Consider the following 115,343-nt stretch of genomic DNA (forward strand, 5'->3'; position numbering starts at 1 on the left):
TGACTCTGTGGGGCGCTGAGCGGCTTCCACGCCCTGATCAGCTCCGGCACGACCCCGAAACTGATCCAGAAGGAGTCACAGGCCCGCATCATCGGCTACGGCGGCATGCTCACCGAGAGTTTCGTGGCGATGATGGCGCTGATCACCGCCTGCGTGATCGACCAGCACCTGTACTTCGGCATGAATGCCCCGCTCGGGCTGACCGGCGGCACGCCCGAGAGTGCGGCCGCCTACACCAATGGCCTGGGTCTGGTCGGTCCCGGCGGGCAGCCGCTGCACGACGCGACGCCGGAGGTGTTCAGCCAGGCCGCCGCCGGCGTCGGCGAGCAGACGATCATCTCCCGGACCGGCGGTGCGCCGACGCTGGCCTTCGGCATGGCGCAGATCTTCGGCGAGATCCCGCTGATCGGTGCCGCGAAGGCCTTCTGGTACCACTTCGCCGTCATGTTCGAGGCCTTGTTCATCCTCACCACCATCGACGCCAGCACTCGCGTCGCCCGCTCCATGATCTCGGACCTGCTGGCCAATGTGCCGGGCCTGGGTCGCTTCGCCGACCACCAGTGGCGCCCGGGTGCCTGGATCACCACCGCACTCACCGTGCTCGGATGGGGAGCGCTCGTCGTGATGGGCGTCACCGACCCCCTGGGCGAAACCAACATGCTCTACCCGCTGTTCGGCATCGCCAACCAGCTGCTCGCCGCGATCGCGCTCGCCGTGGTCATGGCGATCGTCGCCAAGCGCGGGCCGAGCTTCGTGAAGTGGCTGTGGATCATCGCCGCGCCGCTCGCGTTCGCGGCCGTGGTGACCATCACGGCATCCGCCTACAAGATCTTCTCGCCGAACCCGGCGATCGGATACTGGGCGAACCACTTCCGCTACCGCGACGCGCTCGCCGCGAACGACACCAGCCTCGGCACTCCCGAGGTGATGGGCGCCGTCATCCGCAACACCTTCGTGCAGGGCACCCTGTCGATCGTGTTCGTGGTGCTCGCGATCATCGTGATCGCCGCCTCGATCGCCGTCACCATCGCCGCGATCCGTCGCGGCGGCGACACCCACGAGGACGAGCCGACCCCGTCGCGCCGCTTCGCCCCGGCCGGATTCATCGCCACCCCCTCCGAGCGTGCGCTCGAGAAGGAGTGGGAGCCGATCCTCGCCAACGAACGCGCCGCGAATCGGCACTGACCGGAGGAACACCCATGACCGCCGTGCACAACTCCTCAAGAACGTCGACGATCGGTGCCGTACCGGCCCGAACCGAGCCGAGCCGCACAGGGTTTGAGGAGTTGTGCACGCGGGGGTGGGCGCTCGTGGTCCAGGCGGGCCGCGGTGTCCGCTGGTACATGACGAACCTCATGGGCGACAGCGCCTATGGCACCTACGTCGCCCACCACCGGCGGGTGCACCCGAACGAAGAGCCGATGACCGAACGACAGTTCTGGCGCCAGAAGATGGACGACCAGGATCGCAACCCCGGAGCCCGCTGCTGCTGACTCTCCGCTCTAGGCTCATCGCATGACCGATGCCGTCGTCCTCGCCGCCCTGCTCGGCGGGGTCGGCGGCATCGTGCTGACGCTGCTGCTGATCCTCGCCCGCAGGTTCGCGCGCGGCGCCTCGGGACTGGGCAGCGAGGCCGAGGAAGCCACCTACCGCGCCCTCCATCACGCGAGCCTCGCGGCTCCGCACCTGCGGGGCGGTCTCGCCGGCGCCGACGTCGGCCGCAGCGCGAAGCACCTCCGGGCCGTGCTCGGCAGCCGCGCCGTCGTGCTCGTCGTGGGCGACGTCGTCGTCGCGCGCGACGGACAGACCGACGGGTTGGATGCCGCGGCCCGCCGCATCGCGGCGCAGGTCCGCGGCACCGGCCGTCGCCGCGTCTTCCCCCGCCCCGACGGCGGTGACGACCTCGAGGCGGTGGGCGCTCCGATCCGCGTCGACGACGAGATCGCCGGAGTGCTGGTCGCGTTCGCCGCGCCGGTGCGCGCGGCGCTCGTGCGGGCGACGGGGGAGCTTGCGGACTGGTGCGCGGCGCAGGCGACCATCGGTGAGCTGGACGCCTCGCGCACAGCGCTCGCCGAGGCCGAACTCCGCTCGCTCCGCGCGCAGATCTCGCCCCACTTCATCTACAACGCGCTGACGGCGATCGCCTCGTTCATCTCCACCGACCCGCCTCGCGCCCGGGAGCTGGTGCTGGAGTTCGCCGACTTCACCCGTTACTCGTTCCGCCGACAGGGGGAATTCACCACCCTGGCCGAGGAGCTGCGCAGCATCCACTCCTACCTCGAACTCGAGCGGGCCCGGTTCGGCGACCGCCTCACCGTGACGCTGCGGATCTCGCCCGAGACCCTCGCCACCGTGATCCCGTTCCTGTCGGTGCAGCCGCTCGTCGAGAACGCCGTCCGCCACGGCCTCGAGCCGGGGGAGCGCGGCGGGACGATCATGATCGCCTCGATGGATGCCGCGACCCACACCGAGATCACGGTCGAAGACGACGGCGTCGGGATCGACCCCGAGGAGCTCCACGCGCTGCTGACCCGGGTCTCCGACGGCGCGCACGTCGGGTTGCAGAACGTCGACACCCGCCTGCGCCAGCTGTACGGACCCGACGGGGGACTGGTCGTGGAGACGAACGTGGGCGCGGGTACCCTGGTGCGGATGCGGATCCCGAAGTCGCAGCCACACCACGATTCAGACCGGTGAGGTGAAGCCATGATCGACGTCCTCGTCGCCGACGACGAGCGTCCCGCACTCGACGAGCTCGCCCACCTTCTGGGAGCAGACGAGCGGGTGGGCCTCGTGCTCACCGCGTCGTCAGGAGCGGAGGCGGTCCGGCTGCTCAGCGAGCGGGCGGTGGATGCCGCGTTCCTCGACATCCACATGCCCGGCCTGTCGGGACTCGAGCTCGCCGCCGCGCTGCGGGGCCTCGCCAATCCGCCCGCGATCGTGTTCGTGACCGCCGACGACGCCCACGCGGTCGACGCCTTCGAGCTGCGCGCGCTGGACTACCTGCTGAAACCGGTCCGCGTCGAGCGGCTCCGCCGGGCCGTCGACCGGGTGGTCGAGCTCGAGCGCCCCGCCGACGCCGACGAGGTGCTGCCGGTGACAGTCGGCGCGAGCGTGCGGTTCGTGCACCGCAGCGACGTGAAATGGGTGCGCGCCGAGGGCGATTACACCCGGCTCCACACGGATGCCGATGCCGCGGGCAGTCTCGTGCGGATCCCCATCTCGGAGCTCGAGACCCGCTGGGCGGACGCCGGCTTCGTGCGCGTGCACCGGTCGTACCTCGTGCACGCGGCATCCGTCACCGAGATCCGCCTCGGCGGGGCCGACCCGGCGGTCTGGGTCGGAGCGGTCGCCCTGCCGGTGAGCAGGAGACTGCTTCCCGCGGTGCGCGACGCCCTCACCCGGCGGAGCGGGTCGTGACCGCGTCTCCGGACGAGGCGGCGGACCGACCGGCGCGCGTGCGGGTGACCGCGGGCACCGCACACCCGGGTGCACCGACGCGGGGGATCGCGCTGCCCGGGGCGCCGGTCGACGACGTCGATGCCGTGTATGCGCGGGGCCTGCAGCGGTCGCAGCTGCGCTTGGCGCTCGGCATCCTGCTCGGCTTCCTCACCGTGATGCTCGCGATGGTCTCGCTCATCACCCTCGTCCCCGAGCTCGATGACATCGCGATCCTGGGGGTCCCGGTGTCGTGGCTGCTGCACGCCTTCGGGCTGTACCCGGTCATCGTCGGCTTCGCGCTCCTCTATCTGCACGGCGCATCCCGCAACGAGCGCCGCTACCGGGCGCTGCGGGAGCAGGAGTGAATAACGTTCTCCTCGACCTCGTCGCCGTCGCATTCGTGATCGCCGCGACCGCCCTGATCGGCATCTACGGGCTGCGGGTGTCGCGGACGACGAGCGACTTCTTCGTGGCATCCCGCACCGTCCGGCCGCTCGGGAACGCGTCGGCGATCAGCGGGGAGTACCTTTCGGCCGGGACGTTCCTGGGGTTGTCGGGGCTCGTGCTCCTCAGCGGGTCGGAGGGGTTCTGGTTCCCGATCGGGTATGCGGCCGGGTACCTGCTCGTGCTGCTGTTCGTCGCCGCTCCCCTGCGCCGGAGCGGCGCGTACACGATCCCGGACTTCATCGAGGCGCGGCTGGAGTCGCGCGGCGCGCGGCGGGTCACGAGCGTCGCGTGCCTGCTCATCGGCTGGCTGTACATCGTCCCGCAGCTGCACGGTGCGGGGATCACGCTCCAGGTCGTCGCCGGCATCCCGCCGTGGGTGGGTGCCGTCCTCGTCGCCGTGGTGGTGGCGGCCGCCGCGGCTGCGGGCGGCATGCGCGCGATCACGTACGTGCAGGCGTTCCAGTACTGGCTCAAGCTGACCGCGCTCCTCGTGCCCGCCGTGCTCATCGTGTTCGCGGTCAACGGCGGTGCGTACGACGTCGATCCGCTCGTGGTCTTCCCCGCCGAGGCGGGCCCGTCGGGCCTCGACGCGTATGCGGCGGGGTCCCTCCTGCTGGCACTCCTTCTCGGGACGATGGGTCTGCCGCACGTGCTGGTGCGGTTCTACACGAGCCCGACCGGCGGCTCCGCGCGGCGGACGACGGTGCTCGTCATCGTGATGGTGAGCGTCTTCTACGCCGTCTCGAGCGTGATCGGGCTGCTCGCCCGGGTCGTCGCCCCCGACCTGGCCGCACCCGGCGTCGCCGACACCGTCGCCCTCGTGCTGCCCGCGCGGGTCTTCCCTGGCCTCGGCGGCGAGCTGCTCACCGCGCTCGTCGTCGCGGGGGCCTTCGCCGCGTTCCTCGCGACCTCGGCCGGACTGACCGTATCGCTCGCCGGGGTCATCAGTCAGGACGTCTTCAGCGGCTCCGTCCGCTCGTTCCGCCTGTCGGCCGTCGTCGTCGCTGTGGTGCCTCTCGCGATCGCGCTCGTCACGGCGCCGGCGGGCCTGGTGGCCTCGGTCGGCGTCGTGTTCGTGTTCGCGGCATCCGCACTGTCACCCGTGCTGCTGCTGGCGGTCTGATGGCCGCGGCTGACCGCGCGCGGCGCCGTCGCGGGAATGGCGACGGGTGCGGCCGCGTGCGGCGGGGCGTTCGTCGTCCACGCCGCGATCGGCGGAGTGGGACTCGCGGCGCCGCTGCTCGCCCAGCCCGCCGCCTGGACGATCCCGCTCGCGACGGCGGTCACCGTTGTCGTGTCGCTCACCGATCGAGCCGGCGCCCCCGTGCGCGCCGACGCCTACCTCGCCCGTCTGCACACCCCCGGCCGCGCCTGACCCGCCGCGGTGCGCCGCGCTCGCCCGCGTCCGGCCTGCACAACTCCGGATCAACCGCGGTCGTGACCCGCGAACAGCCCCGGGCGGCGGCATCCTCCGGAGAACGGCCGACGGCCGGTCACTGCAGGGCGGCGAACCGCTCCGTCCGGGCGACCGGGCCGATGACGATGAGCGTGTCGCCCTCGCCCACGACCGACGAGGCCCCCGCGGCGTGCCACTCGCCGTCGGCGGCCTTGATCTTGACGATCGTGACGCCGTGGCGGCGCCGCACCGCCGACTCCTCCAGCGTCCTGCCGACGATCTCGCTCGGCGCCGTCGTCTTGGCGACGACGAGGTCGCGGTCGAACTCGACGTAGTCGAGCATCTGCCCGCGGACCAGATGGGCGACCCGGCGGCCCATGTCGGCCTCGGGGAAGATGACGTGCTCGATCCCGAGCTGTTCGAGGATGAGGCCGTGCTGCTCGCTGATGGCCTTCGCCCAGACCGAACGCACCCCCATCCGCTTCAGCAGCGACGTCGTGAGGATGCTCGCCTGGATGTCGGACCCGATGCCGACGACCACACGGTCGAAGTCGGCGATGCCGAGCTGATCGAGGGCGGCCTGACGAGTCGAATCGGCCCGCACGACGTGCGTGAGCACACCGTTGAGGGATTGCACGATGTCCTCGTTCGCGTCGACGCCGAGCACCTCGGTGCCGGAGCGCGCGAGTTCGACGGCGAGGGCGCCGCCGAAGCGGCCGAGCCCGATGACGGCCACGGAGGTGGCCGAGGTGTCGCGGTCGCGGCGGCGCGACCAGAAGTGGTTATCCAATGATCGGACGCTCCTTCGGGAGTTCGTACTGACGTTTCTGCACGGTGAGGGCGAGAGCCGACCCGAGCAGCACGGGCCCGAGCCGCCCGATGAACATGAGGACCACGAGGATCGCCTGCGCTGCGATCGGCAGGTCGGCGGTGATACCGGTCGACAGGCCGACGGTCGCGAACGCCGAGATGACCTCGAACAGGATGCGGTCGAAGGCGAACGGGCTCATGAGCATGATCGCCAGCGTCGCCGAGACCACCAGACCCACCGACAGCAGTGCGACGGTGAGCGCCTCGCGGTGGGTCGAGCGGGGCAGGCGCTTGCCGAACATGTTGACCGCCTCGCCGCCGCGGAGCTCGGTCACGATGATGAAGAACAGCACCGCGAAGGTCGTGATCTTCAGACCACCCGCCGTGCCGGCAGGACCACCGCCGATGAACATCAGGATGTCGGTGACGAGCCAGCTCTCGGAGTGCATCTGAGAGATGTCGATCGTGTTGAACCCGGCGGTGCGGGGCATCACCGAGGCGGTGAACCCGGCGAGCAGGCGCCCCGCCGGGTCGAGCGCGCCGAGGGTGGCGGGGTTCGACCACTCGAGCGCCGTGAGGGCGATCGTGCCGGCGACCAGCAGGACGAGCGTGCCGATGACGACGGTGACGGTGTTGAGGGTCCAGTGCCGCGGGCGACCCAGGCGCCGCCGCAGCTCCATGATCACGGGAAAGCCGAGGCCGCCGAGGATGATGGCGCCGCAGATCGGCAGGCAGATCCACGGGTCGGTCACGAAGCCCATGAGGTTGTCGCTGAACAGCGCGAAGCCGGCGTTGTTGAAGGCGCTCATCGCGTGGAAGACGCCGAGCCAGATCGCGTCCGGCAGGGTCTCGCCGTAGCCGAGCCACCAGCGGAGCGTCAGCATCGTGGCGACGACGGACTCGACGGCGAGGGTGATCAGGGCGACACCGGCGAGCACCCGTCGGACGTCGCCCACGGCGACCGTGTGCGTCTCGCTGACCGCGGTCAGCCGGGTGCGGAGCCCGAGGCGCCGCGCCACGAGCAGGCCGAGCAGCGTCGCGAACGACATGACCCCGAACCCACCGATCTGGATGAGGGCGAGGATGACCCCCTGCCCGAACGGCGACCAGAAGGTGGGGGTGTCGACGATGACATGTCCGGTGACGCAGAGCGCACTGGTGGCGGTGAACAACGCCTCCATGAACGTCGCTGTGCGCCCCTGGGTCGCGGCGGGGGTCAGCAGCAGCCCGGTCCCGATCGCCAGGACCGCGCCGAAGGCGAGAGCGATGGTCTGTCCCGGCCGCACGCGGGCCAGCAGCAGGGGGAGGCGGAGAGGTCTCATCGGTCGGGTCCTGATCGGTGGATGCCGGGGCACACGCACCGTCCGCACCGAGGTTACTCTGCGGTTCTCCGGTTGGACGGCGTCTGACGCGCCGTAGACGGGCGTGCCGCGGCGTTCATCCGGAGAACGGCACGCCGGCTCCCCAGGAGCAGAATGTCGCGCACCCGTCGCGTGCCGAGTGCAGGGTGAGCCGCCCCTCCGCACCTGTTCGACGGCCTTCGGACCCGATCTGACCTGCACCGGGCACACCCTCCCGCCGCCGTGAGGCAGACTCGAGGGATGACCGTCACGCTGAGGGACCGGATCCCGGCGGGGTCGACACCGGATGCCGTCTACGAGGCGTTCCTCGAATGGAGCACCGGCCGGGGCATCGAGCTCTACCCCGCGCAGGACGAGGCGATCATCGAACTCGTCTCGGGCTCGCACGTGATCCTCGCCACGCCGACCGGCACGGGCAAGTCGCTCGTCGCGGTCGCGGCACACGCGGCATCCCTCGCCCGCGGCGGCCGCACCTATTACACCGCGCCGATCAAGGCCCTCGTGAGCGAGAAGTTCTTCGCGCTCGTCGAGATCTTCGGAGCGGATGCCGTGGGCATGATCACCGGCGACTCGTCGGTGAACCCGGACGCACCGATCATCTGCTGCACGGCGGAGATCCTCGCCAACACGGCGCTCCGGCTCGGCCCCGATGCGACGGTCGACCAGGTCGTGATGGACGAGTTCCACTTCTACGGCGATCCCGACCGCGGCTGGGCGTGGCAGGTGCCGCTGCTCATGCTGCCCAAGGCGCAGTTCCTGCTGATGTCGGCGACCCTCGGCGACGTCTCGACGATCTCCGCGGACCTCGAGCGTCGCACCGGCCGCCCGGTGTCCCTGGTCGCCGGTGCGGAGCGTCCCGTTCCGCTCGACTTCTCGTACGCGCGCCGGCCGGTCCACGAGGTGCTGGAGGGGCTGCTCGAGAACGGGGAGGCACCGGTCTACATCGTGCACTTCTCGCAGGCCGCCGCCCTCGAGCGCGCGCAGGCGCTGTCGAGTGTGAAGATCACGACGCGCGAGCAGCGCGACGAGATCGCCGCGGCGATCGGCGGGTTCCGCTTCACGACCGGCTTCGGCAAGACCCTTTCGCGACTGGTGCGCGCGGGCATCGGCGTCCATCACGCCGGGATGCTGCCGCGTTACCGCCGGCTCGTCGAGACGCTCGCGCAGCGCGGCCTCCTCCGCGTCATCTGCGGCACCGACACCTTGGGGGTCGGCATCAACGTCCCGATCCGCACGGTACTCATCACCGCGCTGTCGAAGTACGACGGCACGAAGATGCGCCAGCTGAGCGCGCGCGAGTTCCACCAGATCGCCGGTCGCGCGGGTCGTGCGGGGTACGACACCCACGGCAGCGTCGTCGTGATGGCGCCCGAGTGGGAGATCGAGAACGCGGTCGCTCTCGCGAAGGTCGGCGACGACCCCGCGAAGCGGAAAAAGATCGTCCGCAAGAAGGCACCCACCGGTGTCGTCAACTGGGGTGAGGGGTCGTTCGAGCGGCTCGTCGCCGCCGAGCCCGAGGCGATGTCGCCGCAGCTCCAGCTCACCACCGCCATGCTCATCAACGTGATCGGCCGCGGCGGCGACGTCTTCGCGAACGTCCGCTCCCTGGTCTTCGACAACCACGAGCCGCGCGCGCGGCAGTACGAGCTGGCGCGGCGCGCGATCGCCCTGTTCCGCACCCTGGTCGTCGCTGAGATCGTGGTCGCCGACGCCGACGGCATCCGTCTCACCGTTGACCTGCAGCCGAACTTCGCCCTGAACCAGCCGCTGTCGCCGTTCGCGCTCGCGGCCATCGACCTCCTCTCGCCCGACGACGCCGATACCGGCACATCGCACTATGCGCTCGACGTCGTGAGCGTCATCGAGTCGACGCTCGATGATCCGCGGGCGATCCTCGCGCAGCAGCAGTACAAGGCGCGCGGCGAGGCGGTCGCCGCGATGAAGCGCGACGGTGTCGAATACGACGAGAGGATGGCTCTCCTCGAAGAGGTGACGTGGCCGAAGCCGCTCGACGAGCTGCTCGCGCAGGCGTACGAGACGTTCGCGTCGAGCCAGCCGTGGGTGCGCGACTTCGAGCTGTCGCCGAAGTCGGTCGTCCGCGACATGTTCGAGCGGGCGATGACGTTCGGCGAGTTCGTCTCGTTCTACGAGCTCGGCCGGAGTGAAGGGCTCGTGCTGCGGTACCTGTCCGACGCGTACCGTGCGATCCGGCAGACGGTCCCCGCCGAGGCCCGCACCGACGACCTGCTGGATCTCATCGAGTGGCTCGGCGAGCTCGTGCGCCAGGTCGACTCGAGCCTCGTCGATGAGTGGCAGGCGCTCGTGAACCCGACGGATGAGCCGGATGCCGCGATCGTCCCGCCCGCGCCCCCGTCGATCCTCACGAATCGCCGCGCCTTCGTCGTGCTGGTGCGCAACGAGCTGTTCCGCAGAGTGCAGCTGGCGGCGCTGCAGGACGACGACGCGCTCGAGGCGCTCGACCCGGGCGTCGACTGGCCGGCCGCGCTCGACGCGTACTACGACGACCACGACGAGATCCTCACCGGTGGGCCGGCGCGCTCGCCGTCGCTCTGCGTCATCGACGAGTCGGAGCCCGGGGGCTGGCGCGTCGAGCAGATCATCGACGACCCGGCCGGCGACCACGACTGGCGGATCCGGGCGGAGGTGGACCTCGCGGCATCCGTGGAAGAGGGCATCGCCGTCGTGAGGGTGTCGGAGGTCGTGCGGCTGGGCTAGCCTTCACCGCATGTCTGTCGTCACCCGGTCCACCTGATGGTGGTGCACCTCGCGTTCCTCCGGGCGGTCAACCTGGGGCCCAAGCGCGTGTTCCCGAAAGCCGACATCCATCGGGTCGTCGGCGAGGTCGGCTTCGACGAGATCGAGACGCACCTGAACACCGGGAACGTCCGCTTCGGCACGCGCATGCGCGCACGGCCGAAGATCGAGGTGGCGCTCGAGCGTGCGTTCGCGCGCGACCGCGGATTCGAGGTGCCGACGATCGTCTTCTCGGCGGCCGAGTTCGTGCAGGTCGCAGCCGACACCGCCCGGCTCGATGACGAGCATCCGGGCCTCGCGCGCCACTACGTGTACCTCCTCAAGGAGCCGCTCGACGCCGACCGTGTCGCGGAGGTCGAGGCGCGCGCCGACGAGCGCGGCCGCATGATCGTGCTCGGGCGCGCGGCGCACGCGCTGCTGCGTCCCGGGTATCAGGACGGCCAGGTCGACCCCCTCGCCGCCGCGAACCTGCTCGGCGTCGCCACCAATCGCAACGCCAACGTCGTCCGCACACTCGCGGCGAAGTGGTGCTGAGCCGAGTCAGTCGGGGTCGTGCTAGGAGGGGGCTCCGACACTGGATGGTAGAAATACAGAAGCAGAGGGTAGAATCGCTACCATGGGGCTCAACATCAAGAACGAGGACGTGCACGCCGCCGTGCGCGAGCTGGCCGCTCGGCTCGGTGTGAGCCAGACCTCGGCGGTGGAGCGGGCTGTCCGCGAGAAGCTCGCAGCGATGGCCGAAGACGCTGACCTGGACGAGCGCGCACGCCGTCGACGCGAGGCGATCGCAGCCGCGCAGGAGGCGTATCGCGGCGTCGACCTCTGGGCGATCGCCGACGATCTGTACGACCCGGCGACGGGGCTGCCGAGGTGATCATCGACACGTCGGCGCTGATAGCCCTCCTGCACGGCGAGTCGAGCGCCGAGGCGATCGACATCGCGACCGAATCGGCGACGTGGCGCGGCATCTCGGCAGCCACGCTACTCGAGGCCTCGATCGTCGCCGACGGTACGTCCGACCCGGTCCGGTCTGCCCGGTTCGACGCGCTCGTCGCCGGCCTCGACATCGAGGTGGTGCCACTGACCGCAGCCCACGCCGCCATCGCGCGGCAGGCGTACCGCGACTTCGGCAAGGGCTCGGGGCACCCCGCCAAGTTGAACTTCGGGGACTGCTTCTCCTACGCGCTCGCCAAAGAGCGGGGCGAGCCGCTGCTCTACGTCGGCGACGACTTCGCGCACACCGACATCGCTTCTGCGCTCGGCTGAGTGGTGTTGAGCCGCATCGACATGTGAGGCTCGGGACATGGTCCTGACGATCCGCACGCCTTCTCCCACGGATGCCGCCGCGCTCGCCGACCTGCACGTGCAGACCTGGCGCGAGACGTACACCCACCTGCTCCCGGAGAACTACTTCGACGAGGCGTTCGTCCAGGGTCGACACGAGATGTGGAAACGTCTCACCACCACGCCGCGCGAGGATCTGACCGTCCGGCTCGCGGAACTCGACGGCGTGCTCGTCGGATTCGCGATGTCGGGGCGGCCGCTGGGCGACGACCCCCCGCGTGACCGCCAGCTGTACTTCATCTACGTCGCGGCATCCGCCCACGGGACCGGTGCCGGCCAAGCCCTGCTCGAGGCCGTGCTCGGCGACGGACCCGCCCTGCTGTGGGTCGCCGAGCAGAACCCCCGCGCGTTCGCGTTCTACCGGCGCAACGGCTTCGCCTTCGACGGCGTGGAACAGCTCGACCCCGGCGCGCCCGCCATCACCGACCTGCGCATGGTCCGCTGACCACGGCGGGTGTCGGCGGCCGCGGCTATCGTGGATCGGGTGAGTGACGGCGGCTGGAACGGTGACCCCTACGCCGATCTCTCGTGGGATCCCGACGATCTCGTCCCGCCCGACGACTTCGACGCTCCGCCCCCGCCCGATCCGCGGTACGACGATTACGGTGCCGCCGTCGCGCGCGCGACGCGTTCGGCACCGGATGCCGCGTCGCCGGCACCCGGCCGAGACCCGTTCCAGGGCGCGGGTGCCCCTCGAGGCGCCGCGGCCCGCACCGCTCCTCCGCGGGTGGCAGCGGCACCGGCATCCGTCCTGCGGCTGGAGCGACGCGACCACGTCGGAGATGACCCGGTCGCGGTGCTCTCGGACGTGTTCGGGTACGACGCGTTCCGCGGCGACCAGGCCGACATCGTCTCGCACGTGATCGCCGGTGGCGACGCCGTCGTCCTGATGCCGACCGGTGGCGGCAAGTCGATCACCTACCAGGTTCCGGCGCTCGTCCGGCCCGGCACGGGGCTGGTCATCTCGCCGCTGATCGCCCTCATGCACGATCAGGTCGACGCGCTGATCGCCAACGGCGTGCGCGCCGCCTTCCTCAACTCAACCCAGAGCCCCGCCGAGCGGGCCGGAGTCGAGCAGGCTCTCCTCGACGGCGAGCTCGACCTCATCTACGTCGCCCCCGAGCGGCTTTCGGTGCCGGCCACGACCGCGCTGCTCCAGCGCGCGCAGCTCAGCGTCATCGCGATCGACGAGGCCCACTGCGTGTCGCAGTGGGGCCATGACTTCCGACCCGACTACCTCGCGCTCGGCGACCTCGCCGAGCGGTTCCCCGGCGTCCCGCGCATGGCGCTCACCGCCACCGCGACCCGGGCCACCCACACCGAGCTCACCGAGCGGCTGCACCTGCCCGACGCGCGGCACTTCGTCGCGAGCTTCGACCGGCCGAACATCCAGTACCGCATCGAGCCGAAGGTCGACGTGCGACGCCAGCTGGTGCAGTTCATCCGCACCCAGCCCGACGGCGCCGCCGGCATCGTCTACGCGCTCAGCCGCAAGTCGGTCGAGCAGACCGCCGAGTACCTGCGGACGCAGGGGATCGATGCGTTGCCGTATCACGCCGGTCTCGACGCCGGCGTCCGCTCGCGCCATCAGTCCCGATTCCTCCGTGAGGACGGCGTCGTCATGGTCGCGACGATCGCGTTCGGCATGGGCATCGACAAGCCCGACGTGCGTTTCGTCGCCCACATCGACCTGCCGAAGTCGGTCGAGGGGTACTACCAGGAGACCGGTCGCGCGGGCCGTGATGGTGAGCCCGCGACGGCGTGGATGGCGTACGGTCTGGGCGACGTGGTGCAGCAGCGACGCCTGATCGACCAGTCGCCGGGCGACCGGACGTACAAGATGCGGATGGGTCAGCATCTCGACGCGATGCTCGCCCTCTGCGAGACGGTGTCGTGCCGTCGACAGAACCTGTTGGGCTATTTCGGCCAGTCCTCCGACGCGTGCGGCAACTGCGACACGTGCCTCACGCAGCCCGACACGTGGGATGGTCTGGTCGCCGCGCAGAAGCTGCTGTCGACGATCGTCCGGCTGCAGCGCGAGCGGAACCAGGCGTTCGGCGCGGGGCACCTGATCGACATCCTCCGCGGCGCGTCGACCGAGCGGATCCGTCAGCAGGGCCACGACAGACTCTCCACGTACGGCATCGGCAGTGACCTGTCCGACCAGGATTGGCGTTCGGTCGTGCGGCAGCTCCTCGCGCGCGGCATCCTCGTCGCGCAGGGCGAGTACGGCGTGCTCGCTGTCGGTGAGAGCGGCGCCGCCGTGCTGCGCGGGGACGAGCCGGTGCCGTTGCGGCGTGACGTGCTCGGCCGCACGGGCGGTGGCTCGTCCCGCGCGAAGCGTCAGTCGAGCTCGGATGCCGTGCCCGAGGGCGACCGCGACCTGTTCGAGGCGTTGCGCGCGTGGCGCGCCGAGCAGGCCCGGGAGCAGGGAGTGCCGGCGTACATCGTCTTCGGCGACGCGACCCTGCGGGCCCTCGCCGAGCACCGCCCGCGGTCGGTGGGAGACCTCGACGGCATCACCGGCATCGGCGCCAAGAAGCGCGAGGCCTACGGCGAGGCCGTCGTCGCCGTCATCGCCGGGGCCTGACGCACTCCCGCTTCAGGTGGCAGGACACGCCGCTTCCCTGCGCCCGAACCGACAGGAGCTGCCACCTGAGCGCAGATGGGCACGCGCAGCGCTGCGACGGCCCGCTTCAGGTGGCAGGACACGCCGCTTCCTCGCGCCCGAAGCGACAGGAGCTGCCACCTGAACCCGCACCAAGCCCAAGAGTGGGCGGATGCCGCGAACTCGCGACACCCGCCCCGACCGCGGCGCCCGACCGGCGCCGAGGCCCCTACTTGATCGACCCCCGCATGACGCCGGAGATCACCCAGCGCTGGGAGAAGATGTAGACGATCAGGAGCGGCGCCATCGCCATGAGGTCTGAGGATCCCGCCGTCCGCACGATCGTCGGTGCCGCCGGCAACGCGCTCGGCACCCTGATCGCCCTTGCCGCGAACCTCAGCCTGCAGTCGTCGATCGTGTTGGCGGGCGAGGGCATCGCGCTGTTCGGCGTCGTGCAGGATCGCGTGCGGGCCGCGATCGCCGCGGGCCGCGACCCGCAGGCGCAGCCGCTCGACATCCACGTCGACGACTCGGGCTTCCGCGCCTGGGCTCGAGGCGCCGCGGCCGTCGCCATCCAAGCGTCGATGGATCGGATGCGATCCGGCCGCGGCTGAGCGGCGCCGTCAGCCGAAGGTGCGCACGCGTTCGACGCGCATCACGTGCGGGAGTGCATCGGTGTCGCGGGGCGACGACGGGTCGGGGAGCTCGTACAGGTCGAGCATCAGCTGCACCGGGTAGTCGATCGCCGCTGCCGCGGTCTTCACCCAGCGCCCGTCGACGAAGAAGCGCAACCGTTCGGGCGTCCACTCGACCGCGTAGTCGTGCGGCTGGGTGAGGTCGCCGTCGACCCACACCTTCTCGAACGACCAGCCTCTCTCGAACGCATCGCGGAGTCGTGGATCGTTCTGGGGTTTCACGCCGACACCGACCCAGCCACCGCCGTCGTCGATCTCCGAGCCGAAGACCTCCGCGATGCAGATCTCGCCGGACTCCTCCGGTGCGTCCTCGACGCCGATCGGCCAGAAGGCGACCATGGCGTCGGGATGCCGCACCGCCGACATCCGCACCTCGATGACGCCGAAGTGCGGCAGCCAGAGCCGGCGCTCGGGCTGGGCTTCGCGCACGACGAGCCCGTCGCGGAACCGGTGCTGGCCCTCGGTGGTGCCGACGTCGCCCGAGACCTGACCGGTCTGCAGATGGGAGACGCGCACGTCGCCGTCCCATTCGGGCGCCCACGGTGGCGTGTCCTCGTCGATGCGGAGGAGGAGGCCGTCGCCGACCTCGTACCGGGCGGCCGTGCGCTCGCGCGACGACCAGTGCGGCGTATAGAACGGCCACCACCGATCGGGGGAGAGCGTGTCGGAATCGAAGCGTTCGTCCACGGTCGCCACCCGCCCGGTGAGGTCGAGTGGAGAGAGATCGAGCGCCCAGATGCGGAAGTGCAGCTCGCCGCCGCGCCACGGTTCGCGGCCCTCGCCGCGCACCTCGAAGCCCGCTCGCGCGCACAGGGCGTTGGATGCCGCGTTGTCGACTCCCGGGTACGCCGTGAGCAGCGCGCGTCGTCCGTCTCGTCGTACCGCGGCGATGAGCAGTCGGAGCGCTGCGCCCGCGACGCCGACTCGCTGATGCTCTGGGACGACGCTCCATCCGGCCTCGTACACGGGGATGCCGTCCTCGTCGGACTCCCAGTAACCGATGCCCCCGGCGGGCTCGCCGTCGACCTCGATGCGGAACATGCGCCCGCCGGTGTCTGCCACGCGGAGGTAGCGCGCCTGGCGGCGTTCGAGATCCTCGGCCGACTCGGGGCCGCCGAGGTGGGCCGTCATCTCGGGCGTGTTCATCCGTTCCAGCAGGGGCAGGTCCCCGTCGCCCCATGGCTCGATCGTGACCGTCATCCTCGCTCCGTCCTCGCCTGCTCAGGATGCCGCGAACCTGCGACACCGGCATCCGGTGTAGGCCGTGCACAACCAGTCGGGGCGGCGTCGCCGGGGCGACTTGTCCCTCCCGCACAACCGGGTTGGTGCTCTGTTGGAGGACTCCTACCGTTGGAGGCGAACTTCCCTGTCCCGCCGCTTCCCGGAAAGGCCAGTGATGACCGACACCGTCGTCCGCCCCAGCACGCCCGCCAACAACCAGCGCACCCCCGCCGGCGGCGCTCCCACGGCCGCGCACAGCGCGGCCGAAGCCGGCGAGCCCCGCATCGACATCGACGCCGTCGGCGTGATGCTCCGCGGCACGTGGGGTGAGACGCGCCTGACGGCGCGCGAGATGATCAAGGACCCCGCGTTCTGGCGGATCGACGGGCAGACCGTCGCCGAACACCGCGAGCGCGTGATGGGCCAGGTGCGTCTCCTCGCCGAGCACGGCGTCTCCAGGCGCGCTCTCCCACGCGAGTACGGCGGCCTCAACGACAACGGCGCCAACCTCGCCGGCTTCCAGGAGCTGGTCCTCGCCGACCCGAGCATGCAGATCAAGTCGGGTGTGCAGTGGGGCCTGTTCGGCTCCGCCGTGCAGCAGCTGGGCACCAAGCACCACCACGACCTGTGGCTCGAGGACATCGCTTCCGCGGCACTTCCCGGCGCCTTCGCGATGACCGAGATCGGCCACGGCTCCGATGTCGCCGCGATCGGTACCACCGCGACCTACGACCCTGAAACCGAGGAGTTCGTCATCAACACGCCGTTCCGCGCGGCGTGGAAGGACTACCTCGGCAACGCCGCCGTGCATGGTCAGGCGGCGACGGTCTTCGCGCAGCTGATCACGAAGGGCGTGAACCACGGCGTGCACTGCTTCTTCGTGCCCATCCGCACGCCCGAGGGCGAGCTGCTGCCGGGCGTCCAGAGCGAGGACGACGGCGTCAAGGGCGGCCTCAACGGCATCGACAACGGTCGTCTCGCGTTCGACCACGTCCGCGTCCCGCGCACCAACCTGCTCAACCGCTATGGCGACGTCGCCGCCGACGGCACGTACTCCAGCCCGATCGAAAGCACCGGCCGCCGCTTCTTCACGATGCTCGGCGCGCTCGTGCAGGGCCGCGTCTCGCTCGACGGCGCCGCGACGGTCGCCGCCTCGCTCGGGCTCTACATCTCGCTGACGTATGCGAACCAGCGTCGTCAGTTCGACTCCGGGGCGGGCACCGACGAGGTCGTCCTCCTCGACTACGGCAAGCACCAGCGCCGCCTGCTGCCGCGCCTCGCGCAGAACTACGCGCAGTACTTCGCCCACGACGAGCTGCTCGTGAAGTTCGACGGTGTCTTCGGCGGCACCTCCGACACCCCACAGGAGCGCGAGGATCTCGAGACGCTCGCCGCGGCGCTCAAGCCGCTCAGCACGTGGGCGGCGCTCGACACCCTGCAGGAAGCCCGCGAAGCGTGCGGCGGCTCCGGTTTCATGGCGGAGAACCGTCTGGTGGGGCTCCGGGCCGACCTCGACATCTACGTCACCTTCGAGGGCGACAACAACGTCCTGCTGCAGCTGGTCGGCAAGCGCCTCCTCGGTGATTTCGCGAAGCAGTTCAAGGGCGCGGATGCCGCGACCCTGGCGAAGTTCGCGGTCAGTCAGACGGCGGGCAAGGTCTTCCACGGCGCCGGACTCCGGAGCCTCGGCCAGACGGTCGCCGACTTCGGGTCCACGGCGCGATCGGTCGAGCTGGGTCTGCGCGCCGAGCAGCAGCACGAGCTGCTCGCGGGCCGGGTCGAGCAGATGGTCTCCGACGTCGCCGGTGCCCTCCGCCCGGCATCCAAGCTGTCGGGCGCCGAAGCCGCGGCCCTGTTCAACACGCACCAGTCCGAGCTGATCGAAGCCGCCCGCGCCCACGGCGAACTGCTGCAGTGGGAGGCCTTCTCCGACGCGGTCAAGAACACGGCGGACGAGGGCACCCGTCAGGTGCTCACGTGGCTGCGCGATCTGTTCGGCCTCACGCTGATCGAGAAGCACCTTGCGTGGCACCTCATCAACGGCCGCCTGTCGACGCAGCGTGCCGCTGCGGTCTCGAAGTACATCGATCGCCTGTGCGCGCGGCTCCGTCCGCACGCGCAGGATCTCGTTGACGCCTTCGGGTTCGCTCCGGAGCACGTGCGTGCGCCCATCGCCTCCGGCGCGGAGCAGAAGCGGCAGGACGAGGCTCGCGCTCACTACGCCGATCTCGCGGCACGAGGCGTGGCGCCGGTGTCGGAGAAGTCGCTGAAGAAGAAGTCGGAGCGCGCGTCGAAGAAGGCGTGACCGCCCCGTGACGGAGGCCGTCGGTAACCTGACGCGGTGAGCATCCGTGTCGGGCCCGACGGCCTCCCTCGTTGCGCGTGGGTCGGCGACGACCCCGAGTACCGCCGCTATCACGACGAGGAGTGGGGGCGGCCGCTGCACGGCGACCGAGCGCTCTTCGAGAAGATGAGCCTGGAAAGCTTCCAAGCCGGGCTCTCCTGGATCACGATCCTCCGCAAGCGCCCGCGATTCCGCGAGGCGTTCGCAGGGTTCGATCCCGCGCAGATCGCTCGGTTCGACGCGGCCGAGGTCGATCGCCTGATGACGGATTCCGGGATCATCCGCAACCGCGCGAAGATCCTCGCCACGATCGGCAACGCCCACCTGGTCCTCGACATGCCGGCGGGCGAGCTCGACTCCCTGATGTGGTCGTTCGCGCCGCCGGCCGGACCCCGCCCGGCATCCCTCGCCGATGTGCCTGCGACCACTCCGGAATCGGAGGCGATGTCGCGCGAGCTGCGCCGACGCGGTTTCCGCTTCGTCGGCCCGACGACGATGTACGCACTCATGCAGTCCGCGGGCATGGTCGACGATCACGTCGAAGGATGCCACCGCGCCGCCTGACGGGCAGACTGGACGGATGAGCGCTCCCCAGCACACCGCCGACTCCCATGACGTCATCCGTGTGGTCGGTGCACGGGAGAACAACCTCACCGGCGTCGATGTGGAGATCCCCAAGCGGCGTCTCACCGTCTTCACCGGCGTGAGCGGGTCGGGCAAGTCGTCCCTCGTCTTCGGGACGATCGCGAACGAGTCGCAGCGTCTCATCAACGAGACCTACCCGACCTTCGTGCAGCAGTTCATGGCGCAGCTGTCACGGCCCGAGGTTGACGCCCTCGAGAACGTGAGCCCGGCGATCATCGTCGACCAGGAGCGCATGGGCGCCAACGCGCGATCCACAGTCGGCACCGCCACCGACGTGCACGCCATGCTGCGGGTGCTCTTCAGCAGGCTGGGCGTTCCCCACGTCGGATCTCCCCAGGCATTCAGCTTCAACGTCCCCTCGGTGTCCGGCTCCGGCGCGATGACTCGTGAGACCGCAGACGGTGCGAGCGTCCGCGAGCACCGTTCGTTCGAGATCACCGGTGGCATGTGCCCGCAGTGCGAAGGTCTGGGTGAGGTGAGCGACGTCGACCTCGACGAGCTGTTCGACGCGTCGGCATCCCTCTCCGGCGGGGCCATTACCGTGCCGGGCTACACCGTCGACGGCTGGATGGTGCGGGTGTTCACCGAGTCGGGACTGCTCGATCCCGACAAGCCCATTGCGGAGTACACCGAGCAGGAGCGCCACGACTTCCTGTACAAAGAGCCCACCAAGCTCAAAATCCAGGGCATGAACATGACCTACGAGGGTCTCATCCCGAAGATCACGAAGTCATTCCTGCAGAAGGACCGTGACTCGCTGCAGCCGCACATCCGCGCCTTCGTCGATCGCGCGGTCCGGTTCCTGCCCTGCCCCGCCTGCGAGGGTACCCGCCTCAACGACGGCGCCCGCTCCTCGAAGATCGGCGGAGTGAGCATCGCCGACGCGGCCGCGATGCAGATCACCGATCTCGCGGTCTGGCTCGACACCGTCGACGGCGCCGCCGTCGGCCCGCTCCTGAGTGGGCTGAGGAAGACCATCGGCTCCTTCATCGACATCGGTCTCGGCTACCTTTCACTCGACCGAGCTTCCGGGACGCTGTCGGGAGGCGAAGCCCAGCGCACCAAGATGATCCGCCACCTCGGATCCGCGCTCACCGACGTGACGTACGTCTTCGACGAGCCGACCGCCGGTCTCCACCCGCACGACATCCAGCGGATGAACGACCTGCTCCAGCTCCTGCGTGACAAGGGCAACACCGTGCTCGTCGTCGAGCACAAACCCGAGGTCATCGAGATCGCAGACCACATCGTTGACTTGGGCCCCGGCGCCGGATCCCGCGGCGGCTCGATCGTCTACGAAGGCGATCTCGCCGGCCTCCGCGCGGCGGACACGCTCACCGGCCGGCATTTGGACCACCGGGTGAAGCTCAAGGAGAAGACCCGTGAGCGCACCGGGGCGCTGGAGATCCGGGGCGCTTCCCAGCACAACCTCGTCGGAGTCGACGTCGACATCCCCCTCGGCGTGCTCGCCGTCGTGACCGGCGTCGCCGGTTCGGGGAAGTCCTCGCTCATCCACGGCAACGTGCCGCGCTTCGACGACGTGGTGGTCGTCGACCAGACCCCCATCAAGGGTTCGCGACGATCGAGCCCGGCGACGTACACCGGCGTCCTCGATGCGATCCGCACCGCCTTCGCGAAGGCCAACGGTGTGAAGGCGTCACTGTTCAGCGCCAACTCCGAGGGCGCCTGCCCGGCGTGCAAGGGGCTCGGGGTGATCATCACCAACCTGGGCTTCACGCAGAGCGTGGAGACCCGGTGCGAGGTGTGCGAGGGGTCGGGCTTCGGCGACCACGTGCTCGAGTACCGCCTCGACGGGAAGAACATCGCGGAGGTCCTCGCGATGTCGGCCGACGAGGCGCACGGGTTCACGACCGGCGCCGCCAAGACCACGCTCGCGCGGATGATCGATGTGGGACTCGGCTACATCACGCTCGGTCAGGCCCTCAACACGCTCTCCGGTGGTGAGCGGCAGCGGCTGAAGCTCGCCATCGCGATGGCGAAGAAGGGCGCGGTGTACGTCCTCGACGAGCCGACCACGGGCCTCCACCTCGCCGACGTCGACACGCTCCTCGCGCTGCTCGATCGCCTCGTGGATGCCGGGAACTCGGTCATCGTCATCGAGCACCACCAGGCGGTCATGGCGCACGCCGATTGGATCATCGATCTCGGCCCCGGGGCGGGTCGCGATGGCGGTCGCATCGTCTTCGAGGGGACACCGCGAGATCTCGTGGCGGATCGGTCGACGCTGACGGGGGAGCATCTCGCCCGCTACGTCGGAAGCTGAGGGTCGACCCCGTCGACGTCGAAGCCCAACAGAATATATGGGGAGTTCTCCCCACGCTACGAACTCGAACCGATCCGCACTCTCGCCTAGGCTTTCTGCGACCAGTACACCTGCGAGCGCCCGATTCAGCGATCGGGGCCCGACGCCGCGCATGATCGTTTGCCCGGGGGAGGCCGAGCCCTAATGAAGTCCTTCGCGTGGCTTCGTGCGCGTCCGCGCACGCTCGCATCCGTCGGTGCCGTCACCGCGGCAGCCGTCGCCGTCGGCATCCTCGCCATCACCTATGAGGGTGAACCGACGACCGAACTCGACCTGAATGACGGCGGTGTCTGGCTCACCAAGCAAACGAGTCTGCTCGTCGGCCACTTCAACAACGAGTCCCGGCTCCTCGACGGCGGCCTGCGCACGCTGTCAGCCGAGTACGACATCCAGCAGGCCGGCAGCCGCGTGCTCGTCACCGACACGACCGAGGCCACCGTCACGGCGATCGATCCCGCCCGAGTCGCGCTCTCCGACAGCGCCGACCTCGCCCCCGGCGCGAAGGTCTCCCTCGGCGGCCCCACCGTCGCGACCGTCGATCAAGACGGCATGCTGCGGGTGGCGCCCTTCACCTCCATCGCCGCCATCGCCGAGACCGCGGGCGACCCGGTCGCCGAACTCGGACCCGGTGCCGTCGCGACGGTGAGCACCTCCGGCACCGCGTACGCCTTCTCGCCGGAGAAGGGCATGCTGACCGCCTACGGTCAGGGCTCCGACGGCTCCGTCGTGCAGACGGCCGAACTCGAGCTCGAAGGCATCGAGGAGAATCACCGCCTCTCGATCTCGGCGGTCGGAAACATCAGCGTCCTGGTCAATCACGACACGAACACGCTCTACTCGAGCGACGGTCTCCGCGCAGAGGTCCCGGCCGGCGCCGTGCTGCAGCAGCCCTCCAACGCGACGGACGCCGTCACCCTCGCCACCGAGACCTCCCTCGTGCGGATCCCGCTCGAGGGAGGAGAGCCGGTGACGGTCGATGCCTCCGCGCCCGGCACCCCGTCGCAGCCGGTCTATGTCGCCGGGTGCGCCTACGCCGCGTGGTCGGGCTCCGGGTCGTACATCCGCGACTGCGCGGGCGATGCCGCCGATGAGAAGAAGACCATCGAGGGCGTCGACGCCAGCAGCGATCTCCGCTTCCGCGTGAACCGGGACGTCGTCGTCCTCAACGACGTGTTCGGCGGCGCTGCGTGGCTCGCCAGTGACGCGCTGCAGCAGGTCGACAACTGGGAAGACCTCACTCCGCCCGAGGGCGAAGGCGAAGAAGAGGAGGAGACGACCGAGGAGACGATCCAGTCGACCCTCCCCGAACGCACCGAGGACAACACCGACCCGATCGCGAAGAACGACCGCTACGGCGTGCGCCCGGGTCGCACCACGGTGCTGCCGATCCTCGAGAACGACCTCGACGCCGACGGCGACGTGCTCGTCGCGAAGGTCGAGGGGGCCCCGTCCTTCGGTGAGATCACCCCGATCTACAACGGCACCGCCCTGCAGATCCGTCTCGATGAGGGTGCCACCGGCACCACCGCCTTCACCTACTCGATCGACGACGGTCGCGGCGGGAGCGACAAGGCGCGGGTCGACTTGACCGTTGTGCCGCTCGACCAGAACTCCGCTCCCGTGCAGCGCCGCACCACGGCGATCACGGTCGAGACCGGTGGCGTCGTCTCCTACAACGTCCTCACGGACTGGTACGACCCCGACGGCGACGACATCTTCCTGTCCGCCGTGGCTCCCGACGGGGGCGACGAGGCGGAGTTCACCTCGGACGGTCAGATCACCTACCGCGCGATCGGTGGCCTGCACGGTCGCAAGGACGTGCCGATCATCGTGTCCGACGGCACGGAGCCCGCCGACGGCATCGCCCGCTACGACATCCGCCCGCTGGGCACGACGCTCCCGGTCACGAATGCCGATCACGTCGTCACGCGCGCCGACCGTCCCGTTGCGGTCTACCCGCTGACCAACGACACCAGCACCGGGAGTGAGCAGCTCCGCCTCACCCGCGTGGACGACGTGGAGGGCGGGCGTCTGACCCGTGACTACTCCGACAAGTCGTTCACCTTCGAGTCCGGGACCGTCGGCACCTACTACGCCACCTACATCGCCTCGGCAGGCGCGAACTCCGCTCCGGGAATCGTCCGGATCGACGTGCTCCCCGAGGCCGACGACACCCTCCCCCCGATCGCCGTGCGCGACGTCGCACTCCTCCCCGCCGGCGGCGACGCCCTCGTCAACGTCCTCGGCAACGACACCGACCCGTCGGGCGGCATCCTCGTCGTCCAGTCGGTCACGGCAGAACCCGGGAGCGGTGTGGCCGCGGCGGTGCTCGGCCACGAGACGATCCGGGTCACCGACCACGGATCCCTCGACCAGCAGGTGCGGCTGACCTACACGATCTCCAACGGGTCGCAATCCGCGACCGGCGAGATCATCGTGATCCCGGTGCCGGCCCCCTCCAAACTGCGCCCGCCGATCGCTGTCGAGGACGAAGCGGTCGTCCGGGTGGGGGACATCGTCACCATCGACGTGATGGGCAACGACTACCACCCCAACGGCGATGAGATCTCGATCGCGCCCGAGCTGGTGCCCCCGCTGGTCGATGAGGCCGACGGCGACCTGTTCGTCTCCGAGAACACCCTCCGGTTCCGTGCGGGCAGCGAGGCGAAGACCGTCAACGCCACGTACGAGGTCGAGGATTCGACCGGCCAGCGGGATGCCGCGTACGTGACGATCCGGATCCTCCCCCGAAACGACGACGCCAACGCGGCCCCTCGGCCGCGCGATGTCACCGTGCGCGGCCTCAGCGGTGGCAAGGTGACCGTCCCGATCGACCTGCACGGAATCGACGCGGACGGCGACTCGGTGGAGCTCGTCGGTCTGGCATCCGCTCCTCAGAAGGGGCGCGTGACCAGCGTCGATGTCGATTCGATGACGTACGAGGCGTTCGCCGACTCGACGGGCACGGACAGGTTCACCTATCGCGTGCGCGACAACCTCGGCAAGGAGGCGACGGCTCGCATCGAAGTGGGCATCGCTCCGGCGGAAGCGACGAACCAGGCGCCCTACGCCGTGCGCGACACGATCTCGATGCGCCCCGGGCGCCAGGTCGCCGTCGACGTCCTGCAGAACGACTCCGATCCTGACGGCGATGCCTTCGGCTTCGCGGAGGACGCGATCGAGGAGATCGACGTCGACGGGTTGGAGGCGGAGATCTCGGGGCAGCAGCTGCTGATCACCGCGCCGGACGAGGAGATGCAGACGAGCGTCGCCTACACGATCGCCGACGCACGCGGCCTCGAGTCCACCACCGCGGTGCAGATCACCGTCGATCCCGATGTCCCGCTCATGCGACCGATCGCACGCGACGATCGTGCGCGGTCGGAGGACATCGCCGAAGACGGCACCGTGACCGTCGACGTGCTCGCGAACGACGACGACCTCGACGGAACCCGGACGGCCCTCGAGGTCACCCTCGGCGAGGGCGCCGAGAACGCGCGCGTGCTCGCCAACGGCACTGTGTCGGTGACCGTGGGGGAGGAGCGCCAGCTCATCACCTATGCGGTCCGGGATCAGGACGACCAGGTCGCGGCGGCGTTCATCCACGTGCCGGCCCTCGACGACATCGTCCCCACGCTCATCTCGACCTCGCCCGTCGAGGTCGAGAGCGGTGTGCCGGAGGAGATCTCGCTCGCCGACCACATTCAGGCCTCCGGCGGCCGGGAGGTCGTGATCACCGAGGCGGCGAAGGTCGTCGCCTCGCACAGCAACGGTGCCGACCTCGTCAAGGATCAGCGCACCCTCGTCTACACCTCCGCGGACCGATACTTCGGTTCGGACGGCATCACCCTCGAGGTCACCGACGGCTCGGGCCCGGACGACCCCGCCGGTCGGAAGGCGACCCTGACGATCCCGATCACCGTGCTGCCGCCGGACAACCAGCAGCCCGAGATGACGGGCGCTCAAATGAGCGTCGCGCCGGGCGAGGACGCCAGCGTCCTCGGCCTCACGGACCTCGCCAGCGACCCCGACCCCGACGACCGGCTGAGCTTCTCACTCGTATCGAACGCCCCAGACGGCATCACGGCGGATGTGGCGGACGGTCGGCTCAGTGTCGCGGCGAACCCCGATGTCCCCAAGGGGACGCGCTTCTCGCTGACGGTTCAGGTGACCGATGGCGAGACCGACCCCGTCGATGCCTCCATCGACGTCACGGTCACGGCATCCACTCGTGAGCTCGCGATCGTCAACGACGATGTGATCGATCAGGCCGACCAGGGCGAGAAGCTCACCGTGGACGTGCTCGGGAACGACCGCTCGCCGTTCCCGGGTGAGCCGCTGAAGGTCATCTCCGCGATCGTCGAGAGCGGCGTCGGCCAGCCCGTGGTCGTCGGCGATCAGGTCGAGGTCACCCCCGCAGCGGACTTCGTCGGAAACCTCGTGGTCCGGTACCGCGTCCTCGACGTCACGGAAGACGACGACCGTGCGGTGGAGGGTCGCATCCGCATCACCGTCCAGGGCCGCCCGGAGGCTCCGGGCAAGCCCACGGTCACCGCGGTCGAGAGCCGCACCGTCGTCCTGAGCTGGACGCCACCGGTCGACAACGGGCGCACGATCACGTCGTACACCGTCACCTCGACGGCGGGCGGCTACACCCGTGAGTGCGCGTCGACCACCTGCACGCTCGACGGGCTGACGAACAACGTCGAGTACAACTTCGTCGTGACCGCCACCAACAGCGTCGGCGAGTCCGACCCGTCGGTGCCGTCGGAGACGGCCCGCCCGGATCAGCGTCCCGATCAGCCGGCGCCGCCGACCCTGCAGTTCGGTGACCGCAAGCTCGAGATCGCGTGGGTCACGCCGCGCACCGAGGGCTCGCCGGTCGAGACCTACACCCTGGAGATCTCGCCCGCGCCGCCGAACGGCGTCGCGCAGCGGACAGGCGTGGCGGGCAACTCGATGACCTGGGACGGGCTGCAGAACGGCACCGAATACCAGGTGCGCGTTCGCGCCCACAACCGTGCGCCGGAGCCATCGGACTTCTCAGGCTGGTCGACGGGGATGATCCCCGCGGCGCCACCGGCGGCTCCCGGCGCGCCCACCGTGGCCCGCCTCCAGCCCGTCGGCAATCAGGCGCAGATGCAGGTCAGCTGGAACCGTCCTGCCGAGAACGGCGATCCGATCGCGAGCTATGAGCTCAAGGTCATCCGGGGCGGCAGCGTCGTCAACACGATCACCGTCCCGGGCGGTCAGACCAGCCAGGCCGTCGTCGTCGACACCTCGCAGACCGACTACACCTACACGGTCCGCGCGAACAACAAGGCCGGCTGGGGGCAGCCCAGCTCGCCGTCCGCGCCGCGCCGCGCCTTCACCCCGCCAGGGGCCCCGACCGGTGTCAGCGCCACCGAGGGCGACAACCAGGTGACGGTGAACTGGAGCCCGGGAGCCGCCAACGGTGCCAACCCGGGTGAGATCCGATACCAGTACAGCGTCAACAACGGTGCCTGGCGCGCTGACTGGGTGTCGGGCGGTTCGTCGAACACCGGCGTCGTCGGCAACGGCACGGTGAACAACAACGGCGCCTACACGATCCGGGTGCGCGCCGTCGCGACGGCGGACGGCACCACGTACGAGGGCGCGGCGTCGGCGGCATCCAACCAGGTGCAGCCGTACGGACCGATCGGCAAACCCACGGCGAAGGCGACGAGGGACGAGCGGACGATCACGATGACCTGGTCGTCCCCGCCACGCAACGGCCGCGACATCACCACGGAGATCCGCACCGGCGACGGGCGTGGATGGCGAAAGGTCGAGGCGAGCGGCACCGAGCGCTACACGCTGCCGTACAGCACGACGCGCACGCTCCACGTTCGCACGACCGCCGCCGGTCAGACGACGACAGCCCAAGACAGCGCGACAACGGTCGACGCGCCGCCGCCGCCGCCTCCGCCCGAGCCGCGGGCGCGGGTCAGCCGCGGTGCCAGCGCGAGCGGGCAGAACGGCTGCAGCGGCGCCGCCTGCGCCTACTTCAAGGTGACGACGTCCGACTTCAACGCCGGCAACTACACCTACAAGTGCATGGGCGACGGCTCCCAGTTCAACAGCTGGGAGGGCCCGGTGTACTTCCCCGCCAACGGCTCGGTGCAGCTGCAGTGCTTCTGGGGCTACCCCGGCAAGCAGGTCTGGGTCGTGCTGAACGGCAAGGCCTACGAGAGAAGCATCTGGTGATCGCCATGACCTCCGAGAGCAAGGACTGAACGAATGAGCATGACCCCCGAACAGGCCGCCTGGTTCCGCGACACCTTCACGCGTCTGGTCGACAACGTCGATCAGGCCTTGATGGGAAAGCGCGAGGTCGTCGGCCTCGTGCTGGCCGCGATGCTCGCCGAAGGGCATGTCCTTCTCGAGGATGCGCCCGGCACCGGGAAGACGAGCCTCGCGAAGGCCCTCGCCGCCAGCGTGCAGGGATCGTCGACGCGCATTCAGTTCACGCCCGACCTGCTGCCCTCGGATGTGACGGGCGTCACGATCTACGACCAGGCCAACCACCGGTTCGAGTTCCACAAGGGACCCGTGTTCGCCTCGATCGTGCTCGCGGACGAGATCAACCGCGCCTCGCCGAAGACGCAGTCCGCGCTCCTGGAGGTCATGGAGGAGTCCCGGGTCACCGTCGACGGCACACCGCACGAGGTCGGTCGCCCGTTCCTCGTCATCGCGACGCAGAACCCGATCGAGCAGGCCGGTACCTACAAGCTGCCCGAAGCGCAGCTCGACCGCTTCATGATCAAGACCTCGATCGGGTACCCCTCGCTCGCCGTCGCGGAGCGGATCCTCGCCGGTGCCGTCGAGCGCAACCCCTCGGCGCGCCTGCAGCCGGTCATCACGACGAAGGCCGTCGCAGAGATGGCCGACCTCGCGGCATCCGTCCACGTCGACCCGGCCGTGGCGCGGTACGCGGCGCAGCTGGTCGAGTCGACGCGCGAGTCGTCGTCGACGAAGCTCGGCGTCTCGGTCCGCGGGGCCATCTCGATGATGCGGGTCGCCCGCGTCGTCGCCGCGTCGCAGGGTCGTCACTACGTGATCCCCGACGACGTGAAGGCGCTCGCGGCGCCGGTGTGGACCCACCGTCTCGTGCTCGACCCCGAGGCCGAGTTCTCCGGCACGACAGCCGAGTCGGTGATCGAACGCGCCCTCGCCGAGGTCGAGGCGCCCCTGGCCCGGGCCAGCGCCTGATGACCATGTCGCCGGAGACGCTCCCCGAGACGCCTGAGGTGCCTCGGGACTCCGGCGCGCCCGAAGAGACGGATGCCACGGCCGAGACGACCGCCCAGCTCGCCCCGCGTGAGGCCACCCGAGCCGAGCGGCTGAAAGAGACCGGCGCGGAGTGGGCGGGCACTGCGTGGTCGTGGGTCCGGCTGGTCGCCGGGGTCATCCGGCCGCTCGGCTGGGTCGTGCTCGCCCTCATCGTCGTGCTCTGGATCGTGACCTTCACCCTCGGTTGGCAGGAGGCGCTCGTCGCCGCTGCCGTGACCACCGCGATCGCCCTGCTGTGCGTCGCCTTCCTCTTCGGTCGGACGTCCTATGACGTCGACCTCGATCTCACCCGCACCCGGGTCGTCGTAGGGGAGCGCGCGGTCGGCGCGCTGACCCTCGCCAACCGCACGTCGCGCTCGCTCCTGCCCGCCGAGGTCGTCCTCCCGGTGGGTTCGGGGCGCGGCCTCTTCCAGGTGCCACGGCTGCACGCCGGTGAGACGCACGAGGAGCTGTTCGCCATCCCGACCACGGCCCGCGGTGTGCTCGCCGTGGGACCGGTGAGCGTCCTCCGGGGCGACCCCCTCGGCCTGTTCGAGCGCACCCACGACCGCCGTCAGGCCATGGACCTGTTCGTCCACCCGAAGACGACTCCGCTCGATGGTCTCTCGCTCGGCCAGATGCGCGACCTCGAGGGTCTCCCCGACCAGCATCTCGCGCGCGACGATGTGTCGTTCCACGCGCTGCGCGAGTACCAGCCGGGCGACGACCTCCGTCACGTGCACTGGAAGTCGACCGCTCGCGTCGGCGACCTCATGGTGCGCGAGTACGAGCAGACCCGTCGCTCCCACTTCGTCGTCGCCCTCTCGACCCACCCGGGCGAGTACCGCGACCCCGACGAGTTCGAGACCGCCGTCTCGGTGGCCGGCTCGATCGGCCTGCGGGCGCTCCGCGACTCGCGCACGCTCGACGTCCGCACCTCGACCGGACGCATGCGTGCCGAGACCGGCCGCCGGTACCTCGATTCGCTGTCGGCTCTGCAGACCAGCAAGCCGCGGGACGGCGGGATCGTCGCCCTTGCGGGGGTCCTCGCCGCACACGCTCCGGATGCCGCGGTCGCGGTGCTCATCTGCGGTTCGACCGTCGACGCAGCCGACCTCCGGCTCGCCTGCTCGCGCGTGCCCTACGGTGTCCGCGCCCTCGCGATCATCGCCGATGGCCGGATCGACAGCCCCACCCTGCGCCGCGTCGGCGATGCGGACGTGGTGACCCTCGGTGCGATCGATCACCTTCCGAGCGCGATCCGGAAGGTGCTCTCGTGAGCGAGTCGACGCGAACGCAGATCCGGATGCCGCGCCTCGACGCGCGAGTGCGCCGGTTGATCCTCGACGGCGTCGCGATCACCGCCCTCACCACCGTCGGGATCATCGGGTTCGCGTCGACCTTCGAAGGCGGCCGATACATCGTCGCCGCGATCGCCGGACTCGCCCTGGGGCTCGCGATCGCGTGGGCCGGCGCCCGCTGGCGATGGCGTGTGCTGACGGTCACCGGCGCAACCCTCGGTGCGTACTTCGTGTTCGGTGGGGCGTTCGCGCTGCCGCACACCACGCTGTGGGGATTCATCCCGACCCTGGAGACGTGGCGTCAGCTGGCGTTCGGGGTGGTGACGTCCTGGAAGGACCTGCTCACCACGGTGCCCCCGGTGGCATCGAGTGACGGTCACCTCATCGTTCCGTTCCTCGTGAACCTCGTGGCATCCGTCCTCGCGGGAACGGCGGCACTCCGCGCGAAGCATGCCGCGTGGGCGCTGCTGCCGCTCGTCCTCTCGCTCGCCCTCCAGATCCTGCTCGGCTCGTCGGAGCCGACGGCGCCGATCCTCCAGGGCATCGTGTTCGCGACGGTCGCGGTGGTGTGGCTCGCACTCCGCGCCCGGTGGAACCCTGACCGCATCGCCGTGGTCGCCGACGGACCCGCCGCCTCCGCCTCGCGGGCGGCGCGCACGCGTCGGCTCATCTCCGGCGGTCTTGTGCTCGCGCTCGCCTCGGGCGTCGGGGTCGCCGCCGCGGCGACCGCTCAGCCGCCGGTGCAGCGCTACATCCTGCGCGACTTCGTCATCCCGCCGTTCGATGTCCGCGACTACCCGAGCCCGCTGCAGTCCTGGCGGGGCCTGGTGCGCGACTTCGAGACCGAGACGCTGTTCTCGGTGTCCGGCCTCCCCGAAGAGGGCCGTGTCCGGTTGGCCACGATGGATGCGTACAACGGGGTCGTGTTCAACGTCGCCGCCGACGGGGCCGGCTCGTCCAGCGCCTTCACCTCCATCCGCTCCAACATGTCCCCCGCCGCAGAGGGCGACCGCACGACGGTCTGGGTCGAGATCGACGATCTCGACGGCGTCTGGCTCCCCTCTGTCGGCTCGGCGAAGGAGTTCACCTTCTATGGGGATCGGGCAACCGATCTCCGAAGGGGTGCGCACTTCAACGACGCGACCGGCACCGCCGTGACGACGGCCGGGGTCCGCGCCGGGGATGCGTACACGATCGACACCGTCATCCCGCAGATCCCCGAGGACGAGGCTCTCGCCGATGTGCCGTTCGCGCCGCTGAAGATGCCGAAGCAGAGCGGCATCCCGCAGTCCCTCAGTGAACTGGCCTCCGATGCGACGGAGGAGGCGGAGACGCCGATCGAGCGGGCACGCGCCCTCGAGGCGTACCTGCAGACCGAGGGGTACTTCAGCCACGGTCTCGCAGACGACGTGTACTCGCCCTCCGGGCACGGCGCCGCGCGCATCTCGCAGCTCGTCGGCGGCGAACAGATGGTCGGCGACGACGAGCAGTACGCCGTCGTCATGGCCCTGATGGCGACGCAGCTCGGGATGCCGGCTCGCGTCGTCATGGGGTGGTATCCCGACGAGGAGGAGCGCAGCGCCGACGGCACGTTCGCCGCGACCGGCGACAATCTGCACGCGTGGGTGGAGATCGCCTTCACCGGTCACGGCTGGGTGCCGTTCGATCCGACGCCGGACGAGGACAACGAGCCGAGCGAGCAGAACACGAAGCCGCGCGCCAATCCGAAGCCGCAGGTGCTGCAGCCGCCGCCGCCCGCGCAGGAGCCGGCCGAGCTGCCGCCCGCACTCGCGGAGGAGCGTGACCAGGAAGAAGAGGACGAGCCCGGTCCCGACTGGCTCGGACCGGTCCTCCTCTATACCGGCATCTCGCTCGCCGTGATCGCCCTGCTGCTGTCGCCGCTCATCGTGATCGGGGCGATCAAGGCGTCGCGTCGCACCAAGCGTCGGAGCGCCGAACGCACCGCCGACCGGATCTCCGGGGGCTGGGACGAACTCGTCGACCGCGCGACCGACTACCGTGTGCCGGTGCCTCCGGGCGCGACCCGTGCCGAGAGCGCCGAGGTCGTGGGGGCGGCGTTCGCCGCTGACCGCGTGAGCACGCTTGCGCGTCGGGCGGATGCCGACGTGTACGGCCCCGGCGATCCCTCGCCCGAAGACGTCGAGGCGTTCTGGCGTGAGGTCGACGAGATCGTGGGCGGCATCGCCGAGGAGAGCACGTTCTGGGGGCGTCTGCGCGCACGCCTCAGTCTGCGCTCGCTCCGGCGCTCAGGTGTGAAGGGCAGGACCCCGCGATGATGGGGAGGATGCCGGCCTCGCTTCGTCGCCGCATTCTGGCCGTCGTGATCGACGCGGGCGTGTCGATTCTGATCGTCGCCGTGGTCGCGAGTGTCGCGGTCGCGTTGGCGGTGGCGATCGAGGCGATCTCGCTGGCCGCTGCCGTTCCTGTCGGCGCCGCGGCGGGCCTCGTGTGGTTCCTGGTCCAGACCGCGATGCAGGCCGGTGACGGTTCGATCGGGATGCGTCTGATGGGTGTGCGGCTGGCCCACACCGGGGACGACCAGAACCTCGGGTTCGGTCGCTCCCTCGCCCGCAATCTGCTGTTCGCCCTCACCGGGACCGCGCTCGTGGGACTGTTCTCGCCGCTGTTCGACCCCTCGCCCTGGCGTCGCGGCTGGCACGACTTCGCGACGGGAGCGGTCGTCATCGACGCGGCATCCGTCCGCCAGACGCCGCCGCGCGCAGTGGCGATGCCGGACCGCCCGATCGAGGTGGCGAGCCGGGCGGATGCCGCGCCGGCAGCGCCCCCGGTCGTCATCCCGTTCGGGCGGGCGGCCACGGTCGCCGCGGCACCGAACGCCGCGCCCACGGCCGTCGCGGCCGCTGCTGCGGCTCCCGCGGTCGTTGCTCCGACGCCAGCGTCCGGACCCGCGGCATCCGACTTCCTCCGACCCGCCCCGTGGGCGCCGGCGCCGATGGTGGCGCGGCGCGTGCCGCGCACTCTTCCGGTCGAGGTCATCTCGACCGTTCCCGGCGTCCACACTCGCAACGACGTGCGACCCCACGACGGTCGGTCCGCTCCCGCGACCCTCGCGACCCTGCGCTGGGACGACGGCACCCGCCACACCGTGTACGACGCCACGCTGTTCGGGCGCAGTCCCGCAGCGGAACCGGGCATGCACCTCATCCCGGTGCGCGATGAGACCCTCTCGATCTCGAAGACGCACTTCGAGATCGGCGCGGATGCGCAGGGTGCGTGGGTGTGTGATCGGCACTCGCTCAACGGCGTCGTCATCATCCGAGCCGGCGTGCCGCAGCGGATCATCGCGGGCGAGCGAGCCCGCGTGTGGCCCGGCGACGTGCTCGACGTCGGGGATCGTCGCGTGACCGTGGAGAGCGCGCGATGAGCGGGTCTGCGATCGAGGCGCGCGCCGGTTCAGCCACCCACGCGGGCCTCCGTCGCCGCGTCAACGAGGATTCGCACCTCGCGCAGCACCCCCTCTTCCTCGTCGCCGACGGGATGGGCGGTCACGACGCCGGCGCTGCCGCGAGTGCCGCCGTCGTCGCGGAGTTCGCCCGGCTCGTGGGCGCGGAGTCGGTGGGGATCGAGCAGATGCGCGCCGCGCTCGACCGTGCCCGCGCCGCCGTCGAACGCATCGGTCACCAGGGACGCGCCGCAGGCACGACCCTCAGTGGCGTCGCCGTGACCGACGTGGACGGCTCGGGGTACTGGCTGACCGTCAACGTCGGCGACTCGCGCACCTACCGGTACGCGGAGGGCGAGCTCGAGCAGATCAGCGTCGACCACTCCGTCGTGCAGGAACTCATCGATGCCGGCGCGCTCGACGGCGACGCCGCCGGAAAAGACAGCCGGCGCAACGAGATCACCCGCGCCATCGGTGCCGGCAGCGGCGGCGAAGCGGACTTCTGGCTGGTCCCGGCCGAGCCCGGCGATCGCATCCTCATCTGTTCCGACGGACTGTCGGGGGAGGTGCCGGCCGAGCGGATCGCTGCCGTGCTGGCCGACGTGCCCGATCCGCAGGATGCCGCGACACGGCTCGTCCATGAGGCGATGCTCCACGGTGGGCGTGACAACATCACTGCGGTCGTGGTCGACGCTGTTCGGGTGGCAGGACACGATGATGATGCGTATGAGACGGCGCCCGCGGGCGGCGCCTCCGACGCAGACGAGGATACACGGCCGCGGGCAGCGGCAGGAGGAGACGCGTGATGCGCGCAGTGCGATATCGGCCCGATGCGGGGAACGGCGGCTGGCGGGCCGCGGTGACCGGATCGGCGCTCGCCGTGCTTCCTCCGGAGGTCACTCCGCATGCCGTCGAAGCGGTGTGGCGCGGACTCGACGGCGGCGGCATCGGGGCGGTCCTGGAGTCGCTCACCGGGGCGTTCGGCACGTCGTTGACGGCGATTCCGCCGTTCGCGCTGGCCGTCGCCGAGGGGGACGGCGTCCGTGTCGCGGTGCGGGGCCCGGTGGAGTTCGTCGTGGAGACCGCCTCGGGCGTGGAGTCCGTCTCCGGCGCGGGTGTGTCCACGTGGACCGAGCGATTCCTCTCGGGCGCGACTCGGCTGACGATCGATCTCGACGTCGAGGGGGCGGCGGACCTGCTGCCCATCGAGTCGGGTGTCGTCGCCGTGGCTGCGCTCGTCTTCACCCCCGCGGGCGAGAAGACCCCATCCGGCGCGATGCCCATGGTGGCGGCCGCGGAGGCGCCCGCGCCGGCGGCCGACCCGGCGAACGTCGTCCCGGATGCGCCCGAGCCTGCGGCCGAGGCGGATCGCCCGCCTGCGGGACCCGCCGCCGAAGAAGCACCCGCAGACGAAGCCGCCGCTGACGAAGCCGCCGCTGACGGGGGCAAGGACGACGCGACGGAAGCGGTGGCCGAGCCGCCCGCTGATGAAGCGGTGATCGAGCCGCCCGCCGAGGAGACCGAGGTCGCTCCGGCGGACGAGGAATCCCCTTCCGATGCCGGATCGCTCGTCACCGGGGTGCCCGGCGCGACGATCATCCCCGGTCCACGGGATGCGGTGGGCGACACCGTCGCGGCGCCGTCCGACGACCCGGTGCTCGGTGAGACGATCGTCAGCCCGCGAAAGCCCTCAGCGCCCGTGAGTCCGCCGCCGGTGCCGTCGCTCCCGCCGTTCGTGCCCCCGGCGCCGCCCATTCCTCCTCAGCTCGGCGATCACGACGGCGCGACGGTGTCCGTCGCACAGGCGCGCGCGATGCGCGCCGCGGCAGCGGGGGGAGGGCAGCCCGCTGCGGCAGAGCCTGCGGTGCCGGCGTACGACTCGACGGAGAACGTTCCCGAGCGCTCACCGTCGCAGGGACGCATCGTCGTGTCCGACGGCCGCCGCATCGAGCTCGAGCGAACCGTGATCGTCGGGCGACGGCCGCGGTCCACGCGCCCGGCCGAGTCCGAGCTCCCCACGCTGATCGCCGTCGACGGCCCGCAGCACGACATCTCCCGCAACCACGTGGAGATCCGCGCGGAGGGCGAGCACGTGCTCGCGATCGACCTCGCCAGCACCAACGGCACCGTGCTGCTGCGCGGCGGACACGACCCGGTGCGTCTGCACCCGAACGAGCCGACGATGGTCATCGACGCCGACGTGCTCGACCTGGGCGACGGTGTCACCCTCACCTTCGAGGACCTCCCGTGAGCTCGAAGCGGGCGCCCGCACCCCCGCCGCAGCTGCCCGGGTTCACCTATCAGCAGGTGCTCGGCTCCGGCGGATTCGCCGACGTGTACCTGTACGAGCAGGCGCTCCCTCGCCGCCGCGTCGCGGTGAAGGTCCTGCTGGCCGACAAGATGAGCGGCGGAGCGGTCGAGCAGTTCCAGGCTGAGGCCAACGTCATGGCCATGCTCTCCACCCACCCGGCGATCGTGACGATCTATCAGGCGGGGGTCTCGGAGGACGGCCGCTCGTATCTCGTGATGGAGTACTGCTCGAAGCCGAACCTGCAGGTGCGGGCCCGCACCGGGCAGATCTCCGTGGCTGAGGCGCTCCGTGTCGGCATCCAGGTCGCTGCAGCCGTGGAGACCGCCCACCGCGCCGGCATCCTCCACCGAGACATCAAACCGGCCAATATCCTCGTCACGGAATACAACCGTCCGGCCCTCACGGACTTCGGAATCGCCACGACCGCCGAGGGCACCGACCCGTCGGCGGGGATGTCGATTCCGTGGTCGCCGCCGGAGTCGTTCGCCGACACACCCGAGTTCACCGTCCGCTCCGACGTGTGGGCACTCGGGGCGACGGTCTACAACCTCCTCGCGGGGCGTTCTCCCTTCGAGGTCCCCGGCGGTCGCAACGGCGGCGCCGAGCTCATCCGGCGGATCGAGACGGAGCCGCCCACGCGGATCGAGCGCGCCGACGTCCCGGCATCCCTTCACCTCGTCTTGGAAAGGGCGATGGCGAAGCGGCCGACGGACCGGTTCGAATCGGCGGTCGATTTCGCCCGCGCGCTGCAGAAAGTCCAGATCGAGCTCGCCCACTCCGTGACGCCGGTCGACATCCTCGACGATTCTCCTCCCGTCGATGACGAGGAGGACGACGGCGAGCTCACCCGGGTGCGCGGCATCGTGAGCATCGACCCGCAGACGTCGCCCGCGGCCGGACCGACGTGGGAGCGCACGCCGCCGGGGGGCTCGTCGTCGTTCGCGCCGGCCGACACCGGCGGATCGGATGCCACGATGCTCCGCGCTCCGGTGACGATCCCGGCCACGCCGGAAGCCTCGCTGGTCGACGACGGGACGATCGTCCGTGACCGTAATATTCCGCCGGCGGCATCCACCACACCGGCCGTCACGGGCGGAGGTATCACCGGGACGACGGGAGCGCCGGCAGCCCCGGGCGCCGGTACCCCGTCGGCGACGGCCCCCACTGCGCCGAAGAAGTCCTCGCGCGGTGCGCTGTGGGCGCTGCTCGGCGTTGCGGCGGCAGCGGTCGTCGTCGTCACGGTGGTCCTCATCGCCACGATGTTCGGCCCGCCCGCCGACGAGACCGGACCCGCGCCCACCACGTCGGAGGAGCCGCAGCCGCAGGACCCGGTCGCAGCCTTCGTCCCGCCGCTGGCTGACGGGAACGGTCGGATCGACGGGGAGAACGCCGTCTTCACGTGGAACAACCCCGATCCGCAGGACGGGGACAGCTACATCTGGTCGCGAGTCACCCTCGACGGCGGCGGTTCCGACCCGCGGGCGATCCCCGAGACGAGCGTCTCGGTGCCGCTCGGCGGCGACGACCAGGCGTGCATCGACGTTGCGCTGCGCCGTGTCGACGGGACGGTCAGCGAGGACACGCGCATCTGCGCAGCGAACTGAGCGGGGCCCTCGCAGGCGGTCGACTCGCCCGTGCGCTCACGCGGCGCGATCAGGCGCGATCGAGCACCTTCACGATGACCGAACGGCGCTGCAGCTCGGCGACCGTGCGGGTCTCTTCCGAGGCGTCACGACCGAGGGCGCGAACGTCGGCGACGACGACGACGTCTCCCGCGCCGAGGCGACCGAACAGGCGTGTGAGCCGCTCCTCCCAGCTCTCACCGGTCTCGGGAGCGGGGTGGCGGAAGCCCTCGATCGGCACGCCGAAGCGCGCCAGCGCCTCTCGCTGCAGTGCGATGCTCGGCATCTCGGGGCGCGACACGACCAGTCCCACCAGCCGAGCGCCCGCCGGGAGGGCGAGCCACCAGTCCGGCGTCGCCTGCAGCGACGCGAGAGCCTCGGGCACCTCGCTCCGGTCGGCGGGGATCGCGATGGTGCGCGACTCGGCGTAATCGCCGGGGGTCTGCTCGCCCGGTGCTGCGTCCACGATGCTCTTCTTCACGATCCCTCCATTGTGTCGGACGTTGCGACGTCGCGCCGCTCCGCTCTCTCTGACGCGTCCGCGGGAGGGTGGTCGTGGCATCCATCGCGGAACACAGCACGACAACGCGCGCGTTCGCAACCACCTGACACGCGATCGAGAGCGGAGTAGTTTCCGAGACATGACATTCAATCCGAACGCCGATGTCACCGGGTCCAGCGCGAAGCGGCGCGGCCGGGGGCCGGCCATCGCAGGTGGCGCCGGTTTCGTCGGCATCGCCGTCGTCGTCATCAGCATGCTCACCGGCGTCGACCTCACCGGGCTCGTCGGCGGAGCCCCGCAGCAGGGTCAGGACGAGGGCACCGCCATCGCGAACTGCCAGACCGGCGAGGACGCGAACACCGACGACGCCTGCCGACTGGACGCCGGCGAGGAGGTCATCAACTCGTTCTGGTCCTCCACCCTCGAGGGCTACCGCGAACCGACCCTCGTCATCGTCGAGGGGTCCACCTCCTCGGCCTGCGGCACCGCCTCCAATGCGACCGGACCGTTCTACTGCCCTCCCGAGGAGACGGTGTACATCGACCCCGCATTCTGGTCGATCGTGCGCCAGCAGCTCGGAGCGGATGCCGGGAGCCTCGCCCAGCTCTACGTGCTCGCGCACGAGTACGGCCACCACGTGCAGAACCTGATCGGCGTCTTCGAGCAGTACCCACGGAACGGGTCGGGCGAGGAGAGCAACGCCGTCCGCACCGAGCTGCAGGCCGACTGCTTCGCCGGCGCCTGGGTCGATGCGGCCGCGAACCAGAAGGACGACAACGGGGTCAGCTACATGAAGACCCCCACCCAGCAGGAGATCGACGACGCGCTCGAAGCGGCCGCGGCGGTCGGGGACGACCACATCCAGGAGCAGTCCGGTCAGGTCAACCCGGAGAGCTGGACGCACGGGTCGAGCGAGCAGCGACAGCGCTGGTTCATGGCCGGGTACGACGGAGGCGTCGACGCCTGCGACACGTTCGCCGTGTCCGGCTCGGAGCTGTGAGGCCCCGGGGCGGGCTGAGCGGGTCCTTCTCAGGAGGCGACTGCTAGGGTGGGGGAGTTGCGGCATCCTCCCCGATGTCCCTCGCGTCGTAGAACGCATCATCCGCTGCCGATCGATTGATCGTCGCCGGCGACTCCTTCTCACGGCGAACCCGTCTGCGCATCCGCACTCGGGCCACCGATCCGGGCGAACACGCCCGAGTTAGTTCTGTCATGACTGAACCCACGTTCGGCACGCTCGGCGTGCCCGCACCCCTCGTCTCGGCTCTCGCCGCAGACGGCAAGACCACCCCGTTCCCGATCCAGATCGACACGCTCCCCGACACGCTCGCCGGGCGCGATGTGCTCGGCCGCGGCCGCACCGGCTCGGGCAAGACCCTCGCGTTCTCGATCCCGCTGGCCGCGCGCCTGGGCCAGGAGCTCGCCGGCGGCACCCGCCGCCGCGGACGCATCCTCGGCCTCGTGCTCGCCCCCACCCGCGAGCTCGCGACCCAGATCGACCGCACCCTCGCGCCGCTCGCCGCCGCGTACGGCATGAAGACGACCACCATCTTCGGTGGCGTCAACCAGAACCGTCAGGTCGAGGCGCTGCGCGCCGGCGCCGACATAGTCGTGGCCTGCCCCGGCCGCCTCGAGGACCTCATGAAGCAGAAGCTCGTGAGCCTCGACGCCGTCGAGATCACCGTGATCGACGAGGCCGACCACATGGCCGACCTCGGCTTCCTGCCCGGTGTCACCCGCATCCTGAACGCGACCCCGCAGGACGGACAGCGGATGCTGTTCAGCGCCACGCTCGACAACGGCGTGGACAAGCTTGTGAACCGCTTCCTGCAGAACGAGGTGCTCCACTCCGTCGACGAGGCGCACTCGCCGGTCGCCGCGATGACCCACCACGTGTTCCACGTCGGCGGCACCGACGCGAAGAAGGAACTCGTCCGCACCCTCGCCTCCGGCAAGGGCCGGCGCATCCTGTTCCTGCGCACCAAGCACGCCGCGAAGAAGCTCGCCCGCCAGCTGACCTCTGAAGGCATCCCCTCGGTCGACCTGCACGGCAACCTCTCGCAGCCGCAGCGTGATCGCAACCTCGCCGCGTTCGCGTCGGGTGAGGCACGCGTGCTCGTCGCGACCGATGTGGCCGCCCGCGGCGTGCACGTCGACAACGTCGAGCTCGTCGTCCACGTCGACCCGCCCATGGAGCACAAGGCGTACCTGCACCGCTCGGGCCGCACCGCCCGCGCCGGCGCCGAGGGCGCCGTCGTCACGGTCGTCCTTCCCGAGCAGCGTCGCGACGTCGACGGCCTGCTGCGCAAGGCCGCGATCAGCGTGACGCCGGAGTCGGTCACCGCCGATTCGGCAGTCGTCACCCAGCTCGTCGGCCCCATCGCCCCGAAGGTCGCGCCCCAGCCGGTGCAGCAGCCGCAGCGCGGCGGCGGTCAGAGCCAGGGCGCCAATGCGCAGCGCAAGCGCGCCGCGCGCGAGGCGCAGGGCGGTCGGGCTTCCGGCGGTCGCGGCGGTCAGGCTTCCGGTGGCCGTGGCGGTCAGGCTTCAAGTGGCCGTGGCGGTCAGTTCGCCGGTGGCCGCGGCGGTCAAACCTCTGGTGGTCGCAGCGGCCAGGCCCCGGCGGCCCGTTCCCACGGCGCGTCGCACGGGCAGGGAGCCGCCGCCGGTCACTCCGGCGCGAAGGCCGGCGCCCCGGCATCCGCCGGCGGAGCCCGCCGCACCGGACGTCGCGCCAGCAGCGGTGGACTCACCGTCGGCTCGGTCGTCCGCCAGAACGGCGCCGGTCGTCGCAGCGGCCGCTGAGTCGCACCGCTCGTCGCAGCGGCCGCTGAGTCGCACCGCTTTCCGCGAGAGCCGCGTCCCTTCGGGGCCGCGGCTCTCGCCGTTTCCGGTGGTCTTCCCGGCCGTCGTGCGCTAACTCCTCAAACCCGCGCCCGGACCCGGTTGTGGCCATCGGATCGGTCGCGGTTGTGGCGAGAGGTTGAGGAGTTGAAGCACGCGGGTTCGTGAACCACGGGCTGGTGGCCGGGTCGGCAGAGCCCTGCGGCGCGGGACCGTCACCACCTACACCGAGCGCCCTAACTCCTCAAGACCGGACCCAGACCGCGTTCGACCAGCCGAGATGCCGCGGTTCTGGCGAGAGTTTGAGGAGTTGGTGCCGGCGCGGGCGCGGCGGGTCAGGCGCCGAAGGCGCGCACCAGGGTGACGGCGAGGCGGGCCCAGTTGTGGTCGATGCGGAACCGGGTGAAGCCCTCGGAGACGGCGGCGCCGGTGCGCGAGGTGACGAACCACGGCGGCTTCGGGAGCACCGAGAACCGCGACCGGCCGAGCGAGCGCGGGAAGGGGCGGAACGGCCCGCGCACCACGGTGCGCTCGACGTCGTCGAGCAGCAGCGCGTTATGGACGATCCCGATGCCGCTCGGCGCGTCGTCGACGGTGCCGCCCGGATAGGCGCCCCACGTCGCGGTAGGCGTCAGGAAGCCGAACGCGGTCCATGCGTTGATCGCGACGGTGCCGTACCGGAGCGCTGCGATGGCGTCCTCGAACCGCGAACCGGCGGCGCGGTGGGTCACCGGGTCGATCAGCACGTTGGCGCCGAGCGTTCCGGTGAGGCGCTCGTTCGCGTGGGCGACGGCAGCCTCGAGGAAGTCCATGCCGGTGCCGGGCAGGTCGACGATCCCGAGAACGGGTGCGAAGTACTCGGTCGTCTCGATCTCGCCGCCGCCGGCGACGATGGCGCGCGTTCCGTCTGCCGACCACGCGGCATCCGGGTACGTCTCCCGCACGTGCTCGAGGCGAGCGTCGCTGTTCGGGTACCAGACCGGCCGGCGCGGTGCCCGCGCGTAGGCGGCGCGCAGCTCCCGATCGAAGTCCGCACGCTGGTCCCAGTCGCGGCTGAGGAGGACGACCTGCCCTGCGATGCAGTTGTGTCCGCTGTTCTGCAGGCGCATCGTCACGACGTGCTCGGCCTGGAACCTGAGGTCCGCGTCCGACCACGGTCCGGGGACGATGATGATCGGCGACACCCCGCCGAGCTCGGCGGTGATCGGCACGCTCAGGCGATCGGGTCCGCTGCCGACGATCGCGCGGAACGTCGACTCCGATCCGGTGATGTGGATGTGGTCGATCTCGGGATGCCGCGTCAGATACGCACCCACGTCACCGCCACCGCGCACGATCTCGACGACCTCCGCGGTGCGCAGCGGAGCGAGCGCCCGTTCGAAGACGGGCACCAGGGCGTCCTGCGTCGGGTTGACCTTCAGCAGCGCGACCCGTCCGCACGCGATCAGCTCGTACAGCACGTCGAGGAACGGGATCGAGGTCACGTTGCCGGCACCGAGGACGAGACCCACGCCGCCGCGGGAGGGATGCCGCGCCGCGAGCCCGGCGGCATCCATCGCCTGTCCGCGGGTGACGCCCGGCTGCAGCCACACCTCGGTCGTGTAGCCCGACAGCAGGAGACCGTCGATCGGGTCGAGTGGGGAGGTGTGGACGACCGTGCGGTCGCCGGGCGCGCGCCCGAACAGGATGCCGTCGAGCGGGCTGTGCCCATCGGCCAGCGCCTGCAGGGTGCGGTCGTACGCGTCGAGGGCGACCAGCGCCGCGTACGGCCCGGACAGCCACTCTTCACCCCGGAGCGGATGCCGCGCGCTCAGCCCCTTGCTGTCTGCGGCGACCGACGCCCACTCGGCCGCCACGACGCCGACGGCGGCGCGCACCTTGCGCAGGACGGCGAGCCGTTCGGCGGTGCTGCGGCTCGCCCAGGTCTTCGCCCCCGCCCGCAGGCGGGCGATGCGGGCGTCGAGTTCGGCCCGGGTGTCCTCGTCGAGGGCGCGGTCCGGTGACGTCGTCGTCATGGCTGCGGGAGGCCGGTCAGATCAGCGAGAGCTCGCGGAGCTTGGCCGCAACGTCGTCGTTGCTCGGCTCGACGTGGTGGGTCGCGTCGGGGTAGACGACGACGGGGATGTTCGTGCGGCCGGAGATCTCGCGGGCGACGTCGGCGGCCGACGGGTCGGCTTCGAGGTCGACGTAGCGGTAGGCGATGCCGAGGCCGTCGAGCTGGGCCTTCGTGCGGCGGCAGTCACGGCACCAGTCGGCGCCGAACATCGTGATCTGGTCGTTCTTCTCCGTCATGGTTCCAGCGTATGCCCGGGGGAGACGGCGGCGGCCGTCTCGGGCTCGCTCGCCGGTCGCCCGGCGCCGCGCGGTGCGTAGACGACGAGCGCGTGGAACATGAACCGCAGCACGAAGGCGGCGATGAGGGTGAGCGCGGCGGCGAGGACGGCCGGGATATGGGCGCCCTCGACGAGGATCGACATCACCGGGATCCGGACGACCGCCTCGAGGCCGTTGAAGGTCGTCGACTTCGCGAACCTCGACCACATCCGGCCGGACTCGGAGCGCATGTCGGCGAAGACGAGGTACTCGAGCAGGAAGAAGTTCGTGATGATCGTGATGGCGCTCGCGGCGACCGCGGCGGGCAGGTAGTCCACGCCGAGCCGGATGAGCCCCCACATGATCACGAGGTTCGCGATCGCACCGAATCCGCCGACGAGGGCGAACGCCGACATGCGCCCGAAGCGAAGCATCGCCAGCTGGGTGAGGAAGCGTACGCCCTGCGTGAAGGTGGCCTTGGAGTCGCCCGCGAAACGCTGCGCGAAGTCGAACGGCACCTCGCCGATCCGCAGCTGCCGGCGCGCGAGGATCTCGAGGAGGATCTTGAAACCCCGCGGGCGCAGAGCGTCGAGGTCGACGGCATCGGTGTCGAGGAGGAAGAACCCGGTCATCGGGTCGGAGCAGCCGGCGAGCTTCCGCGGGAACATCGCCTTCGTCAGCGACGTCGACACCCGCGAGACGGCTGTGCGGGTGGCGTCGGCGAGCCCCGTCGAGGTGCCGCCCGACGCATAGCGCGACGCGACGACCACGTCGACGTCGCCGCGCTCCGCGCGCGCGATCATGCGGGGCACGTCTTCGGGCGGATGCTGCAGGTCGCCGTCCATGACGAGGCACCAGCGCGAGGTCGCGGCGCGGAAGCCTTCAACCACGGCGCCGCCCAGCCCGGCGGTCGCCGTCTCGCGGTGGATGAGCCGGACCGGGAACGGAGCGGATGCCGCAGCCGCGGCGATCACCGCGGGCGTGTCGTCGGTGGAGTCGTCGACGAAGACGACCTCGAAGACCCGGCCGTCGAGCGCCGAACCGAGACGCCGGAGGAGCTCGTCGACGTTCGGGCCTTCGTTGAAGGTCGGGACGATGATCGACAGATCCATGGATGAGGCTCGCGGGGTCGACGGGCACGGGTCGCCTCAGCCTACCCGCGGACCCTTTCCGTGGCCTGGGCCGTCCACGACCCGGCCCGAGAGTTCACCCGACGCTCATCTTCGGACCGTGGTCAGGCCGAGCCGGCGGCATCCATCGGCGGCTCGACGACCACTCCCGTGACGTTGATGGTCCGCCCGCTGATGGCCGCGACCCGAAAGACGGTCGCCTGCGGGGGCGTGCGCTCGTCGAGCGGCAGGATCACCACCTCGACCTGATAGTCGCCGATGGCGAGGAAGCCGTGGCCCGGTGCGTCGGCGTGCACGGCGTAGGTCCGGGTGCGCGCCGGTGCGCGGTCGGCGTCGGTCGCGATGTGGTGGCTGGGTCCGGGCGAGCGGGGGAAGATGCGTCGGATGCTGGGCGGCGGGAGGCCGGTCCCACGGTGCCGTCGCACGCGCAGTGGGAAGAGGGCGAGCACCTGGCCGACGAACAGCTCGAAGCCCTCTTCCGCGCCCGCCGACCACCCCACGGCGTCGTCAGCGGGCGGGCTCACGCCGACTCGGATCGCTGTTCGTGATCGTGGAGGGTCTCGGCCGAAGCCGACTCGAGCGCCCGACGGAGCTGGGTGCTCGAGGTGTGCGCCGTGTAGGGGAAGTAGACGACCTCGACACCGACCGCGGCGAACTCCCGTTCGAGGCGGAGCCCCTTCTCGGTCCCACGCCAGTCGTCGCCCTTGAAGAAATGGGTGAATCGCACCTGCTCCCAGACGGCCATCTTGTCGGGCACGGTCTCGATGAAGACGTGGTCGACGAAGCGGATGTCGCGCACGATCGCCGCGCGCTCCGCCGTCGGGATGAAGGGGTCCACCCCCTTCACCTCGTGCAGCATCTCGTCGCTGACCACCCCGGCGACGAGCAGGTCGCAGTGGTCCTTCGCGTGCCGAAGGATGTTCAGGTGCCCCACGTGGAACAGGTCGAACGCGCCCGCGGCATAACCGATACTCATCGTCATCGCAAGCTCCCCAAAGCCGCTGACATGTCGAGTCCCCCGACCCGACCGGGCCCCCACAGCCCGATGAGGGGGACATTACACCATGGCGCCCCGTCGCGTCACCGGTGCTTCACCCGCCGGTCACGGACGGCGCGCTCGAACGCGCTCCGGTGCAGGGCGCCGGCATCCGCCCATTCCCGTCCCGACAGGTCGGGGGTCGCGCCGCGCGTGCGGGCGTCGGCCCACGCGCGACCGATGTCCGCCGAGTCGATCGTGCCCTCGAACAGGTGCACCCACCCGGGGCCGCACTCGTCGGCGAGGGCGCGGTTGACCGCGTTGTCGGGGACGAGCACCGGCCGGTCGAGCGAGAGCACGGCGAGGGCCGTCCCGCTGTTGTGCATGTGGCGGTACGGCAGCACGATCAGCTCCGCGGAACGGATCGCCGACGCGAAGTCCGCGTCATCGAGGAACCTCGCGTCGAGCGAGATGCGGCCGTCGTCATCGGATGCCGCGCGGAGGCCATCGAGCAGTGCCTCGGATGACGGCTTGCCCGCGATGTGCAGCGTCGCGTCCGCGGCATCCCACCCCTTGAACGCTTCGACGAGATCCTCGACGCCCTTGTAGCGCCGGATCAGGCCGACGTAGCCCACCCGCCCGGGCACGGCTTCGACCGAACGGTACGGTGCGAACCAGTCTCGGTAGTGCCCGTGCGGGATCGTCACCTGCGGTACGCCGTCGCGAGGCGGCGTGTGGTCGTTGAGCACGATGTCGAGCGTCGTCGCCGCGTCGATGCCCGACAGTACGGCGTGGTCGACGCGCGAGATGCCGTCGGGGCGATCGACGTTGTGCAGCGTACGGATGACGGGCGTGCCGGCGATCCGCCAGCGCGCGACCGTGAGCGCCGCGAGCGTTCGTCGCGCGAACCGGCCCACCACCCGGTGTCCGTCGACCATGAGTTCGGGCCAGTGCGCGTGCACGACGTCGTAGCGACCCAGCAGCGCGGTGCGGTAGTCGAAGGTCAGCAGGGTCAGGCCGTCCGTCGTGCGCAGGCTCGAGTCGAGCTGGGTGATGTACGGGTTCGTCGTGGCCTTCGGCGGTCCGAACGTCTCGAGCACCCGGATCGGCCTGCGCGGCGCGACGGGGCCGAGCGCCCCGCGATACCAGCCGTCGACGAGGCCGGGGAGGCGCCGGACCGACCACCGGTCGTGCGGCTCGCCCCCGGCGGCGGCAGCCGCGAGCAGCGCGTGGGCGACCGAGGTCGCGACGTCGCCGTCGAGGCTCGCGATGTGGGCGTTCCGCTCGGCGAGCAGGGGAGGGCCCCCGAGCGGGAGGCAGACGACGGGGCACCCCATCGAGCTCGCCTCGGCCGCGACCCATCCCGCCTGGTCGTGCATCGACGGGAAGACGAAGACCTCGGCACGGGCGATCGCCTCGAGCACCTCCGGCCTCGGGCGATGTCCGGCGAAGCTGACCCGCCCGCGCAGTCCGAGGCGGTCCGTCAGGCGTTCGAGCCGCCCGCGCTCGTAGCCGTCGCCGTACAGCGTGAGCGTCCACCCGGCGGCCTCGGGGCGCGTGAGTGCCTCGATGGCGATCGCCGCGCCCTTCCACGCGAGCAGGCGTCCGGCGAACACCGCGTGGCGTGGGCGGACCAGCGACGGATCGCGGGTGGGAAGGTCGTCGAGGCAGGCGTTGGGCTCCACCACCACCGTGCTGCCGGACCCCTCGAAGACGCGGCCGACGTCGGTGTTCTGCGCGACGATCAGCGCCGCGCGCTTCGCGACCGGCGCACCCCACAGGCGGCGGAACGCGCCGGTCGAGACGGCTCTGACGATCTCGGTCAGCGTGCCGCGGACGCCGAGCCAGCGGGCCAGTCGGGCAACGGGTAGGGTGCTCGAGCCCCCGACCGGCCCCCAGACGAGGGGCACGTCCCGGAGCGCGGTGAGACCGCACGGCATCCAATCGTTCGCGAACGTCACGTGGTGCGCGAGGTCGAATCGGTGAGCTGCGTGGAGCGATCGCGCCCGGCGGCCGAGCGCACGCTGCCAGAGGGCGTAGTACCAGTAGAGGTCGACGCCCCGGCGCTTCAAGCGCACGATGCGCTCGGGCAGGTCGAGGTACGCGACCTGCAGGTGCCGGTGCAGCTCGGGGTCGGCTGTCCGCGCCGCCTCGATCGCGGCGCGGAACCGAGGCCGTGTCACGACCCACACGTCGTACGACGTCGCCGCGGCCGTTGCGACCTGCCACCCGGCACTGGCCTCCGGCTCTGGGAGCGGCCCGCAGGCGTACGCACTGATCAGCACTCGCAGCCGCCCGTTCCCTGCGCGCCCGTCTGCGTCCTCCGCACGGTCTTCCACACGTCCCCCATCGCCGTGGATCACCCTCGCCAGCCCGTTGCCCAGAGGCGAGGTGAAGGAGAGCCTAGCCACAACCGGGGGTCTTCAGGTCATACTGTCCTTGGGGAGGGTGCCTGGGGGCGCCCGCGCAAGTCGAGCTACTGGGGGTGGCGCGAATGGCTTCGCTGATCGGGGAAACGGATTCGACGCGGTCGGCGTCGAAGGGTGTGCGCGTCGTCATGCCGGTGCACAACGCGTCCGGATACGTCGTCGCGGCGTTGGAGAGCGTGCTGCGGGATCTGCCCGACGACGGCGAGGTCGTCGTCGTCGACGACGGGTCGAGCGACGGCAGCGGGGCGCTGGTCGAGACGCTCGCGATGCGCGACGGACGCATCGTCGTGCTCCGCAACGAGCAGCCGACCGGGGTCTCGAGGGCCCTGAACCGCGGGGTGCTGTTCGGGACCTGCCCCGAGTTCGTCGCCGTCGCCGAGCACGATGACCTGGTCCTGCCGGGACGCTTCGCGGCGCAGGCAGCGGCCTTGCGCGCCGACGCGGGACTGGGAGCAGTCTCGGGTGAGGGCCGGTACCTCGGTCCGACGGGCCGGATCGCGGGTCGGGTGTCGGTCGGGCCGCGGACCGACGCCGAGTTCCACGAGATGCGCGACGCCGGTCGCGAGATCCTCATCCCGCATCCGGCGATCATGTACCGACGGGATGCCGTCATCGCGGCCGGCCTGTACGACGCCGAGTTCGACGCCGCGCAAGACCTCGAGATCGTCAACCGCCTCGTGTACGCAGCCGGATGGCGGGTGCGCACGATCACCGAGCCGCACGTGCTCTACCGGATCCACGACTCCTCGATGTCGTTCTCGCACATCTCCGCGCAGCGGATGATGACCCGGTACATCGTGTACCGGAACCGCGCCCAACTCGACGGCGAGCCATTCCTGCCGTTCGCCGAATGGCAGCGGGCGAACCAGCCCGACCGGCGCACCCGCTGGCGGTGGTACCGCAAGGACACCGGAGCCCTTCGGTACCGTCAGGCGGGGCTCGCATGGCTGAACCGGCGACCCTTCGCCTTCGCCGGCAACATCGTCGCGGCCAGCGTGCTGCACCCTCGGTGGGTGCTCATGAAGCTCCGCGTGGCGCGCGGCCGATGAGCGCCGTCGAGTCGCCCACCGCGGTCATCGCCCCGGCTGCGACCATCCCTCCGACCGTCGTCATCGCGGTGCCGACGTACCGGCGTCCGGACGACCTGCGGCGTCTCCTCGACGCGCTCGGCCCCGTCGTGGCCCACGCGCGCGCCGCAGGTGCGGCATCCGTCATCGATGTCCTCGTGATCGACAACGACCCCGAGGGATCCGCGCTCGCCGTCCTCGCCGATCGCGCGCCCGGTGTGACCGGGGTGCACGAGCGGGCACCCGGCGTCGCCGCCGCCCGCAACCGGGCGCTCGACGAGGGCGGCGATCATGACGTCCTCGTCTTCATCGACGACGACGAGTCCCCCGCCGGGGCCGACTGGCTGACGCGACTGCTCGAGACCGCGAGGGCTTCGGATGCCGACGCGGTGGCCGGTCCAGTGCGGACGGTGGTCGACGGCGGCCTCGACCCGTGGATCGAAGCGGGTGGGTTCTTCGCGCGCCGGCACCGGGCGCACGTGGCGACCGGCACGGCGATCGAGCGGGCCGCGACGAACAACCTGCTGCTCGATCTCCGGTTCATCCGGGGCAGCGGCATCCGCTTCGACGACAGATTCGGCCGCACGGGCGGCGAGGACTCGCTGTTCACCAGCCAGTTGCATCGCGCCGGCGCGCGGATGGTGTGGTGCGCGGAAGCGCTCGTGCACGATCATCTTCCCGAAGCCCGACGGACCCGAGCGCACGCGCTCGAGCGCATCCGCGGGATGGCCGCCGCCGGTGTCCGCGTGGGGCTCGTGATGGCACCCAACCGGACCGTCCGCGTCGCCGTCCGGGCTCGGGCGACCCTCGCGGGCGCTGCACGCGTCGGCGCCGGCGTCATGCGCGCGGCGGCCGGGGCGATCGTGCGTTCGGAACGGCTGGATGCCGTCGGCCGACGCGACATCATGCGGGGGGTGGGCGCAGTGGAGGGCGCCGCCGGACGCCTCCGCATCCAGTACGGCGACCGCCTCGAAGGAGCATCCCGATGACCACCACCGATCCGATGCCGACATTGACCGAGACCCTGACCCGCCTCCGCGCCGCGCAGAAGGGTCACGCCCGCGGAGCGCCGGCGTACTCCGTCTACGTCAACCGACGGATCGGTCGTGTGCTGGCTGCGATCGGGTACCGGCTCGGCCTGACGCCGAACCAGGTCACGATGGTGAGCGCCGCGCACACATTCGCGGGCATCGTGCTGCTCGCGACGATGCCGCCGAGCTGGTGGTCGGGCATCGTCGTCGCCGCCCTCCTCGTGCTGGGCTATGCGTGGGACTCGGCCGACGGCCAGGTCGCGCGACTGCGCGGTGGCGGATCCGTCGCGGGGGAGTGGCTCGACCATTTCGTGGACGCGATCAAGATCGCGACCCTCCACCTGGCAGTGCTGATCGGACTCTTCCGTTTCGGCGACCTGGACGAGCCCGTTTTGCTGCTGCCGATCGGCTACTCCATCGTCGCGACCGTCACCTTCTTCGGCATGATCCTGAACGACCTCCTGAAGGGCGCGCGCGGTGTCGCGTCCACCCACGCGCGCGGCGGCGGCACGCTGGGCAGATCGTTGCTGCTGGTACCGACCGACTTCGGACTCCTGTGCCTCGTCTTCCTGCTCTGGGGAGCACCCCCGGCATTCCTGACGGTCTACGCCGCGCTCTTCGCGGCGAACACGCTCTTCCTGTGCGCGGCATCCGTCAAGTGGTTCCGGGAGATGCGTCGTGTCGGCTGACGGTGACGCCTGGGCCGTCGTCGTCGTGAACTACGGCTCGAGCGGGCTGCTCGAGGCGAACCTCGCCGAGGTCGCCGCCGACACCCGGCCGGACATCGTCGTCGTCGTCGACAACCCGACCACCGACGCCGAGCGCGCCCGCGTGCGTGCGCTCGCGGCCCGCGAGCACTGGATCCTCATCGAACCCGACGCGAACGCCGGGTTCGGCGGCGGCGTCAACCTGGGGGTCGCCGCGGCGCTCGAGGCGGGCGCCACCGGGATCCTCCTGCTGAACCCCGACGCACGCCTCGGCGCCGACGCCGTCGACGCACTCCGCGCAGCGACCCTGGACGAGCCGCTCGCGCTGTGCGCACCCCGCATCGTGACGCCGTCCGGCTCCGTCTGGTTCGCCGGTGCAGACGTCGTGCTCGCGGACGGGCGCACGCGCGGACATGCGAAGCGCGCGCGGCATCCGGGTGAGGAGACCTGGGAGTGGCTGACCGGGGCGTGCCTGTGGTTCACCGCCGAGCTGTGGCACGCAACGGGCGGCTTCGACGAGGAGTACTTCCTGTACTGGGAGGACGTCGACTTCTCGCGACGGGCGGTGCTCGCCGGCGGATCGCTCCGGGTCGTGGGCGACGCGCTCGCGGTGCACGACGAGGGTGCCACGCACCGGGGGCGTGGCCAGAGCGCTCGCAGCAAATCGGAGACGTACTACTACTTCAACATCCGGAATCGGATGCTGTTCGCGAACCGCCATCTCGACGATGAAGGCGTCCGTCGCTGGCGTGCCGGGATCGCGGCATCCGCTCGAGAGGTCATCCTCCGGGGCGGACGTGCGCAGCTGTTGACGTCGCCGGTGCCCTGGCGTGCCTACCTCCGGGGGACGCGCGACGCGCGGCGGATCGCCGATGCGAGCCGGTCGGCGCAGACCGGTGTGGGGACGGCGGCGAGCCGTTAGGATCTGGCGTTATCGTTCGACGCACCCGTGGGGAGGGTGCGCGTTCGTTTGGGGAGGGGCGAAAGCATCATGAAGGACGACGAAGCGTTCGATCGGGATCGCGATGAGCTCGAGAAGCTGCTCGACGAGGAGCCTCGACGTCGCCGACGCGCGATCGGCATCGCGATCGCCGCGGTCGCTGTGGCCGTGGTCGCGGCGATCGGCATCGGGATGGCGTTCGGGTTCGGCCGGGTCTCGGCCTCGCCGGGGGAAAGCCCCGGCATATCGCCCTCGGCGACCGATCCGGTGACGAGTCCGGCAGCGAGTGCCTCGCCGGAACCGGATGCCACCGACCAGTCGCCGGCACCTGCGACGCCCGCACCCGACGAGTCCGATGAGGGCGAGTCGGAGGGCGACGAGCCGACCGCTCCCGACGCGCGCGAGACGCTGCCGCCCGCGGCGTTCGACGATCCGATCGAGGCGGAGGGCGGGTTGGTGGTCTCGGTCAGCTCCATCGAGAGCGTCACGGGTGAGGCCGTCGTCCCCGGGGAGGTGAGCGGCCCGGCCGTGCGTGTCACGGTGCGGATCGAGAACGAGTCGGACGAGACCGTCGACCTGACGACCGCCGTGGTGACCCTGTTCGGCGCGTCCGAACTCCAGGCGAGCCCGGTCACCAAGCCGGCGGGGAAGTCGTTCCCGTTGGAGGTGGGGGCGGGGAAAGCCGCCTCGGGGGCGTTCGTGTTCGAACTGCCGAAGGACGAGCGCACGGACGTGCGCGTCGAGGTCGATCTGTCGGTCGCCGAACCGCTGATCGCCTTCGAAGGCGCCGTCGAATGAACGAGGATCACGCGATTCTCGGAATCTGATCGCGCGCGACGCCGGTCATGGCGTATGGTGTGCGTGAAATCCTTTGGGGGGATTTCTGGGGACCCGTCCGCAACACGCGCTCTGCGTGTGCGTGCAGACGTGTATGAGGGGAAGCAAATCGTGGGGACGATTTCTGCGGGCCGTACGGCCCTGTCTATGGCGATCGCGGCTGTGGTCGCTGTCGGATTCACGCTCGGCGTCGTGCCGACCGCAGCAGCGGCGGCTGATCCGCCGGCAGCTGCAGCCGCTGCGGCCGCGTTGCCCGAGACGGTCTCGGCCGACTCGTTGCCGACGGTGCAGATCGACGGCGGCGTCGTGTGGTCGCAGGTCATCGTGGGGAACACGGTGTACGCCGCGGGGCAGTTCTCGAACGCGCGACCCGCAGGTGCCGCGCCGGGGACCAACCTGACCGCGCGGGCGAACATCCTGGCCTACAACCTGACGACGGGCGCGCTGATCACCTCCTTCGCACCGACGTTCAACAACCGCATCAACGAGCTGGCGGCGTCGCCCGACGGAACGAAGCTGTACGTGACCGGGTCGTTCACCCAGGTCAACGGCCAGAGTCGGCTGCGCTTCGCTGTCCTGGACATCCCCAGCGGCAACCTCGTCTCGGGCACGGCCGGTCTGAACAACATCGGCAAGTCGCTGTACGCCTCGCCGAGCGGTCTCTACGTCGGCGGCTACTTCACCTCGGTCTCCGGCCAGGCTCGACAGCGCATCGTCAAGTTGAACCTCGCGGGCACCGCCGTGCAGCCGTTCTCCGTCCCCGTCGACAACGGGCACGTGCAGAGCGTCGTCGTGAGCAGCACGGGCGACCGCGTCGCGCTGTCGGGGAACTTCACCTCGGTCGGCGGCGGGGACACCCCCGGCTTCGGGCTCTATCTCGCCGACGGTACCTCCGGTGCCGGGCTCCCGTTGCCCGCGAACACGCAGGTCCGCAACGGCGGCGAATCCGCTGGCTTCATGAGTCTCGCGACCGACGGGACGAAGTTCTACGGCGTCGGTTGGCACTACGGCGGCACGGGCAACGTCGAAGGCTCGTTCGCCGTCAACTGGTCGGATGGTGCGATCGCGTGGATCGAAGACTGCCACGGCGACACGTACGACATCGCCGTCGTGAACGACATCGTCTACTCGGCGAGCCACAAGCACTACTGCGGCAACAGTGGCGGATTTCCGCAGACCGAGCCGTGGACCTTCTACCACTCCACCGCGTGGACCACCGATGCGCGCGGGACGAACACCGGCGACATCTACGGCTACCCCGACCACCCGGGCACCCCGCGTCCCGAGTTGCTGAACTGGTTCCCGCAGACCACCCCGGGTACCTTCACCGGCACGAGCCAGGCGGTGTGGACCGTGACGGGCAATTCGCAGTACGTCATCTACGGCGGCGAGTTCCCGAGCGTCAACGGTGCTCGGCAGCAGGGCCTCGTGCGCTACGCCGTCCGCTCGATCGCGCCGAACCTCCAGGGCCCGCGCGTGTCCGGCGACGCCTGGAACTTCTCGGCGAAGTCGTTCGCGGCGGGCCAGGTTCGCGTGAAGTACGAAACCAACTGGGATCGCGACGACACGACGCTGACCTACCGCGTCTACCGCGACTCCGAATCGTCGGCGCCCATCTCCGAGAAGACCATCTCGACGGTGTTCTGGAAGCCGCAGTTCGAGACCTTCACCGACACCGGGCGCACGCCGGGCGCGTCGCACCGGTACCGGGTGGTGGCATCCGACCCCTATGGCAACGTCGCGAAGTCCAGCTGGATCACGGTGACGGTGTCCGACGCGGTCCTCAGCGACTACGCGGACGAGGTCCTGACCGACGACGCCGCGCACTACTGGCGTCTCTCCGACACTGAGACGGAGACGGCGGGCGACTGGGCGGGCACATCCGACCTCGCGATCCGCGGCACGGTGACCTCGACAGCCGGCGCGATCCTGCCGGATGCCGACGCGGCGAAGACCTTCGGCAACGGTGCATTCGGCGCGACGACCGATGCGGTCCCCGGACCCGACACCTTCACGGTCGAGACGTGGATCAAGACGTCGACGAACTCCGGCGGCAAGATCATCGGCTTCGGCAACAGCTCGACCGGCAACTCGAACAGCTACGACCGCCACGTCTACATGGACAACGCCGGGCGGATCTGGTTCGGCGTCTACCCCGGCGGAGTCCGGACGTTGAACTCGGGCGCCGGCTACAACGACGGGCAGTGGCACCACATCGTCGCGAGCATGAGTGCGGACGGGATGAAGCTCTACATCGACGGCAAGCGCGTCGCGCAGCGCGCCGATGTGACGACGGGGCAGGGCTACAGCGGGTTCTGGCGAGTCGGCGGTGACAACATCGGCGGCTGGACGAACCAGCCCTCGTCGAGCCACTTCAGCGGCGCGATCGACGACGCCGCCGTCTACGACGACGCGCTCACGCTCTCCGAGGTGCAAGCGCACTACCGCGCGTCGGGTCGCACGCTCAACGTGCCGGCAGCGCCGTCGGACGCCTACGGCGCGCTCGTCTACAACGCACAGCCCGACCTCTACTGGCGCTACGGCGAGACGTCCGGGACGAACGTCGCCGACAGCGGCACCTCGGGCTACGACGGGGCGATCGCCGGTACGGTGACGCGGAACGTGCCCGGAGCGATCGCGGGCACCGCGAACCCGGCGATCACCCTGTCAGGGTGGTCCAACGTCCACTCGGTCGCGCAATTCGGGTCGCCGGGCGCGTTCACCTTGGAGACCTGGTTCCGCACGACGTCTTCGCAGGGCGGCAAGGTCATCGGCTTCGGTGACATGCAGTCGGGCACGTCGTCGAACTACGACCGGCACGTGTTCATGCGCGACAACGGGCAGCTCGTGTTCGGCACGTGGACCGGTCAGGAGAACATCATCACCTCGCCGAACGCGTACAACAACGGACAGTGGCACCACGTGGTGGCGACGCAGGGATCCGGCGGCATGGCGATGTACGTCGACGGCGTGCTCGTGGGCACCAATCCGCAGACGGCGGCGCAGCCCTACAGCGGCTACTGGCGGGTCGGCGGCGACACGACGTGGGGCTCTTCGTCCCCGTTCCTCTCCGGCAGCTACGACGAGACAGCCGTGTACAGTCGGGCGCTGACCGCGACCGAGGCATCCCAGCACTACGGTGCCGGGACCACGGGCACGACGCCGAACATCGCGCCGACCGCGCAGTTCACCTACTCGCTCGACCACCTCGCGGCGTCGTTCCAGGGCTCGGGATCGTCCGACCCCGACGGCACGATCGCCTCGTACGCTTGGGAGTTCGGTGACGGCGACACGTCGTCGGCGGCCAACCCGACGCACACCTACGCGACGGGCGGCAACTACACCGTGCGGCTCACAGTGACCGACGACGACGGCGCGACGAACACGACGCAGGTGCCGATCACGGTCGTCGCCAACGCGGCGCCGACGGCGCAGGCAACGTGGAGTGCGGTGGGCCTCGAAGCCACGTTCTCGTCATCGGGATCGACCGACGCCGATGGCTCGATCGCGTCGTTCGGGTGGGACTTCGGCGACGGTGAGACCTCGTCCGCACCGTCACCGAGCCACACCTATGACGAACCGGGCTCGTACACCGTCACCCTGACGGTGACCGACGACGACGGCGCGACGGCGACGGAGACCCTGGAGGTCGTGGTCACCGCGCCGGTGAACGCCGCACCGACGGCGGCCTTCACCCCGACGGTGAACGGCCTGTCGGTGTCGGTGAACGGCGCGGCATCCTCCGACGCCGACGGAACGATCGCGTCGTACGCCTGGGCGTTCGGCGACGGCGGGACGGCGACCGGTGCGACGGCGACGCACGAGTACGACGAAGCCGGCGACTACACGATCACGCTCACCGTGACGGATGACGACGGGGCCACCGACACCGAGACGGCGGACGTGACCGTCGAGGCGCCGTCGACGTCGACACCGATCTTCAGCGACGAGTTCTCGCGGACCGCAGCCACTGGCTGGGGGACCGCCGACATCGGCGGCGCCTGGTCGCTGCGTGCGGCGGCGAGCCGGTACTCGGTCTCGAACGGCAGCGGCAACCTGATCCTGCCCCGGGCGACGACCCTCTACGCCGATGCGAACGGCGTCGACACGGATCGGGTCCGAGTGGATGCCACCTTCTCGGTCGACAAGCTCGCCGAGGGCACCTACGTCGCCGTCGTCGGGCGTCAGGTCGGGTCGAACTCCTACGTGCTGCGACTCCGGCTCGGGGCCGACGGATCCGCGCGGATGTACGTGCTGCGCAACAACTCGGTCGCGATCGGCTCGTCGCTGCTGCTGCCCTTCACGGTGCAGCCCGGGCAGAAGTACCACGCCTCCTTCGAGGTCGCGGGTGCGAGTCCCACCTCGCTGAAGGCGAAGGTGTGGGCGGCGAGCGGCGCCGAACCGGCCTGGCAACGCGAGGCGACCGACTCGACCGCGGCGCTGCAGGCTTCGGGCAGGATCGGCGTCTTCGGATTCCTTCCGTCCGCGGTGACCAACGACCCGGTGACGGTGTCGTTCGACCGGATCGTCGCGATGGATCCGGATGCCGCCACGCCGCCCACCGGGAACACGGCGCCGACCGCTGCATTCACCCACACGAAGACCGGGTTGCAGGTGAACGTGAACGGCGCGGCATCCGCCGACTCGGACGGCGACGTCGTCTCGTACGCCTGGCAGTTCGGCGACCCCGCGGGCACCACCGCCACCGGCGCCACCGCCTCGCACACCTACGCCGCGGCGGGAACCTACACGGTGCGGCTCACGGTCACCGATGACGATGGCGCGACCGCCACCATCACGCACGACGTGACGGTGACGGCCCCGACGACCAACGCGGCGCCCACGGCGGAGTTCACGCGGACGCCGGCCGGCCTCACGGTCGCGGTCGACGGCGGGGGGTCGAGCGACACCGACGGGACGATCGCCTCGTACGAATGGCAGTTCGGCGATCCGGCCGGCGGCACGGCGACGGGCGCGACCGCGTCGCACACCTACGCGGCAGCCGGCACGTACACGATCACGCTCACCGTGACCGACGACGACGGCGCGACCGCGACGCGATCGCACGACGTCACGGTGACGGCACCGCCGACCGGTGGCGCGCTCTTCGCCGACGCCTTCGGCCGAACGGTCAGTGCGGGATGGGGAACGTCGGACGGCGGCGCAGCGTGGACGACGCGCGGCACAGCGAGCCGCTTCTCGGTCGCCGGCGGTGTGGGGACGATGTCGGTCGGGGCGGGCACGTCGCTGTACGCGGACACCCCCGTGATCGACAGCACGTCGACGACGCTGAGCGGCTCGTTCACGGTCGACAAGCTCAACGAGGGCATGTACGTCGGCATCATCGCCCGGAAGGTCGGGACGACGCAGTGGCTGGTGCGTGCGCGGCTCGCCGCCGACGGCACCGTGCGGCTCAACGTCATCCGCGGTGACAGCACGTCCGTCGGTGCAGCCGTGAGCGTCACCGGCCTCACGATCGCGGCGGGGCAGACCTACCGGTTCGAGGTCGACACCAAGACGACCACCACGACGGCGATCTCCGCCAAGATCTGGAACGCCGCCGCCGCCGAGCCGTCTGCCTGGCAGATCGAACGGACGGATGCCACCGCTGCGCTCCAGGTCGCGGGATCGGCGGGTGTCTACGGCTACCTGCCGAACGCAGCGGCGAACGTCCCGACCGCGCTCTCGTTCGACGACTTCGAGATCGTGACCGCCCCGTGACCGACAGGTGCGTGCGGGGAGGATGACGCAGGTCGCCGCCGAGATGCGCGTCGTCCAGCTCTACGACGTGGTGCGCAGTGCGCACCTGGAGCGGGCCGCGACGGCACAGCCGCGGCCCGTCATCCTCTACCGCCGCACGCGGTACGACTTCGACGCGGCGCTGGTCGCCGCGGCATCCGCGCAGCATCGCGGGGTCTGGGCGTCGGTGCGGTACGCGCTCACCACCGACATCGACGTGATCGAGGTCAACGAGCCGCTCTCGGGCGATTCGTCACTGCCGAGTGTGGTCTTCGCGTCCGCAGCGAGACTGCGGGCACGGGTGACGAGACGTCCCCGTCCGCTGGTGGTCTCGTACGCGATCGAAAACCTCGACCCGGCGGACCTGGTGCGGAACCTCCCGGTCAAAGCGCGATGGCGGCACCGGTTGCGCCAGTTCACCACGCCGCTCCTCTGGCGCGCGATCGACCGGATCGCCTACGGCACCCGCGAGGCGCAGCGGGTGTACGAGGCGGCGTTCGGCGCGGCCGCGCACCAGCCGTCCGCCGCGCTGATCGAGGCGCTCCCGGCGCCGATCGACGGAACAGACGCCGTCCGCGATCGGGTGATCCTTTTTCTCGGCGACCTGTCCGAGCGGAAGGGCTTCCCCGATGTCCTCGCGGCGTGGCCGGAGGTGCGCGCCGCGGTGCCGGACGCGCAGCTGCTGATCATCGGCCGCGGCGCAGGCGCCGACGCGGCCGCAGCGCTCGCCGAGTCCGATGAGCGGGTCACGGTCGTCATCGACCCGCCCCGAGCCGAGATCGCGAGGCACCTGGGCTCGGCGAAGGTGCTCGTGCTGCCCTCGCGGCGACGCCCGTTGTGGCGGGAGCAGGTGGGGCTGCCGATCGTCGAGGGTCTCGCGAGCGGATGCCTCGTGGTCACGACCGCAGAGACGGGCATCGCCGACTGGCTCTCGAACCACGGGCACCACGTGCTGCCCGAGTCGGGCCTTCGCGAGGGATTGGCACCGGCGCTGGTGGCGGCGGTCACGAGCTCCCGCAGCCCCGCCGATGTGCACGCGGACCTGCTCGCGACGGACGGGCGGCGGGCCGCGCACGAGTGGCTGCACCGGCCGGACTGATCCCGCCCGCGGACGCCTATCGCGCGGAGATGACCTCGGCGATCCGGCCGGCGAGGTGCGTGGTCGTGTACCCGGCTTCGACGTGCGCGCGGGCGGCGTCGCCGAGCGCCTCGGATGCGGGGTCGTCGAGCACCGCGAGCGTCTCGCGGGCGAGGGCGTCGGCGTCGCCGACGTCGACCATGCGAGCGGCGGTCGTGCCGCCGAAGTAGTCGTCCATCCCGGGCGTGCGCGTGATGACCAAGGGACGGCCGGTGGCCATCGCCTCGAGCCCCACGGTCATGCCCGACACGTGCAGGTTCGGTCGCGTCGCGATGGCGACGACCGACGCGCTCGCGTAGAGGTCGCGGAGCTCCGCGTGGGTGAGGTACGGAACGACGATGACCCCGTCGGGAGGATCGAGGTCCGTCGTGCTCTGCACGACGATCTCAACGTCGGGTCGGGCGGCGCGCACGGTCGCCATCGCGCGGAGCAGGGTCTTGGGATCGCGATCGCGGTCGCCCCCGACACTGACGACGAGCGGGCGGGTCGGTGAAGGCGCATGCCGGAAGAACTCGGAATCGACCCCGAATCGGACGTAGTGCACCGGTGGAGCGCCGTCCCCGAGGAATGCCGTGAGCGGCGCGACCTGGGCGTCGGAGAGCACCCAGAGCCCATCGAGTCGCCTCAGCGCTCGTCGCATGCCCTGGAACGGGGCGCCCCCGCGTCGCATGACGCTGTCCGTGAGCCACACCACACCGGAGTATCGCGCGCGCAGACCGGGCGTGGTCGCGAGCAGCATGCCCGCGTTCTCGTCCCACGTGACCCCTGCCGGGCGCCCGCGCCGACGCGGCGGCGGGACGATGGAGGCGATGCGTCGAAGAGCCCGCGCTGCGGCGGACGGATCCGGGAGGTTCTGCGCGGCCACCCGGGGGAGATGCGCGTCGAGCCGGTCGAGGCCGTAGGGCCATCGATCCGGCGCCGACCCCGCCGCGTGCCGCTCGCTCCACGCGAGCAGATCGCGCCCGGCGGGATAGAACACCACCGCCCCCGTATCGCCCCCCACAGCCACGATCACATCGTATGCACGGGGGGCGACACGGGGCTACGTCCCGTCGACTATCCGACCGGATCCGAGAGTGCGCCCGGGTGCTTCGTGCCCGATGCGACGCCGATGGATGCCGCGACGCTCGACGGCAGCGCCGAGAGGGCGGCACGGGGGTTGGCGAGGACGTCGCTCCGCACATCGAGCGAGGGCGTGAGGATCGGGGCCCCCGTCCAAAGCGCCGAGCTCTTGTCGTTGCCGGTGTGCGCCGTGAGTTCCGCGAGCGTCTTCACACCCGTCGTGCCCGCGGAGCCGTCAGCCCAGCACGCCATGTTCGCGGGCGTTGTGGCGTCGCGCCGGTAGTAGACGTTGCTGTTCATCGAGACGCCGAGCTCCGCGCCGCTGAGCTTGCGCTCGGAGTCCTGGGCGAGCATCGGGCACGAGCTCGAATCCACGCCGTACGCGAGCACGTTGTTGCGGACGGTGATGTCGTCCAGCACCCACGGGATGCTCGACTTCAGCGCGGATGCCGGCTGTCGTCGCTCATCCTGCGCGAAGCTGAGCGCCCGGAAGCCGGCATCCACCGTGTTGTTCCAGATCTGCACGTCGCCGCTGTTGATGATCTTCGCTCCGAGCACGTTCTGCGACAGGTGGTTGTCGGCGATGATCGCGTCCTCGCTGAGCTCGATCTGGACGCCGGTGGTCGTGTTGCCGGTGACCGTGTTGCCGGTGACGTGGATGTCGCGCGAGTTGACGTCGAACCACACCCCCGCGCCGATGTTGTCGGCGACGAGGTTCCCCTCGATGTGCGCGCCGACGGCCTTGGTGATCTTCACGCCGCCCGAGGCGGGTGCCGGCTTGAACCGTTGGGCGTTGTTGCCCGCGATCACCGAGTCGGTGAGGGTGAGGCCCTCGACGCCGTTCGCGCCGAGCCCCATCAGGCCGTTGCCCGACAGTGTCACCCGACGGAAGTTCTTCTCGTCGTTCCAGCCGTAGACGCCGATGGTCGCGTTGTCGCGCACCACGAGGTTCTCGAGGGTGATGTCGTCGACCTCGGCCGTGACCGCACCCATCATCGAGACGGTCGTCGCGTACCGCTGGATGCCGAACCCGCGCAGCGTGGTGTGCTTGCCCTGGATCTTGAAGGCCCGAGCGGTCGTGCTCGCCTCCACGCTCTTGCCGGTGGGGTCCGAGCCGATGATGAGCCGCTTGCCGCGCTCGTCGACGAAGAACGTGCCCGCGGTGACCTTACTCGCCGAAGCGACCTGGGTGAGGGGCTTGTCGTTCACCCACACCTGGTCGGGATAGCCCGCGAGCGGGTTCGTGTCGTCGACGAAGCGGTCGGTGTCGTCCTGACCCGCCGTGAACGACACCTTGTGGTCGAACAGGTGCGTCCACCCGGTCTTCACCCAGGTGCTTCCCGATTTGGTCCATCCCGTCACCGGTGCGCTGCCGTCGAACCAGACCGCTTCACCGGGATAGGACTGGATGGTGAGCGCCTTGTTGAACCCGACGTACACGTATTCGCGGTAGGTGCCGCCACGCAAGACGATCGTCGAACCCGACGGTGCCTTCGACACTGCGTACGCAGCGCTGCCATACGGATCGCTGAGCGTGCCCGAACCCGTCTTCGTGCCCTTCGGCGCCACGAAGATCGCGCCCTTCGGAACGGCGTATCGAGCGGTGCCGACGGGGGCGCTGCCGACCGACGTGCCGCTGCTCGGCGGCGTCGTCGGGGTGGGCGTGGGCGTCGGCGTGGGCGTGGGAGTGGGCGTCGGCGTGGTGGACGGCGCGGCATCCGCGAGACGGAGGTCGTCGATGCGCACGGTGTTCGCCGGCGATCCCGCGGAGAGGTAGGACGCGATCGCGGGGTACCCGGCGCGCGAGAGGCGCTTCGTGCTGGTGTCGTCGAACGATGCCTGCCACCCCGGTTTCGTCGAACCTTCGGCCCAGATGCGCGCGCGGATCTGCACGGTCGAGGTCCCGGTGACCGAGAACTCGGCGTGCACGCGGGTGCCCGCGGGGTGGTCCTTGATCGGCTTCAGCGATCGGAGTACGGTTTCGCGGCTTCCGGAACCGTCGTACCGGCTGATCCAGAGATTGACGCCCGTCTTCCCGAAGCGCATGCGGGCCTGGTACGAGGACTTCCCATCCGAGCGGAGCGCCAGCGAGACGGTCGATCCGTTGCCCGCGGAGGTCGGCTTGATCGGCCAGACGGTCGCGCTGAGGACCGAGTCGGATGCCGAGACGGTGCGCAGCGATTGGAGGGTCGCCGTGCCCGGGGACTGCGTCACGATGGCCGACCGGCCGTCCACGCTCGTGGCGCGCGGCGCCGAGGTCGTCCACGCGTGGCCGGAGGTCGAAGACCCCCAGCCCTGTGCGACGGTGCGGGTGAAGCTGTCGCCGACGGAGGTCGCGGCGGCAGCCGCCGTGACCGAGCCGGTGGCGATCAGCGCGGCTGTGACGACCGTCGCGGCGATCCGGACTCGGGCGCGGGAAAAGAGGGGGAAGCGGGTCATGTTCGGCCGCCTTCGGGTAGAGAGTGACGCGGAGGAATACTCATCAGACCACGGGGCAGACGGCCGCCCCCGCGCTATGAGACACTTTTCATCTGGGCGCGGGGCAGGGGGCCGGTGGGCCCGGATAGCGTGCGCGTCGATGATTGGGGGTCATCGTTTCCGGAATGTTCTGGCGGTCCGAATCGGGGCTGCAACAGGGGCGTGTCGATTGGGTCGATGCGGGCAAGGGACTGGCGATCGCGCTCGTCGTGCTCTTCCATTCGGCGCGCTGGCTCGCGGGCGTCGCGGGTGAGATCTCGGGCTGGCTCTGGCTGAATGATCTGCTCGCGACGATGCGGATGCCGCTGTTCTTCACGCTGGCCGGCCTGTTCGCCGCGAAGTGGGCGGCAGCGCCGATCGCGCAGCTGTGGAACGCGAAGCTGCGGCTGTTCGTCTGGGTCTTCCTGCTGTGGGAAGTGCTCGGACTCGGACCATACCTGCTCGGTCAGGCGGTGCACGGCGTCGAGATCAACGTGCGACGCGAGCTCTTCGACACCGCGATCTCGCCGCTGGTGCCGCGATTCGAACTCTGGTTCATCTGGGCGCTCGCGCTCTTCTTCCTCCTCACCCGGGCGCTGCGCGCGGTGCCTGTGGCGGTCACGCTGTCGGTCGCCGCCGCCCTGTCGATCGTGGCGTTCGCCGACGTGCTGCCGCTGCCGTCGCCGAGCTGGACCGGCATCTGCAAGTACTCCGTGTTCTTCTTCCTCGGGATTGCCGGCAAACGGATGCTGTTCGCGTACGCCGCGCGGAGCGGGTGGCTGCTCCGCGGGCTCGTCGTGGCGGTCTGGCTCGGTCTCGCATTGGTGATCACCGCCTTCGATTGGGGTCGCATCCCCGGCGCGTATCCCGTTCTGGCGTGCTTGGGCGTCCTCGCCGGCGTCGCCCTCAGCCAGGTCCTGCAACGCTCCGCGACCATCGTGCGGCTCGGTTCACGGACCCTGCCCGTCTATCTCGCGCACACCCCGATCGTGATCGTGCTGACCGCGATCATCGCGCTGGGTGCCGAGGCCGAGGTCGTGCGCGTGGCCGCACCGGTGCTGCCGCCCGTGGTGGCCTTCGCGGCGATCGCGCTGTCGCTCGGCCTGCATCGCGTCGCGGAGCGCGGACCGCTCAGATACCTCTTCGCTCCGCCGTCGGGGCTCCTGCTGGCTGGAGCCGCCGGCCCGACGAACGCCGCGCGATGATCGCGGCAGCCGGCACCGCCAGGATGACGAGGGCGAGCGGCAGCGTCTTCATCGCCGAGACGGCCGGGCTGAAGGCCAGGTCCCAGGCGAGCCTCGTCGCGAGGTAGACCGCCAGTGCCGTGCACACACCCTCGCGGAGGGCGCGCTCCAGCCCCAGTCCGGCGATCGTCGCGATGATGACGCACGCCACGAGACCCGGGAGCCCGAACCAGAGCCAGAAGTCGCCGAGCATCGAGTGGACCTCGATGCCGCCGCCGAACATGAACCGCTCGACGTAATTGTTGTTCGGGTCGTACCCGATCGCCGCCATCGCCGACTTGGCCGCCGTGACATCGCTCGGTGAGGCGATGATCCCGGACCCCATCCCGAGCGGGTGGAGGCGGATGAGGGCGTCGGATGCCGCGATCTCGGGGCGCCCGCCCAGGAGGAGCGAGCCCGATCCGTCGATCTGCGCCTGCGTGCGGTCCCTGGTCGCCTCGCCGAAGAAGCCTTCCAGGATGGCCGCCTGCGCGACGAAGAAGACCGCGAGACCGAAGAGCAGCACGCCGACGAGGTTGCCCGTGCGCCGCTGCGTCCGTCCGCCTGCCCTACCGATCTGCTGCCAGACCAGGACGACGGCGGCGAGGAACAGCATGGCCGTGTTGGATCTCGCGTCGCTCACGGCGCCCACGACCGCGAGGACCACGATGACCGCGAGCTGCGGCAGAAGTCTCCCGTTCCGCGCCGCGATCGCCATCAGCAGGATGGTCAGCGGGATAGAGAAGGTGAACCTCCAGCTGATGCCGTCGCCGAGATCGCCCAGCACGCCGATCGCCATCCCGGTGCCGAAGGCGATCGACATCGTGGACAGCCCGATCACGGTCCGCGCCCACAGGAGCGCGCCGACGGCGCCGAGGAGACAGAGCGCGAGCGCGCTGCGCTCGACCATGCTCGACGGTGCGGCGTCGCGCTCGGCCGAGAGCCACCACGTCAGCAGGAGCCCCGACGCCGTCGCCGCGAGCAGCACGACGGCGAGTGCCACGAACAGCCGTGCGCGGCGCAGGAGCGGCAGCCACAGCGGCACCAGGAGGAGGCCCAGGAGCCCGCCGACCGTCGCACTGTAGGGGAGCGTGAGCCGCAGTCCCACGATGACGCACAGCGCGATCGCGAACGTCGGCTCCGCGGTCCATTGCCGGTGCAGGAACCCGGTACCGCGCGCGCTCGTCGTGCCACGCGATGTCATGGCCGCGGTTTCGGCTTGCCACCTCGGCGATCGCGCTTCCGCCAGCGCCACGGCTGCGACGTCGGGTGCACGTTGTCGTAATAGGGACTCGAGTCGACGCGCTTGACGGCGTTCAGGACGATGCCGAGGATCCGGACGCGCGTCGATTCCAATTCGTCCAGCGTCCGGCGCAGCGAGTGCCGCTTCGTGAAGCGGTAGCGGGCGACGACGAGGATGCCGTCGACGACGGGTGCGAGCCACAGCGGGTCGCTTACCGCGAGGACAGGCGTGCTGTCGATCACGACGACGTCGAACCGCTCCCGCGCGTCGGCGACGAGCTGCCGCAAGTGGTCCGAGGTGAGCAGCTGGCCCGGGTTCGGGGGGATTGCGCCGCTGGGCAGCACGCTGAGGTTGCTGGTGCCCCAATGCTGGATGGCATCCGCGAACTCGATGTCACCGACGAGGATCGTCGTCACCCCGACCCCGCCCTCGAGACCGGTCATCTCGGCGATCGAGCCGCGACGGAGGTCGGCGTCGATGAGAAGGACCCGCTGGCCCTGCTCGGCGAGGATGAGTGCGGTCGACAGCGCGACCGACGACTTCCCCTCGTTCGACGTCGCCGACGTGATGAGGATGACGCTGGTGTCGCCGTCGACGTTGGCGAACCGCAAGCCGGCGGCCACTCCGCGGATCGACTCGGCGGCGAGCCCCGTCTCGGCGCGCCGGACGGCGTCGGGCAGCGTCGAACCGTGGGCGACACTCGTCACTTCGCCCAGCACCGGCGTCTCGGTCACCCCGGCGACGTCTTCGCGGGACTGCAGCCGCGTCGCGAGCAGGCGACGCAACCAGGCGTAGACCATGCCGATCGCAAGCCCCGCGAGCGCGCCGACGACGATGAACAGGCGCGTGTTCGGTGCGATGGGCACGCGCGGCTCGGCCGCGGGGCTGATCGTCTCGATGCGCACCGCCGGGCCGGACCCGGTCGTCTGCGGGGAGAGGTCCTTGACCGCTTCGGCCAGCTCGGTGGCGATCTCGTTGGCGATGGCCGTTGTCCCCGCCGGGGACCGGCCCGTCACCGCGATGTTCAGGACCGTCGAGTCGAGCGGTGTCTCGACCACGACCTGGCCGGCGAGCGCGCGCGGTGTGATGGTGAGCTCGAGCCGATCGATCACCGGCTCGAGCACCACCGGTGAGGTCGCGATCAGCGTGTACGTGCGGACGAGGCTCTGCACGTAGTTCGATCCCTGCACGAGTTCGGCGGTGCTGTCACCGCGTGCGGGGAGGACGACGACGGCCGCCTGCGACCGGTAGACGTTGGGCTGCGTCTGCGCGTAGCCGTAGCCGATCGCGGCACCGATGAGCGCGAGCGCGATGATGACGAGCCACTGCTTGCGCAGAGCGAGGAAATAATCGTTGAGGCTCACGTCGCGCGCCCCGGTCCCCCGGAACGCGAGCTCCGCGCGCGGTCGTCGAACTCACCCATGAGGCACCCCCAAGCATCCCGTCCGCCCCCATACGGTCCCCGGCGGACGCTTCTCTAGCCCGCATTCTAGGGGGTCATCCGATCGACCGATGCCAGTGCTGGGCGAATCGATACCGAGGGCGCTATCGTCGGTCCCGGGGACACGCGGACTGGGGGACGCATGCGCACGAGTGGTTTCGGGGTCAGACGGGCGGCTCGCCGCACGGCGGAGGCGATGGACGACGCGTTCGCGCGGGCGTTCCGGGGGATTCGGACCGGGCCTGCCAGGCGCGTCGGGGTCGTCGGGATCTATCGGGAGGCCGAGCCGATACGCTCCGCGGTCGTCGAGCTGCGCGCGTCCCGGCACGACGTGGTGGTGGCCCTCGGCGCGATGGGTGACGTCCCGGCCGAGCTCCGCGCCGAGACGAGCGCCGATCACCTCACTGCCGGAAAGTTCCAGAACCTCAACGTCCTCGTGCGGGAGCTGACCGCGGTGGACTGGCTGGTGATCATCGACGACGACGTCGTCCTCCCGAGCGGCTTCCTCGATCTGGCGATCGAGGTCTGCGAGCGGCTCGACCTCGCGCTGGCGCAGCCCGCACAGACGCGGTTCAGCAACGCGAACTGGTCGGTCGCCAAACGACGACTGCTGAGCGTCGCGCGAACGACGCGGTTCGTGGAGATCGGACCGGTGACCCTGATCCGAGCGGATGCCGCCCACCTGCTCCTGCCGTTCCCGGCCGACTTGCGCTGGGGCTGGGGGCTCGATTTCCAGTGGGCGTACCTGATGGAGGAGGCCGGGCTCCGCATGGGCGTCATCGATGCCGCCGCCGTGATCCACGCGAGCCGCAAGGTGGCGAGCACCTACTCGTGGGACGCAGCGCAGGACGAAGGCCGGGCGTACCTCGCCGGCGTGGCGCATCTGCCCAACGACGTCGCCAAGGGCCGCGGGCTGAGGACCTATCGTCTGCTCCCGCGTCGCCGAGCGGTCGCGGTGCGTGACGGCCAGTCGGAGCGGGCTGCTCGCTCGACGTGACGGCGGACTGCGGCGCGGTACGACTCCGGTGCGTGGCGACGCAGTGCTTCCGCCCGGCTGCCCGCCACGTCCGCACGCATGGCGGCCCACGATTCCGAGATCGCGCGCAGCTGCGCCGAGATCGCGGCAGGTTCGTCGACCGGCACCATCCTGGCCGTCGTGTAGTTGTCGGCGGCCTCGCGGAGCCCGCTCGTGTCGGCGACGATGACCGGTCGCATGCCGAGTACGGCCTCGACGGCGGTGTTGCCGAACGGTTCGTCGATTCGCGAGGGCACGACGACGATGTCGGCGGCGGCGACGTAGCTCCACACGTCGGGCTGGAATCCCGCGAAGCGCACCGACACGTGAGCGGACGCCGCCGATGCCTGACGGCGCAGTTCGTCGCCGAACCACTCGTACCCGGGGAAGACGTCGCCGACGAGAGTCACGTCCACTCGGACGCCGTCTCGAGCCAGGAGCTCGGCTGCGGAGATGACGAGGTCGGGGCCTTTGCGCGGTGACAGCCGCCCCATATAGAGGACGCGGAGCGGGCCGGCGGGGTCCACCCGGGGCGGCTCGGGCTGTGTGGGGCCGGCGACGCCGTTGAGCACGACCTCCGTCCGCGGGGCGAGCCTGGGCAGTGCACGCCGGATCGTCGCCTGGCTGAAGCGGCTGTTGACGAGCACTTCGCGCGACAGCATGTGCGGTACGTACAGGAGTCGGTTCAGCGCCGGGCTCGCCGACGCTTCCGCCTCGTGGACATGGCTGATCGTGGGGATGCCGCGCACTCGCGCGACGAGGGGCCAGAGCGGGACCGTGATCGTGCTCACGTAGACGGCATCGGGGCGCACGCGGCGGAGGATCCGCCACGCGGAGCCGATGCCGCGGAGGCTGTCGCGGAGCAGCCGCAGCCACCCCGAGGGGCGGAGGAGCGCCTTCCGCAGCACGAGCCCGGGGGCGATCACGACCTCCGCGCCGAGCGCGCGCAGCTCATCGATCAGCGGGCCGTCCGTGGGCACGGCGACCACGACCCGCGCGCCGCCCTCGAGGAACCCGGCGACCGACTCGCGCAGCATCCGATCGGATCCGAACAGTTCGGCGCCGGGGTGCGCCGCAAGCACCGTCCACGGCGCGGTCACAGCACACCGGCCAGGCCGAGGACCGAGGTCATGGCCTCGGTGGCCGCCGCCGCGTTCGGCGCCGGATCGTGCCGTATGCGCTCGCCGCGTCTGGCGCGGACGGTCGCGGCGAGGTCTTCGTCGCTGACGCCCTCGACACGAGGCGGGACGGGGCATGCCGCGAATGCTTCGGCCGTCTTCGCGACGCCCGGAGTCAGGACCGGTGTCCCGAAGGAGCCCGCCACGATCGCCGCATGCATGCTCGTCGTGAAGACGACACCCGCCGCGGCCAGCACGCAGATGATCTCGCTCGCTTCGAGCCCGATGAGCGCGTGGGTGCCGGTGCGGTGCGCGGCCGCAGCGAGCGCGCGATCCTCACCGGAGTAGGCGCCGAGGGACAGCACGGCGACGGGAAGACCCGCCAGCGAACGCAGCGCGGCCTCGACCCGGGCCTCCGGCCAGCCGTGGAACGCGGCGGCGTGGAACACGACGAGTGGTTCCTCCACCCCGAGCCGGTTCCGCACGATCTCCCGACCGCGCCGCGCCGCGCCCTCCTGGTTGGCCAGCGCCGGGTGGGCGAAGATCATGTCGGGCGCCAGGACGACGCGACCGGGGTCGACGCCGGCCGCCTCGAACTGCTGGGCCGCGTGTGACGTCCGCACCCAGACGCCCTTGACCCGGCTCACCGCGGCTCTCGCCTGCGCATTGTGGGCCATCCGGCGCGCGCCGACGGAGACGAGGACCGTGGGCGCGCCCGGCACCCAGTCGTCGTGCGGCAGCCATACGCCTGGACCGGCGAGAAAATGACGCCGGGCGAACCACTCGGCCCGGAGTCGGAGCAACCGGCCGTGGCGCTGGGCCTGCGGGATCGCCATGTGGTCGAGCGCGACCGTGGTGGTGTCGAACCGCACCAGGTCGCCGCCGCCGACGAGCACCGCCGCGGCATCCGCGTGCCGGATCTGCCGCAGCGGTCGGATCGGCTCGCCCGAAAGGGTGGTGCCGGCGAGCGGGGCGAAGTGCTCGACGTCCGCCTGGAGGCCGATGCGGCTGAGAAGGTGGCCGGTGACGCCCGGGTACAACTGGTCGCCCCAGTTGGACACGGAGTAGTCGCCGACCTGCGCGAGCCTCACCGCCGCCGTGCGGACGGGGGGCTCTGCTGACAGCACGTTACTGATGGCGGTCTCCTGACTCGAGGGGCTCGCCCGCAGATGCGGGGCGCCGGGCACGGCGTCGGACGAGGATGACGTTGGGTACGAGTTGGCATGCGACGACGGCGACGATGGAGCCGATGAGCGGGCCCGGAGCGCCGAGGCTCGGTGTCAGCGCGATCGTCAGCCCGAGGTTCACGGGGAGGAGAACGACCGCGCAGACCGCCTGGAACGCGAGTCCTCGCGCATCGGTGAGCGCCATCCCGTACGGCTGCTTGACGGCCTGGACGACGATGAAGACGCTGCCGGCGACCAGGATCTGCCAGCCGAGCTGGATGCGACCGCCTGATGCGAGGTCGGCGAGCCACCCCGACAGCACGAAGATCAGCCCGCAGCCTGCGACCGCCAGTACCGCGAACATCCCCGCCATCGCGTGCGGGGAATACGGGGCGTCGACCCCCGCCGAGCGGGCGCGGGCGAAGACGGGCCACAGTGCGGCGCCCGCCGACGTCAGCACGCCGAGTGCTGGGCTGAACATCTGCATGGCGAGGCTGTACTCGGTGAGGTCGTCCAGCGAGCCGAGGTGACTGAGCACGAGCCGGTCCGACGACATCGCGATCGGCAGCGCGATCATCTGCACGAGCATCGGCCAGGCGACGTTGAACACACGCTCGCCGCGGACCTGCGGGCTGAGACTCTGCCGGATCGCGACGCCGATCGCCGGTGAGATCCTTCGCACGGCGATGACGAACGCGATGACACTGACGAGGAAGGTGCCCGCGTACGACGCCACGGCGATGTACCCGCCGTCGGCTCCGGTGGAGATCGTCACCCAGAGCACGAGCAGCACGACGGGTGTCTGCAGTACGCTGAGGAGCACGACCAGGGTGTAGAGCCCGAGCGCGATCAGGATGCGCTGGCCGAACGAGACGAGGAGGTTGAGCGCGAGCACGGCGAGGCAGATCGTCGCGGCGAGCGCTCCGGACTCCAGACTCAGTCCGCCGCCGAGCAGCACGTCCCAGTACCCGAGCGCGTAGATCGCGATCGCGACCGAGACGAGCACGATCGCGCAGCATGCGAGCAGGCGCATGCACGAGACGAGGACGCCGCGCAGGTGCGCGTCGGTGCGGGGGTTCTTCGCAGCGGATGCCGCGTTGAGGATCGCCGCCGACAGCCCAAGGTCCGCGAAGGGCAGGAGCGCCGCGACACCCACGAGGAGCATGTACTGGGCGTAGGTCGCTTCACCGTAGTTGTCGAGGATGAGACGGGTCACGAGGATGCCGAGCAGCGCGCTTACCGGCATCACCAGAAGGCGCGCGGCAGCGCTGCCGCCGACCGACGCGAGCATGCCCCGCCGGGTGCCGAGCCGTCGTGCGACGGCGGCGTCGACGGTGGAAGGGTCGGTGTCCGGCGTCGCGGGTGCGGTCTCGGTCGTGCTCATGCGGGCACCTCCAGGGCGCGTCGCGCGTCGGCCTTGCCGAGGCCCGGTGCGCGGAACAGCCACGAGACGCTCGGGTGCCGGTTCGCGAGGGCGAGCGGGATGCCGCCTCCGAGTGCGATCGCGAAGCAGACGCCGACGATCCACAGGCCGAGATCGCCGACGGTGTGCCGTGCGAGCGCGCAGACCACGAGCATCAACGGCACGTGCGTCAGGTAGAACACGACGGAGTTGCGCCCGACCCAGGAGATCCAGCGCACCGGGGCGGTCGCGGCCGCGCGCCGATCGAGCGCATGCGCCAGGCGCACGCTGACGGCGATCGACACCAGGACGAACGGGATCGTCAGCGGGGCGAATTCGAGGGCGTGCCGTCCTGCCGACGCCGTGAGTGTGAGGGAGACCCCCGTGAACGCGAGCGCGACCAGGCTCGCGGTGGCCAGCGCCCAGCGCGGTGCGCTCAGCACTCGCGGGATCACGGTGCGGGCGAAGTGGCCGGCGAAGAAGAACACCGCGAAGATGGCGTTCCTCGCCTTCATCCCCCGCTCCCGTGCCCGGCCGACACCCGCCGTGCACGACGTGCCAGCGGGTGCACCGACTCCCCGAGGGCGAGGCGCGCGGCGAGGTCTTCGTACGCCGTCGCCACTTCGTCCCAGCTGAAGTCCCTCGAGGCGCGCACCTTGCCGCGGAAGCCGAGTGCGTCGGCGCCGTCCGGGTCCGTCTCGAGCGTGGTGACGTGGCGCGTGACCTCGGCGGCATCCGCGAAGAACAGTCCGTGCTCGTCGAGCGTCTCCCGGTTGAAGCCGACGTCGTAGGCGATGACGGCCGTCCCCGTGCCCATCGCGCGGAGCAGCGACGGGTTCGTCCCTCCGACGGAGTGGCCGTGCAGGTACGTCTGCGCGTGGAAGTACAGCGCGTCGAGCAGGTCCTGGTCGAAGATGCCGCCCAGCAACCGGATGCGCGCGTCGTCACCCGCGGCGGCGCGGACGCGCTGCGTGTACTCGGCGGCGTACGGCGCCGAGCCGACGACGACCAGCGGCTTCTCGGCCGACGATGCGCGGTAGCCCTCGACGATCTCGAGGACGTGGTTTTCGGGCTCGAAACGGGCGACCACGAGGTGGTACCCGCCGGGCGTGAGCCCGAGCTCCCGGATACCGTCGGCGGATGCCGCGTCGAGGAGCGGTGCGCCGTACCGGATGAGCTCCGTCGGCACGCCGAACTCGGCGTCGTAGTACTCGCCGATGCCGGGTGCGTCGGCGATGAGCGCGTCCGCGGTCCGGACGCCGTGCGCTTCGGCCCAGCGGTAGTACGCGCGTCCCCGCGCGCCCCACTTCGATCGCTTCCACTCCAGGCCGTCCATGTGGAGCGCGACCGGGATGCCTCGTGCGCGCAGCGCCGGCACGAACGGCGAGTTCGCGGCGTTGAAGACGAACGCGGCATCCGGCTTCCGATGGACGCACGCGTGGACGGCTGAGAGCGCCGTGTGGCTGAGTGTCTCGAGCTGCTTGACCGGCATCGCCGGAAGGTGCACGACCTTCATCCCGAGGTACTCGCGCTCGCGGCGGGACGACCCGCGCGTGTAGACCGTGACCGCGTGCCCGCGGTCGACGAGTCGCCGACCGATCTCCTCGACGGCGGTCTCGAACCCGCCGTACGACGCCGGGACACCGCGGGTGCCGATCATCGCGATCTCGAGCGTTTTCGTCGACCGCGACCTCGTCTCGAGCAGGTGCTCAGCCTCGGCGGTGTTGATGCGCTGCGGGAACTCGAGGACCATCAGTACGCTCCTTCGGGGGTGACCATGACCTTGAGGGTTCGCCACATCAGCACGAGGTCCGTCATGACGGTCCAGTTCTCGACGTAGCGGAGATCGAGCCGGACGCTCTCCTCCCAGGTGAGGTCGCTGCGTCCACCGACCTGCCAGGGCCCGGTGATGCCCGGCTTGATGTAGAGCCGACGCAAGACGGTGCCGTCGTAGGCGGTGACCTCGGCGGGGAGCGGCGGACGAGGCCCGACGACGCTCATGTCGCCGCGGAGGACGTTCCAGAACTGCGGCACCTCGTCGAGCGAGAAGGTCCGCAGGCGCTGACCGACGCGAGTCACCCGCGGGTCGCGCTTGAGCTTGAAGAGCGGGCCCGCGCCCTCGTTCGCCGCGAGCAGTGCGGCGAGTTCCGTCTCGGCATCCACTCGCATGGTCCGGAACTTGAGCATCGCGAATTCGCGGCCATCGCGACCGACGCGGGCCTGCCGGAAGAAGACCGGTCCGCCGTCGTCCAGCTTGATGGCGACGGCGATGATTGCGGCGACCGGCGCGAACACGAGGAGTGCGGCGGCGGATGCCGCGATGTCGAGCGCCCGCTTCACGTAGTAGGCCGCGCCCTCGAAGCTCGGGATCTTCACGTGGATGAGGGGCATCCCCTCGACGGGGCGCAGTGTCATGCGCGGGCCGGCGACATCGGCGAGCCGACTCGAGATGACGAGTTCGGCGGCGGTGCCCTCGAGCGCCCAGGCGAGCCGCTTGATGTACGACGGGTCTCCGGCGGGCTGGCTGGCGACGACGATTGTGTCGCTCTCGTGGACGGATGCCGCGCGCAGCACCGCCTCTTCGTTGCGGGTCCGGACGGACTCCGCATCGGCGGCGTCGTCGGCATCCTCGAGGATCGCGGTCCCGACGACGAGGTAGCCGAGCTGCCCCGCGGGCCCCAGCGCGCGGATCGCGTATTCGACGTCGTCGCGCGACCCCACGACGACCGTGCGCGAGGCGTATCCGCCGTCGGCGCGCTGGGCGACGAGCCACCGGCGCCACCCCCATCGCGATGCGATGAGTGCGACGGTGCCGAGGGGGAGGGCCGTGAACAGCTGCGTGCGGATCCCCTCCCACTCGAAGACGACGAAGAGGATCGCGAGCATGCCGAATGCGAGACCGGTCGCGTGTGCGACACGGGCGTACTCCGCCGCTCCCATCCCGACGACGCTGGTCGACCGCGTGTTGAAGAGCACGAGCGCCGCGAACCAGAGTGTCGCGGTCGCGGCGGCGATGGCGCCGGCGCTGACGGGGATGGTGTCGATGCCTGTGGGGGCGACCGTTCCCAACGACACCGCGGTCGCGAAGGCGCACGAAAGCGCCACGACCGCGGTGTCGCTGGCACGCAGGCGCATGCGGAAGCGGCGCTCCCACTGCTGACGGCTGACGAGCGCGGCGGATGCCCGCGGCGCCTCAGCTGTCCTGCGTCGAACGGCTGTCAACGGGTCGAGCCCGGACAGCGCGAAGGTGGGCGAGAGCCCTTCCGCCGCGCTCATCGAGCGCCCCCACAGACATCGAACAGTGTCCGCATCTTGCCCCCAAGCAATGTGCGTCACTGCAGCCACCTGACGGCGGCTGCATATTTCCCCAAGTGAGCTTCACGGTTTCCCCGAACCTCCGTGCAACCCCCCGGCCGCACGGTCCACTCGTCGGTCACTGTAGCGCGCTCTGACCGGTTGCGCGAGGGCGGGATGTAAACATCAGGTAAATCGCCGTTCACCTCGGCGACCACGAAAAATGACCGTCCCCGCCCCGGGCCCGGATCCACCGCGGGGGCGTGCGGTGGATCCGGGATCCGTGGGCGGGGACGGCGTCTGGTCCGAGCCTCGAGAGGCGGATGCTGCTCATGGATCGGACGGCATCCCGGTGTACCGATCCCCCCCGCCGGCACATCGTGGTGCCGATCGGGATCGGTGTTCACCTTCGGAATCGAGCACACAATAGCTCGAAGTTCTCGCAGTTCCGGTTCGGTGAGAGCTTCCTCACGTTTGCGGTCCCGCGGGTGGATCAAAGGGCTCACGGACATCGTGAACCGTGCGGACGGTCGGCTCTTCGTGCGGTGAGCTCGGATGAGCACAGCCGCACGAAGAGCCCGACGGGCGAGGGAGATTCCCCCAAAGCGATCCCCAGCCGTCATGCCGTCGCGTCTTGTCTCGCTACGCTCCCCACTGCGCATCGGGCTGCGACACCGGGAACGCTACTCGGCTCGCGTCGGCGGTCCAATAGGGGGAGAACCCTAATTGTCGGCGACCCCTGGGTCTGGCTGCCGAGACCGGATTAGGGGGACAGGGGGAGATCGATTCGCGCGGCCTGGATGTAGTGTGAGCGCATACCGATCAGGTTGGGGAACCTGTGACTCGGTCGGAAGCCTGGGGGGCTTGCAATGGGGAAAACGATGTTGCGCGCTGTCGCGCTGTCGCTCGTGCTGATCGCCGCGCCCGGAGTCGCCGTCGCAGACGACGATTCCTACGTGCCGGACGTGCCGCCCGACGAGGGCGTCGCCGGCGTCTGCGTGGAGGCGACGCCGCGTGTGGACGCGACCTTGCCCTCAGACGACGGGATCGGCCCGGCGGCCGCAGCCGGCAGGGTGATCGTGCTCGGAGCGGTGGCATCCGTGGAGTGCGCCGCGCCGGCCGGCGGTGGGGGCGAACTCGCGAACACAGGGTCGCAGGTGGCTGCCCCCGCCTTGTGGGGCGGGGTGGGCGCGCTGTTGGCCGGTGGGATCCTCGCCGGCCTGGTCCGGCGTCGGCGGGTGCACCCCGCGACGTGAGCTCGGGGCGTCGACGACTCTCGACGCCTGACGGGGACACCCCGATCGGCCCGGCGCCGATCGGGGTCTTCGGCGTGCGAATCAGTGCGTTTTCCGAGGCGGTGTCCGATACAGTGTGATTGCCGTCTGCCTCTGACCCAGGCTGCTCCCCAAGCGGTTCCTGCGTATCGTCCCCAAACGTGCGCGGTGGCGGGTCGCGACGGCCTCGGCGGACCCTCTCGGCCAGATGCAGTCCCCACTGCGGCTCGAGAGGGCCCGTCTTTTCAGTCGGTCTCGTCGTCGCTCTCGACGATGCTGCGCAACTTGGCCATGAGGTCGGCGCGCGACGTCGCGCCGAGCCGTCGGCGGATGCGGGCGATGTGGTGCTCCGCCGTCCGCGGGGAGATGAAAATCTTCTCACCGATCTCCGCGTACGTCTTCCCGTCCAGGACGAGTACGGCGACTTCCTTCTCGCGCGCGCTGAGCACAGCGTCGGTGCGCACCGGTTGCGGACGATCGAGATCTGGCGCGAGTTCCACGTTCGGGTGGAGCGCGTGCGCGAGCGCGAGGAGTTCCGCGGAGCCCTTCCGGCTGCGGACGTGTGCCGCTCCGAGGTGGGCGAGCCGCGCGGCATCCCACGCCAATCCGCACGCCGCGAGGCGTTGGACCGCATCGGTGACGACGCTCGTGTCGACGCTCCGGTCCTGCCGGGTGCGCAACCAGGCGGTGGCCGCCGCGGAGAGCGCTTGGATCATCGGGGTGTGCTGCGGGAGCGCGGCGAGTTCCCGGGCGGCCTCGTCCGCTTCGACGAGATCGCCGCCGACGACGGCGCGCTGGAACAGCGCCCAGATCAGGTGCGCCGACCACAGCGGCGGATTCCCGAGTCCCGCCAGGACGTGTCGGAACGAGGCGAGCGCGCCGTCGAAACGGGATGCCTCACCGAGCTGGGCCGCCGCCACGACGAATTCGGCGAGCGCGTGGAGGGAGAAGAGGTCGGGTTCGACCCGGCGGACGTCGTCGCGGATCTGCTCCCAGAGCGCGGGCAGCTCGCCGCTCGCGCCGTATCGCCGCGCGAACGCGAGGATCACGGCGTCGCGGAGGAGCAGGTCGCGGCCCCGCGGCGGCGTGGGATTTGCATCGATCTCGCTGAGGCGAGCCGTCGTCTCGTCGGGCAGCTGCAGGTGCACGGAGACCCAGGCGGCCCAGAGCAAGAGCCGGACGCGCGCCCACGGGCCGCCGTGCCCGCGACGCAGGGCATCGCGGAGGATGGCGTGCGCTTCGGCGAGTTCGCCGCACGCGACCGCCGTGAGCGCGGCGATCACCGCGGGCACCTCGGGCGCGGGCCCGGTCTCCCGCGAGTCGGTGTACGTGTCGCTCGCCCGGATCAGCTCGTCGAGCGCCGCCGTCGGTGTCGCCGAGAGCGATGATGCCAGCCCTCGCAGGAGCAGTCGGCTCGAGACGGACCGCGTCGTCGGGACGTCGTAGGTGTCCTTCAGGGTGTCCAGCGACTCGCGGAGCGGGTTCGGGTTGCCGGCGGCGAATGCGGCGATCGCACCGTGCGTACGCACGAGCGGATCGCGTACTTCGTGCGCGCGGTAACTCGCTGCGCTCACGCCGATGTATCCGCGTGCCGCCCAGATCGACCCGGAGAGGTCGACAGCCGCGTCGTGGTGCGGATCGTCGACGCGGAGGGTCAGTGCGTCGATGATGGATGCCGCCTCCTCGATCTCGCCCCGGTCCCAGGCCAACCGGGAGGTGTGCATCGCGATCTCGACTGCGTCGCCGCCGGCAGCACGGGCTGCTTCGAAGAGTTCGAGTGCTCGGTCGGCGTCTTCGGGGGCGATGGCCTCCGCGTGGGTGATGAGCGCGCGCGCCAGCCGGGCATCGGTGACGTCGCCGAGCGATTCGACGAGGTCGGGAGCCTGGAGCGGCGCCTCGTCGCCGTCGAGCAGTTCGATGATGTCGGTCGCAGGGGTCGCCGTCAGGACCGCGGCGCGCACCACCGGAATCGACTGCCCGCTGCGTCGCAGCAGGCCTTCCGCGTGACCGTGCGCGATCTCGTCCTCGCCGCGCGCGGACGCCCCGAGACTGATGCGGATCACCGATGCCGCGACATCCGGATCGATCGTCCGCAGACGTTCCGCGACGATTTCGCCCAGCGCACGCGACACGCGCTCGTGGGAAGGGTCATCGCACCGCCCGTCACCGTGGGACGTCAGCGCCTCCATGATGAGCCAGGCGACGGATCCGCACATCGTGACGAGGGCTGACACGCACTCTGGCGGGATCACGCGGCCGGCCGCCTGGAGGCGGGTGAGGATGTCCCGCTCGTCGAGGTGTCCGAGCACGATCGCCGGGTTGCCCGGCTCGAGTCGGTGCACGAGCGAACGGAGACGTTCGCTGCGCGGCCAGGTCCGACCGGAGAGCACGAGTCCCGTCCCCTCGATGTCGAGGTGGGCATCGAGCTCGTCGATCTCGCTGTCGTTCAGCAGGTGCGCATCATCCACGAACCGGGTGCGGTAGACGGCGCTGCGGAGCGGGTCGGTCGACCCGTCTATGCCCGAGCGCAAACGTGTTTCGATCCGACGGAGAAGGACGGACTTGCCGCTTCGCGCGGAGCCCAGGATGACGAGCCGAGGCGCGACCGACGTATCCGCGAGCACCGCGTCGAGGTGCGCGCGCGCGATCCGCGACCACATGCCCGTCGCGACGGGCACGGGGCCGGTATCGGGTGAGAGTGCCATGGCAATCCTCCCCCGGAGTTCCCCCTGGGTGGTGCTGTTTCCCCTTCAGCCGTGCTCGGCGTCCTGTTGTCTGCAGGGTTCCTACGGGTGCATGTTGTGGTGTCGGGAACGTTGCTGAACGCGTCGCCACCGTTGCATCGCTCAAACCTGCTGAGCACTCCTCGCCCACGAGGAGTGATCGGACTCTATACCACAATCGAACGTGGTGTCGCGGGAGTTTTTCGCACCGGAGCGGTTCAGACGCGAAAACCTGCGGCGCCCGCCGCGTTCCGGCGCGTCGGTCTGCGTCAGTGCGCGAAGTAGCCGCCGTCGACGAGGTGGTAGCTGCCCGTGATGAAGGACGCGTCGTCGCTCAGGCTGTGCGGGTGGCGTCGGCGAGCCCCGTCGAGGTGCCGCCCGACGCATAGCGCGACGCGACGACCACGTCGACGTCGCCGCGCTCCGCGCGCGTGATCATGCGGGGCACGTCTTCGGGCGGATGCTGCAGGTCGCCGTCCATGACGAGGCACCAGCGCGAGGTCGCGGCGCGGAAGCCTTCAACCACGGCGCCGCCCAGCCCGGCGGTGGCCGCCTCGCGGTGGATCAGGCGCCCCGGGAACGGAGACCGCGCTCCGGCGGTCTCGATGACCGACGGGGTGTCGTCGGTGGAGTCGTCCACGAAGACGACCTCGAACATGCGTCCGGCGAGTGCGGCGCCGAGGCGGCGCAGGAGTTCGTCGACGTTCGGACCTTCGTTGAAGGTCGGAACGATGATCGACAGTTCCATGGCGGGGCTCGCGATGCTCGGCGGGCACGGGACGTCTCAGCCTACCCGCGCCGTCTGTCGCAGCGTCGAGGGTGTGGACACGGTGCCTCTTCCCTCTGTCGGTGACTCTGCGTATCCTGATTCGCGGTTGCTGTGACCGGTTACAGCTCCACCCCTCCCGGGCCCCGCCGGGACGGTGACCGGATCGAAGACGACGGGACGTGAACGCGATGACGCGGAAACTGACGAAGACGATCTCCGTGGCCATCGCGGCCGCGCTCACGATGGGCGGTGCGTCGGCGGCATCCGCGTCCGAGGACAGCCCCGTCGACGCGGGCGTCTTCGTGACGAAGGTCGACGGTCTGTCGCCTGACTTCACGATGGGCGTCGACGTCTCCTCGTACCTGTCGCTGATCGAGTCGGGGGTGCGGTTCCGGGATGCCGACGGTCGCCGCGCCGACCTCTTCGAGGTGCTCGCCGACCACGGCGTCACCGACGTGCGCCTGCGCGTGTGGAACGACCCGTTCCACTCCGACACGGGCCAGGGCTACGGCGGCGGAAACGTCGACGTCGAACGGGCGGTCGAGATGGGCCGCCGGGCGACCGAGGCGGGACTCGGCGTGCTCGTCGACTTCCACTACTCCGACTTCTGGGCCGACCCGGCGAAGCAGAAGGCGCCCAAGGCATGGGCCGCGCTCGATCTGAACGAGAAGGCCGGTGCCACGGCGACGTACACGGCCGCTTCGCTGCGCGCCTTCGCGGAGGCCGGTGTCGACGTGCGCATGGTGCAGGTCGGCAATGAGACCAACAACGGCGTCGCCGGCGAGACCGGCTGGCCCGCGATGTCGCGGATCTTCCAGGCCGGTTCCGAGGCGGTGCGGGACGTCTTCCCGGATGCGCTCGTCGCCCTCCACTTCACCAACCCCGAGCAGGGCCGATACCCCGACATCGCGGCGCAGCTCGACGCGAACGGCGTCGACTACGACGTGTTCGCCTCGTCGTACTACCCGTACTGGCACGGCACGGTGGAGCACCTCACGACCGAGCTCAGCACGATCGCGCGCGACCACGGCAAGAAGGTCATGGTCGCCGAGACCTCGTGGGCGCACACCCTCGAGGACGGTGACGGTCACGGCAACGTCATCGATCTGGCATCCGAGGCGACGCAGTACCCGATCTCGGTGCAGGGGCAGGCCCGGGCCCTCCGTGACGTGATCGCGGCGGTCGACGCCGTCGAGGGAGACGCCGGGATCGGCGTGTACTACTGGGAGCCCGCATGGCTTCCGGTCGGCCCGGCGAGCGAGCTCGAGCGCAACCGCCGGCTCTGGGAGCGGGACGGATCGGGCTGGGCGACATCGGCCGCCGCCGAGTACGACCCCGACGACGCCGGTGAGTACTACGGCGGTTCCGCGTGGGACAACCAGGCCCTCTTCGACGCGGCCGGACGGCCGCTGGAGTCGCTCGCCACCTTCGAGTACGTCTACACCGGGGCTGTCACCGAGCGCGCGATCGAGTCGTACGATCCGGTCAGCCTGACGGTGACGGATGCCGCCGACATCGACCTGCCCGACACGGTCACCCTCCGCTACAACGACCTCTCCAGCGAAGAGGTGCCGGTCGCCTGGTCGGACGCCCTCACCTGGATCACCGGCCCCGGCAGCTACGTCGTCTCGGGTGTCGCCGGCGGCGCGACCGACGTGTCGGCGTCGATCACCGTGAGCGACAACGCCCTCCGTGATCCCGACTTCGAAGAGCAGGATGCGGATGCCTGGACGGTGACCGGATCCGGCGGCGCTATCGAGTGGTCCGCCGATGCGACCTCCGGCACGTATGCCTTCAAATTCTGGTCGGATGCTGCGTACTCGACGTCCGTGTCTCAGACCGTGACGGGCCTCCCCGCCGGCGAGTACGCGCTGCGCGCCGTGGCGCACGGCGGGTCGTTCACCTCCGGCACCGCGACGCTCCGGGCGGAGACCGCGGCGGGGACCGTCGACGCGCCGCTGCAGCTCACCGGGTGGGGATCGTTCAACGCCGCCGAGGTGCCTGTGACCGTCGGGGACGACGGCGAGGTCGTCGTCACCGCTGCGCTGGCGGAGGCCAACGCCGGCACCTGGGGCGTCTTCGACGAGTTCTCACTCACCGCCGTGGCCGGCTCCGGCGCGGACGTGACGCAGCTCACCGCGCTCGTCGAACGGGCCGAGGGCCTCGACGCTTCGCGCTACACCGCCGGCTCGGTGCGGACGCTGACGAGTGCGATCGCGAAGGCGCGCATCGTGCTCGGTGCGACGACGCCCACCGCGGCGCAGGTGGACGCGGCATCCGCTCTCGTGCAGGACGCGATCGACGGCCTCGTCCGACCCTTCCGGAAGGTGGGCGAGCCGAAGATCACCGGTTCGGCCACCGTCGGGAAGACCGTGAGCGCGAAGCTCTCGGTGTCGCCGCGCCCGACGACGACCACGTACCAGTGGCTCCGAAACGGGGAGCCGATCGCCGGGGCCACGCGTTCGACCTACCGCGTCGGGCGCGAGGACGCGGGCGATGCTCTCACCGTCGCGGTGACGGTGGGCCTGCGCGGATATGAGACGGTCACGGTCGTCTCCGACCCGGTGACGGTGCGGTCCGCCCCCGGGAACGGGCCGAAGAAGCCGCGAGGCTGAGGTGACCGGCTCGCCCGGCGGCGGGCCTGCGTGGTAGACACGTTCCATGATCTGGGGGGACGGTGTCGTTCGGCGCGCAGCGATCGCCGCCGCCGTCGGCACCGCGATGTTCGCGCTCGGCGGTTGCGCGACGGCAGACGCCGAGCCCGTCGCCGCTGATGCGATCACGCTCGAAGCGCCGCCGCCCGCGGCCGAGACGCCGGAGCCGACGGCCACCCCGACCGACCCGCCGACGCTGCCGGCTGACCTGCTGAACGGCGTCGGCACGGGAGCGACGGAGGCACTGGAGGTGTCCGTCCCGGACGGATCGCGGACGATCACGGTGGACTTCACCTGCGTCGGCGAGGGCGGGTTCTCGGTGGAGCTCGGCGACTCGATGGCGCTCGGACAGGCGACACTGACCGGCCCGTGCGACGGCGACCACGAGATGACGTGGCCGCTCCTGCCGGAGTCGCAGCGGACCGTGAACGTCTGGGCGTCGGACGGCACCCCGTGGGAGGCCGTCGTCACCTTCTCGCCCGACCCGTTCGACGAGAACCCGGCCGTCACCGCAGAATGCGCGGGGTTCTCCGACGTGCTCAGTCAGCTGCAGAACGCCGATGACGGATACGGCTTCTACACTGCGTTCGGTTCGCGGGAGTGGTACGACCGGGTGGATGCCGCGACCTTGGACCTCGCGGAGCTCCACGAGTCGTCGGTCACCGACCTCGCCCCCGCCTTCGCCGTCATCCTGGAGATCCTCCGCGAGCGCGACCGCGTCGCCGGGGGCGCCATGGAGGACGTCTGGAGCGAATACGGCACGATTAGCCACATCTGCGATCAGAATCAGACACCGCTGGTCATGCTGGCCGAGTTCGGGGGCTGAGGGTCACCACCCGTGGGTGTTGAGCCACTCCCTCCGCCACATGGTCTCCTCGGGTGACTCCCCGGCATCCGAACTGTCATGCGACGCGAGCCGGCCGGTCTCGATCGGGATGAGACGCGAGCACTCGCGGCACAGGCCGCGGCCGTGAGGGTAGCCATCGGGGGAAGGCTCGGCTGGGGCGGCCACGGCGCCGGAGCCGGGGCAGGTGGGCGGGTCGGCCGTGGCATCCGCCCACATCACCGCTCGATGGCGATGCAGACCCAGGTGGTCGAGGTGACGGGTGCACCGCCGCCCGTCCTTGCGGCTGCGGCAGAACCGGACGATGTCGACCATGCAGACATCTTCCCCGCTCCACGGGGTGTCCCGCTCACGGAGCCGGTGACGCGGCCTTCTCATCGGGGTGGTTCGGCGTCCAGCCGTACCACCCGTCGCCGGTGGGGACGACGGCCCAGTCGCCGCACGCGAAGACCATGTCGGCCTTGTAGACGTTGGGTGCATCGTCGAGGGTGAACGACGGCGACGACTGCCGCTCGACCTCCACGCACTGCGTGGGGTCGAGCCGCGTGCCGCTGACGGCGATCAGCGATGCCGAGTCGCCCGACGACGACTCGTGCGTCGAGATGTCGACGGCGTCGTTCGGCACCCACGGGGCGGATTTGTCCCAGCCGTCGGCGAGCTCGGCCTGCGTCGCGAACTCGTGGCTGGCTTCGTTCCGCATCGTCTCGGTGAGACTGCTGCAGCCGGCGAGGCAGATAAGGGCGAGAACGGATGCTGCGGGCACGACCACGAGGGCGGTGCGGCGTCGGAGTGAAGAGGTCATGCCCTCATGCTCGCCAGGGAGGTGGCCCCGCCGCGTCGGCCTGACGGCTCATCCCGCTACGGCGGAGGGATGATCCCGCGGCGGCGCGGTGGTCCCTGCGGCGTACGGATGCACGACCGGTCGGCCTTCCGGCGGCTCATCCGCCCCACGCGTGCACACCCGCACCACCGGTCGTGCGTCTGTATCGTCACATTGCGTTTTCGGTGGCCCGAAAAGTATGTTTTCGGTGTGCCGAAAAAGTCCCGTCTCATCGCCGCGCTCGCATCCCTGGCCGCGCTCGCCGCGCTCGCCGCGTGCGCGCCCGCCAGCACGGGCGCGGACGACGGCCGGCCGACGGTGCTGACGACCTTCACGGTCCTCGCCGACATCGCCGAGAACGTGGCGGGCGAGCACCTCCGGGTCGAGTCGATCACGAAGACGGGCACCGAGATCCACGGCTACGAGCCCACCCCGCAGGATGTCGCGCGCGCCTCCGAGGCTGACCTCATCCTCGACAACGGCATGAACCTCGAGGCGTGGTTCGCCCAGTTCGTGGAATCGGCCGATGCGCCGCACGTGGTCGTCTCGGAGGGGGTCGAAGCCATCGACATCACCGCTGACGCCTACGCGGGCAAGACGAACCCCCACGCGTGGATGAGCCCTCTCAACGTGCAGGCCTACGTCGACACGATGGCGGCGGCCTTCGCCGAGCTGGCACCCGACCACGCTCCCGATTTTGAGGCGAATGCGGCCGCGTACAAGACCGAGCTGCAGGCGGTTCACGACGACCTCGTCGCCCGTCTCGCCACCGTCCCCGAGGCCCAGCGCGCCCTGGTCACCTGCGAGGGTGCGTTCTCCTACCTGGCGCGCGACGCCGGCCTGACTGAGGCGTACATCTGGCCGGTCAACGCCGAGCAGCAGGCCACGCCGCAGCAGATCGCCGCGACGATCGAATTCGTGAACGAGAACGACGTGCCCGCGGTGTTCTGCGAATCGACGGTGTCCGACAAGGCGATGCAGCAGGTGGTGGATGCCACGGGAGCCGAGTTCGGCGGCATCCTCTACGTCGATTCGCTCTCCGCCCCGGACGGGCCGGTCCCGACGTATCTCGATCTCATCCGCCACGATGCCGACACGATCGTCGCGGGGCTCACCGGAGCGGCGCCGTGATCGCCGTCCAGGGTGTCAGCGTCCGGTACGGCGACGTCGTCGCCCTCGATGACGTGTCCCTACAGGTCGGAACGGGGCAGGTCACCGGACTCATCGGGATGAACGGGTCCGGCAAGTCGACCCTGTTCAAGACGATCACCGGCATGGTCCGGCCCTCGACCGGCCGCGTGGAGGTCGACGGTGTCGCCCCCGCCGCCGCCCGCCGGAAGGGCGTCCTCGGCTACGTGCCGCAGAGCGAGGACGTTGACTGGGCGTTCCCGGTGTCGGTGCGCGACGTCGTGATGATGGGGCGGTACCGCCACCTGGGTGTCACCCGTCGTCCCCGCGCCCGCGATCGGCAGATCGTTGACGAGGCGCTCGCCCGGGTCGGGCTGACGGAGCTCGCCGAGCGGCAGATCGGGCGACTGTCGGGAGGTCAGCGCAAGCGCGCGTTCGTCGCCCGCGGCATCGCTCAGGATGCCGGCGTCATGCTGCTCGACGAGCCGTTCGCCGGCGTGGACAAGGCCTCCGAAGGGACGATCGTCCGGCTGCTGCGGGAGCTCGCCGCCGACGGACGCACGATCCTCGTCTCCACCCACGACCTGCACGCGCTGCCCGACCTCGCCGACGACGCCGTGCTCCTGCAGCAGAGGGTCGTCTTCCACGGCACCGTCACCGAGGCGCTGCGTCCGGAGAACCTGGCACGCGCCTTCGGGCTCGATCCTCGACGGGGGGAGGGGCGGTGAGCATCCTCGATCTGATCCTCGAACCGCTGCAGTACGAGTTCATGGTGCGGGCGCTCGCGACCACGGTGATCGCCGCGATCGTCTGCGCGCTGCTGTCGTGCTGGCTCGTGCTCGTGGGCTGGTCGCTGATGGGGGATGCCGTCTCCCATGCCGTCCTGCCCGGCGTCGTCCTGGCCTACATCGTCGGCGCCCCGTTCGCGATCGGTGCGCTGGTGTTCGGCTTCGTCGCGGTCGGATTGATCGGCCTCATCCGCGGGACGAGCAGGGTCAAGGAGGATGCCGCGATCGGCATCGTCTTCACCACCCTCTTCGCGCTGGGACTCGTCCTCATCTCGGTGACTCCGAGTCAGACGGATCTGAATCACATCATCTTCGGCAACATCCTGGGCGTTTCGACCGAGGACCTCGTGCAGATCGGTGTGCTCGCGGCTGTCGCGTTCGCCGTGCTCGTGGTCAAGCGGCGTGATCTCACGCTGTATGCGTTCGATCCGACGCACGCGTTCGCGCTGGGGCTGTCGCCTCGCCTGCTGGGGGCGCTGCTGCTGAGCGTCCTCGCCCTCACCGCCGTGGTGGCGCTGCAGGTGGTGGGCGTGATCCTCGTCGTCGCCATGCTGATCATCCCGGGGGCGACGGCCTATCTGCTGACCGATCGGTTCGGGCGGATGCTCGTCATCGCCCCGGTCATGTCGGCGGTGTCATCCGTGATCGGGATCTATCTCAGCTACTGGATCGACGCGGCATCCGGCGGACTGGTCATCGTCGTGCAGGGTGTCGTGTTCACCCTCGTCTACCTGTTCAGCCCGCGTTACGGCGTGCTGCTGCGGCTGCTGCGCCGGGGTTCGCCGGTGACCGCCCGACCGTGACGGATGCCGCGCCGGCGATCAGGATGATTCAGTCGACCCTGCGACGAGTTTGTCGACTGCGTCTGGGCTGAGCCGCTCGTTGAGGACCATCAGACCGGCCCCACGAATTCCGGCGCCCGTGCCGCCGCGGGCGGGCACGATGTTGAGATGCTGGGTCGCCAGCGGTATGGATCTCCGGTAGACAATCTCGCGTATACCGGCGATGATCTCCTGCACATTCGCGCCCAACTGGCCGCCCACCACGACGACCGAGGGGTTGAGGAGGCTCACACACATTGCGGTGACCTCACCGATCGCTCTCCCGGCGTTGCGTGCAGCTTCTATCGCGTCCGGATCTCCGGTTCGGATGAGGTCGACGACGTGATCTGGTTCGAGGAGTCGCTCCCCCGAGCTGAGTTCGGCCGCGATCGCGGGAATGCTGGCTGTCGCCTCCAGATCGGGCCCATCAGCCGACGCGCCCGGAACCTGGACATGACCCAGATCCCCGGCGGAGCCGCGAGAGCCGCGTTGCAGCACGCCGCCGGCGATGATCCCCGCCCCAATGCCCGTTGAGACCTTAATGAACAGCAAGTCGTCGGTATCCGGCCATTGAGAGGCGTGCTCGCCTAGGGCTAAGAGATTCACGTCATTATCGACGAAGACCGGCGTGTCCAACTCCGAACGGATGAAGTTCGGGATGTCGAAGCCGTCCCAACCGGGCATGATCGGTGGCCGGATAGGGCGACCCGTCGCGTGTTCCACAGGCCCAGGGACACCAACCCCAATGCCAAGAAGCCTCGACTGGTCATAGCCAGTTTGGGCGAGCAGTCGTACGGCTGTGTCGTTCACCCATCGAAGGGTCGCTTCGGGGCCCTCCGCGATGCTCAGCCTGCGATCCTCTTGCCGGAGAATTCTGCCCGAGAGGTCGAGCACGCCAACGGAGCCGTGGGTCGCTCCCAGATCTACGCCGATGGTGACGCGCGAAGTTTGCTCGAAGATGAAGCGCCCGGCAGGGCGCCCTCCCGACGTCTGCGTCGTCCCCGCGTGCGCAACCAGGCCAGCTGATGTCAGCGCTCCGAGTCGATTGACCACGCTTGTGCGGGCAAGTCCAGTCTCTTTCACGAGATCGGACCTCGTCCGTGGGCGACCGTCACGTAGAAGTTGGAGCAGGTCCCCAGCGCCGGTCGTCACATCCATAGTAGGAACTTACCCTGTCATTAGATGTGCCAGGGAAAGGTCGAGTATTGACATGCAGATGTCATAACTTGTACGCTCAACGCGACACCACTGGGGTCTACAAGGAGGTAGAAGTGATGAAGTTCGCGTACGAAGCAAACGCCTGGGGCGGGGTGATCGGAAACCCGAACGCCGTCACCGATCTCGGCACCGGGTTCTATGTCACCCCCGGTGACGTGAACGTCACGCTCACGGCCATCGCCACGGCCGGCTACACCGGCATCGAACTGTTCGACGGCAACCTCCTGCCATTCGAAGAGTCGATGGACGAGTTCACCGCCGCTGTACGCGGGGCCGGACTCGAAGTCGTCGGCGTATACAGCGGCGGCCACCTCATCTACCGCGACGCCCACGCCGACGAACTGGCCCGCTTCGATCGCTCCATCGCCCTCGCTTCAGCCGCGGGTGCCCGCCACTACGTGGTCGGCGGCGGCGCGATCCGTTCGACCGGCCGTCGTGACGAGGACTTCGTCGTGGCTGGGGAGTTCCTCAGCACCGTCGCGGATCGAGCACGCGCCGCTGGTCTGGTTCCCAGTTACCATCCACATCTCGGCAGCCTGGCGCAGGGCCCGGAGCACATCGACGCGCTATTTGCCGCGACGAGCATCGGCCTGTGCGCCGACGTCGCCCACATCGCCGCCGGCGGCGGCGATGCGGCAGCCGTCATCACGAAGTACGCCGATCGTCTCGACTACCTGCACCTCAAGGATATTGACCTGGCCACCAACGCCTTCCGGCCGCTCGGCGAGGGAGACCTCGACCTCGCCGCGGTCATCGATGCCGCCGTGGCGGTCGGCTATGACGACTGGGTCACTGTTGAGCTCGACGGCTACCCGGGTGACCAGGCGGCTGCCGCGGCCCGCAGCCTTGCGTACCTGAAAGCCAGCAAGCTCGGCGCCTGAGCAAGGATTCGGTCGCCGACGAATCAAGCCACCCACCCGAACCAGCAGGGTTCGAACCACCTGAACATCTCTAGCAAAGGAGCACCCGGATGAAGATCAGAAACGCCCTCGTCGCCGTCACGGCGGCCGCGGCGATATTCGCTCTGGCAGGCTGCACGCCCGCCGACGGCGGGACCACCACCGAGGTCGACGCAGGCGTAGCCGCCGAGATCGATGCGGCACTCGCCGAGATTACCGGCACCGTCCTCAGCACCGGCCCGAACGGCGAGGAGCCCTCCTCGGTTGACGCCACCGTCGTCACCGACGAGCAGGCCGCCGAGATCGCGGGCATGGGCCTCACGGCGGCCATCGTCATGCACTACGGCGGCAACGACTGGGCCAACGCCCAGATTGACGGACTCAATTCTGAGTTCAACCGCCTCGGCATCGAGGTCATCGCCACCACCGACGCTGACTTCGATCCGGCCACCCAGGTGTCGCAGATCGAGACCGTCCTCACCCAGGACCCCGACATCATCGTCTCAATCCCCACCGACCCGGTGGCCACGGCCAGCGCATACCGCAAGGCCGCCGAGCAGGGTGTGAAGCTGGTCTTCATGGACAACGTTCCCGACGGCTTCATCGCCGGCCAGGACTACGTGTCGATGGTGTCCGCCGACAACTATGGCAATGGCGTAACCAGCGCTTACCTTCTCGCTCGGTCGCTGGGCGGACAGGGCAAGATCGGCGTGATTTACCACGAGGCCGACTTCTTTGTGACCAAGCAGCGCTACGAGGGTTTCAAGGACACCATCACTGAGAAGTTCCCGGACATCGAGATTGTGCAGGAGCAGGGCATCGCCGGCCCCGACTTCGCCGGTGACGCCCAGGGCGTCGCCAGCGCCATGCTCACCAAGAACGCCGACCTCGACGGCATCTGGGCAGTCTGGGACGTCCCCGCCGAGGGCGTGATGGCGGCGGCCCGCGAGACCGGCCGTACCGACATCAAGATCGCCACCGAAGACCTCGGCACCAATGTCGCGATCGCACTGGCCAAGAACCAGATGATCGTCGGTCTGGGCGCCCAGCTTCCGTTCGACCAGGGCGTGGCCGAGGCTGACCTGGCCGCGCTGAGCATCCTGGGTGAGGAGGTTCCGTCCTACGTCGCCCTGAGCTCGCTTCCGGTCGACCACGAAAACGTGCTTGAGGCGTGGGAGAAGGTCTACGGGTCGGAGGCCCCCGCCGCGGTACGCGACGCCTACGTCGACTGACGGATCGACACCACCCGCACCACCCCATCCGCTCGGTGGGCGCGACCGTTCGTGCCCACCGAGCGCCCCTTCATCCTCCTTCTCTCAGAAAGACAGCCATGCAGGACATCAACATCGCCATGATCGGTGGCGGCTTCATGGGTAAGGCCCACTCGCTCGCCTACGCCGCCATGCCCATGTTCTTCTCCCCGGCGCCCGCCCGCCCGGTCAAGAAGGTCGTCGTCGACGTCACCGACGACCTGGCCCGCGCCGCCTCTGAGCGCTACGCCTGGGAGGGGTACTCCAGCGATTGGCGCGCCGTGATCGCAGATCCGTCCATCGACGTCATCGACATCGCCACCCCCAACAACTCGCACGCCGAGATCGCGATCGCGGCGGCCGAGGCCGGGAAGCACATCATCTGCGAGAAGCCACTCGCTCCCACCGCGGAGGAGGCGGGCCGCATGCTCGCCGCCGCCGAGAAGGCGGGTGTAGTGACTGCGGTCGCCTTCAACTACCGCCGGACCCCGGCCGTGGCGCTGGCGAAGAAGTACATCGACGAGGGCGCCATCGGCGAGATCCTCAACTTCCGCGGTACTTACCTGCAGGACTGGAGCGCCGACCCCAACTCCCCACTCAGCTGGCGCTTCCAGAAGAAGGTCGCCGGATCGGGAGCAGTGGGCGACATCGGCTCCCACGTGGTCGACCTGGCCCGCTACCTCGTGGGCGAGATTTCGGCCGTGACCTCGGTGGTGTCGACCTTCATCCCGACCCGCCCGCTGCAGTCCGGCGGCTTCGACAACCTCGGTGCCTCGAACACCGACAACGAAGGCCCGCGCGGCGAGGTAGACGTCGACGACGAGGCCATGTCGCTGGTGCGGTTCGCCAACGGCGCCGTCGGCTCGATCGAGGCCACCCGCAACGCCTGGGGCCGCAACAACTACATCACCTTCGAGATTCACGGCACCGAGGGCTCGATCTTCTTCAACTACGAGAACCGCGACGAGCTGCAGGTGGCTTTCAAGAAGGATGCCGGCGACCGCCGCGGCTTCCGCACTGTCTACACCGGCCCGAACACGCCCTACGGCGAATCCCTGTGGCCCATCCCCGCGCTTGGCATCGGGTACGGCGAGACCAAGATCATCGAGGCTCACGACTTCATCAAGGCCGTGGTCGAGGGTGGCACCGTTTCGCCCAACTTCACCGACGGCTACCAGGCCGCCTTGGTAGACGAGGCCATCCTCGAATCGGGTCGCACCGGCCAGTGGGTGTCGGTTCCGGATGCCGCGACCGCGGGCTCGGCCGATGTCTGATATCGCCGACGGATCTGCCGCAGCCTCCCCCGCGGTGCGCATGCGGCAGATCGTGAAAAAATTCGGCCCGGTCGAGGTGCTGAAGTCGGTCGACATAGACATCGTGGCCGGTGAGGTGCACGCCCTCGCGGGTGAGAACGGCGCCGGCAAGTCGACCCTGATGAAGGTGCTGCAGGGCGTACACCCCATCACCTCGGGCACCATCGAGGTGAAGGGCGAGCGGGTCGAGATCCGCGACACCACCGACGCCGAGCGTGCCGGGATCGGCATGGTGTTCCAGGAGTTCAGCCTCATCCCGTCGATGACGGTGGCGCAGAACATCTTCCTCGGCCGCGAGCTGCGCGGCACCGCCGGTCTCGTCGACGACCGCGCCGCCGAGCGCGCCGCCCGCAAGCTGTTCGACGGCCTCGGCGTCACGATCGACCCGAAGGCCCGCGTCGAGGACCTCGGCACCGCCTACTGGCAGCTGGTCGAGATCGCCAAGGCGCTCGCCAAGGACGCCAGCGTGCTGGTGATGGACGAGCCCACCGCGAGCCTGGCCAAGCACGAGGTCGAGAACCTGTTCACGCTGATCGAGACCCTCAAGGCTCGCGGCATCGCGATCGTCTACATCTCGCACCGCATGGACGAGATCCGCCGCGTCGCCGACCGCATCACCGTGCTGCGCGACGGCCGCGTCGTGCTCTCCTCGGCTGTGGCGGAGCTGAGCGCCGCCGAGATCATCGAGGCCATCATCGGCCGCCGCCTCGCCAGCGACCTGGTCTACCGCGACCGCGCCCTCGCGCCGGATGCTCCCGTGCTGCTCGACGCCGCTGGCATCGCAAGCGACTCGGTGCTCGAGGACGTGAGCCTCACCGTGCGCGCCGGCGAGATCGTCGGCCTCGCGGGCCTCATGGGCTCGGGTCGCACCGAGTTCGCCCGCGTGGTGGCCGGCATGGACAAGCCTACCCGCGGCACCCTCCGCGTCGACGGCCAGGCGGTGCGGTTCGGCAGCCCGATCGCGGCGCAGGACGCGGGCGTTGCCCTCATCCCCGAGGACCGGCGCGAGCAGGGCCTCGTCCTGCAGCACTCCGTCTCCGACAACCTCACCCTGCCGGTGCTCGGCCGAGTGAAGTCGGGCGCCTTCCTCTCCATGGCGAAGCTGCGGGCGCTCACCGACCAGCTCGTGACGCGGTTCGCCGTGAAGGTGGCCGATCCGTACGCCCCGGTCAGCCTGCTCTCGGGCGGCAACCAGCAGAAGGTCGTTGTGGCGAAGTGGATCAACACCGAGCCGCGGATCCTCGTCATGGACGAGCCCACCGCCGGTGTTGACATCGGCACCAAGACCGAGATCCTCGACATCGTGCGCGAGTTCGCCTCTCAGGGCAACGCCGTCGTTTTCATCTCGTCCGAACTTCCCGAGCTGCTCGCCGTCGCCGACCGCATCGTCGTCATCCGCGAGGGCCGCTCGGCCCGCGAACTCGCCCGCACCGACGTCGAGAGCGAAGAACAGCTCCAACTCATCATCCAAGGAGAGGCAGCATGAGCAGCCCCACGACGGCCACCCGGCCTTCCCTCGCCGCGCGCGTCGCGGCCCGCCTTGACTGGCGCAGCAACATCATCTACATCGCCTTCGTGGTGGTGTTTATCCTGTTCGCCATCTTCCTCGGCAACGACGGCTTCCTCTCGCCGAACAACATGCTCAACATCGTGCGGCAGACCGCCACGATCTCGATCATGGCCATCGCAATGACCTTCGTGATCGCGACCGCCGAGATTGACCTCTCGGTGGGCTCGGTCGCGGGCCTCGCCTCGGTGGTGACGGCGATGACCACGACGCAGTTCGGCCTCATCCCCGGCATCATCGCCGGTCTTGCGGCCGGCGCCGTGATTGGCGCGATCAACGGCGGCCTGGTGGCGCTGCTCAAGATCCCGTCGTTCCTCGTCACGCTCGGCATGCTCGGCCTCGCCGCCGGCCTCGCGCAGTGGATCACCTCCTCGGCTCCGCAGCCGATCGCCGACCGCCTCTACGTGATGATCTTCGGCGGCGGTGACTTCGGTCCCGTGCCGGGCTTGCTGGTCTGGACCGTGCTTGCCGTGGCCGTGGGCTGGGTTGTGATGAACCGCACCGGGTACGGCCGTAAGGTGCTCGCCACCGGTGGCAACCCGACCGCAGCGGCCTACACCGGCATCCGCACCGCCCGCATCAAGTTCACCGTGCTACTCATCTCGGGCATGGCGGCGGCGTTGGCCGGCATGCTCTACGCCGGGCGACTTGAGTCGGGCCGCTTCCAGTGGGGCCAGGGCGACGAGCTCACCGTCATCGCGGCGGTCATCCTCGGCGGCACCAGCCTGTTCGGCGGTCGCGGTGCCATCATCGGCACCCTGTTCGGATCGCTATTCATGGGGCTGGTCAACAACGGACTCATCCTCGCCGGGCTTGACGTGGCGCAGCAGCAGGTCGTGCGCGGTGCCATCATCATCGCGGCGGTGGCCCTGTCGAGGAAGAAGTGATGGCCGGCGCCCGCCGGCCGCTGCGCAGCGGCATCATCGGCACCGGCTTCATGGGCCGGGTGCACACCGCCGCGGTGCGTGCCACCGGCGGCGAGGTGCTCGCCTACGCGGGTCGCGACGCGGAGCGCACCCGGGCCGCGGCTGGGAAGGCGGGCGTGCCGCTCGCGCTCAGCGCCGAGGAGCTCATCGCCCACCCCGACGTCGATATCGTGCACATCTGCACCCCGAACGCGCAGCACGTCTCGCTCGCCGAGGCCGCCATCGCTGCCGGCAAGCACGTGGTGTGCGAGAAGCCGCTGGCGCTCAGCGCTGAGGAGGCCGCGCGCCTCGACGCCGCCGCCCGAGCCGCCGGCGTGGTGCACGCCGTGCCTTTCGTCTACCGCTTCTACCCGACCGTGCGCGAGGCCCGCGCTCGCATCGCCACCTCGGGCGAGCGGATTTGGCTCGCCCACGGCCACTACCTGCAGGACTGGATGGCCGAGCGGTCGAGCTACAACTGGCGGGTCAATGACGGCGCCTCGCGCGCCTTCGCCGACATCGGCGTGCACTGGTGTGACCTGTTCGAGTTCGCCACCGGCCACCGCATCGAGCGGCTGCTCGCCCAGCGCTCGCGGCTGCACGACACTCGACTGTCAGAGGGCGGTGAGGTGCCGGTCTCGACCGAGGACGGGGTGACCATGATGTTCCAAACCGACCGCGGCGCCACCGGATCCGTCGTCATTTCGCAGGCCAGCCCCGGACGCAAGAATCGGCTCTGGCTCTCACTCGACGGCGAGCAGCGTTCGTACGCCTTCGACCAGGAGATCCCGAACGAACTCTGGATCGGCTCGACCGAGGGTGTCTCCCTGCTGCCCAAGGGCCTCGAGACCTTCGGCGACGTAGCCGCCCGCTCGTACGTGAGCGTGCCGTCGGGTCATCCGCAGGGCTACCAGGACTGCTTCACCCTGTTCGTGCGCGACGTGCACGCGGCCATCTCCGGGGAGGCTGTCGACGGGCTGCCGACCTTCACCGACGGCGTGCGGGCGGCGCAGCTGACGGATGCCGTGGTCGCCTCCTCGACGAGCGGCCAGTGGGTAGACGTCGCCGCGGTGCGGCCGGTCGAGACGAGCGCGGCGTGAGCGGCGCAGCCGGTGCCGGATCGTCGTCGCACCCGGTCACTCTGTTCACGGGTCAGTGGGCGGATCTGCCGTTGGAGGAGGTCGCCGGTTTCGCCGCCTCATGGGGCTACGACGGACTGGAGATTGCGGCCTCCGGTGACCATCTCGACCTCGAGCGGGCGGATAACGATCCGGCCTACCTGGCGTCGCGGTTGGAGATTTTGGATCGTCACGGCCTGAAGGTCTACGCGATCTCGAACCACCTCGCCGGGCAGGCGGTGTGCGATGCGCCGATCGACTTCCGCCACCAGGCGATCCTGCGCCCCTACGTGTGGGGCGACGGAGACGCCGAGGGCGTGCGTCAGCGCGCGGCCGAGGACATGAAGCGGTCGGCGCGCGTCGCCCGCAAGCTGGGTGTTGACACTGTCGTCGGGTTCACCGGGTCGTCGGTGTGGCCGTACGTGGCGATGTTCCCGCCGGTGCCTGCCTCGGTGATCGAGGCTGGGTACGAGGATTTCGCGGCGCGCTGGAACCCGATCCTCGACGTGTTCGACGCCGAGGGAGTGCGATTCGCGCACGAGGTGCACCCGGGCGAGGTCGCCTACGACTACTGGACCTCGGTGCGCACCCTCGAAGCCATCGGCCACCGCGAGGCGTTCGGGTTCAACTGGGACCCGTCGCACATGATGTGGCAGAACATCGACCCGGTCGGCTTCATCTGGGATTTCAAGGACCGCATCTACCACGTCGACTGCAAGGACACCCGCCTGCGCCCCACGAACGGCCGCGCCGGTGTTATGGGTTCGCACCTGCCCTGGGGCGACCCGCGCCGCGGATGGGACTTCGTCTCGACTGGACACGGTGACGTGCCGTGGGAGGACTCGTTCCGCGCCCTCGAGGCCATTGGCTACGCCGGCCCGATCTCGATCGAATGGGAGGACGCCGGCATGGACCGCCTGCACGGCGCCGCCGAGGCCGTGGGCTTCGTGCGATCGCTGCTCTGGCCCACGCCCGCCGCCTCCTTCGACGCCGCCTTCTCGAACCAATGACCATTTCCCGTTCCACGCCGGTGCCCGGTGCCATCGACGCCTCTAGCGCTGCGACGCTGATCCCTCACATCGATGGCGCCACCGTGGTATGGGTAACACTCCGTGTGCGCCCGGCCGAGGAAGCTCGCTTCCTCGCCGCCGCCGCGACCCTCGCCGAGCGATCACTCACCACCGAGCCTGGCTGTCTGCAGTACGACATCGTTGCCCTCGAGCCTGCCGTCTGCGTCTACGGCATCTACGAGGTCTACGCAGACGAGACTGCGCTTGCGGCCCACCGCGCGGCGCCGCACTACGCGGAGTGGGAGGCGGTGGCTCCGAGCTTCTTCGAGGAGGGCGGCGCCTCCATCCGCATCGGTGTTCGCATGGTGCTCCCCTCTGCCGTGAACCCGGGGGCTTAACGCCTAGGTGTTCTTCCCCGGGAGGTTGTGAACGTCTGAGGTAGCGAAGACCTCCGGGACGATGTGGGTAACGACACTCATATCGATCACCGGAGGTCTTCGTGGCTCACGCTGGCGTCGACGTATCGACGTCGAGGTAGCCGAGCGGGCACTACTCGGAAAGATCCTTCAAGAACTTCCTGAAGGCGTCAAACGCCGTCGCATTCGGGTCGACGACTTCGACCTTCCGCACAGCAACGGGTATCGACTTGACGTGGTCGACTTGGCCGGCGAAGTACGCCTGCACGACTGCTTTGCGAGGCTTCTTGGGCGGAACGAAGGTCTCGGACACGTTCTCGATGTAGGACTCCGCAAGAGCACGCCGACTACCCTCCACGCCCTCAAGCAGAAGCTCTTCCAGTGCCCCATTGTCCTCACCATTGGGCATTAGGAAGAAGCCAGTGCGGATCTGTCCGCGGGCTATTGCGGCATGGTCAGTCGGTACCGGCAGTCCGGCATCCCGAAAGTGCCCCTTCGCCTTATCTGCCGCTGCGGCAGGGTTCAGGTCACTGTCGAGGACTATCCCGATCGCGAACCCGGAATCCTGGAAAGGGTCGCTGTTGAGTATGACGCCCAGGATACCCGTCCAGTCGGTGCTATTGCCTTCCATGTGGTGCACATGCCATCTGTCCCGGGTATCGAACACCTCAATCTGTCGTGCGGCGAACGCGCGATCGTCGGGGCCTTCGACCAGCAGCACGCAGGGGCGGTCGAAAACTATGGGCTGCCCGCCAGGATGCGGGGTCTCTTTTACCGTCAACGAAGTTCCGCGTTGGCTTCGATCGCACTCGTAAGTGTCGCACCGGCGTACCGAGTGACACGGGTAGATGCCTCCGATGAGGGGCTTCTACGCATACGGTAAACCGCGAGGGCGTCCTGCCGGTCGTTAATGACCCGATGGGCTGCAACTAGCGCTTCTTGACTGTGGCTAGTGGCAAAAACCTGCACGTTCATCCGCTTGGCTGCTCGATAGATCGAGTTCCACATCGTCTCAAGCACGGAATAGTGGACGCCGCTTCCTACCTCGTCAATCAGGAGGACACCGTCGCGCGCCGCCCACATCGACACTAGATACTGAGCCACTGCATTCGGCCCATCGCCGAGGAGCTCGAAAGGAATGAGCTGGCCATTGACTTCAGCATGGAGTTGAGAGCGGCCGTTCTCGGACAGAACCTCAATGTGCGAGATGCGATCATCGATCTTCTGGATGGCCTCGAGTAGAGCGTTGCCCGCACTGCGCTTTCGCATCTCGGAGTAAACGGCGGCCAAGTCGGCACCAAGAACGCCGGGCTTGACGATCGCGGCCTTCCACAGCGCCTCGCCCTGCGGCGGATCCAGCCGAAACTCGAGCGATATGTTCGTCGCTGTTCCGGTTGATGACGAGTGGAAAATCATCGACTGGCGGAACTGCTCTGGAAGAAGCGTCTTCTCTGTTTTGACGCTGACGTTAATCGAAGTCCTCGGCTGTTGATTATCCGTGATCGGTTTGCCGCCAATTGCGACCTGGCCGTCAGTGCCCTTGTCTTGCGTGAGGGCGACTGTCTGAGGACCTTTGCTTGTAGTGGCGTCGAGCTTGATCTCACCGTCGACGTTGAAATTGTGGAACAGCGGCGCCCAGGGGTCGTCGATTCCCGCCGGAGTGACGGCAATCTCGTCCTGACGCCTGCCAGGTCGAAGAGCTTGCACTGCAAACGCGCCAGCAAGGGGGCCGCTCGAATGCAGGAAGAGCGCTTCCAGGATGCTTGTCTTCCCCGCATCGTTGAGGCCAGTCAGGATGTTCACGATGCCAAAGTCTGCGAACTCGGCCGAATGGTGGCCTCGGAAGCCATCGACACGGAAGGAGCGATACACGGGGCTCAGCCTACGCAACTCTAGGAGGGAGCGTACAAGCTGGAGGAGCGACCGAGGAGCGCCCGGACCGCAGCGGAGCGAGGACCGGACGCACCGCAGTGTCGCTCCTCCAGCTCGGCCAGCCGGCCGGAGGCCGGCCTTGAACGAGTAAAGAAAGTTCTCACAGCTCGTCGTTGCCGACGTCCTCGAAGGCGCGGCTTGCGGCACGAGCCTTATCGGCGGCAGGCAACCAAGGATGGAAGCCACGCTCGGATTCGGCTGCGTTCATCGCCCGGTCGAGTGCATCGGAGATTCCGCGGAGATCCTCGAAGCCGAGCGCACGGATGCCTGTGCGGATCGCGTCGAGGTTGGGCTCCGCTGAAAGGAGCGCCTCGATCGCCTCGACCGTCTTCGGCGTATACCGCTTTGCGAACGACTGAGTAATCGCTCCCTGCATCGCAGCGAGTTCGCCGATCGGCGGCTTCGGCTGGTGGAACTTGTGCGTGTAGGCGTTGAAGACGCTGCGATAGTCCCGGGTGGCGCGATCCGCGGCCTCTGCTGCCCACGACATCTGCAGGAACGCTTCGTCGTGATTCTGCGGGGTCTCACCGCGGATCTTCTGAGTGTCCATTGCCCCGACCCCGGCAGCGGCTCGCTCCTTGAGTCGCTGCCTTGCGGGAGCGGAAAGGTCGTCCCTCACTAGGGAAAAGCAAAACCCCCGCCATGTAGAAGCTAGGCGAGGGTTTCTGGGACCGTTGTAACGACGGTCCTTGTGGCTCCGACGGGCGTCGATCCCGTGACCTCACGATTTTCAGTCGTGCGCTCTACCAACTGAGCTACAGAGCCGCATGGCGAGAAGGCCATGTCCTAGACGAAAGGCCCAGTGTGTTCAACAGAAGCTGAAGACAAGGGGCCTGTCGCTCGGAGCGACCCTGACGGGACTTGAACCCGCGACCTCCGCCGTGACAGGGCGGCACGCTAACCAACTGCGCTACAGGGCCATGCTTATTAAGTTGTGGGCGTGACCCCAACGGGATTCGAACCCGTGCTACCGCCGTGAAAGGGCGGCGTCCTAGGCCGCTAAACGATGGGGCCGAGCTGAACCCGGAGGTCCTGCTTACCGAGGGTCAAGCATATGCGACATTGCGCGAATGTGCGAATCGAGGGCGCGCCCGCCGCACCCCCGGGCGTTTTGGGGGGAAGATGGCGAGGCAATCGCGTGTGCCCCACCCTGTGACGAATGTGAACAGTGTTGCTACTGTGATCTGCGGATCTACGAGGGGATGCCGGACGTGAGCGGAGCATACGAGTCGACGGACGTCGACTGCGGCTGTGCTCCGACGCCTGCCGAATACCGCTCCTTCGCCCGGCGCATCAGCCGCCGCGGCGCACTCGGGTTGGGTGTCCTCGGCGTCGCTGTCGGCACCGCCGGCGTCGGCTTCGCCGTCCCCGCCTTCGCAGCGAAGTACCCGACCTGGGAAGACGTCGAGAAGGCCCGCGCCAACCAATCGGCCAAGGGCGCGGAGATCACACGGATCCAAGGGCTGATCCAGTCGCTCGAGAACGACGTCCAGTCGAAGCAAGCCGAGGCGGAGCGGCTCGGTGGGGAATACCAGATCGCGCTCGTCGCCTACGAGGATGCGGTCGCGCGGGCGGAATCGCTGCAGGCCCAGGCTGATGCCGAGGCCGCGCGCGCGAAGGAGTCCGCCTCCAAGCTCGGCGTTCTCGCGGCCCAGCAGTACCGCACCGGCAAGAGCGACGCCACGCTCGAGCTCTTCTTCTCCGACTCCGCCGCCGGTGCCGATGACCTCCTCGGTCGCCTGGGCACGATGGACAAGCTCGTCGAAGCGAACCGTGACGTCTACGCCGAAGCGGTGGGTGCGCGTGACAACGCGCAGAACCTCACCGATCAGGCGAAGGTCGCCCGCGATGAGCGTGACAAGCGCAAGGTCGAGGCCGAGCAGAAGATGATCGCGGCGCAGCAAGCAGCTCAGGCCGCCGAGGCTGCCCTCGCCGCGCAGAACGAGCACCGCGACGTGCTGGTCGCCCAGCTCGCCGCTCTCCAGGACACCACGGCCAAGACCATCGCCGATTACAAGGCCGGCGTCGAAGCCCGCCGGAAGGCGCGCGAAGAGGCTCGCCGGAAGGCTCTCGCCGAGGCGAAGCGCAAAGCAGAGGAAGCAGAGCGCAGGCGTCTTGCTGAAGAGAAGCGGCGCCGTGAAGAAGAAGAGCGCCGTCGTCGGGCGGCGGAGAAGGCCGCGGCCGAAGCGGCCGCCGGCGGCTCCTCGGGCGGCTCGCCGGCTGGTTCCTCCGGCGGCTCCTCGGGCGGATCGAGCGCGGGTGGACAGGTCCAGTCGTCGGGCTGGGTGCGCCCCGCGCACGGCTGGATCAGCTCCTGGTTCGGCAGTCGCGGCAGCATCTGCTCGAACGGACACTGCACATCCAGTGGCCACCGCGGCATCGACTTCGCCAGCTCGTGTGGCTCGCCGATCTATGCCGCAGCGTCGGGCACCGTCATCTTCGCCGGCTACAGCGGCGCGTGGGGCAACTACGTGCAGGTGCGCCACGGCGACGGCACGGTCACGGGCTACGCGCACATCATGCCGGGCGGGTACAACGTCAGCTACGGTCAGTCGGTCCGTGCCGGGCAGGTCATCGCGTATGTCGGCAGCACCGGTGCATCCACGGGTTGCCACCTCCACTTCGAGGTCTATCGGGGCGGCGTCCGCATCGACCCGGCCGCCTTCCTTCGCGCCCGCGGCGTCGGGGTCTGACGCCCCCGATTTATCCGAGAACGACGAAGGGCGGGTGCCGCGGCATCCGCCCGTCTCTGATCGTCAGGATCAGATGGTCTTGGGGGCTTCGCCCTCACCCGGCGTGCGGGTCGCGCCCTCGTGCTCTTCGAAGCGCTCGAAGGCTTCGACGACGAGGCGCTCGGCCTCAGCGGCGTTCGCCCACTCGTCGACCTTGACCCACTTGCCGGGCTCGAGGTCCTTGTAGTGCTCGAAGAAGTGGTTGATCTCGTTCTTGGTCCACTCGTCGACGTCCCCGACGTCCTGGATGTGGCCCCAGCGGGGGTCCTTCGCCAGCACGGCCACGACCTTGTCGTCGCCGCCGGCCTCGTCCGTCATCTTCAGCACGCCGACGGGGCGCACCTTCGCGAGGATCCCGGGAGCCAGGTCGTGGTCCAGCAGCACGAGCACATCGAGCGGGTCGCCGTCCTCACCGAGCGTGTTCTCGAAGAACCCGTAGTTCGCCGGGTAGCCCATCGGCGTATAGAGGATGCGGTCGAGGAAGACGCGTCCGGTGCCGTGGTCGACCTCGTACTTGATCTTGCTGTTGCGCGGGATCTCGATGACGGCGTCGTAGGCGCCCATGCTGTTGCTCCTTCAGAAGGTGATGATTGCCGTCCCAGCCTACTGCGGGCCGGTCGCGCCCCGAAGTGGCGGTGGTGACGCGACTACGGTGGTGGCGTGCCCTCCCTCGACCCCGCCGTCGCCGAGATCCGCCGTGCCGTCCGGGCCGCTCTCGCGGAGATGACGGATGCCGCCGTCGTCGGCCTGTCGGGCGGCGCGGACTCCCTCGCACTCACCGCGGCACTCGCGTTCGAGGCGCCGAAAGCGGGCATCAGCGTCGCAGCGGTCATCGTCGATCACGGACTGCAGCCGGGATCGGCGGAGGCCGCGGAGCGCGCCGCCGCGCAGGCTAGCGCCCTCGGCCTCGAAGCGGAGGTCGTGCGGGTGCGCGTGGCATCCAGCGGCGACGGGCCAGAGGCGGCCGCCCGAGATGCGCGGCGCGCCGCCCTTCGCGAGGCCGTACGCCGTCGTGGTGCGCGTTCCGTTCTGCTCGCCCACACCCTCGACGACCAGGCCGAGACGGTGCTGCTCGGGTTGGCCCGCGGGTCCGGCGGCCGGTCGATCGCGGGCATGCGCCGCGACTTCCCGCCGTTCCACCGCCCCTTCCTCGACCTGACTCGGGCGCAGACCGAACAGGCCTGCCACGCGCAGGGAATCGAGTTCTGGACCGACCCGCACAACGCCGACCCGAGGTTCCTGCGGCCGCGGGTCCGGCGCCGGGTGCTGCCGGTGCTGGAGGAAGAGCTCGGCCCCGGAGTCGCCGCGACGCTCGCCCGCACGGCCGACCAGCTGCGCGAGGACATGGAGGCGCTCGACCGGCTGGCCGATGCGGCGTACCTGGAGGTCGAGGTGAGCGGTGTCGAACGCGAGCGAGCGGTGGTGCTGTCGGTGCCCGAGCTCACCAGGACTGAGACGGCGCTACGCAGACGGGTCCTGCGCACGGCCGCCCTCGACGCCGGCGCGATCGACGCGGAGCTGTTCCGCGTGCACGTGCTGGCCCTCGACGAGCTGGTCACCGCCTGGCGCGGGCAGGTGATGGTGCAGCTGCCGGGCCACGTCGAGGCCACCCGATCGGGAGACACCCTCCGCATCGGTCGACGTCCTGTGGCAGGCTGATCTTCGGTCCTTGACCGACCCCCTCATCCGCTGCAGAACCGCCGCCCGGGAGGCATCGCGTGGACGTCGAGCACGTGCAGGACGACCTGCTGAACGTCCTCTTCACCGAGGAGGACATCCAGCGTCGGCTGGCCGAGCTCGCCGCGGAGATCGAGCGCGACTACGAGGGCCGCGACATCTTGATGGTCGGGGTGCTCAAGGGCGCCGTCATGGTGATGGCCGACCTGGCAAGACACTTCGGCCGTCACGTCGAGATGGACTGGATGGCCGTCTCCTCCTACGGATCCGGCACCAAGTCCTCCGGTGTCGTACGCATCCTCAAGGACCTCGACACCGACATCAGCGGGCGTCACGTCCTCATCGTCGAGGACATCATCGACACCGGCCTGACGCTGTCGTGGCTGGTCTCCAACCTGCGCTCGCGCAAGCCCGCGTCGGTCGAGATCGTCACCGTGCTGCGCAAGCCCGACGCCCTGCAGATGAGCGTCGACGTGAAGTACGTCGGCCACGACATCCCCAACGAGTTCGTCGTCGGCTACGGCCTGGACTACGACGAGCGCTACCGCAACCTGCGCTGCGTCGGCACGCTGGCTCCGCACGTGTACTCCTGAGGGTCATGTACGCCGCCCAGCGCTGAGCAATCGCGGCAGAATCCGCCCGGCAGCGCTTGGGCGCCGACGTGTACCGTCGTTCCTTACCCGGGGTCGCTCGGGCCCAGCCTCTGGCTGTAGTGGAGTTCCGACGGGCAGGAGGACGGGGCGTCGCCCCGACACACATAAGTGAAGCGCATCATCCGCGGTCCTTGGTTCTGGATCGTCGTCGCCGTGGTGGGCGTGCTGGTCGCGCTGCAGTTCCTCGCGCCCAACGGCGGATTCGACGAGGTCAAGACCTCCGAGATGGTCCAGCTGATCGAGGACGGCGAGGTCGAGGAGATCACCTTCGTCGACAACGACCAGGAGATCCGGGCCACGCTCGCCGACGACCGCAAGGTGCTCGCCTACTGGGTCGACGGGCAGCAGCAGACGCTGCTCGACGCGGTGGAGAAGCAGCAGGCCGCCGGGGAGCTCGAGGAGTACGACTCCGAGAACCCGCGTCCCAGCCTGCTCGGGACGATTCTGGCGACGTTCCTGCCGTTCCTGATCATCATCTTGCTGTTCCTGTTCCTGATGAACCAGATGCAGGGCGGCGGCGGGCGCGTCATGCAGTTCGCGAAGTCCAAGGCCAAGCTCATCACCAAGGACATGCCCAAGACGACCTTCGCCGACGTGGCCGGGTCGCAGGAGGCGATCGAGGAGCTCGGCGAGATCAAGGAGTTCCTCCAGGAGCCGGCGCGCTTCCAGGCCGTCGGCGCCAAGATCCCCAAGGGCGTGCTGCTCTACGGCCCGCCCGGCACCGGCAAGACCCTGCTGGCCCGTGCGGTGGCCGGTGAGGCCGGCGTGCCGTTCTACTCGATCTCCGGCTCCGACTTCGTCGAGATGTTCGTCGGCGTCGGCGCCTCCCGCGTGCGCGACCTGTTCGAGCAGGCCAAGGAGAACGCCCCGGCGATCGTCTTCATCGACGAGATCGACGCTGTGGGACGGCACCGCGGCGCAGGCATGGGTGGCGGCCACGACGAGCGCGAGCAGACCCTCAACCAGCTGCTGGTCGAGATGGACGGCTTCGACGTACGCGGCGGCGTCATCCTCATCGCCGCCACCAACCGCCCCGACATCCTCGACCCGGCGCTACTTCGGCCCGGCCGCTTCGACCGGCAGATCGCGGTCGACGCCCCCGACCTCGACGGGCGCCACAAGATCCTCGAGGTGCACTCGCGCGGCAAGCCGATGGGCCCCGACATCGACCTGCTGAGCGTTGCCCGGCGTACCCCTGGGTTCACCGGCGCCGACCTGGCCAACGTGCTCAACGAGGCCGCCCTGCTCACCGCGCGACAGAACAAGAAGCTGATCGACAACACCGCCCTCGACGAGGCGATCGACCGTGTCATCGCCGGCCCGCAGCGGCGCACGCGCCTGATGAGCGAGAAGGAGAAGCTCATCACCGCCTACCACGAGGGCGGCCACGCGCTCGTCGCGGCGGCGCTGCCGGGCACCGACCCGGTGCACAAGGTGACGATCCTGCCGCGAGGCCGCGCGCTGGGTTACACGATGGTGCTGCCCGACGAGGACAAGTACTCCCAGACCCGCTCGGAGATGCTCGACAAGCTGGCCTACATGCTCGGCGGCCGCGCGGCCGAGGAGCTGGTCTTCCACGACCCCACCACCGGCGCCGGCAACGACATCGAGAAGGCCACCAGCCTCGCCCGCGCGATGGTCACCCAGTTCGGCATGACCGAGCGGCTCGGGGCGATCAAGCTCGGCGAGAGCAACGGCGAGCCGTTCCTGGGCCGCGACTTCGGGCACACGCGCAACTACTCCGAGGACGTCGCGGCGATCGTCGACGAGGAGACCAAGAAGCTCCTGACGACCGCCCACCAGGAGGCCTTTGACATCCTCACCGAGAACAGGGACGTCCTCGACGCCCTGGTCCTGGCGCTGCTGGAGAAGGAGACCCTCGACAAGCAGCAGGTGGCGGAGGTCTTCGAGCCGCTGCGCCGCCGACCCACGCGGCCGGCCTGGACGGGCTCGCCGACCCGAGAGCCGTCCAGCATCCCGCCGGTCGACGTGCCCCCGAAGGCCGCCGCCAACGGCACCCGGCCCGAGGAGCCGACCGGCACCACGATCATCACGCCACCGTCCGCGGACGGCGACATCCACGGGACGCCGCCACTGTGAGCGTCGACGGGATCGGATCCCCCGACTACGCCGAGGTCCCGGCCTTCGACCACGCCCGTGCCGAGGCCGCGGTCCGCGAACTGCTGATCGCCATCGGGGAGGACCCCGAGCGCGAGGGGCTGCGCGACACCCCGGCGCGCGTCGCCCGGTCCTACGAGGAGCTCGTCGCCGGCATCCGGCGCCGGCCCGAGGAGGTGCTCACCACCACCTTCGAGGCCGGCCACGAGGAGATGGTGCTGGTCCGCGACATCGAGCTGTGGTCGATGTGCGAGCACCATCTGGTGCCTTTCACCGGCGTCGCGCACATCGGCTACATCCCCAACGAGGACGGCCGCATCACCGGCCTGTCCAAGCTGGCGCGGCTGGTCGACGTGTTCGCCCGCCGCCCCCAAGTGCAGGAGCGCCTCACCACCCAGGTCGCCGACTCCTTGATGCAGTTCCTCGACGCTCGCGGGGTCATCGTGGTGATCGAGGCCGAGCACCTGTGCATGACGATGCGCGGCGTACGCAAGCCCGGTGCCAAGACGATCACCTCCGCGATCCGCGGCACCATGCACAACCTCGCCACCCGCACCGAGGCGATGAGCCTGATCATGCACGGCACCCGCTGACCCCTGCCTCGGCCGACCCGCTGTAACGCGGGGTTATCGCCGCGCCGGTCGCCGTACAACACGCACTCAGTGGCAACAGCACCGCACCAGTCGCCTGGGTCTCGACAGGCTCGACCACCGGCGCAGGCCCGGGCGCCGTCGCTAGGGTTGGCGGGTGAGTGAGCGCAGGTACGTCGCGGGGTTGCCTTGCCCGGACCGCACGCTCGTGATGGGCGTCCTCAACGTGACTCCCGACTCCTTCTCCGACGGCGGACAATTCCTGCGGACCGACGACGCCGTCGCGCACGGGCGGAGGCTCGCCGACCTCGGCGCCGACCTCGTCGACGTCGGCGGCGAATCGACGCGTCCGGGGGCGCGGCGGGTGCCGGCCGACGAGGAGCTCGCTCGCGTGCTGCCGGTCGTGCGGGCACTCGCCGCCAGCGGCGTACGCGTCTCGGTCGACACCATGCGCGCCGAGGTCGCCGAAGCCGCCGTCCGGGCGGGGGCGGTCCTGGTCAACGACGTCTCCGGCGGGCGGGCCGACCCGGCGATGCTCGACACCGTCGCCTGCCTCGGCGCGGCGTACGTCCTGATGCACTGGCGAGCGCACTCGGTCGAGATGCAGGACCACACGGCGTACGACGACGTGGTCGCCGACGTCGTCGCCGAGCTCGGCCAGCAGCTCGGCGAGGCGCTCGCGGCCGGCATCGCACCCGAACGCATCGCGCTTGACCCAGGGATCGGCTTCTCCAAGACCGCCGAGCAGAACTGGGAGCTGCTCGCCCGGCTGCGCACCCTGCAGGCACAGGGCCACCCGGTGCTCGTCGCCACCAGCCGCAAGAGGTTCCTCGGACAGCTGCTCGCCGAGGGCGACATCCTGCGCGCACCACTCGAGCGGGACGACGCCACCCAGGCCACGACCGCCCTGGCCGCCGCCGAGGGGGCGTGGTGCGTGCGCGTGCACGACGTGCGGGCGGCCGCCGACGCCGTCCGGGTCGTCGCCCGCTGGCAGACCGCGGCAGCACCCACGTCCGGAGCGCGATGAGCTCAGCAGAGACCGAGGTCGAGGCCGTGCTGCGGGCGAACCGCGCGTTCTACTCCGCCATCGAGTCCGGCGACGCCGACCTGCTGCGCGCGGTGTGGACCGTCGCGCCGGAGTCGGTGTGCCTGCATCCGGGCATGGCGCCGCTGCACGACACCGAGGCGATCCTGCGCAGCTGGACGATGGTGATGGCCGGCACGCCGTACATCCAGTTCTTCCTCACCGACGTGCAGGTCACCGTGCACGGCGACGTCGCCGCAGTGACGCTCGACGAGAACGTCCTGGTGGCCGGCGAGGACACCCCGGCAGGCATGTTCCAAGGCGGCGGGACCCGCGCGGTGAACGTGTTCACGAAGGTCGGCGGTCAATGGCGGATGTGGCTGCACCAGGCTTCGCCGGTAGTCTCGGGACCGTCATGAGCATCCACCAGGCACCGCCTCGAGACGGCCGGTCGGGCAACCAGACCGGAGATCGGCTGAGCGTCGTGGGCCTGGAGGCGTTCGGTCGACATGGCGTTTTCGAGCACGAGCGTCGCGACGGTCAGACCTTTCGCGTCGACCTCACGCTAGGCCTGGACACCCGTCCCGCAGCCGCACATGACCGGCTGGAGGACACCGTGAACTACGGCACCCTGGCGGAGCGCGTCGTCAGCGCGATCGAGAACGACCCCGTCGACCTGATCGAGACCCTCGCCCAGCGCATCGCCGAGGTGTGCCTGGACGACCCGCGCGTGGAGTGGACCGAGGTGACCGTGCACAAGCCGGATGCCCCCATCGAGGCGACGTTCTCCGACGTCCGCCTCACGATTCATCGGAGCCGAGGATGACCGAGACCCCGAACCCCCACATCATCGACGCGGACACCATGACCGGCGAGATGCGCCCGATCCGGCGCTGCGCGATCTCGATCGGCTCCAACCAGGGCGACCGCTTCGCCAAGCTGCAGGGGGCGGTCTCCTCCTTCGCCGACACCCCCGACGTGTGGGTGACCGCCGTGTCCTCGGTCTACGAGACGGTGCCGATGGGTGCCCCCGAGGGCAGCGACAAGTTCCTCAACGCGATCATCCTGTGCGACACCACGCTGTCGGCCGACACCCTCCTGGACCGCACCCAGGCGGTCGAGGACGCCTTCGGCCGCACCCGCACCGGCGTACCCAATGAGCCGCGCACGCTCGACATGGACCTCATCACCGTCGGCGAGCGCCGCTCGGACACCGAGACCCTCGTCCTGCCGCACCCGCGAGCGCACGAGCGGGCGTTCGTGCTGATCCCGTGGGCGGAGGTCGAGCCCGACGCCGAGCTCCCCGGGCATGGCCCGATCAAGGAGCTGCTCGAGAGCGTCGACACCTCCGGGGTGACGCGGCGAGAGGACCTCGAGCTCAGCTTCGCATGAGCCGCGACCCCGTCGAACCGGTCCATCCAGACGCGCCGGACCCGTCCGGTCCGTCGGGTCGCCTGCGCACCACCGGCTCCGGGACGGTCGTCGGCGTCGCGCTGGTCGGGATGGTGCTGGGCTGGTCGGTCCGCCCGGCGGCGATCGCCCTCGACCTGACCGCTCCGCGAGCCGGGTGGGTCCAGGCAGGGGCGCTGTGGGTCGCCGGTGCGTTCCTGCTGTGGGTCGCCCGGGTGACCGCCCGCGTCGTACGCCGGGAGGGCCGGTGGGCCGAGGTGGACCTGCTGCCGCACCAGGCGGTCAACCGGCTCCTGCTCGCCAAGGCGGGCGCGCTGGCCGGGGCGTTCTTCGCCGGCGCCTACCTCGGGCATGCGCTGAGCTGGGTCGGGGTGGGCCGCGAGCCGCTCGGCTCCGCGGTGTGGCTGAGCCTGCTGGCCGCGGCTGGCGCGGCGCTCGTCGTGACCGGATCGCTGCTGCTCGAGCGCGCGTGTCGGACGCCTGGTGACGACCCCGAACCGTAGGCTCGTGGTATGTCTTCGTCGCGTCGTCGTCAGAGAAGCGTCCGGGTGACGGTCGCGGTGGCGTTGCTCTCGCTCGCCACCGTCGCGGTCGGCGCCGCCCTCGCCTTCGCCAGTGTCCTGGCGTTGAGCGTGGCCTCGGTGTTCGCGCTGGCCTGCGGCTGGGCAGCGGCGCGGATCGTGCACAACGAGCTGACCCAGAGCTGGCGCGAGCACGCGGCCGAGCGCGCCCAGCAGGCCAAGTCCTACCGCGAGCTGTTCGCCCAGCGGGCCGCCGAGCACGCCGAGTTCGTCACCGCGATCACCGCGCGCATGAAGGCCAGCGAGCGCGAGATCGGCGAGCTGCAAGGCACGCTGCGGCTCTCGGAGCGTCGCGCGACCGACGCCGAGGAGCGCGTACGCCGTGAGGCCCAGCGCGCGGTCAAGGCACAGGAGCGCGTGGCCGAGCTCGAGGAGGCCCTCGAGATCCGCAAGGCCGAGGAAGCCGACGAGCTCGCCATGTGGGACGGCACCGACCTCGACACCGTCGTCGACCTGCTCGCATGGGAGGACCGCGCCCAGAGCGCGGCCGCCGAGGCGGCGCAGCCGGCGCAGAAGCACGCCTGACCCGCGTGCGGTGATCCGTTCGCCCGGCAGCGGCGTGTGGGCGGCGCCTGCGCTGCGGTGGGCCGCGCGGCGCGTGCGGCGCGGTGGCTCGGTCACTCTGCTGGTGACCGTCACCGACGACAACGCCGTGCTGCTGCCCGCGTGCCTCGACGCGATCGGCGCTCAGTCGCGGAGGCCCGAGGAGATCGTGCTGCTGGTGCTCGGCAGCCATCCGGTGACCCGGCGCCAGGTGTCCGTTGGCGTGAGCGCGAGCTGGCGCGTGCGAGTGGCGGACCTGTCCGGCACGCATCCGGACGCGGCGTGGGCGCGCGGAGTCGACGTCTCTCGCGGGGACTACGTGCTCGGCGTACACGCCGGCGACACCTTGCATCCGGAGTCCGTCGGGCGGTTGGCGGCGTCGCTGGACTCCAGCGGCGCGGATGTGGCGGTCGGCGGGCAACCCCGTGCCGCTTCGGGCGTGGGCCTCGACGAGGCACCCTGGCTGGTGGCCGGGCCGCGGCGGGAGACCCAGATGTGGCGGCGGTCGTCCGTGCGGCCAGGCACCTCGTCCACCTGGTTCTCAGCGCTGGACGGAGTGCTCGCAGCCGCACGCGTGGACAGCCTCACCGTCCCGGTGACGGTGGGACCTCGGCGTGGCACGGGGGAGGCGTTCGGCACGTTGCCGATCCTGGCGCCGTACGCCGAGGAGTGGGTCGCCGAGCTGGGCGAGATCGAGCAGCGGCTCTCACCCGCCCTCCGCGCGGCCTTCCGAGCGTGGGTGCTGCAGGTCGAGCTGCCGCGGTGGCTCTGCGACGCCGAGCGGTGCACGCCGTTGCAGTGGTCGATCCTGGCCGGCGAGGCTCGCCGGCGCTGGTCCTCGAGCAGTCCTGCCGAACGGGCGGGGGTGCCGGCGGAACGGCGAGTGCGGGTGTGGCTGGCCGCGCAGGATCGGCGTGCCGACCTGGAGGCGTACGTCGCGGCACGGTTCCAGGAAGAGGGGCTGCTGCCCACCCGGGCCGTCGACGGCCGCGTGCTCGCCGAGGTGCCGGTGCCCGGCGTACCCGAGTCGGAGCTGGAACTTTCCCTGGACGAGACCCGCCTGCAGCTGCGGGTGCTGCGGCATCGGGTCGTGGCGGACGAGCTCGATCTGGCGCTGGCCGCGTGGATCCCCGGGGTGGACAGCGAGGGTGCGCGAGCCGAGGTGCGGCTGCTCGGCGACGGTGGCGTCGCTCGGCCGGCAGACGTGCAGGTCGCGTCGGACGTCGAGCTGCGCCGGCTGTCCGGCGCGCGGCACGTCGACCACACGCACGGCCTGCTGATCGTCTCGCCCCCGGCCGAGCCGGTCGCGACCGAGGTCGAGGTCGCCTTCACGGCCGGGGAGATCACGCGGACGGCTTGCGTGGCACTCGCTCGACCTGTCACGGCGTACGGCGAGATTGCCGACGTGGCGCTGGACGGTTCCTGTCTCGTCGTACGCCTCGGGCACGGGGCTGGTTCCGAGAACGGGGCCGACTTCCCACGAGGTTCTGGCACTTCCCCCGCTGCATTTCCCGTGGGAAGTGCCAGTTTCCCTGCATCCCCTGGGAAACCGACCACTCCCCCCGGAGAACTGGCAACGACGCTGCAGGGGCCGGTGAGGGTCGTGGGGACGACTACGTGGGGAGAGATGCGGTTCCGGCTGCGGCACGAACCGTGGGGCGACGGGGAGCGGCTGATCCCGGCGGGGCGCTACACCCTCGACTTCGGGGCGGACGAGGCGTTGGCGGGGCGGCTGCCGCTGACCCTGCGCTCGGAGGAGTACCGCGCCCGGGTCGAGGCGGCGCCGGGGGGCCTGGCCGTCGTGCTCAGCGCACCTCACGAGGACGAGGAAGTCGGGCCCGTCGCCCAACAACGGCTGCAGCGCTGGTACGCCGTGACAGACCTCCGGCTCGACCCGCGCGCCGTCTACCTGCAGTCCTACACCGGGCAGGCGGCCACCGACAGTCCCGCCGCGATCCACCGCGAGCTGCGCCGGGTCCGTCCCGACCTGCGGCTGCGCTGGGGCGTCGCCGACGCGTCGGTGCGTGTGCCCGAGGGTGGCGAGCCGGTCCTGATGCACAGCCGAGAGTGGTACGCCGCGCTGGCCACCAGCGCGCACGTCGTCACCAACGTCGACCTCGAGCGCTGGTTCGTCAAACGACCCGGCCAGCGCGTGCTGCAGACCTTCCACGGCTACCCCGCCAAGACGATGGGCCTGTCGGCATGGCACGCCAAGAACTTCACCCCGCTCCGCATCGAGCGGCTCCTCCGTCGCACGTCGGGCACCTGGGACCTGCTCCTCACCCCCACGCCCGAGATGGACCGGCTCTACCGCGAGCACTACCGCTACGACGGCCGGATCCACTCCCTCGGCTACCCCCGCGACGACGTCCTGGTTGCTCCCGACGCGGCCGAGGTCCGCGTCGACGTACGCCGCCGGCTCGGGCTGACCGATGACCTCGGCGACCGCACGGCCGTCCTCTACGCACCCACCTGGCGCGACGACCTGGCCACCAATCATCGAGCCGCGCCGCTGGTCAGCCCCCTCGACGTCGACGAGCTCGCCGAGAGCCTCGGCGAGGACTACGTCGTGCTCCTGCGCGGCCACCGCTTCCACAGACGACGGCCGCGTCGTACGGCCGGATCGGTCCTGGACGTGACCGACTACCCCGAGATCAACGACCTGATCCTCGCCGCGGACGCGGCCGTCTTGGACTACTCGTCCCTGCGGTTCGACTTCGCCCTGACCGGGCGGCCGATGGTCTTTCTCGTGCCCGATCTCGACCGCTACGAGGCGGCGCGAGGGTTCCTGCACGACTTCCGCGCTAGCGCGCCCGGCCCGCTGCTCGACGACCCCGCGGAGGTTGCGGAGGCCTTGCGCGACCTCCCGAGCCTCGCCGCGACGTACGCCGACCGGGTCGCCGCGTTCAACCGCACCTTCAACGCCCACCAGGACGGGCACGCGGCCGAGCGGGTGGTCAGGACCTTCGTCACGGGGTGAGGTCCTCGGCGGTCTCCGGGTCGGGCCCTACGCCTGCCCCGCGTCAGCGCGGTGTCCTTCCCTGAGCGCGTCCAAAAGAACGGTCTGCTCGATTCTCAAGTCTAGGGACGAACGTCCCGATACAGTCATCAGGGGTAGCGATGACAAATCGGGAGGTTCATGTGTTTGCCCGTACGCGATGGGGAGCTGCGCTTGCGTCGGCCGCCGTAGTGATCGGCTCTGCCGTCACCGGAGCTGGGATGACAGCCGCTCCGGCCGAGGCGGCCACACAGAAGAAGAAGGACCAGACTGTGGAGCTGCGGGTTGGCAGCTTCAACGTCAAGAGCGTTCACCACGACCCGAAGGCGAGGGGGGCCCATCTACCGTGGAACCAGCGTCGGGCCGCAGTCATCGCCGATATTCTCGGCGAGCGCGCCGACGTCGTGGGCCTGCAGGAGACGCACCAGAGCTACAACTACGCCCCCCGGCTGCTCGATGGAAGAAACCAGTACCTCGATCTGCGCAACGGTCTGAACAAGGCCGGAGGGTCCTACGAGCTGACAAATGACGTCCCGCAGAACTGTCTGCGCGAATGGACAATCTCCAAGTGCGTGTACACCGACCGCGGTGCCTCGCGGAACCTCCGGATTCTGTATGACACCCGCACCCTCGAGGCGGTGCGCACCGGGTCCCACGAGTACGCCGTGCAGAGCGGCGGACTCAACGACACCCGCTACATGACGTGGGCAATTTTCCGGCACCGTCTCTCCGGAGAGCAGTTCTTCTTCGTCAACACCCACCTGATCAACAACTTTCCCGACAAGCAGAAGGCGCAGTGGGAAGAGCTGATCACCGAGATCGAACGCCGTAAGGGGGACCTCCCCGTCGTTGTCGTGGGTGACTTCCAGCGGTCGAGGACCAAGTACCCCTCGAACCAGATGATGGTGAAGATGAAGAAGCACGGCTACGGGGAGGTCGTCGGCCAGAAGCCCAACAGCCTCTTCCTGACGAAGAAGCCGCGCGCGGAGAAGCGCGTCAATGCCTGGATGAACACCGTCAACGGATTCGACCGCAATATCAAGAACTGGAGTTTCAACACCGACCGCAAGCGCAAGCTCGGCAACTATGCCGACTGGATCTTCGCTTCCAACCACCTGCGGGTGTCGGAGTGGAAGGTGGTCGTGGACCGCAAGAAACTCCAGCTCAACGGGGTCGTGCCCTCAGATCACAACATGGTGCGGGCGACCCTTCACCTGCCCGCATCATCTGGGTCGTACTGAGTCCCGTGCTCGGCGGTGCGCGTCGCGTGTCCCGAGCCTGACGTTCGGCCGAGTCCTCGTGTGGAACAATCCCGGCCATGCCCGGGACCTCCAGCCAACGGCGGCATCTGCTCCTGGTGGCAGGCGCCGGGCGCAGCGGCACCAGCCTGGTGACCGGGCTGGTGGGCCGGCTCGGCTACCACATCCCAGTGCCTGAGGTCAGCGCCGACGAATCCAACCCGAAGGGGTTCGGCGAGCCACGGTGGGCGGTCGACTTCCACAACGACCTGCTCCGCTCGGTCAACGTCGCCCCCGAGGACGGCCGGCCCGAGGCCTGGGACATCGCCGCGGACGTCGCGTCCCGTCCGGCGGCCCGTGAACGGCTGCACGAGTGGCTGCAGGAGCAGTTCGCGACCACCGACCGGGTCGTGGTCAAGGACCCGAGACTGACCTGGTTCCTCGACCTGCACCTCGCCGTGGCCGGCGAGATGAGCGTGACCGCGTCCGTGCTCACGATGCTGCGCGACCCGGCCGAGTCGGTGAAGAGCCGCGAGCTCGCCTACGGCACCAAGAGCACGCCGACCACGCGCATGGCCAGCTGGCTCAACATGATGCTCGGGCTCGAACAGCGCACCCGTGCCGTGCCCCGCGCCTACGTGTCGTACGACGGGCTGATGGCCGACTGGCGGGGCAGTCTCGGTGCTGCCGAGGAGGCGTCCGGCGTACCCCTGCTGTCAGGGGCCACGGCCGAGCAGGAGGCCGACGCGGACGAGCTGGTCGACGCCTCGCTTCGGCGCGCGCAGTCCGACTGGGACGCGCTCGGGCTCGCCCCAGACCTGCGCGACCTCGCCCACCGGTCGTGGACGGCATTGCAGTCGCTGGGCACGACGCAGCCGGCCGCACCGGCCGAGCTCGACCAGCTCGAGGCGGACTACCGGACGATGTACGACGCCGCCGCCGAACTGACCCGCTCGCGCGTGCGGGCCGCCCGGGTCGAGGAGCGACGCAAGGCCGCCCGTGTCGAGCGCGAGGCCCAGCCGACGCGGCCGGTGTGGCGGCGGGTGCTCGGGCGGTGACCGCTCGAGGAGGACGGGACTGGCGCAGTCGGGTGCCCGACAAGGGACTCGTGTTGGGTCGCCAGGTCAAGTCTTTCGGGCTCAACGCGCGCGTGCGCGGGCGTGCCGCCGTACGCCGGCGGTCGGGCCAGGTGCCCGGGCTGCTGTCGTTCATCGTGCCGGTCTACAACGTCGAGGAGTACCTCGACGAGTGCCTGCACTCGCTGCGCTTCCAGGCCTACCGCGACGTCGAGATCATCTGCGTCGACGACGGGTCGCCCGACGACAGCGTCTCGATCGTCCGCAAGCACCGGCTCAAGGACCCCAGGGTCCGTCTCGTACGCCGCCCCAACGGCGGGCTGAGCGCGGCGCGCAACACCGGCGTGGCCGCTGCCCGCGGGGAGTACATCGCCTTCGTCGACTCCGACGACACCGTGCCCCCCGACGGCTACCTCGACGCCGTGCAGACGCTGGGCCGGTCCGGCTCCGACTTCGCCGTCCTGCCCTACCAGCGCCTCAAGCGCAAGGTGATCTCCGCCCCGGCCCCCTGGATCCGGGCGATCCACGCCAGCGAGCGCATCGGCGTACACATCGACGAGGCGCCGGACGCCCTGGCCAACGCGATCATGTGCTCCAAGGTGTTCCGCACCGACTTCTGGCACCGGCTCGGGCTGTCGTTCGTCGAAGGGATCATCTACGAGGACCAGCAGGTCTCGGCCGAGGCCTACGCGCGGGCGCACGCCTTCGACATCCTGATGACGCCGCTCTACAACTGGCGGATGCGGCTGGACCGCTCCTCGATCTCCCAGGCCAAGCACGAGGTCGACAACCTGCGCGCGCAGTTCGCCGCGGCCAACGAGT

General features: G+C 70.0%; 91 protein-coding genes, 3 tRNA genes and 2 pseudogenes (1 of these 96 running past the window's edge). 64 read left to right on the plus strand and 32 right to left on the minus strand.

Going from position 1 to position 115,343, the window contains the following annotated elements; genetic code table 11:
* Nucleotides 1–6: 6 nt before the first annotated feature.
* The 6 genes and pseudogenes from ACHFGS_RS04020 to ACHFGS_RS04045 all read left to right on the plus strand — a co-directional run.
* Nucleotides 7–1,185: pseudogene (locus ACHFGS_RS04020) on the plus strand (carbon starvation CstA family protein); the annotation flags it as partial.
* Between the two features lie 101 nt (nucleotides 1,186–1,286).
* Nucleotides 1,287–1,493: a YbdD/YjiX family protein gene (locus ACHFGS_RS04025; protein WP_394278276.1), complete on the plus strand. Its 207-nt coding sequence runs from the start codon at nucleotides 1,287–1,289 to the stop codon at nucleotides 1,491–1,493.
* Between the two features lie 22 nt (nucleotides 1,494–1,515).
* Nucleotides 1,516–2,697 (plus strand): sensor histidine kinase, encoded by a 1,182-nt coding sequence (locus ACHFGS_RS04030; protein ID WP_394278274.1) that lies wholly within the window; start codon nucleotides 1,516–1,518, stop codon nucleotides 2,695–2,697.
* 9 nt (nucleotides 2,698–2,706) lie between these two features.
* A complete protein-coding gene (locus ACHFGS_RS04035; RefSeq protein WP_394278273.1) occupies nucleotides 2,707–3,420 on the plus strand; it encodes a LytR/AlgR family response regulator transcription factor in 714 nt (237 codons plus the stop codon).
* Nucleotides 3,417–3,806 carry a heavy metal transporter gene (locus tag ACHFGS_RS04040; RefSeq protein ID WP_394278272.1) on the plus strand — a complete coding sequence of 130 codons (390 nt, stop codon included), beginning with the start codon at nucleotides 3,417–3,419 and terminating at the stop codon, nucleotides 3,804–3,806. Before ACHFGS_RS04035 ends, ACHFGS_RS04040 begins: the two co-directional genes overlap by 4 nt.
* Nucleotides 3,803–5,263: pseudogene (locus ACHFGS_RS04045) on the plus strand (cation acetate symporter). The gene ACHFGS_RS04040 and the pseudogene ACHFGS_RS04045 overlap by 4 nt, the downstream one beginning before the upstream one ends.
* A 118-nt stretch (nucleotides 5,264–5,381) precedes the next feature.
* Here the strand turns inward: ACHFGS_RS04045 and ACHFGS_RS04050 are convergent.
* Both ACHFGS_RS04050 and ACHFGS_RS04055 read right to left on the minus strand, forming a co-directional pair.
* Nucleotides 5,382–6,074 (minus strand): potassium channel family protein, encoded by a 693-nt coding sequence (locus tag ACHFGS_RS04050; protein WP_394278271.1) that lies wholly within the window; start codon nucleotides 6,072–6,074, stop codon nucleotides 5,382–5,384.
* Nucleotides 6,067–7,416, minus strand: coding sequence for a TrkH family potassium uptake protein (locus ACHFGS_RS04055; RefSeq protein ID WP_394278270.1), 1,350 nt, complete (start codon nucleotides 7,414–7,416; stop codon nucleotides 6,067–6,069). Before ACHFGS_RS04055 ends, ACHFGS_RS04050 begins: the two co-directional genes overlap by 8 nt.
* A 279-nt stretch (nucleotides 7,417–7,695) precedes the next feature.
* Here ACHFGS_RS04055 and ACHFGS_RS04060 point away from each other — a divergent pair, with 279 nt between their 5' ends.
* From ACHFGS_RS04060 to ACHFGS_RS04090, 7 genes are all read left to right on the plus strand, one after another.
* On the plus strand, nucleotides 7,696–10,191 hold the full coding sequence (locus ACHFGS_RS04060) for a DEAD/DEAH box helicase (RefSeq protein WP_394278269.1): 2,496 nt from the start codon (nucleotides 7,696–7,698) through the stop codon (nucleotides 10,189–10,191).
* A gap of 36 nt (nucleotides 10,192–10,227) precedes the next feature.
* Complete coding sequence (locus ACHFGS_RS04065; RefSeq protein ID WP_394278268.1) at nucleotides 10,228–10,764, plus strand: DUF1697 domain-containing protein; 537 nt, start codon at nucleotides 10,228–10,230, stop codon at nucleotides 10,762–10,764.
* A gap of 82 nt (nucleotides 10,765–10,846) precedes the next feature.
* On the plus strand, nucleotides 10,847–11,104 hold the full coding sequence (locus tag ACHFGS_RS04070) for a type II toxin-antitoxin system VapB family antitoxin (protein WP_394278267.1): 258 nt from the start codon (nucleotides 10,847–10,849) through the stop codon (nucleotides 11,102–11,104).
* The gene (locus ACHFGS_RS04075; RefSeq protein WP_394278266.1) at nucleotides 11,101–11,496 is read left to right on the plus strand and encodes a type II toxin-antitoxin system VapC family toxin; all 396 of its coding nucleotides are present in this window, start codon (nucleotides 11,101–11,103) and stop codon (nucleotides 11,494–11,496) included. Before ACHFGS_RS04070 ends, ACHFGS_RS04075 begins: the two co-directional genes overlap by 4 nt.
* A 37-nt stretch (nucleotides 11,497–11,533) precedes the next feature.
* Nucleotides 11,534–12,019 (plus strand): GNAT family N-acetyltransferase, encoded by a 486-nt coding sequence (locus ACHFGS_RS04080; RefSeq protein WP_394278265.1) that lies wholly within the window; start codon nucleotides 11,534–11,536, stop codon nucleotides 12,017–12,019.
* Between the two features lie 39 nt (nucleotides 12,020–12,058).
* The gene (gene recQ / locus ACHFGS_RS04085; RefSeq protein WP_394278264.1) at nucleotides 12,059–14,164 is read left to right on the plus strand and encodes a DNA helicase RecQ; all 2,106 of its coding nucleotides are present in this window, start codon (nucleotides 12,059–12,061) and stop codon (nucleotides 14,162–14,164) included.
* Nucleotides 14,165–14,493: 329 nt separating this feature from the next.
* Entirely contained in the window at nucleotides 14,494–14,796 is a 303-nt protein-coding gene (locus ACHFGS_RS04090) for a hypothetical protein (RefSeq protein WP_394289165.1), read from the plus strand.
* 9 nt (nucleotides 14,797–14,805) lie between these two features.
* On the opposite strand, the gene ACHFGS_RS04095 is transcribed toward ACHFGS_RS04090, so the two are convergent.
* Nucleotides 14,806–16,077, minus strand: coding sequence for a GNAT family N-acetyltransferase (locus ACHFGS_RS04095; RefSeq protein WP_394289166.1), 1,272 nt, complete (start codon nucleotides 16,075–16,077; stop codon nucleotides 14,806–14,808).
* A gap of 196 nt (nucleotides 16,078–16,273) precedes the next feature.
* Here ACHFGS_RS04095 and ACHFGS_RS04100 point away from each other — a divergent pair, with 196 nt between their 5' ends.
* The 11 genes from ACHFGS_RS04100 to ACHFGS_RS04150 all read left to right on the plus strand — a co-directional run bounded on the left by ACHFGS_RS04100 (nucleotide 16,274) and on the right by ACHFGS_RS04150 (nucleotide 37,343).
* A complete protein-coding gene (locus tag ACHFGS_RS04100; protein ID WP_394289167.1) occupies nucleotides 16,274–18,403 on the plus strand; it encodes an acyl-CoA dehydrogenase in 2,130 nt (709 codons plus the stop codon).
* Nucleotides 18,404–18,439: 36 nt separating this feature from the next.
* On the plus strand, nucleotides 18,440–19,006 hold the full coding sequence (locus tag ACHFGS_RS04105; RefSeq protein ID WP_394278354.1) for a DNA-3-methyladenine glycosylase I: 567 nt from the start codon (nucleotides 18,440–18,442) through the stop codon (nucleotides 19,004–19,006).
* A gap of 16 nt (nucleotides 19,007–19,022) precedes the next feature.
* Entirely contained in the window at nucleotides 19,023–21,371 is a 2,349-nt protein-coding gene (locus ACHFGS_RS04110) for an ATP-binding cassette domain-containing protein (RefSeq protein WP_394289168.1), read from the plus strand.
* A gap of 183 nt (nucleotides 21,372–21,554) precedes the next feature.
* Entirely contained in the window at nucleotides 21,555–27,638 is a 6,084-nt protein-coding gene (locus tag ACHFGS_RS04115; protein WP_394289169.1) for an Ig-like domain-containing protein, read from the plus strand.
* Nucleotides 27,639–27,671: 33 nt separating this feature from the next.
* A complete protein-coding gene (locus tag ACHFGS_RS04120; protein ID WP_394278100.1) occupies nucleotides 27,672–28,643 on the plus strand; it encodes an AAA family ATPase in 972 nt (323 codons plus the stop codon).
* Entirely contained in the window at nucleotides 28,643–29,983 is a 1,341-nt protein-coding gene (locus tag ACHFGS_RS04125) for a DUF58 domain-containing protein (RefSeq protein ID WP_394289170.1), read from the plus strand. Before ACHFGS_RS04120 ends, ACHFGS_RS04125 begins: the two co-directional genes overlap by 1 nt.
* Nucleotides 29,980–32,301: a DUF4129 domain-containing transglutaminase family protein gene (locus ACHFGS_RS04130; protein WP_394278102.1), complete on the plus strand. Its 2,322-nt coding sequence runs from the start codon at nucleotides 29,980–29,982 to the stop codon at nucleotides 32,299–32,301. Before ACHFGS_RS04125 ends, ACHFGS_RS04130 begins: the two co-directional genes overlap by 4 nt.
* 8 nt (nucleotides 32,302–32,309) lie before the next feature.
* Complete coding sequence (locus tag ACHFGS_RS04135; RefSeq protein ID WP_394278103.1) at nucleotides 32,310–33,410, plus strand: RDD family protein; 1,101 nt, start codon at nucleotides 32,310–32,312, stop codon at nucleotides 33,408–33,410.
* The gene (locus ACHFGS_RS04140; protein WP_394278104.1) at nucleotides 33,407–34,234 is read left to right on the plus strand and encodes a PP2C family protein-serine/threonine phosphatase; all 828 of its coding nucleotides are present in this window, start codon (nucleotides 33,407–33,409) and stop codon (nucleotides 34,232–34,234) included. The genes ACHFGS_RS04135 and ACHFGS_RS04140 overlap by 4 nt, the downstream gene beginning before the upstream one ends.
* Nucleotides 34,234–35,679: an FHA domain-containing protein gene (locus ACHFGS_RS04145; RefSeq protein WP_394278105.1), complete on the plus strand. Its 1,446-nt coding sequence runs from the start codon at nucleotides 34,234–34,236 to the stop codon at nucleotides 35,677–35,679. The genes ACHFGS_RS04140 and ACHFGS_RS04145 overlap by 1 nt, the downstream gene beginning before the upstream one ends.
* Nucleotides 35,676–37,343, plus strand: coding sequence for a protein kinase (locus ACHFGS_RS04150; RefSeq protein WP_394278106.1), 1,668 nt, complete (start codon nucleotides 35,676–35,678; stop codon nucleotides 37,341–37,343). Before ACHFGS_RS04145 ends, ACHFGS_RS04150 begins: the two co-directional genes overlap by 4 nt.
* A gap of 49 nt (nucleotides 37,344–37,392) precedes the next feature.
* On the opposite strand, the gene ACHFGS_RS04155 is transcribed toward ACHFGS_RS04150, so the two are convergent.
* Nucleotides 37,393–37,842 carry a recombinase family protein gene (locus ACHFGS_RS04155; protein WP_394278107.1) on the minus strand — a complete coding sequence of 150 codons (450 nt, stop codon included), beginning with the start codon at nucleotides 37,840–37,842 and terminating at the stop codon, nucleotides 37,393–37,395.
* Nucleotides 37,843–38,002: 160 nt separating this feature from the next.
* Between ACHFGS_RS04155 and ACHFGS_RS04160 the strand changes: the two genes are divergently transcribed.
* Both ACHFGS_RS04160 and ACHFGS_RS04165 read left to right on the plus strand, forming a co-directional pair.
* Nucleotides 38,003–38,863 (plus strand): neutral zinc metallopeptidase, encoded by an 861-nt coding sequence (locus ACHFGS_RS04160; protein ID WP_394278108.1) that lies wholly within the window; start codon nucleotides 38,003–38,005, stop codon nucleotides 38,861–38,863.
* 212 nt (nucleotides 38,864–39,075) lie between these two features.
* Entirely contained in the window at nucleotides 39,076–40,665 is a 1,590-nt protein-coding gene (locus ACHFGS_RS04165) for a DEAD/DEAH box helicase (RefSeq protein ID WP_394289171.1), read from the plus strand.
* A 374-nt stretch (nucleotides 40,666–41,039) separates the two neighbouring features.
* On the opposite strand, the gene ACHFGS_RS04170 is transcribed toward ACHFGS_RS04165, so the two are convergent.
* The 6 genes from ACHFGS_RS04170 to ACHFGS_RS04195 all read right to left on the minus strand — a co-directional run bounded on the left by ACHFGS_RS04170 (nucleotide 41,040) and on the right by ACHFGS_RS04195 (nucleotide 47,462).
* Nucleotides 41,040–42,719 (minus strand): aldehyde dehydrogenase family protein, encoded by a 1,680-nt coding sequence (locus ACHFGS_RS04170; protein ID WP_394279490.1) that lies wholly within the window; start codon nucleotides 42,717–42,719, stop codon nucleotides 41,040–41,042.
* A gap of 16 nt (nucleotides 42,720–42,735) precedes the next feature.
* Entirely contained in the window at nucleotides 42,736–42,996 is a 261-nt protein-coding gene (locus tag ACHFGS_RS04175) for a glutaredoxin family protein (RefSeq protein ID WP_394279489.1), read from the minus strand.
* Nucleotides 42,993–44,129 carry a glycosyltransferase gene (locus tag ACHFGS_RS04180; protein WP_394279488.1) on the minus strand — a complete coding sequence of 379 codons (1,137 nt, stop codon included), beginning with the start codon at nucleotides 44,127–44,129 and terminating at the stop codon, nucleotides 42,993–42,995. The genes ACHFGS_RS04175 and ACHFGS_RS04180 overlap by 4 nt, the downstream gene beginning before the upstream one ends.
* A gap of 122 nt (nucleotides 44,130–44,251) precedes the next feature.
* Nucleotides 44,252–44,671: a hypothetical protein gene (locus tag ACHFGS_RS04185; protein ID WP_394279487.1), complete on the minus strand. Its 420-nt coding sequence runs from the start codon at nucleotides 44,669–44,671 to the stop codon at nucleotides 44,252–44,254.
* Nucleotides 44,668–45,129 (minus strand): adenylyltransferase/cytidyltransferase family protein, encoded by a 462-nt coding sequence (locus tag ACHFGS_RS04190; protein WP_394279486.1) that lies wholly within the window; start codon nucleotides 45,127–45,129, stop codon nucleotides 44,668–44,670. Before ACHFGS_RS04190 ends, ACHFGS_RS04185 begins: the two co-directional genes overlap by 4 nt.
* 98 nt (nucleotides 45,130–45,227) lie before the next feature.
* Nucleotides 45,228–47,462, minus strand: coding sequence for a glycosyltransferase (locus ACHFGS_RS04195; RefSeq protein ID WP_394289172.1), 2,235 nt, complete (start codon nucleotides 47,460–47,462; stop codon nucleotides 45,228–45,230).
* A 155-nt stretch (nucleotides 47,463–47,617) separates the two neighbouring features.
* Here ACHFGS_RS04195 and ACHFGS_RS04200 point away from each other — a divergent pair, with 155 nt between their 5' ends.
* From ACHFGS_RS04200 to ACHFGS_RS04230, 7 genes are all read left to right on the plus strand, one after another.
* The gene (locus ACHFGS_RS04200) at nucleotides 47,618–48,601 is read left to right on the plus strand and encodes a glycosyltransferase (protein ID WP_394278170.1); all 984 of its coding nucleotides are present in this window, start codon (nucleotides 47,618–47,620) and stop codon (nucleotides 48,599–48,601) included.
* On the plus strand, nucleotides 48,598–49,608 hold the full coding sequence (locus ACHFGS_RS04205; protein WP_394278171.1) for a glycosyltransferase family 2 protein: 1,011 nt from the start codon (nucleotides 48,598–48,600) through the stop codon (nucleotides 49,606–49,608). The genes ACHFGS_RS04200 and ACHFGS_RS04205 overlap by 4 nt, the downstream gene beginning before the upstream one ends.
* Nucleotides 49,605–50,339, plus strand: a complete 735-nt coding sequence (locus ACHFGS_RS04210; protein WP_394278172.1) for a CDP-alcohol phosphatidyltransferase family protein — start codon at nucleotides 49,605–49,607, stop codon at nucleotides 50,337–50,339. The genes ACHFGS_RS04205 and ACHFGS_RS04210 overlap by 4 nt, the downstream gene beginning before the upstream one ends.
* The gene (locus ACHFGS_RS04215) at nucleotides 50,329–51,279 is read left to right on the plus strand and encodes a glycosyltransferase family 2 protein (RefSeq protein WP_394278173.1); all 951 of its coding nucleotides are present in this window, start codon (nucleotides 50,329–50,331) and stop codon (nucleotides 51,277–51,279) included. The genes ACHFGS_RS04210 and ACHFGS_RS04215 overlap by 11 nt, the downstream gene beginning before the upstream one ends.
* 69 nt (nucleotides 51,280–51,348) lie before the next feature.
* Entirely contained in the window at nucleotides 51,349–52,095 is a 747-nt protein-coding gene (locus tag ACHFGS_RS04220) for a DUF4352 domain-containing protein (protein ID WP_394278174.1), read from the plus strand.
* A 186-nt stretch (nucleotides 52,096–52,281) separates the two neighbouring features.
* Nucleotides 52,282–57,855 carry a PKD domain-containing protein gene (locus ACHFGS_RS04225; RefSeq protein ID WP_394289173.1) on the plus strand — a complete coding sequence of 1,858 codons (5,574 nt, stop codon included), beginning with the start codon at nucleotides 52,282–52,284 and terminating at the stop codon, nucleotides 57,853–57,855.
* 22 nt (nucleotides 57,856–57,877) lie between these two features.
* The gene (locus ACHFGS_RS04230; protein ID WP_394278957.1) at nucleotides 57,878–58,972 is read left to right on the plus strand and encodes a glycosyltransferase; all 1,095 of its coding nucleotides are present in this window, start codon (nucleotides 57,878–57,880) and stop codon (nucleotides 58,970–58,972) included.
* A 16-nt stretch (nucleotides 58,973–58,988) separates the two neighbouring features.
* Here the strand turns inward: ACHFGS_RS04230 and ACHFGS_RS04235 are convergent, their stop codons facing one another.
* Both ACHFGS_RS04235 and ACHFGS_RS04240 read right to left on the minus strand, forming a co-directional pair.
* The gene (locus tag ACHFGS_RS04235) at nucleotides 58,989–60,020 is read right to left on the minus strand and encodes a glycosyltransferase family 4 protein (RefSeq protein ID WP_394289174.1); all 1,032 of its coding nucleotides are present in this window, start codon (nucleotides 60,018–60,020) and stop codon (nucleotides 58,989–58,991) included.
* Between the two features lie 47 nt (nucleotides 60,021–60,067).
* Nucleotides 60,068–62,512 carry a right-handed parallel beta-helix repeat-containing protein gene (locus tag ACHFGS_RS04240; protein ID WP_394280176.1) on the minus strand — a complete coding sequence of 815 codons (2,445 nt, stop codon included), beginning with the start codon at nucleotides 62,510–62,512 and terminating at the stop codon, nucleotides 60,068–60,070.
* Between the two features lie 164 nt (nucleotides 62,513–62,676).
* Between ACHFGS_RS04240 and ACHFGS_RS04245 the strand changes: the two genes are divergently transcribed.
* A complete protein-coding gene (locus tag ACHFGS_RS04245; protein ID WP_394280177.1) occupies nucleotides 62,677–63,735 on the plus strand; it encodes an acyltransferase family protein in 1,059 nt (352 codons plus the stop codon).
* Here ACHFGS_RS04245 and ACHFGS_RS04250 read toward each other — a convergent pair.
* Nucleotides 63,662–64,957 carry a hypothetical protein gene (locus ACHFGS_RS04250; protein WP_394280178.1) on the minus strand — a complete coding sequence of 432 codons (1,296 nt, stop codon included), beginning with the start codon at nucleotides 64,955–64,957 and terminating at the stop codon, nucleotides 63,662–63,664. The two genes, ACHFGS_RS04245 and ACHFGS_RS04250, sit on opposite strands and share 74 nt — an antisense overlap.
* Nucleotides 64,954–66,360, minus strand: a complete 1,407-nt coding sequence (locus tag ACHFGS_RS04255; RefSeq protein WP_394280179.1) for a polysaccharide biosynthesis tyrosine autokinase — start codon at nucleotides 66,358–66,360, stop codon at nucleotides 64,954–64,956. Before ACHFGS_RS04255 ends, ACHFGS_RS04250 begins: the two co-directional genes overlap by 4 nt.
* Before the next feature lie 273 nt (nucleotides 66,361–66,633).
* On the opposite strand from ACHFGS_RS04255, the gene ACHFGS_RS04260 reads away from it, so the two are divergent.
* The gene (locus ACHFGS_RS04260) at nucleotides 66,634–67,434 is read left to right on the plus strand and encodes a hypothetical protein (RefSeq protein WP_394280180.1); all 801 of its coding nucleotides are present in this window, start codon (nucleotides 66,634–66,636) and stop codon (nucleotides 67,432–67,434) included.
* Here the strand turns inward: ACHFGS_RS04260 and ACHFGS_RS04265 are convergent.
* The 6 genes from ACHFGS_RS04265 to ACHFGS_RS04290 form a co-directional block, all read right to left on the minus strand.
* On the minus strand, nucleotides 67,359–68,552 hold the full coding sequence (locus tag ACHFGS_RS04265) for a glycosyltransferase family 4 protein (protein ID WP_394280181.1): 1,194 nt from the start codon (nucleotides 68,550–68,552) through the stop codon (nucleotides 67,359–67,361). The genes ACHFGS_RS04260 and ACHFGS_RS04265 overlap by 76 nt on opposite strands.
* Nucleotides 68,549–69,697, minus strand: coding sequence for a polysaccharide pyruvyl transferase family protein (locus ACHFGS_RS04270; protein ID WP_394280182.1), 1,149 nt, complete (start codon nucleotides 69,695–69,697; stop codon nucleotides 68,549–68,551). The genes ACHFGS_RS04265 and ACHFGS_RS04270 overlap by 4 nt, the downstream gene beginning before the upstream one ends.
* A gap of 1 nt (nucleotide 69,698) precedes the next feature.
* The gene (locus tag ACHFGS_RS04275) at nucleotides 69,699–71,120 is read right to left on the minus strand and encodes a lipopolysaccharide biosynthesis protein (protein WP_394280183.1); all 1,422 of its coding nucleotides are present in this window, start codon (nucleotides 71,118–71,120) and stop codon (nucleotides 69,699–69,701) included.
* A complete protein-coding gene (locus ACHFGS_RS04280; RefSeq protein ID WP_394280184.1) occupies nucleotides 71,117–71,653 on the minus strand; it encodes an acyltransferase family protein in 537 nt (178 codons plus the stop codon). The genes ACHFGS_RS04275 and ACHFGS_RS04280 overlap by 4 nt, the downstream gene beginning before the upstream one ends.
* Nucleotides 71,650–72,798 carry a DUF1972 domain-containing protein gene (locus tag ACHFGS_RS04285; protein ID WP_394280185.1) on the minus strand — a complete coding sequence of 383 codons (1,149 nt, stop codon included), beginning with the start codon at nucleotides 72,796–72,798 and terminating at the stop codon, nucleotides 71,650–71,652. Before ACHFGS_RS04285 ends, ACHFGS_RS04280 begins: the two co-directional genes overlap by 4 nt.
* A 92-nt stretch (nucleotides 72,799–72,890) precedes the next feature.
* Nucleotides 72,891–74,414, minus strand: coding sequence for a sugar transferase (locus tag ACHFGS_RS04290; RefSeq protein ID WP_394289175.1), 1,524 nt, complete (start codon nucleotides 74,412–74,414; stop codon nucleotides 72,891–72,893).
* A gap of 899 nt (nucleotides 74,415–75,313) precedes the next feature.
* On the opposite strand from ACHFGS_RS04290, the gene ACHFGS_RS04295 reads away from it, so the two are divergent.
* Entirely contained in the window at nucleotides 75,314–75,688 is a 375-nt protein-coding gene (locus ACHFGS_RS04295) for an LPXTG cell wall anchor domain-containing protein (protein ID WP_394279791.1), read from the plus strand.
* A gap of 263 nt (nucleotides 75,689–75,951) precedes the next feature.
* Here ACHFGS_RS04295 and ACHFGS_RS04300 read toward each other — a convergent pair whose 3' ends face one another.
* Together ACHFGS_RS04300 and ACHFGS_RS04305 are read right to left on the minus strand one after the other, a co-directional pair.
* Nucleotides 75,952–78,411: a LuxR C-terminal-related transcriptional regulator gene (locus ACHFGS_RS04300; protein WP_394279790.1), complete on the minus strand. Its 2,460-nt coding sequence runs from the start codon at nucleotides 78,409–78,411 to the stop codon at nucleotides 75,952–75,954.
* Between the two features lie 352 nt (nucleotides 78,412–78,763).
* Complete coding sequence (locus tag ACHFGS_RS04305; protein WP_394279789.1) at nucleotides 78,764–79,177, minus strand: glycosyltransferase; 414 nt, start codon at nucleotides 79,175–79,177, stop codon at nucleotides 78,764–78,766.
* A 209-nt stretch (nucleotides 79,178–79,386) separates the two neighbouring features.
* Here ACHFGS_RS04305 and ACHFGS_RS04310 point away from each other — a divergent pair, with 209 nt between their 5' ends.
* Together ACHFGS_RS04310 and ACHFGS_RS04315 are read left to right on the plus strand one after the other, a co-directional pair.
* Entirely contained in the window at nucleotides 79,387–81,813 is a 2,427-nt protein-coding gene (locus ACHFGS_RS04310) for a glycosyl hydrolase 53 family protein (protein ID WP_394279788.1), read from the plus strand.
* Between the two features lie 46 nt (nucleotides 81,814–81,859).
* A complete protein-coding gene (locus ACHFGS_RS04315) occupies nucleotides 81,860–82,678 on the plus strand; it encodes a hypothetical protein (RefSeq protein WP_394279787.1) in 819 nt (272 codons plus the stop codon).
* Nucleotides 82,679–82,681: 3 nt separating this feature from the next.
* Here the strand turns inward: ACHFGS_RS04315 and ACHFGS_RS04320 are convergent, their stop codons facing one another.
* Both ACHFGS_RS04320 and ACHFGS_RS04325 read right to left on the minus strand, forming a co-directional pair.
* Complete coding sequence (locus ACHFGS_RS04320; RefSeq protein ID WP_394279786.1) at nucleotides 82,682–83,011, minus strand: hypothetical protein; 330 nt, start codon at nucleotides 83,009–83,011, stop codon at nucleotides 82,682–82,684.
* A gap of 34 nt (nucleotides 83,012–83,045) precedes the next feature.
* Nucleotides 83,046–83,498 (minus strand): hypothetical protein, encoded by a 453-nt coding sequence (locus ACHFGS_RS04325; protein ID WP_394279785.1) that lies wholly within the window; start codon nucleotides 83,496–83,498, stop codon nucleotides 83,046–83,048.
* Nucleotides 83,499–83,726: 228 nt separating this feature from the next.
* Here ACHFGS_RS04325 and ACHFGS_RS04330 point away from each other — a divergent pair, with 228 nt between their 5' ends.
* The 3 genes from ACHFGS_RS04330 to ACHFGS_RS04340 are packed head-to-tail and all read left to right on the plus strand — an operon-like array spanning nucleotide 83,727 to nucleotide 86,235.
* A complete protein-coding gene (locus ACHFGS_RS04330; protein WP_394279784.1) occupies nucleotides 83,727–84,647 on the plus strand; it encodes a metal ABC transporter substrate-binding protein in 921 nt (306 codons plus the stop codon).
* Nucleotides 84,644–85,372, plus strand: a complete 729-nt coding sequence (locus tag ACHFGS_RS04335) for a metal ABC transporter ATP-binding protein (protein ID WP_394279783.1) — start codon at nucleotides 84,644–84,646, stop codon at nucleotides 85,370–85,372. Before ACHFGS_RS04330 ends, ACHFGS_RS04335 begins: the two co-directional genes overlap by 4 nt.
* 41 nt (nucleotides 85,373–85,413) lie before the next feature.
* Entirely contained in the window at nucleotides 85,414–86,235 is an 822-nt protein-coding gene (locus tag ACHFGS_RS04340) for a metal ABC transporter permease (RefSeq protein ID WP_394279793.1), read from the plus strand.
* Between the two features lie 18 nt (nucleotides 86,236–86,253).
* Here the strand turns inward: ACHFGS_RS04340 and ACHFGS_RS04345 are convergent, their stop codons facing one another.
* The gene (locus ACHFGS_RS04345) at nucleotides 86,254–87,411 is read right to left on the minus strand and encodes an ROK family protein (RefSeq protein WP_394279782.1); all 1,158 of its coding nucleotides are present in this window, start codon (nucleotides 87,409–87,411) and stop codon (nucleotides 86,254–86,256) included.
* A 116-nt stretch (nucleotides 87,412–87,527) separates the two neighbouring features.
* On the opposite strand from ACHFGS_RS04345, the gene ACHFGS_RS04350 reads away from it, so the two are divergent.
* From ACHFGS_RS04350 to ACHFGS_RS04385, 8 genes are all read left to right on the plus strand, one after another.
* Complete coding sequence (locus ACHFGS_RS04350) at nucleotides 87,528–88,352, plus strand: sugar phosphate isomerase/epimerase family protein (RefSeq protein ID WP_394279792.1); 825 nt, start codon at nucleotides 87,528–87,530, stop codon at nucleotides 88,350–88,352.
* Nucleotides 88,353–88,441: 89 nt separating this feature from the next.
* A complete protein-coding gene (locus ACHFGS_RS04355; RefSeq protein WP_394279781.1) occupies nucleotides 88,442–89,602 on the plus strand; it encodes a substrate-binding domain-containing protein in 1,161 nt (386 codons plus the stop codon).
* 98 nt (nucleotides 89,603–89,700) lie between these two features.
* Nucleotides 89,701–90,894, plus strand: a complete 1,194-nt coding sequence (locus ACHFGS_RS04360; protein WP_394279780.1) for a Gfo/Idh/MocA family protein — start codon at nucleotides 89,701–89,703, stop codon at nucleotides 90,892–90,894.
* The gene (locus ACHFGS_RS04365) at nucleotides 90,887–92,419 is read left to right on the plus strand and encodes a sugar ABC transporter ATP-binding protein (protein ID WP_394279779.1); all 1,533 of its coding nucleotides are present in this window, start codon (nucleotides 90,887–90,889) and stop codon (nucleotides 92,417–92,419) included. Before ACHFGS_RS04360 ends, ACHFGS_RS04365 begins: the two co-directional genes overlap by 8 nt.
* Nucleotides 92,416–93,387 carry an ABC transporter permease gene (locus ACHFGS_RS04370; protein WP_394279778.1) on the plus strand — a complete coding sequence of 324 codons (972 nt, stop codon included), beginning with the start codon at nucleotides 92,416–92,418 and terminating at the stop codon, nucleotides 93,385–93,387. The genes ACHFGS_RS04365 and ACHFGS_RS04370 overlap by 4 nt, the downstream gene beginning before the upstream one ends.
* Entirely contained in the window at nucleotides 93,387–94,505 is a 1,119-nt protein-coding gene (locus ACHFGS_RS04375; RefSeq protein ID WP_394279777.1) for a Gfo/Idh/MocA family protein, read from the plus strand. Before ACHFGS_RS04370 ends, ACHFGS_RS04375 begins: the two co-directional genes overlap by 1 nt.
* A complete protein-coding gene (locus tag ACHFGS_RS04380) occupies nucleotides 94,502–95,533 on the plus strand; it encodes a sugar phosphate isomerase/epimerase family protein (RefSeq protein ID WP_394279776.1) in 1,032 nt (343 codons plus the stop codon). Before ACHFGS_RS04375 ends, ACHFGS_RS04380 begins: the two co-directional genes overlap by 4 nt.
* On the plus strand, nucleotides 95,530–95,931 hold the full coding sequence (locus tag ACHFGS_RS04385) for a putative quinol monooxygenase (protein WP_394279775.1): 402 nt from the start codon (nucleotides 95,530–95,532) through the stop codon (nucleotides 95,929–95,931). The genes ACHFGS_RS04380 and ACHFGS_RS04385 overlap by 4 nt, the downstream gene beginning before the upstream one ends.
* 151 nt (nucleotides 95,932–96,082) lie before the next feature.
* Here the strand turns inward: ACHFGS_RS04385 and ACHFGS_RS04390 are convergent, their stop codons facing one another.
* The 6 genes from ACHFGS_RS04390 to ACHFGS_RS04415 all read right to left on the minus strand — a co-directional run bounded on the left by ACHFGS_RS04390 (nucleotide 96,083) and on the right by ACHFGS_RS04415 (nucleotide 98,895).
* Nucleotides 96,083–96,670, minus strand: a complete 588-nt coding sequence (locus ACHFGS_RS04390) for a DUF3226 domain-containing protein (protein ID WP_394279774.1) — start codon at nucleotides 96,668–96,670, stop codon at nucleotides 96,083–96,085.
* A gap of 56 nt (nucleotides 96,671–96,726) precedes the next feature.
* Complete coding sequence (locus ACHFGS_RS04395; RefSeq protein ID WP_394279773.1) at nucleotides 96,727–97,821, minus strand: ATP/GTP-binding protein; 1,095 nt, start codon at nucleotides 97,819–97,821, stop codon at nucleotides 96,727–96,729.
* A 160-nt stretch (nucleotides 97,822–97,981) separates the two neighbouring features.
* Nucleotides 97,982–98,431: a hypothetical protein gene (locus tag ACHFGS_RS04400; protein WP_394279772.1), complete on the minus strand. Its 450-nt coding sequence runs from the start codon at nucleotides 98,429–98,431 to the stop codon at nucleotides 97,982–97,984.
* A 142-nt stretch (nucleotides 98,432–98,573) separates the two neighbouring features.
* A tRNA-Phe gene (locus ACHFGS_RS04405) sits at nucleotides 98,574–98,646 on the minus strand.
* Nucleotides 98,647–98,727: 81 nt separating this feature from the next.
* Nucleotides 98,728–98,801: transfer RNA gene (locus tag ACHFGS_RS04410), tRNA-Asp, on the minus strand.
* Between the two features lie 21 nt (nucleotides 98,802–98,822).
* Nucleotides 98,823–98,895 (minus strand) — tRNA-Glu (locus tag ACHFGS_RS04415).
* Nucleotides 98,896–99,083: 188 nt separating this feature from the next.
* On the opposite strand from ACHFGS_RS04415, the gene ACHFGS_RS04420 reads away from it, so the two are divergent.
* Nucleotides 99,084–100,574, plus strand: coding sequence for a M23 family metallopeptidase (locus ACHFGS_RS04420; protein WP_394279771.1), 1,491 nt, complete (start codon nucleotides 99,084–99,086; stop codon nucleotides 100,572–100,574).
* Nucleotides 100,575–100,643: 69 nt separating this feature from the next.
* Here the strand turns inward: ACHFGS_RS04420 and ppa are convergent, their stop codons facing one another.
* Nucleotides 100,644–101,177 carry an inorganic diphosphatase gene (ppa, locus tag ACHFGS_RS04425; protein ID WP_394289176.1) on the minus strand — a complete coding sequence of 178 codons (534 nt, stop codon included), beginning with the start codon at nucleotides 101,175–101,177 and terminating at the stop codon, nucleotides 100,644–100,646.
* Between the two features lie 96 nt (nucleotides 101,178–101,273).
* Between ppa and tilS the strand changes: the two genes are divergently transcribed.
* The 14 genes from tilS to ACHFGS_RS04495 all read left to right on the plus strand — a co-directional run.
* Nucleotides 101,274–102,272 carry a tRNA lysidine(34) synthetase TilS gene (gene tilS, locus ACHFGS_RS04430; RefSeq protein WP_394289177.1) on the plus strand — a complete coding sequence of 333 codons (999 nt, stop codon included), beginning with the start codon at nucleotides 101,274–101,276 and terminating at the stop codon, nucleotides 102,270–102,272.
* A gap of 59 nt (nucleotides 102,273–102,331) precedes the next feature.
* Nucleotides 102,332–102,883: a hypoxanthine phosphoribosyltransferase gene (gene hpt / locus ACHFGS_RS04435; protein ID WP_394289178.1), complete on the plus strand. Its 552-nt coding sequence runs from the start codon at nucleotides 102,332–102,334 to the stop codon at nucleotides 102,881–102,883.
* 168 nt (nucleotides 102,884–103,051) lie between these two features.
* Nucleotides 103,052–105,043, plus strand: a complete 1,992-nt coding sequence (gene ftsH, locus ACHFGS_RS04440; protein WP_394289179.1) for an ATP-dependent zinc metalloprotease FtsH — start codon at nucleotides 103,052–103,054, stop codon at nucleotides 105,041–105,043.
* The gene (folE, locus tag ACHFGS_RS04445; protein WP_394289180.1) at nucleotides 105,040–105,654 is read left to right on the plus strand and encodes a GTP cyclohydrolase I FolE; all 615 of its coding nucleotides are present in this window, start codon (nucleotides 105,040–105,042) and stop codon (nucleotides 105,652–105,654) included. The genes ftsH and folE overlap by 4 nt, the downstream gene beginning before the upstream one ends.
* A 154-nt stretch (nucleotides 105,655–105,808) precedes the next feature.
* A complete protein-coding gene (gene folP / locus ACHFGS_RS04450) occupies nucleotides 105,809–106,678 on the plus strand; it encodes a dihydropteroate synthase (protein WP_394289181.1) in 870 nt (289 codons plus the stop codon).
* Nucleotides 106,675–107,094 carry a nuclear transport factor 2 family protein gene (locus ACHFGS_RS04455; protein ID WP_394289182.1) on the plus strand — a complete coding sequence of 140 codons (420 nt, stop codon included), beginning with the start codon at nucleotides 106,675–106,677 and terminating at the stop codon, nucleotides 107,092–107,094. Before folP ends, ACHFGS_RS04455 begins: the two co-directional genes overlap by 4 nt.
* A complete protein-coding gene (gene folB, locus ACHFGS_RS04460; protein WP_394289183.1) occupies nucleotides 107,091–107,501 on the plus strand; it encodes a dihydroneopterin aldolase in 411 nt (136 codons plus the stop codon). The genes ACHFGS_RS04455 and folB overlap by 4 nt, the downstream gene beginning before the upstream one ends.
* Nucleotides 107,498–108,067, plus strand: coding sequence for a 2-amino-4-hydroxy-6-hydroxymethyldihydropteridine diphosphokinase (folK, locus tag ACHFGS_RS04465; protein ID WP_394289184.1), 570 nt, complete (start codon nucleotides 107,498–107,500; stop codon nucleotides 108,065–108,067). Before folB ends, folK begins: the two co-directional genes overlap by 4 nt.
* Nucleotides 108,064–108,588, plus strand: coding sequence for a DUF3180 family protein (locus ACHFGS_RS04470; protein WP_394289185.1), 525 nt, complete (start codon nucleotides 108,064–108,066; stop codon nucleotides 108,586–108,588). The genes folK and ACHFGS_RS04470 overlap by 4 nt, the downstream gene beginning before the upstream one ends.
* A gap of 9 nt (nucleotides 108,589–108,597) precedes the next feature.
* A complete protein-coding gene (locus tag ACHFGS_RS04475) occupies nucleotides 108,598–109,191 on the plus strand; it encodes a hypothetical protein (RefSeq protein WP_394289186.1) in 594 nt (197 codons plus the stop codon).
* A gap of 10 nt (nucleotides 109,192–109,201) precedes the next feature.
* A complete protein-coding gene (locus tag ACHFGS_RS04480; RefSeq protein ID WP_394289187.1) occupies nucleotides 109,202–112,189 on the plus strand; it encodes a CDP-glycerol glycerophosphotransferase family protein in 2,988 nt (995 codons plus the stop codon).
* A 239-nt stretch (nucleotides 112,190–112,428) separates the two neighbouring features.
* Nucleotides 112,429–113,448: an endonuclease/exonuclease/phosphatase family protein gene (locus ACHFGS_RS04485; RefSeq protein ID WP_394289188.1), complete on the plus strand. Its 1,020-nt coding sequence runs from the start codon at nucleotides 112,429–112,431 to the stop codon at nucleotides 113,446–113,448.
* Between the two features lie 77 nt (nucleotides 113,449–113,525).
* Nucleotides 113,526–114,503, plus strand: a complete 978-nt coding sequence (locus ACHFGS_RS04490; RefSeq protein WP_394289189.1) for a sulfotransferase family protein — start codon at nucleotides 113,526–113,528, stop codon at nucleotides 114,501–114,503.
* Nucleotides 114,500–115,343 carry the 5' portion of a CDP-glycerol glycerophosphotransferase family protein gene (locus ACHFGS_RS04495; protein WP_394289190.1) on the plus strand. Its footprint extends 2,774 nt past the window's final position, so the window shows 844 of its 3,618 coding nt (coding positions 1–844); it begins with the start codon at nucleotides 114,500–114,502; the stop codon falls past the right edge of the window. The genes ACHFGS_RS04490 and ACHFGS_RS04495 overlap by 4 nt, the downstream gene beginning before the upstream one ends.

This window comes from Microbacterium sp., assembly GCF_043427715.1.
Classification (GTDB): Bacteria; Actinomycetota; Actinomycetes; order Actinomycetales; family Microbacteriaceae; genus Microbacterium.

Bases quoted from the DNA above. Each gene is read 5' to 3' on its own strand.
- ACHFGS_RS04285 (WP_394280185.1), bottom strand. From the start codon at position 72,798: ATGATCGGCACCCGCGGTGTCCCGGCGTCGTACGGCGGGTTCGAGACC.
- ACHFGS_RS04475 (WP_394289186.1), top strand. From the start codon at position 108,598: ATGTCTTCGTCGCGTCGTCGTCAGAGAAGCGTCCGGGTGACGGTCGCG.
- ACHFGS_RS04490 (WP_394289189.1), top strand. From the start codon at position 113,526: ATGCCCGGGACCTCCAGCCAACGGCGGCATCTGCTCCTGGTGGCAGGC.
- ACHFGS_RS04170 (WP_394279490.1), bottom strand. From the start codon at position 42,719: ATGACGACGACGTCACCGGACCGCGCCCTCGACGAGGACACCCGGGCC.
- ACHFGS_RS04375 (WP_394279777.1), top strand. From the start codon at position 93,387: ATGGCCGGCGCCCGCCGGCCGCTGCGCAGCGGCATCATCGGCACCGGC.
- ACHFGS_RS04260 (WP_394280180.1), top strand. From the start codon at position 66,634: ATGGACGACGCGTTCGCGCGGGCGTTCCGGGGGATTCGGACCGGGCCT.
- ACHFGS_RS04315 (WP_394279787.1), top strand. From the start codon at position 81,860: ATGATCTGGGGGGACGGTGTCGTTCGGCGCGCAGCGATCGCCGCCGCC.
- ACHFGS_RS04220 (WP_394278174.1), top strand. From the start codon at position 51,349: ATGAAGGACGACGAAGCGTTCGATCGGGATCGCGATGAGCTCGAGAAG.
- ACHFGS_RS04080 (WP_394278265.1), top strand. From the start codon at position 11,534: ATGGTCCTGACGATCCGCACGCCTTCTCCCACGGATGCCGCCGCGCTC.
- ACHFGS_RS04470 (WP_394289185.1), top strand. From the start codon at position 108,064: ATGAGCCGCGACCCCGTCGAACCGGTCCATCCAGACGCGCCGGACCCG.
- ACHFGS_RS04455 (WP_394289182.1), top strand. From the start codon at position 106,675: ATGAGCTCAGCAGAGACCGAGGTCGAGGCCGTGCTGCGGGCGAACCGC.
- ACHFGS_RS04305 (WP_394279789.1), bottom strand. From the start codon at position 79,177: ATGGAACTGTCGATCATCGTTCCGACCTTCAACGAAGGTCCGAACGTC.
- ACHFGS_RS04125 (WP_394289170.1), top strand. From the start codon at position 28,643: ATGACCATGTCGCCGGAGACGCTCCCCGAGACGCCTGAGGTGCCTCGG.
- ACHFGS_RS04110 (WP_394289168.1), top strand. From the start codon at position 19,023: ATGAGCGCTCCCCAGCACACCGCCGACTCCCATGACGTCATCCGTGTG.
- ACHFGS_RS04385 (WP_394279775.1), top strand. From the start codon at position 95,530: ATGACCATTTCCCGTTCCACGCCGGTGCCCGGTGCCATCGACGCCTCT.
- ACHFGS_RS04250 (WP_394280178.1), bottom strand. From the start codon at position 64,957: ATGACATCGCGTGGCACGACGAGCGCGCGCGGTACCGGGTTCCTGCAC.
- ACHFGS_RS04360 (WP_394279780.1), top strand. From the start codon at position 89,701: ATGCAGGACATCAACATCGCCATGATCGGTGGCGGCTTCATGGGTAAG.
- ACHFGS_RS04225 (WP_394289173.1), top strand. From the start codon at position 52,282: ATGGCGATCGCGGCTGTGGTCGCTGTCGGATTCACGCTCGGCGTCGTG.
- ACHFGS_RS04485 (WP_394289188.1), top strand. From the start codon at position 112,429: ATGACAGCCGCTCCGGCCGAGGCGGCCACACAGAAGAAGAAGGACCAG.
- ACHFGS_RS04320 (WP_394279786.1), bottom strand. From the start codon at position 83,011: ATGGTCGACATCGTCCGGTTCTGCCGCAGCCGCAAGGACGGGCGGCGG.
- ACHFGS_RS04370 (WP_394279778.1), top strand. From the start codon at position 92,416: ATGAGCAGCCCCACGACGGCCACCCGGCCTTCCCTCGCCGCGCGCGTC.
- ACHFGS_RS04210 (WP_394278172.1), top strand. From the start codon at position 49,605: ATGACCACCACCGATCCGATGCCGACATTGACCGAGACCCTGACCCGC.
- ACHFGS_RS04290 (WP_394289175.1), bottom strand. From the start codon at position 74,414: ATGAGCGCGGCGGAAGGGCTCTCGCCCACCTTCGCGCTGTCCGGGCTC.
- ACHFGS_RS04420 (WP_394279771.1), top strand. From the start codon at position 99,084: ATGCCGGACGTGAGCGGAGCATACGAGTCGACGGACGTCGACTGCGGC.
- ACHFGS_RS04200 (WP_394278170.1), top strand. From the start codon at position 47,618: ATGGCTTCGCTGATCGGGGAAACGGATTCGACGCGGTCGGCGTCGAAG.
- ACHFGS_RS04300 (WP_394279790.1), bottom strand. From the start codon at position 78,411: ATGGCACTCTCACCCGATACCGGCCCCGTGCCCGTCGCGACGGGCATG.
- ACHFGS_RS04055 (WP_394278270.1), bottom strand. From the start codon at position 7,416: ATGAGACCTCTCCGCCTCCCCCTGCTGCTGGCCCGCGTGCGGCCGGGA.
- ACHFGS_RS04355 (WP_394279781.1), top strand. From the start codon at position 88,442: ATGAAGATCAGAAACGCCCTCGTCGCCGTCACGGCGGCCGCGGCGATA.
- ACHFGS_RS04190 (WP_394279486.1), bottom strand. From the start codon at position 45,129: ATGACGATGAGTATCGGTTATGCCGCGGGCGCGTTCGACCTGTTCCAC.
- ACHFGS_RS04145 (WP_394278105.1), top strand. From the start codon at position 34,234: ATGCGCGCAGTGCGATATCGGCCCGATGCGGGGAACGGCGGCTGGCGG.
- ACHFGS_RS04400 (WP_394279772.1), bottom strand. From the start codon at position 98,431: ATGGACACTCAGAAGATCCGCGGTGAGACCCCGCAGAATCACGACGAA.
- ACHFGS_RS04070 (WP_394278267.1), top strand. From the start codon at position 10,847: ATGGGGCTCAACATCAAGAACGAGGACGTGCACGCCGCCGTGCGCGAG.
- ACHFGS_RS04095 (WP_394289166.1), bottom strand. From the start codon at position 16,077: ATGACGGTCACGATCGAGCCATGGGGCGACGGGGACCTGCCCCTGCTG.
- ACHFGS_RS04345 (WP_394279782.1), bottom strand. From the start codon at position 87,411: ATGGATGTGACGACCGGCGCTGGGGACCTGCTCCAACTTCTACGTGAC.
- ACHFGS_RS04065 (WP_394278268.1), top strand. From the start codon at position 10,228: ATGGTGGTGCACCTCGCGTTCCTCCGGGCGGTCAACCTGGGGCCCAAG.
- ACHFGS_RS04135 (WP_394278103.1), top strand. From the start codon at position 32,310: ATGCCGGCCTCGCTTCGTCGCCGCATTCTGGCCGTCGTGATCGACGCG.
- ACHFGS_RS04295 (WP_394279791.1), top strand. From the start codon at position 75,314: ATGTTGCGCGCTGTCGCGCTGTCGCTCGTGCTGATCGCCGCGCCCGGA.
- ACHFGS_RS04160 (WP_394278108.1), top strand. From the start codon at position 38,003: ATGACATTCAATCCGAACGCCGATGTCACCGGGTCCAGCGCGAAGCGG.
- ACHFGS_RS04205 (WP_394278171.1), top strand. From the start codon at position 48,598: ATGAGCGCCGTCGAGTCGCCCACCGCGGTCATCGCCCCGGCTGCGACC.
- ACHFGS_RS04115 (WP_394289169.1), top strand. From the start codon at position 21,555: ATGAAGTCCTTCGCGTGGCTTCGTGCGCGTCCGCGCACGCTCGCATCC.
- ACHFGS_RS04035 (WP_394278273.1), top strand. From the start codon at position 2,707: ATGATCGACGTCCTCGTCGCCGACGACGAGCGTCCCGCACTCGACGAG.
- folB (WP_394289183.1), top strand. From the start codon at position 107,091: ATGAGCATCCACCAGGCACCGCCTCGAGACGGCCGGTCGGGCAACCAG.
- ACHFGS_RS04090 (WP_394289165.1), top strand. From the start codon at position 14,494: ATGAGGTCTGAGGATCCCGCCGTCCGCACGATCGTCGGTGCCGCCGGC.
- ACHFGS_RS04310 (WP_394279788.1), top strand. From the start codon at position 79,387: ATGACGCGGAAACTGACGAAGACGATCTCCGTGGCCATCGCGGCCGCG.
- ACHFGS_RS04165 (WP_394289171.1), top strand. From the start codon at position 39,076: ATGACTGAACCCACGTTCGGCACGCTCGGCGTGCCCGCACCCCTCGTC.
- ACHFGS_RS04140 (WP_394278104.1), top strand. From the start codon at position 33,407: ATGAGCGGGTCTGCGATCGAGGCGCGCGCCGGTTCAGCCACCCACGCG.
- ACHFGS_RS04175 (WP_394279489.1), bottom strand. From the start codon at position 42,996: ATGACGGAGAAGAACGACCAGATCACGATGTTCGGCGCCGACTGGTGC.
- ACHFGS_RS04280 (WP_394280184.1), bottom strand. From the start codon at position 71,653: ATGAAGGCGAGGAACGCCATCTTCGCGGTGTTCTTCTTCGCCGGCCAC.
- ACHFGS_RS04230 (WP_394278957.1), top strand. From the start codon at position 57,878: ATGACGCAGGTCGCCGCCGAGATGCGCGTCGTCCAGCTCTACGACGTG.
- ACHFGS_RS04340 (WP_394279793.1), top strand. From the start codon at position 85,414: ATGGTGCGGGCGCTCGCGACCACGGTGATCGCCGCGATCGTCTGCGCG.
- ACHFGS_RS04180 (WP_394279488.1), bottom strand. From the start codon at position 44,129: ATGGATCTGTCGATCATCGTCCCGACCTTCAACGAAGGCCCGAACGTC.
- ACHFGS_RS04120 (WP_394278100.1), top strand. From the start codon at position 27,672: ATGAGCATGACCCCCGAACAGGCCGCCTGGTTCCGCGACACCTTCACG.
- ACHFGS_RS04275 (WP_394280183.1), bottom strand. From the start codon at position 71,120: ATGAGCACGACCGAGACCGCACCCGCGACGCCGGACACCGACCCTTCC.
- ACHFGS_RS04030 (WP_394278274.1), top strand. From the start codon at position 1,516: ATGACCGATGCCGTCGTCCTCGCCGCCCTGCTCGGCGGGGTCGGCGGC.
- ACHFGS_RS04325 (WP_394279785.1), bottom strand. From the start codon at position 83,498: ATGACCTCTTCACTCCGACGCCGCACCGCCCTCGTGGTCGTGCCCGCA.
- ACHFGS_RS04060 (WP_394278269.1), top strand. From the start codon at position 7,696: ATGACCGTCACGCTGAGGGACCGGATCCCGGCGGGGTCGACACCGGAT.
- ACHFGS_RS04240 (WP_394280176.1), bottom strand. From the start codon at position 62,512: ATGACCCGCTTCCCCCTCTTTTCCCGCGCCCGAGTCCGGATCGCCGCG.
- folK (WP_394289184.1), top strand. From the start codon at position 107,498: ATGACCGAGACCCCGAACCCCCACATCATCGACGCGGACACCATGACC.
- ACHFGS_RS04350 (WP_394279792.1), top strand. From the start codon at position 87,528: ATGAAGTTCGCGTACGAAGCAAACGCCTGGGGCGGGGTGATCGGAAAC.
- ppa (WP_394289176.1), bottom strand. From the start codon at position 101,177: ATGGGCGCCTACGACGCCGTCATCGAGATCCCGCGCAACAGCAAGATC.
- ACHFGS_RS04100 (WP_394289167.1), top strand. From the start codon at position 16,274: ATGACCGACACCGTCGTCCGCCCCAGCACGCCCGCCAACAACCAGCGC.
- ACHFGS_RS04365 (WP_394279779.1), top strand. From the start codon at position 90,887: ATGTCTGATATCGCCGACGGATCTGCCGCAGCCTCCCCCGCGGTGCGC.
- ACHFGS_RS04245 (WP_394280177.1), top strand. From the start codon at position 62,677: ATGTTCTGGCGGTCCGAATCGGGGCTGCAACAGGGGCGTGTCGATTGG.